We start from the raw sequence: 114,667 nt of genomic DNA, 5'->3' as shown, positions 1-114,667 counted from the left end.
TTAATGATCGCCGGCCTTATCTGCGGCCCTGCTTTCGCGGTCGAGGGCGACGCCCCCGCCGCGACGCCGGCCGCCGCCGAGCCGGCCCCGAGCGAGCAAAAGGCCACGGACGCCAAGCTCAAAGCCAAGCCGCACAAGACGGCGGGCGCCGCCGACGCGGAAAAGGACAAGAGCAAGGATAAGAAGCAGGCCGAGAAGGCGAAGCCCGCCATCTCGAAACAGGCCTATGTCAAGCTGCTGGCGGCGGAGATCAAGCGCCACACGCCGAAGGCGTCGGACTCTCAGACGGGCTCGATCCATGTGGCCTTCACCGTCGGCTCCGGCGGCCGCGTGGTGTCGCACAAGGTGCAGAGCGCCTCGAATCCGGCGCTCGAGCCCGTCGTCAATCAGATCCTCGCCGCGGTCCGCACAGTGTCGCCGCCCGGCGGCTCCTTCTCCGCGGTGCAGGAATTCAACTTCCACTGAGGCGTATGTGCGCGGCGGCGCTCGCGCCGCCGCGCGACGGGACATGTGGACACCAAGATGAAACGCGCAACGCTCGTTCTTCTCCTCGCTCTTCCGGCCGCCGGCGCTTTCGCGACCGAGGCCGACAAAGCCGGCGTCCCGGCGCCTGCGGCGACCGCTCCGGCGACGACGGCCTCCTCCGGCCTCTCGCAGAGCAAATTTCTCGGCCTGCTCTATAGCGAGATCGCCAAGCGCACGCCGACGACGAGTCCGGCCGGCGCCGGCTCGGCGACCGCCAGTTTCCACATCGACGCCGCCGGCAAGGTCGACAAGGTGACGATCGCCCAGTCGAGCAGCCCGAAACATGCGGAGATCGTCCGCAAGATCCTCACCGGCCTCGAGACTCCGCCGCCGCCCGGCGGCTCTTTCGAGGGCTCGCAGAGGTTCAACTTCCACTGATCGCAAGGATCGCAGACATGATGACTCGCGCCGCGCTCGCATTCATCGCCCTTCTCGCCGCATCGGGCGCCCTCGCCCAGGAGAAGGGCGGCCGCGAGGAGAGAGCCGGCCAAATGGGCCAGACGAGTCACGCAGCGCCGCCCGCCTGCGCCGATCCCCTGCCCCGATGCGCCGTCACCGCGACGCCCTCCTTCGGCGCCGATGGGCGGCTCTGGCTGACCTATGCCGTCGCCGGCAAGGTCTATGGCGCAATGTCCAGCGACAATGGCAAGAGCTTCGCGTCGCCCTTCATCATAGCGACCCCACCGGGAACGCTCGACGACAATGGCGAGGCGCGGCCCAAGATCGTCGCTCTCGCCGACGGGACGCTGGTGGCCAGCTACACGACGCGGCCCGAGAAGAGCTATGAGGGCACGGTCTATGTCACGCGCTCGACCGACGAGGGCAAGAGCTTCTCGGCGCCGCAGCCGCTCGTCGACGACAAGGGCCAGCGCTTCGAGACTTTCATCGTCGGCCCCGAGGGGCGCGTCTACGCCGCCTGGCTCGACAAGCGCGACGCCGCCAGAGCCAAGGCGGCCGGCGAGAGCTTCGAGGGCAGCGGCATCGCCGTCGCCTGGTCGGACGACGCGGGCAAGAGCTTTTCCGGCAAGAGCATATTGCTCGACCATTCCTGCGAATGCTGCCGCATCGGCGCCGCGCTCGACCGCGACGGCCAGCCCGTCTTCATGTGGCGCCATGTGTTCGAGAATAATCGCCGCGACCATATGGCGGCCAAGCTCTCCGCCGACGGCAGGACGCTGGTCGGCTCGCGCGTCAGCCTCGACGATTGGGCGACGAGCTGCCCGCATCAGGGCCCAGCCATGGCGATCGACGCCGCCGGACGCTGGCATGTCGCCTGGTTCACGCGCGGCAAGACGCGGCAGGGCCTGTTCTATGCGCGCAGCGAGGACGGCGGAAAGAGCTTCTCCGAGCCCGCGCGTCTCGGCGATCCGGAACGCGCCCCACAGCGCCCGCAGCTGCTCGTCTCCGGGGGCAAGCTCTATCGCACCTGGAAGGAGTTCGACGGAACGGTGACGACGATCCTCGGCCAGACGTCGCGTGACGGCGGCGCGAGCTTCGACGCGCCGCGCCTGCTCGCGCAGACGGCGGAGGCCTCGGATCATCCGCTGCTCGTCGAGAGCAAGGGCGTCGCCTATCTCTCCTGGCTGACCCATGAGGAGGGATATCGGCTCATTGCGCTGGAGCGCGGCCACGCCGAGGCCGCGCGCAAATCCACGGCAAGATTCGCGCAGAAAGCGCGGTGAGCCGCGCGCGCGGCGCGCCGACGCCGCCTCACCGATCGGATGTCCGCACTCCGCGATCGGCGACCGCCCGAGCCCCGGGGACATGGCGAGCGGAGCCTTCGCTCTGGCGCCGCGCTCTAAAGTCTTTTGTTCTGACGCGTTTCCAACGCCGAACCGGCGCCCACTTCGGCTGGAAATGCTAACAGGCTTCGACCTGCTCCGTCGTCAATTTGACTTTGACCGGACGGTTGAGCAATTCCATGAGAACGATGACGCGGTCGCGCTCGTCCATGTCGATGACCGTCGCGACGAAGTCCCGGAACGCCCCTCCGGCGATGCGCACCTGCTGGCCGATCTCGAAAGGTCGCGTCGGCTTGGCGATGACGCCGTCGATCTCTCTCATTCTGAGATCATCGACGAAATCTTGCGGAAGAATGCTCGGATGATCGCCGGAGCGCACCAGAGCTCTCACGCCATAGGTCGAGCAGACCGGCCCCCAGCGCGTATCGGGGGCGATCTCGATGAAAACATATCCCGGAAACAGCGGACGCGAGACCTCCTGCGTGCGACGCGCATGGCGGACGCGCTTGAGCGCTAAGGGGCAATAGACCTGGAATTGCTGACGCATCAGATTTTCGACAGCGAGGCGTTCTTGATGGGGCTGCGTGTTCACGACGCCCCATCCATGCTGGCGCAGCATAGGCGCGGTCTCGACGACATTGTCTCTATCTCGGTCTCTATCTCGGAACGACACCATGTTGGACCTCGATGGCTTCGGCGATCCGGCCGCGCCGGATCACGCTCCGGAGCGGATCGTCCGCGCCAGATGAAATGAGGCGACTGAAATTCGAAGACCCGAGAGACGACCTCGCTCGCCGCATGGCGAGACGTCGCTTCGATGCGCGCGAGATTATCTCAGGAACTCGTTGCGACGAGCGGCGGCTCTATGGCTGAACTGGTCATGATCAATCCGCTTTCTGTTCAGGCAATGCGGCGATCATATACAGCCGTGTCCCGCGTGGCAAATTGTGGACGCCTGTGGACAACGGCGTGAGTCGAGCGGCGAAGCCCGTCACGCCCGCTCGATGAAGCTCTCGAGCACCATCTTCCGTCCGGCCTTGTCGAAATCGACCTGCAGCTTATTGCCGTCGACATTGACGACGGCGCCGGGCCCGAACTTCTGGTGAAACACGCGCGCGCCGATCGCAAAGCGCGCGGTCGCTGACGACTTCGCCAGCACTTCCCCTTCGATCGTCGGCGGCGCGCGGCGCCCGGGCTTGCTCGTCCCGGTCTGGCGGGCCGTGGTCTCGCGCGCCATCTGCGCGCGCTTCCAACCCGGCGTCGAATAGCTCGAGCCATAGCTGTCCATATTGGCGAAGCGCGACACGCCATAGGAGCCGTACTGCGAGCCGCCGGAGGCCTCCGTGACCTCGACATTGTCCGCCGGCAGATCGTCGAGGAAGCGCGAGGGCAGCGTCGTCTGCCACAGTCCGTGAATGCGTCGATTGGTGGCGAAGAAAATCCTCAGCCGCCGCTTCGCGCGCGTGATGCCCACATAGGCGAGGCGGCGCTCCTCCTCCAATCCCGCGCGGCCGCTGTCATCCAGCGAGCGCTGATGCGGGAACAGCCCCTCTTCCCAGCCGGGCAGATAGACCGTCTCGAATTCGAGACCCTTGGCGCCATGCAGAGTCATGATCGACACGCGCTGCTGACCGGCGGCCTCGTCGGTCTCCATCACCAGCGACACATGCTCGAGGAAGCCCGCGAGATCGGGGAACTGCTCCATCGCGCGCACCAGCTCTTTCAAATTCTCGAGCCGGCCGGCGGCTTCCGGCGTCTTGTCGTCGCGCCACATCTGCGTGTAGCCGGACTCGTCCAGCACCATTTCGGCGAGCTCGTTCTGCGGCGTCGTCTCGATGAGATTGCGCCAGCGGTCGAAATCCGCGATGAGCGCACGCAGCGTCGCGCGGGGCTTGGGCTTCAGCTCCTCCGTCTCGACGATGACCCGCGCCGCCTGCATCAGCGGCGCATTCTCGCGGCGCGAATATTCGTGCAGCACCTGCAGCGTGGCGTCGCCGAGCCCACGCTTGGGCGTGTTGACGATGCGCTCGAAGGCGAGATCGTCGAAAGGCTGCGCGACGCAGCGCAGATAGGCGAGCGCGTCGCGTATCTCCAGCCGCTCATAGAAGCGCGGGCCGCCGATCACGCGATAGGGCAGGCCGAGCGTGATGAAGCGCTCCTCGAACTCGCGCATCTGGAAAGACGCGCGCACGAGAATGGCGATCTCGTCGAGATTATGCCCCTTGCGCTGCAATTGCTCGATATCTTCGCCGATCGCGCGCGCTTCCTCCTCGCTGTCCCACACGCCGGTGACGCTGGGCTTGTCGCCATCGGCGCCTTCGGTGAACAGCGTCTTGCCGAGCCGCCCCTCATTGCGCGCGATGAGATGCGAGGCCGCCGCGAGAATATGCCCCGTAGAGCGATAATTGCGCTCGAGCCGCACGATTTTCGCGCCGGGAAAATCCTTCTCGAAGCGCAGAATATTCTCGACCTCGGCGCCGCGCCAACCATAGACGCTCTGATCGTCGTCGCCGACGCAGCAGACATTGTGCCGCCCCTGCGCGATGAGGCGCAGCCAGAGATATTGCGCGGTGTTGGTGTCCTGATATTCGTCGACGAGAATATATTTGAAACGCTGCCGATATTCGTCGAGCACATCGGCGTTCTCGCGAAAGAGCCGCAAAGTCTCGAGCAGGAGATCGCCGAAATCGACGGCGTTCAAAACCTTCAAGCGCTCCTGATAGAGCGAATAGAGCTTCTTGCCCTTGCCGTCCGCATAGCTCTGCGCCTCGCCCGCGGGAACCTGCTCCGGCGAGAGGCCGCGGTTCTTCCAGGCGTCGATCTGATGCGCGAGACCGCGCGGCGGCCAACGCTTGTCGTCGATATTCTCGGCCTGCAGCACCTGCTTCAGCAAGCGGATCTGATCGTCGGTGTCGAGAATGGTGAAATTCGACTTCAGCCCGACCAGCTCGGCGTGGCGGCGCAGGATTTTCGCGCTGATCGCGTGAAAGGTTCCGAGCCATTGCAGCGCCTCGGCGCCGGGGCCGGCCAGCATCTCGACGCGCTCGCGCATTTCGCGCGCGGCCTTGTTGGTGAAGGTGACGGCGAGGATTTCCCATGGCCGCGCCCGCCCGCTGGCGAGAATATGCGCGATGCGCGTCGTCAGCACGCGCGTCTTGCCGGTGCCGGCGCCGGCGAGCACCAGCAGCGGTCCGTCGATTGTCTCGACGGCGGCGCGCTGCTCGGGATTGAGCGCCTCCAGAAAGCGCCCGCGTCCGACGAGCGCCGCGGCGCGCGCCGCGACGCCGCCCTCGAGCGGCGTGAAATCTTCCGGCGACGCAGGACGTGACAAGGCGGCGGGTCTCCTTCGACGCTCAGGATACAGGAGAACGGAAGGCGAATCATTGTCCGATTCGCGATTTGCCCCCAATGTGGAGACCGCGGGGCCGCCTGTCACCTCGGAAAAGCCGGGGACGGCGGCCGACGCTCCTTTCCGAGGGAGTGGAAAGCCGCCTTTCGAAGGAGAAACGCCCATGCCCGCATCGCCTCTCCTGTTCCGCTCGCGCCATAGCGCCGCTGTGATTTTCGGCCTTCTCGGGGCCTTTGCCGCTCCGGCTGCGGCCGCGCCGCTCTGCGCGGCGGGGGCGAATTCGACGCCACGCGCGGCGCCGGCGACGCTCGCGCCGGCGATCCGCCGCGCTTTCGGCCTCTCGGGCGCTATCGGCGCCGCCTATTACCGCTGCTCGGGCGGCCGGACGCTCGCCTGCGTCGTCGGCGCGAATATCCCCTGCTTCAAGGCGAACAAGGCTGACGTGCCCCCGAAGTTTCATCCAGCGGCGAGTTGAGTCCCGGCGGTAGATACGCCCGCGGGCGTAGGGTGAGCAACAGGCGATCGGCGGAGCTGGTCCGGGTTGCGCAGCCGATCGCCTGTTGCGGTGAGCGCGGCCGCATAGTCCGCCGGCGTCGCATAGCCGAGGGAAGAGTGCGGGCGCCGGTGGTTATAATCGTGAATCCAAGAGCGGATCTTCTCTCTCGCGTGGTCGAGCCCGAAGAACAGCGTCTCGTTGAGCAGCTCGTCCCGCATGCGGCCGTTGAAGCTCTCACAGAAGCCGTTCTGCATCGGCTGCCCGGCATGATGAAATGCCACTCCACCTTGTTCTCCTCCGACCAGGGCAGGACGGCGTTCGAGGTGAACTCCGTCCCATTGTCGGAAACGATCATGCCGGGCTTGCCGCGCCTTTCGATCAGCGCGGACAGCTCGCGCGCCACCCGCTTGCCGGAGATCGACGTGTCCGGGATCGCCGCCAGGCATTCGCGCGTTACGTCGTCGACGATGTTGAGGATGCGGAATCGTCGGCCGCTGGCGAACTGGTCGTGCACGAAGTCGAGAGACCATCGGGCATTCGGCTTCGCCTCGACGAGAATCGGCGCCCGTGTTCCCACGGCGCGGCGGCGCGCGCGGCGCTTCCTCACCGTCAGCCCTTCCTCGCGGTAGAGCCGATAGATGCGGTTCTTGCCCGAACGCTCGCCCTGCTGCCGGAGCAAGACGAACAGTCGCCGGTAGCCGAAGCGCCGACGCGCGTTGGCGAGATCGCGCAGCTCGGCTCGAAGCTCGGCGTCGGCCGGGCGCGTCGACGTGTAGCGCGCCGTCTTGCGATCGATGGCGACAATCCGGCAGGCCCGACGTTCCGACAGGCCCATGACGGCCCGAAGGTGCGCGACGGCTTCGCGCTCGAGCCGGGCCCTACCATTTTTTTGACAAGAGCTCCCGAAGCGCCGCCGCGTCGAGCATCTGATCGGCCAAGAGTTTCTTCAGACGGGCATTTTCCTCCTCCAGCGCCTTCAGCCGCTTGGCCTCGGAAACGTCCATCCCGCCGAATTTGGCCTTCCAATTGTAGAGCGTCGTCTCCGAAACCGCGTATTTGCGAGCGAGGTCCGCCGCCTTCGCGCCGGCTTCCTGCTCCCGCAAAATCCCGATGATCTGCTCTTCCGTGAACCGTTTCTTCTTCATCGTGTCCGTCCTGCAATCGGTCGGACTCTAATCGATGCTGGTGGGATTTTTCAGGGGCACGTCACCAGTCGTCGCCGCCGAAGGCTGCTCCGACGACGAGGGTGAAACAAGTCTACGTCGACGCAGAAGCGCGCTCCGTCTGCTTACGGAAATTGGCGTCGGAAGCAGAAAACTGGCCAGCTTTGCGTCATCTGATGCGACATAGAGATGTGGAAACGGCAATTTTGGCGTGCCGGATCGGGCTGTCTCGCGGGCCGGATCGGGAAGGGAACGAGGCGTTCCGCTATTTGAATGACCTGTTACCTCGCGCCGATTGGTTACTGCGCGATGACACAAGACGGCGCATGGCGGCATATTCCGGCGCCAGCCGCATGAACGTCCTGGATGGGCCGGGAAGAAAGCGGCCGCTACGAGGAGGCGGACAACAAGAACAATCGACCGCGGCCAAAACACCTCTCAGTTCAGCGCCGAAAAGTTGAAAGAAATATCCTACCGCTTCTCTCAGGCCGCCGCTAATACCGCACCAATTCCAGCGAGAACTGTGGTCTATCTGGTCGGGGGGATCGGCAGTAACGGGCCTCCGCTACCACGAACAGATATTATAACGTGATTTCAAATAGTTGGTGATTTGCAGCCCCGCCGATTACGCGCCGTGCTGCTACGAAGCCGCTACCATCGGTGGCATGTGGCCTCGCTGTGCCTCTTGAATTCGTCGTTACGACGGATATTGGCATTCACTGGGCCTCAAAATCTCGACCAAGTTTTATCTGCCGCATCCATTTGATCACGAATGATTGGTCGCGGCCGATTGCTGTCGCTACAGCAGCACGACGAAGTGCGGATTTCGCGCGACGATCGCCGCGTGCTACGCGAACGCGAGCTGGAGACGCATATCTTGCGTTTCGAGATCGTCGATCGGCTCGTGCGCGAAAGGAACGATTTTGTGTTCAAGCCCGTGCATGGCTTCGCCGGGCGCGGCCTTCTCGACAGCGGCTCGGTTGGGTGCGCACGTCTATGGCGTCTCGTGAACCATGGCTCGGTCTATGTTGCGCAGAGGCGAGTTCCGAAATCGACGCTCGACGTGAGAGAGGCGACCCCTTCGATCGATGTCAGGCTCTGGGCCTATCGGGGAGCGATCACGCTGGTTTCGCGCCGTCGCGTCGCGCAGACCCGGATCGCATGGGCGGCTGGCTGACCTTGTGCGCCCATCGATATTCGCCGGCGCCGCTCGCGGCCGGCTGAAGGAGGCGGGTGTCACTTCGATCGCACGCCGAGTAGCAAGCCGCAGTCCGCCGCGGAGTTTTCGCTCGATCCCACGACGACGGAGGGGTTCGACGCGAGCGCCAGCGCACGGAGACGATAGCGATCGCACTACGGGTTTGCCGCCGCCGATCTCGATAGTCACGTGGAACCACGCCCGCTGTCGCGCATGGCGCCTTTCATTGACGGTCGGAGCTGTGCCCCAACGCCCAAACATAAGCGGCGACCGCCTCGATGTTCTCTTTCGAGAGCTCGACGCCTCCGAGCGGAGGCATGGCGCCCGTATGCTGCTTCGGTTCGGCTACGCCCTCCTCGATCGTCTTAGTGAGTCCGGAGAGGCTGCCGTCCGACCAGAGCCAAGAACCCGTATTCAACGCCGCGCCGACCGGCGTCCCCACACCATCCGCGCCATGGCAGCCGGCGCATGTCGCGCCTCCCGCCTCCCCCTGGAAGACTTTTTTGCCCAGCGCGACTTTCGCCGCACTCGAGCCGTGCGGGACGGGGAGCGCGGCCACAGCTCCGGCATCGGGATGCACGCCCTCGGGCGGCGCAGCCCCAGGCGATGCGGCCGCCTGCGCGCGGATCGCCGGCGCAGCTTCGAGCGGAGCATTTCTCTCGCCGGCATAGGTCACGCGCCAGATGCGTCCGGCTTGATCGTCGGAGATGAAGAGCGAGCCGTCGGGGGCGACGGCGAGGCCGCTCGGCCGATGCGCAGCGCGCCCCGGCTCTTTGTAGCGTCCAGCGAACCCGTCGGCGAAGATGGTGTAATCGCCCGCCGGCTTGCCGTCGGCGAGCGGCTGGAACACCACATTGTAGCCGCCCTGCGGTCCGGGCGCGCGATTCCACGAGCCGTGGAAGGCGATGAAGGCACCGCCCGAATAGGCTTCGGGGAAGAGCGAGCCGCGATAGATTTTCAGATCGTTCGGCGCCCAATGCGCAGGGTAATGGGCGATCGGAGCCTCCGCTTTCTCGCATACGCCGATCTTCTCGCCGTCGCCGCCATATTCCGGCGCGAGAACGAGTCTCTTGCGACGAGGATCGAAATAGCAATTCGGCCAGCCGTACCAGGCGCCGCCCTTCGCCACCATCATCTGTTCGGACGGGAGCTCGAAACCCAGCTGCGCGGTGAAGAGCTCGGGCCAATCCTCATGCAATTGGTCACGGCCATGCTGGGTGACGATGAGGCGCCCGGCGGAGTCGAGATCGAGGCCCTCGGTGTTGCGGCTGCCAGAGAAATAGCGCTCTTTCGGCGAGAAAATCTGCCCGAGCTCATTGGCGTCATAGCGCCAGACGCCGGCGCGAGTCTCCAGCTCCGTGCAGGGATCATTGCCCGGCGAATGCGGCATGCGGTTCTTCACCTCGCAATCATTAGTCGCCGATCCCATGGAGACGAAGAGATCGCCCTTTGCGTCGATGGCGAAAGGATGCATCGGGTGATCGCCGGTGATCGGCATTCCGGAGAGGACGACCTCCGCCCGCGCGTCGGCGCCCGGCGGCCCGGAGGCGATTTCGTAGCGCACGATCTTGTCGTTGGCCTCGGCGTAGATCCAGTTCTTGTAGCGCCAAATTCCCGTCCCGCCATGCGCGCCCTCGGCGAAGCTCGGCCCGAAGCGAACTCGAACATCGGCCTTGCCAGTCCCTTTCGTATCTTTCAGCGCTACGAGAAAACCGCCGTCATGCGGCTTGTCGTTGGCGTAATAGACTCCGCTCCAGCTGTTGACATAAAGCGTGCCGTCGAGCCCGAGCGCCATCTGGCGCGCATGTCCGATACGGTCGGCGAATACAGTGGCGCAGAAGCCTTTCGGCAGAGAGAGGCCGGCGTCCTCGGCGCAGCGGGCTGTCGCTTCCTCGGCCCGAGCGGGCGCGAAAGCGACGCAGGACGAAACGACGCCCGCAGCCAGAGCGAAAGCGCATCGACGGGAGAAAATCGCCAAATTCATCGCATTCTCCTCGAAGTGGACGGTCGCGGCGCAGGGATCGATCATTCTCCGATCGGCGCCGGTATGATCTTGAACGGAAGCTTTGGCGGGCCTTTCTCTTTCCGATCGAAGAGATGCGAGAGCTGGCCTTCCGTCACCCAGGCGACGCCGTCGATGGTCGCGACGGACGTCGGCTCGTCGAGTCCGCTCTCGATGGTTTCGATCTCTGCCACATCTCCCGATATCGTTACGCGGTCGAGCGAGCCGACGCCCTCGACCAGGAGGAAAGCGTTCCCGGAAAGACGCCGCAGGGCGTCCGGCAGGCGGATCGGACGTGAGGTCGTCAATTTGACGACGGCGCCCGCCTTGCCGCGCTCGATCGCCACGCGGAAGAGCTCGCCGCCGTCGTAGGTGTCGACATAGAGATTGCCGTCGCCGCCGATGGCGACGCCGTCGAGGCCGACGCCGTTCGGCGGCTGAAACCGTGCGTCCTCGGCGAAGACTTCCAGAGCCTCGGCTCCGTGGCGAAGGCGCAGAATCTGTGGGGCGAGCGAGTTGGTGACATAGATCGCGCCGTCGTCGGCGACGGCGATGTCGTTGCAGAGCGTCGCTCGGCCCGGGAGAGGGTAGCTCGCCTTGCCGTGGCCGGTCGCGAGGTCGAAAGCTTTCAGATGGCCGCCCGGGACCGTGCTCGGTCCGGCGACGCCAGACCCCGAGGCGTCGTTTGAGCAGACCCAGAGCGTGCTCGTCTTTGCGTCGGCGTGGACGCCGAAGGTCGAGCGGGAGCCGAAGGCCCCCGGAGCGATCCATGCCTCGGCGCGGCCGGCGCCCGGCGCGACGCGCTGGACGCCGCCGGACGCGGCGCTGCCGACATAGAGCGCGCCGTCGGGCCCTGCGGTGACGCTTTCGGGGTAAGCCGCGGCCCCTCCGATCTCGATAGCCGCCGGGGCGGCCGAGGCGCAAGCGTTCGCGGCGACGACTGCGACGATCACGAGGCATGCGCGGACGGCGGAAGGAAGCTTCATCGGCGGCGATCCCTCTCGGTAGACGGTAATTCGAAAGCGGCGGCTCGGGACGAATCCCGGGGGAGACATGGGATAAATGACGCGCGGAGCGATGGAGCAAAGCTCCCCCGTTTCGCGACTGGAGACGATTGCGCTCTATGCCTCCGACCTGTGACGGTTTAGTAGCAACACCCGCTACAGTGACGCTGCGCGAGGCAGCGATGACGAGTTCAACGAGCGGCGCGTTCTACAAATCAGGTGTTCGATGACGTCGACAATCGAGCTGCTCGTCCTATTGCTGGCCGTCGTCGCGGCGATCGCCATCCTCGCCAACCGACTCGAGATACCCTCGTCCATTGTTCTGGTCGCCGCCGGCGTGCTGTTGGCGCTCATGCCGGGGCTGCCCGCCGTCGAGCTGGCGCCCGAGGTCGTCCTCCTGCTCGTTCTGCCGCCTGTCATCTACACCGCCTCCTTCAACATGAGCTGGCGCGAGTTCCGGTTCAACCTGCGCCCGATCGCTCTGCTCGCCGTCGGCGGCGTCCTGTTGACGACCGTCGCCGTCGCCGCCGCGGCGCATTGGCTGCTCGGTCTCGATTGGCCAGTCGGCTTCGTCCTGGGGGCGATCGTGTCTCCGCCGGACGCGATCGCGCCGCTCTCCATCGCGCGGCGATTGCAGCTGCCACGGCGGATACTCGTCATCTTGGAAGGAGAAGGCCTGGCGAACGACGCGACGGCATTAATTCTCTATCGCTTCGCCATCGCCACGGTCAGCCTCGGCGTTTTTTCGTTCGGCGAGGCCGCCGGGACATTCGTCGCGATCATCGCCGGCGAAATCTTATGGGGCGTCGGCGTCGGCTGGGCCACGCTGAGACTGAGACGGTGGGTGAATGAACCTCTGATCGAGATCTTGCTGTCGCTGTTGACGCCCTTTCTCGCCTTCTGGCCGCCCGAACATCTCGGCGGCTCGGGCGTGCTGGCGACCGTGACCGCCGGTCTCTACATCAGCTGGAACGGCCCTCGCCTCATCGGCCCGGCGACGCGATTGCAGGGCGTGTTCTTCTGGGAGTTCTTCACTTATGTGATCGAGGGCATGCTGTTTCTGGTCACGGGGTTGCAGGCGCGCGTCGTCATCGACCGCATCGGTGACTATCCCCCGTCCCGACTCGCGGCCGCTGTCGTCGTCATCACCATCGTGCTGATCGCAGCCCGTCTCCTCGGGATTTTCCCGGCGATATACGTCCCGAGATGGTTGTTTCCCTCCCTGCGGAGACGGGACCCTGCGCCGCCTTGGCAAGAGTCGCTCATGCTGGCGTTCACGGGCGTGCGCGGCGTCGTCTCGCTCGCAGCGGCGCTCGCCATTCCATTCGCGACCGCGGACGGACGGCCTTTCCCCTATCGCGACCTGATCCTTTTCCTGACATTCTCGGTCATCCTCCTGACGCTCATAGGGCAAGGCCTGATGCTGCCCTTCGTCATCCGAAAGCTCGGCCTCACCCATGCCGGACGCGCGGAGCGGGAAATCGACAGAGACGAGGAGCACAAGGCGCGGTCCGACGCCGTGCGCGCCGCAATTGCGAGGCTCGACGAGCTCGCCGTCGAGCGCGATCTTTCGGCGGAGATGATCGAAAAAGTCCGCGCTCAGCATCAGGACCGGCTGCGACACATAGAAGTCCGCAGAAATGGCGACGATGTTTCGAGACGGCTGGGCGAATTATGCGACGAGTTGGAGTTCCTCCTCATCGCGGCGGAACGAATGCGCGTAAATGAGCTTTTCCGCAGCGGTGAGTTGAAGGACGAGGCGCGGCGCCGCATCGAGCGGGAACTCGACATGCGCGAAGCGCATCTCGCTCACCACAGGCCGGGGCGCTGAAGTCTTCGCCGCCTTTCGGCGGCGTCAGAGGCCGATACGACGGCATCCGCGAATCGCCCGAGCCGGACTTCGCCGGGTCGGCCTCCGCTCGCAGACAGTCTATGGGTCGCGCGGCGCTGAACGCCGCGCGTTACGGCGCTACATGCGGGACGGGGCTGCAATCGGGAGAAGACCAATGCCGACGCTCCGGACCAGAGACGGAACCGAAATCTTCTACAAGGACTGGGGGAAGGGGCGGCCGATCGTCTTCTCCCACGGCTGGCCGCTGTCGGCCGACGCCTGGGACGGGCAGATGCTCTTCCTCGGAGCCCATGGCTTTCGGGTCATCGCGCACGACCGGCGAAGCCATGGCAGATCCGAGCAGAGCTGGGACGGCAACACCATGGAACAATATGCCGACGATTTCGCGGACGTGCTCGAGAAGCTCGATGTCGAGGGCGCCGTACTTGTCGGCCATTCGACGGGCGGGGGCGAGATCGCGCGCTACATCGGCAAATATGGCGTCGGGCGCATCGCCAAGGCGGTCCTTGTCAGCGCCGTTCCGCCGCTGATGCTGAAGACGCCGGCCAATCCGCTCGGAACCGAGATCGGCGTGTTCGATGGCATTCGTAAGGCCATCGCTGACAATCGCGCGCAGTTCTACAAGAACCTCACTCTGCCCTTCTTCGGCTATAACCGCCCCGGCGCCGCAGTCTCCGAAGGCGTTCGGGAATCATTTTGGCTCCAGGGCATGATGGGCGGCGTCAAAGGCCAATACGATTGCGTTCGCGAGTTCTCCGAAGTGGACTTCACCGCCGATCTCGAGAAGATGACCATGCCCACGCTGCTCGTGCAGGGCGACGACGATCAGATCGTGCCGATCGACGCAGCGAGCCGTCGCTCGGCCGAGATCGCCCCGAATGCGAGGCTCGAGGTCTATGCCGGAGCGCCGCACGGTCTTCCGATCACGCATCAGGATCGGCTCAACGCCGATCTGCTGGCGTTCATCCGGAGCTGAGACGACGGGCGCGCGACTCGACCGGTGCGGGCTCTGGCCCACTGTTTTCGGCGCCCGCTCATCGTCGCCATGCGAATTCGACTCCTATTTCGCAGGTCGCGCATTGCGGGCGAGGACGAGTTCTCGGAGGCGTGGGCGAAACGCTGAGGCGCTTGCGCGTGAGGCAGATTGTCGCCGATCTCGATCGATTGGCGCTCGTTCTCGCCCGCCAGACGCCGGCCTGGAAGCCAGGAGAGCGGCAGGCCTATCACGCCATCAGTCTCGGCTTTTATGAAGGCGAATTGTTGCGCCGGATCGATCCGCTCCGCCGCAGCCTCGGGCAATTCTTCCAGGACGAGATCGCCGCGCCGCTCGGGCTCGAACTGTATATTCGTTTGCCCGAGGCGATTCCGAATTCTCGGCTCGCCATCCTGGAAAGCCCGGGCCTTTTCGAGCGGCTCTTTGGTTTTCCGATCCGGCTGAGCTTGGCGACGCTCTATCCTCGGTCGAACGTCTACCGCGCGCTCGTCGCGAATCCAGGGGCGGCGACCTGCCTGGATGAGGAGCGCATTTATTCACGCGATCTCGAAGTTCCTTCGGGCGGAGGCGTTGGGACGGCGCGGGCGATCGCGCGCGCCTATGGCGCCTTCGCGACCGGAGGGAAAGAATTGCAGCTGCGCCCCGAGACCCTGCGGCTCCTGATGGCGCCGCCTATCGCGCCCGAGCGCGGCTTTTTCGACGAGTGCCTCATGGGCGAGATTTATTTCTCGCTCGGCTTCGCCAAGCCCGGCCCGACTGCGCCGTTCGGCCATCAGGGCTCCTTCGGACACCCGGGAGCGGGCGGCTCCTTTGGTTTCGCCGATCCGCGAGCCGGAATTGGATACGCCTATGTCACCAATCGCATGGGCGTGTCCTTGCCGTTCGATCCGCGAGATGCGGCGCTCAGAGCGGCAATGCCCTCGCTCGTCTGAATTCACGACCCTAATTTTCCTGTGCGGCGTCCCAGGTCCTTGCCTTGGGCTTCTCTTCTCGGAAGCCTCGCTTCGAGTTCGAAACCGACGCAATTTATTCGTCGCCACAGAAATCAAAAAGGACGCTTCGCGGCGTGGTTCAATAGAAATGTGTCGAGGCGAGATCGAAACCGAGCCGGTGGGTCGATCGATAGCGATCGAACCAAGCCCTCTCCATCTGCCCGCCGTTGAAATAGACCCTATCGTTCTGCGGGTCTCCCGCGGCGAGGCATAGGTCCTGTCTCGACGGAGCAATTCGATATGCGGCGCGCCATTTGTCGGAGAGCTCGGCGATGATGTCGTCACAGGATCGCGTCTCCGCCCAGCTCAACGTGTCGTCGTCGAGGCGAATATCTATCGCCACCTCTTGAGGCTCTGTCGGAGCGGCGCGAACCAGTTCGATCCATTCGCGCTCGCTTCGCCAGTTCGCGTGATCGGCGCGCAAGCTCTGGCTGATCCTTGTCGGAAGTGCGTCGAAATCACCTCGCGTCAGTCTTTCATGTTCGAGATGACGCGCGATTCCCGAATAGAACAGCGGCAGCGCCCAGCGTTGATGTCCGACGCCGACCATTTCGTCGAGGCCGTCGAACAGCTGCTCGAGGGATTGGAGCGAGTCGCGCAACAGAAGCACTCGCTGCTGAAGGTGAAATCCCATGTCTTTCGCGAGACGGAGCGTCTCGAGCTGAAAGCGGTAATTGCCCGGCATATGGTTCCAATAGTCGTGCTTCTCGTCGTGCCCGCTGAATGTCGCGGCGATCGTCTCGACGCCGAGCCGTCGGCGCTTTTCGAGCCAATGCCGCATTTCGTCGTCCGGTTTATGGGCGACGCCTCCGAGCAGAGCGATGGTCGAGGTCCAATTCTGCATTTCGTCGAGACGCCGAATGCCCTGCCAGGTTTCGTCATCATGGTCGTCGCTGTTACCGAACCATGGCCAGATTTCGAAGTCTGGGCGATGCCGGTCGCGCCAGGCGAGAAAGCGCTCGACCAATGCGGAATAGCGATCGAAGGAGACGCCCGAGGTCTTATAGGACCGCAATTGGCAATAGCGGCAATGGTGGAAGCAAGGCGTGGCGTTGGCGTGCAAGGTGACGCCGGTGACGATGATCTCGCGACCCATTTTATCGCCTCTCTTTCTCCGCCGTCCTTGCGAATCGCGCGCCATCGCGCGCATGCGCGTTTTCTTCGACGCTCAACGCCTCGTCGAGCGCCGCTTCGGACAATGTCACGCCGAACGTCTCTTCATACGCGCGCACGAACATCGCGCGCATGCGCGGCGCCGTCGCGTCCGGATAAAGAATTTCGGTCAACCATCTCAGCATCAGCGGCTCCTCGACGAGTCCCTCCATCCGCGCTCCGCCTCTCGGCTCCCGATAGACGCGCCGAGACTTGACGGCGGGAAGGCCGCGAAAGACGGGATCGGCGAGAAAGACGGCCACGGCGTCCTCGTCGATGAAATCGGACAGGATGACGACATCGGGCGCGAGCGCTATGAATTCCTCCTTCTGCGGAAAGCGCGCCGAGTCGACCACATTTGTCGCTCCGATCGTTTCGAAAAGGCTGGATATGCGAGTCCTCGAGTTCGCGAGTGTGAGCGGATCGAGCTGATAGACATAGGCGACGCGCGGAGGGGCGCCGGATCGCAGCGAAGAGCCGGCGAGATCGTCCATCTCCCGCCGATAGCGCCGCGCCAACGCCGCGAAACGTTCGCGCTGTCCCGACAGATCCGCCAGAAGCCGCCAAGTCCATTCCATATTCGCCTGCGCGCCTCCAGCCGGATCGGCGTCGATGGGCGCGAGAGGCGCGCCGATCGTGCGCAGTCGATCCGCCATCCAGCTCCACGAGAGCACGGCGTCGGCGCGTAGCGCCAACACGGACTCCGGATCGCCGGGGATGGCGCTTAGTCCCTGCGTCGGCGCGTGCGGAAGGCGGGCGGTGTCAGGAAAAACGAAGCGTAGGAGGCGCCGGGAGAGTTCGTTTCCACCCGTGTCCGCCGGAAGGCCGGCAATATGGTCGATCCCGTCGAGCGTCGCATAGATCCAAGCGACCGGAGCATAGATGACCGCGCGCTGCGCCGGCGCATCGATCGCGATCGGCCCGCCAAGAGGACCGGAAAACGTCCCTGTCGTCCGGCGCGGGATGACGCTCGGTTTCAGCATCGCACAGCTCAGGCATAAGAGCGCGACGAGAAAGAATGCCAACGAAGAGAAATCATGAAAACACTTCGCCTTCGTTCTCTCTTTTCTTTTGCGCCCTCGCCGTGACGATGTCATTTGTTCCCTCAGAATTTTGCCGCGACCGAAAAGGCGACCGTCCTCGGGGAGCCGAGATAGCCGTCCGTCAGCCAATAATGCGTGTCGGCGACATTGTTGACGTTGACGCGGAAGGTCAAAGGCGTGCCGGCGACGGAAGTCTGATAGCGCAGCCCGAGGTCGAAGGTCGTGTAGGCTGGAACTTTCAGCGTATTGTATATGTCGGCATAGAAGTTTCCGACATGATTGACGCCGCCGGTCAATGTGAGGCCGCGCAGCCATGGAAAATCATATTCGGCGTAGAATTTCACCATATGATTCGCGACGTCCCACGGCCTCTTGTCTTCAAGCTTGGGAGTGGAAGCGTTGGTGACGCGCGGATCGAAGATGGTCACGCCGCCGAGGAGAGTGAGCGAGTCGAGGACCTTTCCGGAGACGCCGAGCTCGACGCCACTATGACGCTCGCGGCCGTCCTGCACGAGCGTGCGCGTTCCGTTGGCGTTGGATTGGAGAAAGGCGTAGCCGCGCTCCGTGTCAAAATAGTTGAAGGTGAAGAGCGCGCCGCCGAGTTTCGCCTTCACGCCCGCCTCATAGCTGGTCGAGCGCGTGGGCGGCATGATTTCGCCGGCGTTGGTGGCGTTGTTGGGCGCGACCTGCCCCTGATCGAGGCCCTCGAGATAGGAGAAATAAGTCGAGAGCCAGTCGGTCGGCTTGACGAGCACGGAGGCCGCCGGAACCCAGGACGATTTCTCGTAAGACGCCTGCCGCACGCCCGTGTCGGGATTATAGGTGAATTGGTTGATCGTCGCCCGCGTCACGCCGGCCATGATCGTCAGATAATCGGTTATGTCGATCTGATCGCCGACGAAGAGATTGAGATTTTGCGTCGTCTGCCGCAATTCCTGCGAGCCGTCGAGGCTCGTCAGATAATTGGGTTTCCAAATATAGACCGGGCCGACGAGAACGCTGCTGGCGCTCGGATAATAGGGCGTGTCCTCCGTCCACCAATTGCGCGGCACGGAGAAATTCTGCGATACGCCATTGGCGCCGAAAGTGAGCGTATGCTCGGCGCCGAATGTGTCGAATTTGGCGTCGAGATATTGATATCCCGACATGGTCGATCTCTGAAAGCCGTCCGACGCCCATACGGTCTGATCATAGGTTCCGTTGGAAGCGACGAAATCATTTTCAGTCGCGAGGAAGGACGACTTCTGGTCGGCGAAGCGGAAACCCGATCGCGATGTGAGGAAGGGTGCGATCTTCCAGGTGAGCGTCGTGTCGGCGTGAACGGTCTGCGCGTGATTGTAAGTCCATTTCTGGCTCCAGTTCCGCGATGGGTCGGGAGTCGCCGGATAGTTCGGCGTATCGTAATAGACGCCCCAACTGGCTTCGAGCGCGTGGATGAGATTGTTGCGATAGCCGGCCTCCACTTGCAACAGCGCATCGGGCCCGAGATGGACGTCGACCGCGGCGGTGATGAGCTGACGGCTGATCGTCTGGTCGGATATGAAGGTCGGGCCATATTGCTCGACGATATTGATGCGATAGCCGATCTCCGGATGGCCCGGAACCGGCCCGCCGAAATCGCCATGCACATAGCCCGACGTGTCGTTGAAGGCGCCGGCCGTCACATTGGCGAGCGGCGTCGCGGTCGGACGCTTCTGGACGAAATTGATCATGCCGCCCGGCGAGTTCTGGCCGTTCAGAAACCCGGTGACGCCCGTTACGACCTCGACGCGCTCCTTGTCTTCGAGGTCTTGCACATTGGAGCCGAGCGTCTTGAATCCGTCTTGCGTCTGCAAGACGCCGCTGCTCGAGCCGAAGCTCGCCGTGCCGAAGCCGCGGATCGTCACGCCGGCCGTATCCGTGTAGCTCGCCGGGACGTAATTCTGGATGAAGGGCGAGACCTTGGCGAGATCGGTCAGCGAATAGACCTGGAGATTTTCGACGAGCTCGCGCGACAGGACGCTCACATTGAGCGGCGTGTCGAGTATGCGTCTCTGGCCGAGCGGGCCGAGGCCGGAGAGAAGCGAGGCGGCGTAGCCATCCGCGGCCGATCCGTCGCTTTGCAGCTTCTGGTCCGGCGTTCCGGCCGCGGGAGCGGCGACGTCGATCGGCGGAAGCACGGCGGCTTCGCTCGCATCGGATGTTTGGCCGGGCAGCGCGAAAGCGGGCGTCGCGCTCACGCAAGACGCCGCCAGGCATGCGAGGCCGACGATGCGCCGAATGTCGGTGTCGGCGCGTCGGTTTCCAGGGCGAATTCTCTTGGCCATTTTTCCACCTCTCGGAGTTCGTGGCGAACGGACGCGCGTCTCCCATGACGCGAGCGAGGGCGCGCGAAGGTTCGAATTTCGTCGTCTTGCAGAACTGTCTCGGCGCGGCGTTACCAGGGCGTCGCGACGATGCGACGCCATGTCGCGTTCATCGCCTTGTCGAGTGCGGCGGCAAGGCAGGCGAAGCCCTCATATCCCCAGAAGGCGTTGCCCTTCCGATCGAAAAATGGGGAAAATGGCAGGGCGATCTGACCACGCTTGCGCCATTCATATTCGCCGCGCGTCTCGCCGTCGCCGAAGTGCAGAACGAGATCGGGCCTGGCTTCCAATAGATAGGCGTCGATGGCCTTCTCGTCGGGATTATCCATGTCACATTTTACGCGCGGCGTTCGCCTCTTGCCGGTCTTCCCGATCCAGCCGGACGCGTCGCCTATGCGCAGCCCGAGAAGGCGATAGGGTTCGAGCTGCGTCTCCGTCATGGGACGAAAATGCAGCACGAGCTTGTTCTCGAGGCGTGGCCGGTGGCGTTCGATCGTCTCGCGCACCAGCGCTTCGCCGCGCGCGATCGTCTGTTCGGCGCGCCGCGCCGTGCGGCGATCGAAACGTTTCGCGATCGCGCGGAGAGAGGCGGTCGTCGAGGCCGGGCTCTCGAAACAGGTCCAAATGATCGGAGCCGAGAACCATTGCCGCAGGAGGTCCGCGTAACCGCCTCGCATGTCCTCCTCCAGCACCTCGACCTTCCCCGCAAAGCCGACGACGAATCGGCAGTCGCCGACGCTCGCAAGGTCTAAAGTCGAAGATTGCGTGACCTCGTGAACGGGTTCGAGCCCCATTTCGGCGAGCAGACGGGACACGATCCAGACGAGCGCCGTCGCCTCGCGGCTATAGGGCAGGGCGACGCGCCTGTCGTTCCGCGCTCGGCGGCCGAACAAGAGCGCCGCCGAGCGCAAAGCGGCGGCCGTCTCGACCGCCCAGGATTTATAGGCGCCGAGCGGCAGGACGAGCTTTTGCGTCTCCCGCATTTTGGCTTTCGCTATGCCCTTGACGTTCGAGTCGAGGAGAGCGACCGGGTCCTCGCTCGCGACGGCGACGCCGCGCGCCAGGGGAAACAGTTCGACGAGCTCGTCCATGGCGCGGCGGAGCCGTTTGTCGCCTCCGTCGTCGAGATCGTCCCATCGAAGGTCCGTACAGGCATGAAGCGCGCTGAAACTCTCGATCCCCTGAAAATGGCCGGGCGCATGTAGCCGCATGCTCTGCCCATAGGCGCCGCAGCCGACCGGTCCATGCTCGAGCGCGATCATGTCGAGCGCGGAGGCCCAACTGGCGACGCTACGGCCGTAGAGTCCGCCGGAGCAGAAATCGATCTTGCCGGCCTCCGGATAGGAAGGCGGAGTCAACCATCGAGGCTTCTCCGGGTCGACGCGCCTCTTCTCCGATTGCTTTTCGCGGTCGTCGACGTGGCGTTTCGGCTTTCGTCCGCGTGGATCTTTTCGATATAATGGAGTTTCGGGTTCCACGAGGCTTTGACAGTCGGCCTGCAGTGACGGGAGCATGTGGGAAATGCCCACCGTTCCCGCGGAAGGTCCCGTGCGCCATCGGATCGGCGAGCCTTTTTCCGACTTCGGCAGGAAAGGGTTAGGAGAGGGGATTCGCATTCGGTCGTCTCATCAGGTAACTCGGCTATATAACGAGGCGACCGCCTTCGACTGTCAATCGGTTTTTTATTTGTCTGTAAAGGAATAGAGCAGTGTTACAAAGTAAACACCGCTCTGCTGATTTCGAACAGTGTCGTCATTCGGGAGCCGAGCGCGGAATGACGACGGCAGGTCGAGCGAAAGGTCGCGAATAGTCGGATGGCGTCACAGTCGAAAGGCTTTCGGCTATACGAGGAGATGCCGTAGGGGCGGGCTCCGCGAAAATTACGTCGAGCCTGGGCAGATAGGGTTCGCGCGAACTCTGCCTTGTCCTGAAGAGGTCTGAGCGTTGTCCTCACAGAATTTTTCGAACCAGTCCGCGGCTGTGGCCAGTCAAGGCGCATGATCTCGTTGATCGTGACGCCTTGCTTATAGCCTGCCGCGAGGAGCTCGAATCGGATGAATCGGTTGTGATTCCTTTGGTGTGACCTGATTCTGCCGGAGGTCGCGATGTGGAGCAACGAAAACCGGGGTCGCTACGACCGCAGCGGCGCTGTGGATATCGGCGGCGATTTCACTGATTTGGAGACGAGTTCCGTGCTCACTATATTTGTAGCGCTGGTATATTGGCCTGGCTCTGACCTGCCCCTGAGAAATTCCTCCACCGGTGCCGGACGGACACGATGAAGTAGCGGTTCAGGGAAGAGCAGATCGTCTGGATTTTGCGAGAGCAGGAAGGCTGTGGACCTGGGCCGGCCAAGCGATAGCGGGCGTCGCGTCGCCGCGGCGATCCAGAAATATCTCGATCCTCGGGCCGCCTTGCGCCGCCGCCGCGCGAAAGGCCCGCGCGCCCTTCCAAGGCGGAGCGCCGCCAGCGCGCCCTCGATGTGCTTGCAAGTCCCGAGCGCATTGACCGGGTGATCGATGCAGCCGCAGGAATTCGCGAAGCCGTCTTTCGGACGACCTTGCTCGCCTCCCTGCGCGCTTTACGTCACAGCGGTCGGCCGCAGGGTCGTGGTGCTCAGGGCCTTTGTGAAGAAGACCCCGCCACGCGCCGAAATCGAGTTCGCATTGCGTCGAGCAAAGGAGGTGACATGGCCATTCCATTCGAAAAGATCAAAGCTCGCCTCATGGCCAACTCCACGGTCAAGGCCGAATACGACGCGCTCGCTCCCGAATTCGAGATTTCCACGGAGCTGGTCTAAGCCCGCCTTCGCGCCGGCCTCTCTCAGGCCGAATTGGCTACACGCATGGGCACCAGTCAGTCGGCTATCGCTCGGCTGGAGAGCGGGCACACGTTGCCGAGCACGAAGACGCTTCTGCGTTTCGCCGAGGCCACTGGTAGCAAGTTTCACGTCCGTCTCTCTGCAGCTTGACCCCCTATCGAGTCGGGAGCGCGTTCAAGCGCAGCAACGGAGACAATAGCGGACGTTTAGGTGTTGTGGAGAAAGGCGATAGCGCTCCTCCGCTACCACAAACAGAATTTAACACATAATTTCATATAGTTATAGATTTGCAGACCCGCCGATTACGCGCCGTGCTGCTACGAAGCCGCTACCATCAGCATGGCGTGCCTCTCGAATTCGTCGGGCGGCTGGCTGCTGACATTGGGCGCCTATCAACATTCGCCGGCGTCGCTCGCAGCCAGCTGAAGGAACGCGGGCGTCACTTCGATCGCACGCCGATCAGCAAGCCGCTATCCGCTGCGGAATTTTCGCTCGATCCCGTGACGACGGCGGGCTTTGTCGCGAGCGTCAGCGCACGGAGACGAGTGGCATTGACACCCAGACGCGTCAACTCCGCGACCACGGCCTCCGCCCGCCGCTTCGACAGCTTCTTGGCGTCGCCATAAGCCGCGACCGTCGCTCTGGCGCCAGGATGAGCGGCCAGAAGGTCGGCGACCGCCCGCAATTGCGTCTGCGCGGCGGGCTGAAGGCCCGCTCCGCGCGGCTCGAAAGCGATGCGGTCGAGTTCGAACCAGACGAGTTTTCGCGCGGGAGGCGCCTCGCCGACTAAGAACGCGCGCAACTTCGACTCCACCCCTTCGCTCGCAGCGACGCTGGATCGCGCGTCCGCCTTCTGCGTTTCGGCCGATTGCTCCGTCGGGAGAGGAGCGGCGGCCCCGGCCGATGGCGCCGCCTCGTTCTGCGCCGACGGAGCCGCCGGCGTCTCGCCGGCGGGAGGGCTCGGTCGCCATTGGAGCCACGCCAGGGCCGCCGCGATCGCCAGCGTGGCCGCCGTCGCTCCCGCCAATGTCAGGCGTCTCGATCCTTCCGGGCGGCGCAGGGCGCCGGCGGCGGCCGGCTCATCGATATGCGATCGGCGCAGCCGTAGCGAGTTGGCGATCACGCTCACCGACGAGAGCGCCATGGCGGCGGCGGCGATCGTCGGCGACAGCAGTAGGCCGAAAGTTGGATAGAGCACGCCGGCGGCGACGGGCACGCCCGCGGCGTTGTAGAAAAAGGCGAAGAAGAGATTTTCGCGAATGTTGCGCATCGTCGCGGCCGAGAGGCGCCGGCCGCGGACGATGCCCAGCAGATCGCCCTTCAGCAAGGTGACGCCGGCGCTCTCGATCGCGACATCGGTTCCCGTCCCCATGGCGATTCCGACATCGGCGGCGGCGAGCGCCGGCGCGTCATTGACGCCGTCGCCCGCCATCGCGACGACGCGGCCGGCCGCCCTCAGCCGGCTCACGACCTCGCTCTTGTCCTCGGGCAGTATCTCGGCTTCGACCTCGTCTATGCCGAGCCGCTTCGCCACCGCGCGCGCCGTCGTCCAATTGTCGCCCGTCAGCATGACCACGCGGACGCCGTCCTTCCGCAGCGCCTGCAAGGCGGCGGGCGTCGTCTCCTTGACGGGATCGGCGATGCCGATCACGCCGGCGACGGCGCCGTCGATGGCGACGAAAATCGCCGTGGCGCCGTCTGCTCTGAGCCGCTCGGCGTCCGCATCGGCGGCCACCGCGTCGATGCCGATCTCGTCCAGGAAGCGGCGATTGCCGATGGCGATCGATCGGCCTTCGATGACGCCCGTCACGCCTTTGCCGACTGGCGAATTGAAATCCCTCGCTTCGGAGAGTTCGAGCCCGCGCGCCAGCGCCGATTGCACGATCGCCTGCGCCAGCGGATGCTCGCTCGCGCGTTCGAGGCTCGCCGCGAAGCGCAGAAGCTCGTTCTCGACGAGCCCCGCGGTCGGGCGGACGGCGGTCACTTGCGGCTTGCCCTCCGTCAGCGTGCCGGTCTTGTCGACGACGAGCGTGTCGATCTTCTCGAAGCGCTCGAGCGCCTCGGCGTTCTTGATGAGTACGCCGCTCTGCGCGCCGCGTCCGACGCCGACCATGATCGACATCGGCGTCGCGAGGCCGAGCGCGCAGGGGCAGGCGATGATGAGGACGGACACGGCCGCGACGAGGCCATAGGCCATGCGCGGCTCCGGCCCCCATATGGCCCAGGCGATGAAGGCGAGGACGGCGACGCCGATGACGGCAGGCACGAACCAGCCGGAAACCTGATCGGCGAGGCGCTGGATCGGCGCACGGCTGCGCTGCGCCGCGGCGACCATCTCGACGATGCGAGCGAGCATCGTGTCGCGGCCGACCTTGTCGGCGCGCATGACGAAGCCGCCGCTCTGGTTGAGCGTGCCGCCGATGAGCCGGTCGCCGGCGCCCTTTGTCACCGGCAGGGACTCGCCCGTGACCAGAGATTCGTCGACAGAGCTGCGGCCGTCGAGCAGCGCGCCGTCGACGGGAATCTTTTCGCCGGGCCGCACGCGAAGCCGATCGCCGACCGCGACATTTTCGAGCGGTATGTCCTCGTCCGATCCATCGGCCGCGACGCGCCGCGCGGATTTCGGCGCGAGATCGAGCAAGGCGCGAATCGCGCCGCCCGTCTGCTCCCTGGCGCGCAACTCCAGCACTTGGCCGAGCAGAACGAGGACAGTGATGACCGCGGCGGCCTCGAAATAGATCGGGACCGAGCCGTCGGCGTTGCGGAAGGCCGGCGGAAACAGCGTCGGGACAAAAGTCGCGAGCACGCTATAGGCCCAGGCGACGCCCGTGCCCATCGCGATGAGCGTGAACATGTTGAGATTGCGCGTGACGAGTGACCGCGCCGCCCGCGCGAAGAAGGGCGCGCCGGCCCACAGCACCACCGGCGTCGCGAGAACAAATTGAATCCAATTGGATATGTGCGGCGGGAGGAAATGGTGAAGGCCGAAAAGATGTCCGCCCATCTCCAAAACGAAGACAGGAACGGCGAGAGCGAGGCCGATCCAGAAGCGCCGCGTCATGTCGACGAGCTCCGGGCTCGGCCCGGTCTCGGCGCTCGCGACGACGGGTTCGAGCGTCATTCCGCAAATCGGGCAATTGCCCGGCTTCGGCTGGCGGATTTGCGGATGCATCGGGCAGGTGTAGATCACGTCCGGGCGAGAGCTTCGCCCGGCGCTTTCTCCGAGCGTGGTCCTTGACGGAGCGGGCGCACGCTCCTCATGCGAGTGATGGTGGGCGTGCTCATGGGCCATCGGAGAACCCTTCAGAGACAATGGAGCGCCGGTCGCGGCATTCGGAACGGCGGGTCATCGATTGAAAAACCAGAATGCGACGCTCAGCGCGACGCTGACGATCAGCGAAGTCGTGATGGGAATATAGAGGCGGAAATCGCCGCGTTCGACCACTATGTCGCCGGGCAGGCGGCCGAGGCCAAACCGCTCGCCGACGAGCCAGACCAGCCCGACGAGGATCAAAACGATTCCGGCGCCGATCAGAAGCTTCGGCATTTCGGCCTGTCCCACGTCACGGCATCTTCGACGGCAATCGGATTGTCTCGCCATCGACGATGAATTCGCCATAGCCTTTATGATGGATGGTCTTCGCCTTTTCGCGCTGCGGATCGATCCATGCCTTCAGACCTTCCAGCACGAATAGGCCGTAACGGTTCACGAGCCTCGTGTCGACGGCCCGGCATTCGACATTGGCGAAACAATCGGCGATCAGCGGCGGCGCCACATGCTGCGCTTTCGCCGTGGTCAGCCCGAAGGACGCGAATTTGTCGACATCTCGCCCCGAGCAATTGCCGATCGCGACGACTTTCTCGGCGAGCTCCGCCGGGGGAATGGCGATCACGCATTCCTTGGTCGCTCGCAGCGCGGCGAAGCTGTGATCGCGATTGCTGACGACGCAGGCTATGAGCGGCGGCTCGAAGTCGACCATCATGTGCCACGACATCGCCATCACATTGGGCCGCCCGTTTCGCGCCGTCGTGAGCAGCACGACAGGCCCAGGCTCGAGCAGCTGATAGACTTGCGATAAGGACAGGTCATTCACGTCGATTACCCTTTCGAGGAGCGCCGAACGCGGCCATGAGAACACTCGCCCGCTTGGCGCCGGGGCGCCGAACTGAAGTTAACGCGATTAACGGATGTGGATTTGTTTAATTCCATGGCGGCGGAATTGTTTTGACTGTCAGTGCTGACGCGCCAAGGCAAACGAGCCGTAGCTCATAGCGCGCGCCGATCGCTATCAGATCGTCGACTTCGATCATCAGGACGAAGGGGTGTCTGTTTCTCGTCGAATATGAGCCTCGCCGTCGATCCACTGCCGCCTCGCGTCTCACCAAACTCGAATGATCCTCCGTGAATTTCCGCAATGCGGCGCACGATCTTCAGGCCGAGGCCGGCGCCTTGCCGACTGGCAGGGACGACTTCCGACGCGAGGCTCCCCGCCTCATCACGAACGCAAAATTCGGGGCCCGGTCCAGCTTCCACCGTGATCACGGCGCGAGCGCTCGTGTGACGGATGGCGTTTTCCACCAAATTGCGAAGCGCGTTCTCGATCAGCGCATGGCGCCCCCAAAACGGTTTCGCCCCCTTGTCGACCAACTCGATGCTTCTGCCGGATTCATAAACGATCGGAGCCAGAGAGGTCACGACACTCTCCGCGATCCCCGCCGGCTCGATGGCCTCGAGCGGATCGAGATCGGCATTTTCCAATCGGGCGAGGGTCGTCATCTGCTCCAACAGCCGATTGAGCGCGTCGAGATCCTGTTCCACTTTCCTCGCGCGCGGGTCGGCGATTTTTTCGAGGTCCAGCCGGGCGGCCGCGATCGGCGTCCTCACCTCGTGCGAAATCGCCGAAGTGAAGATCTTCTGGGCCTGGACGAGTCCGCGAACCGTGTCGAAGCTCGCGTTCACCGCTTGCGTGAGCTTGGCGATCTCCCGAGGCATGCCGGTTGTCGGCAGCCGGGAGCCGGGGGCGATCGGATCGAGGCCGGCGGCGAGGTCGGCGGCGTCTTTTACCGGCTTCAGAGCTCTTCTGATCGAGAGCGTCGTCGCGCCCAGCACGACGACGAGCATCAAGCTCATCGGAAGGAGCATGTGATCGATGACCTCGTGACCGAGCACGCCGGTCAGCACGCTATCGCGGTCCCGGACGATAGCGACGTCGATGAGGATCAGGGCGTCCTTCTCGCCGAACGAGCGACCTCCTGCGACACTCGAGGGCTCGCCGGGCTGAATTCGGGTCACCCAGAACTCCATCGGCGTCGAGCCGAGAGGAAGGAAGCGGCCGTCGCATTGGCCGGAGCAGTTAGAGAAAAGAATCGCGCCGGCTCCGGTTCGCACCCTGGCGAAATAGTCGCCATCGGCGTGGCCGTATCGTCCTCTCATATCCGCAGGAAGCTCGAATTCCAGATGGCCGTCGAGGCGCTGAACCCCTCGATAGAGCGAGCTTGTTTCGCTTTGGATGATGTGGCGTCCGATTTGCTGCTCGTCGAGCCAATATTCGGCAATCACTCCGATCAGCTGCGCCAACATCGCAAGCGCGGAGAACAGGACGATGCGACGCACGACGATCGTGACGAGCGAAGGGGCGGCGCTCGTCACTTTGTCTTCTCGCGCAAGAGATAACCGACGCCGCGCACGGTTTCGAGCGATATGCCGGTCTCCTGTCCCTCGAGCTTTTTCCTCAGACGCGAAATGGCCATTTCCACGGCGTTGCTCGATCGTTCGTCGCCGAACTCCGACAATGCGTGCTCGAGTTTCCGTTTGTTCGTGACGCGTCCTGCGTCGCGCATCAGTATCTCCAATACGGTGCGTTCGCGGGGCGCCAATGAGAGCTCGACATCGCCGCATTTGACCGCGCCGGCCGCCACGTCGAAAACCAATAGGCCCGCGGTCATCACGGGCATCTCCGTATTCGGCGATCGTCGCAGCAAGGCGCGGCAGCGCGCGAGGAATTCACCGTGATTGAACGGCTTGACGAGATAATCGTCGGCGCCGGCGTCCAGCCCCGCGATGCGTTCGTCGACGGCCCCGCGCGCGGTCAAAACAAGGATCGGAGTTTCATTCTTGGCGCGACGAATACCTCGGATCAGGTCGAGGCCGTCGCCGTCCGGGAGGCCGAGATCCACCAACAGGAGATCATAAGGCGCCAACGCGATCGCCTCCTGGGCTTCGCTCAGTGAGGCGACGGCGTCGATGCGCCAGCCGGCGCCATGGACGGCTTCCGTGAGCAGCTCTCTGAGGCGAGCCGTATCCTCGACGAGCAGCAGCCTCATAGGCGCTTGTAGCCTGTGATCATGGACATGATCAGGTTCTCGCTATGCCTCCAGCTTTCGAACAGCGCGGCCGCGGCATGCAGCCCGGCCATGACGAGAATCGAATTGGCCAGCGCCTCATGGATCTCCTCCAGCGCCTCATTGCCGAAATAGACGTCGAGCGTCAGCATCCACCCGGTTATCGAAACGCCCGCGAGCAGCGCCATGAGCAGGAGGATCATCATCGCGCCCGCCGGATTATGACCGACGAACCTTTGCTCCTTTCCCCTGACGAGTGCCCGGACATAGGCGATAAGAGTCGATGGCCTCGGCACAAAATCGCTGAAGCGGGCGCGCCGCGAGCCAATGAAGCCCCATGCTACACGGACGACGAGGGCCGCCGCGACGGCGTATCCGATAGAGCGATGCCAAGTCTTGCCGTCATCGAGGACGAAGAGGTCCAGAAAACAGCCCGCGACCACCGTCCAATGGAAGAGCCGGACCACCGCGTCCCAGACCAGCGCCTTCTGGGGAGACCGGGAGGCGGACGAAACCGCCTCCCGGTCGGCTTCGGAGCGAGTCATTTTCAGCCTCCGATATTGGCTTTTACGACGGCGCCGGTGACAGGATCGAAGTAGACCTCGGCCTTTTTGCCGTCCTTGGCGTAGCCATAGATCTCGTAGCAGTCGCCGGAGACCTTGAAGGTCCGGATCCGCTCATAGCCCAGTTCCGCGACCTTGGCCTTCATGGCCTGTTCGGATAGCCACTTTTCCTTGGGTTCGACGGTGCATTTGGGAGCCGCCAGAGAAAGCTCGGGCGCGACGAGCGCCGCTCCGAGAATCAAGGGTAGGACGATTTTACGCATGCCGATTTCCTTTCTCCGTTCCGCCGGTCCCTAGGCCGACGATACGATGACGGGATATTGCTGCGTCCTTGCTGTCGGTTTGCTGTCGTAAACAACGAATACTGGAAGCCCATGCCGTCTGGCTCTATTTCTGTTTTCCTCTCGGTCTGCGCCTCATCGAGGAAATGCCGCTCGAACGCGGAATCGCCCTCTCCTACGAAACCGTCCGTCGCTGGGCCATGAAATTCGGCTTCGATTACGCTCGCCGTCTGAAGCGAAAGGAGCCGGGCCGGCGCATTGCGGGGATCAGCGCTCCGCTTCGGGAGCTTTTCCTTCCAGCCATTCCCGCCAGATGGCGAGCAGCACGGCGAGAGTGAGCGGGCCGAGAAACAATCCGACGAAGCCGAAGGTGAGCAGGCCGCCCATCACGCCGAGAAAGACGATGACGAGAGGAATGTCGGCGGCGCTGCTGATCAGCAGAGGCTTGAGAATATTGTCGGTCGGATTGACGATGAGCGCGCCCCAGGCGAGCAATCCCAGTCCGGCGCCGATACGATCGGAGAGAAGTAGCCAGACGCCGAGCGGTCCCCAGATCGCCACGGTTCCGACGAAGGGGATCAGCGCCGTCAGCGCCGTCAGCGCGCCGAGCAGAACGGGCGGCCCGGCTCCGATGAACGCATAGCCGAGGCCGGCAATGAATCCTTGCGCCAGCGCGCTGACGATCAGGCCTGAAACCACGGCGTTCGACGTCGTCCCGACTGCTCGGAAATATTGATCCGCCGTTTCCCCCACCACTTTTCGGAGCCCCGCGCGGATCTGCTCGAGCATGAGGTCGCCATCGCGATAGAAGAAGAACAATGCGATCGCCGTGACCCCGAATTGCGCGACGCTGCGGCCGACCGCGCCGACGATTCCCGCGAGCTGGCGCATCCAGGGCTCCAGCCACTCGTTGAGCTGCTGTTTTCGCAACTCCGGGTTGTTCAATACATCGTTCAACGCGTCGTTCAGCAAAGCGCCGATCACCGGCAGGCGCCTGATCGCTTCGGGCAGGACAAGCGGCTCGTCGGCATATTTCGTCGAGAGGTCGCGATAGGCGCCGACCAGTTCGCTCTGCAGATCGACCAGCAGCAGCGACACCGGAACGACGATGAGGACGATCAACAGGATCGTCGTGACCGCGGCGGCGAGATTGCGCCGCTGTCCGCAGAGGCGAAGACTGCGGCGATAGGCGGCGTCGGTAGCGTGAGCGAGAATGGCGGCCCAGGCGAGCGGCGCCCAAAACGGGCTGATGACGACGGCGCCTAGCCCGATCATGCCGGCGAGCAGGATCAAACCGAATATTTGTCGATTTTGCATGTCGCCTCCGTGCTGCGTTCGGACTTATCGAAACTCTCGCAATAAATCTGATTGTGATGGGGGCGTCTAATCGCGGCGATGTCACGTTAACCGATAGGTAGGCCGCGGCGGGCCATTTGGGCGCAATGAACCCACTGACGCCGCGAAGGGACATTTCACTGGGGGCGGTCGCGTGCGAGCCGCCCAGACATTGGTCAATTTGCGGCTGCGGCGGCCTTCGGATCGGCTCACGCTTTCGGTTGAGTCGATCGCACCGGTGGTCGATCCGGCGAACCGCACAGCCATTGGCGCGAGGTTGCGCCGCGCACTCATATGCCCGACATGCATCACCGCCATGATCGTGATCACTGAAATCGTTTCGAGCAGGCGCCCGAGCGCTTCGTCGCTTTCCAGTTGCAGTGCGGCGCGCCTTGTCGTCTCTGGCCAAATCATCGGAGTCTGACGTGCCCCCGAAGTTTCATCCAGCGGCGAGTTGAGTCCCGGCGGTAGATACGCCCGCAGGCGTAGGGTGAGCAACAGGCGATCGGCGGAGCTGGTCCGGGTTGCGCAGCCGATCGCCTGTTGCGGTGAGCGCGGCCGCATAGTCCGCCGGCGTCGCATAGCCGAGGGAAGAGTGCGGGCGCCGGTGGTTATAATCGTGAATCCAAGAGCGGATCTTCTCTCTCGCGTGGTCGAGCCCGAAGAACAGCGTCTCGTTGAGCAGCTCGTCCCGCATGCGGCCGTTGAAGCTCTCACAGAAGCCGTTCTGCATCGGCTGCCCGGCATGATGAAATGCCACTCCACCTTGTTCTCCTCCGACCAGGACAGGACGGCGTTCGAGGTGAACTCCGTCCCATTGTCGGAAACGATCATGCCGGGCTTGCCGCGCCTTTCGATCAGCGCGGACAGCTCACGCGCCACCCGCTTGCCGGAGATCGACGTGTCCGGGATCGCCGCCAGGCATTCGCGCGTTACGTCGTCGACGATGTTGAGGATGCGGAATCGTCGGCCGCTGGCGAACTGGTCGTGCACGAAGTCGAGAGACCATCGGGCATTCGGCTTCGCCTCGACGAGAATCGGCGCCCGTGTTCCCACGGCGCGGCGGCGCGCGCGGCGCTTCCTCACCGTCAGCCCTTCCTCGCGGTAGAGCCGATAGATGCGGTTCTTGCCCGAACGCTCGCCCTGCTGCCGGAGCAAGACGAACAGTCGCCGGTAGCCGAAGCGCCGACGCGCGTTGGCGAGATCGCGCAGCTCGGCTCGAAGCTCGGCGTCGGCCGGGCGCGTCGACGTGTAGCGCGCCGTCTTGCGATCGATGGCGACAATCCGGCAGGCCCGACGTTCCGACAGGCCCATGACGGCCCGAAGGTGCGCGACGGCTTCGCGCTCGAGCCGGGCCCTACCATTTTTTTGACAAGAGCTCCCGAAGCGCCGCCGCGTCGAGCATCTGATCGGCCAAGAGTTTCTTCAGACGGGCATTTTCCTCCTCCAGCGCCTTCAGCCGCTTGGCCTCGGAAACGTCCATCCCGCCGAATTTGGCCTTCCAATTGTAGAGCGTCGTCTCCGAAACCGCGTATTTGCGAGCGAGGTCCGCCGCCTTCGCGCCGGCTTCCTGCTCCCGCAAAATCCCGATGATCTGCTCTTCCGTGAACCGTTTCTTCTTCATCGTGTCCGTCCTGCAATCGGTCGGACTCTAATCGATGCTGGTGGGATTTTTCAGGGGCACGTCAGTGCAACAACTGTCCGAAGTACAGGTGGCTATTCGCCAGGGACAGGCACGCATCGATCAGATCGACCAGGAACTCGCGAACGCCCAGGGCGCCAACCAGCAGCTCGCCGAAGCGCTCACCGCGATCGCCGGTCACATCCACGATGAAGAGTGTCCTGTGTGCGGTCGGGACTTCTCCGAAGTGTCGTCCACCCCTCTCGCGGCACATGTCTCGGATGAGGTCGCGCGGTTGGTTACCGCGGCGGGTCGCGTGGAGGCCTTGGTCCGCGACCGCACTGCCACGGCTGGCTCTATTGTCGCTGCCCAGAGACGCGAAGCCGAGATTCAATCCAAACGCCTTCCGGCCGAGAGGCGAGACAGCCTCAAGAGCGAGCTAGCCACGCTGTCGGAATTGACCAATGCGCTGGCGGCGTCCTTGGACGTCGCGGCCTCGGGATCGCGGCTTATTCGGGAAGCGGCTCAAACCGCGCACGTGGTCTCCCTCCTCAACAGTCGGGTGTCCTCCCTCTCCGGCCTACGAGCCGAACTAGCGACCCATGCGGCGCAACTAGAGCTGCAGCTCTGGCCTGAAGACGCGCCGCTTCAGACGATCAACCGACTTTTTGTGGAGGCGGTGTTGTGGATCGCTCGCACAGGAAGCCCCTGGCGCGATCTGCCAGCGCTTTTCGGTAACTGGAGCACCGCATACACGCGTTTTCGTGACTGGGTGAAGGCTGATGTCTGGCAGCGAATGTTCGACGCTGTCTCCGATGAGCCCGACATGGAATACGTTATGGTCGATGCGACGATCGTGAAGGTCCACCGCCATGGCCAGGGCGCAAAAGGGGGACTTCGAGCCAGGCCATAGACAAATCCAAAGGCGGCATGACCACGAAAATTCTGGCGCTCACCGATGCGCTCGGCAATCTCGTGCGCTTTCGTCTGATGCCGGGGCAGCGTTTCGACGCTGTCGATGTGCCGCCGTTGATCGAAGGATTGTCTTTCGCGGCGCTGATCGCCGACAAGGCCTTCGACAGCAACGCCATCATCGCCGACCTCGACGAGCGCGGCGCCAAGGTCGTGATTTCACAACACTCGCGCCGCAGTCAGCCGCGCAAAATCGATCTGGAAATATATAAATGGCGGCATCTGATCGAAAATTTCTTCGGCAAGCTCAAAGAGTTCAAACGCATCGCGATGCGAGCCGACAAGACAGATCAGAGCTTCGGCGCCATGATCCATCTCGCCGCCGCCGTGATAAGCTCACGGTGAATCCCAACAGGCCCTAGTCGGCGCTTGTCCGTGATGTTGTTGTTGACGAGCGAATGGATCTCGACAGTCAGCGCGTTCGCCTGAGCTTCGATCTCGCGATATTGTGGAAGGACCTGAAATGTGGTCAGGGCCGCACGTTCGCGCTCAAGCTGGGTTGAAAGGCGTAGTCGTTCGGCTTCGAGCTCGCCGAGCGAAGCCAATTCGCCATCAACGGCCCCGGTCTTGATGGCCTGCTTCAGCGCATCAAGTGCATTCCTCTGATCTTTCAACTGCTGCCATAACGCAGCCTTTTCCCAGTCCAGGCCCAGCAGGAAGGCGTTGTGGACCTGTATGTCCCAGACCTTTTGGTTGTCGAAATATTTAAAGGGCATGTTGTAGGCGGCTGGCTGGTTGCGGTTGAAGTAGGATAGGAGCGACCTCGCCGATGGCTTGTACCCCCGGTCCGACGATGCTTCCGTCAGCCCGAACATCGCCCACGCAAGCACCGCTTTCCATTTCTTCGCATCGAAGCCGGGCACGCCTTCCTTGTTGTTCGTGGGATGAAGCGGCCAACCCTCGGTCGGCCCTTCGATCGCAAAGAATGAGGGGGCATCCGTCGCTCGTGTAACGGATATCTCGTTGCCCGCGACCACCAGGTCCAACGTGAACGCCCAACCTCGGAGAAATTCGATACGCAGTCCCTTGCCGGGCGTCGTATTGCTGGCGAGGCAGAAATCGATGATGTCGATCAGCGTCGACTTGCCGAGCGCGTTCGTCGTGTCCTTGTCGCCGGCAATGTTCGACCGGTCGGCGAGCACGAGGTTGACGCCTGTCGTAAAGGTGACAGCCCGGAAACCTCGACGGTTGGCGCGCACACCACGAATCATGAGGCGACCCTCACGATAATCCCGTCCTTTAGGTCGATCGCGCCGATCACATAGAGGAGATTTGCCGCGAGAACGAAGCGCTCGAATGTCCCCACGTTCGGCTCATTTTTGACACGATCCCATAGCCCCGAAACGGTCATCGGCGTGACGAGGTGCGTGAGGACGGTTGCGCCGACTCCGATGAGCGCCTCGTGCTGGGCGATATGTTTCGTCGGCAGGATCATTTTTCGAACACGTCGCAAATTTCGAACAAATAGATCAGGACCGCGATTCCTGCGGTCCGATCGGCGTGATTTCGAAGTCCTCTCTGCGCAAAGGAACACATCAGCTCGAAAAGCTCGTCTCCCTTATGGCCTTTTGCGCGAAGGGAGTAATATTCGGCAAGGAAGCCAGCCTTTAAACGCTCCGGAAAATCTGAATCTAGCTGCGTTTCAGCTTCGACGTAGGCTGCAACGGTGGCACGTGACATCAGCCCGGCAGCGATAACGTGCCGAGAGCCGTTCGTCAGCTCGTTCTTTTTGATCTTTTCGTCTGGTGGAATGAGCTCGAACGAGCCATTCGTTGCTGGCACTTGCGATGTCACCCACGAGATTGACCGCTCAAGCTCCGGAAATGCGATGTCCGCGAACGCGTTCTCCATGGCTTCGCGAACCTGGGCTTCGTGCGTCGCTTTGAGGGCCTGCAACGTGGCCGTCGGCCAGTCGGCCTCGACCTTGTCAATGATGGTGTGGTGATCGGTGCACATGAAGATCAGGTTGCGTACGCTGTCCCGCTCTTCATCGGTCATCGACGCGCGTAGCGGGCAGCAGTCGGCTTCTCTCCTCGAATATGGGCGGCTTCAGCGACGTAGGTGTCCTCGCCGGCCTTCGCCTCATAGGTGAGATGCTTTCCACATTTCGGAAAGGCGCAGACACCACCACTTCGAAAAGCTAAGAGGACCTTTGTGGGATAGCTGGCGCCCATGACTAGATCGCCCCCCTTAGGGGATTGATGTAGTCGACGCCATCGAAGTCCTTTTCGTTGTCAGTGACGACAACACATTCGTTTGCTTCCGCAATGGCCGCGATGATCGTATCGACCGCGCTGCGTGGCCGACCCCGTGCTTTGCCATCGGCCATGAGCTTAGCCCATACGAGGCCGGCTTTCTCGTCGAAGGAAAGCACCCTGCCGGCGAATAAGGCTTGCGGCCCCTCGGGACCCGAAAACCACGTCTCCAGCTCCTGCCGACGTTTGCCCGTCGGCTTTTCCAGCACGCCTCGCCAGATCTCCGCCACCGTTAGGGAGGAGATGTAGAGGTCCTGGTCCGACTGATCTGCCATCCATGCCAGGAGAGCCTCGGAGGGCGCCGGCTTGGTGACGTTTCTGATGATGTTCGTGTCCAGGAGGAAACGCATCAGAGATCGACCTTACGTCCCGCTTCGCGCGGACGCGTCAGGTCGATGTCGACTCCGACGAGAGGAGACCGTCGCAAGGCAGCCAAGATTCCCCCCTTGCGAGGGGGCTCGCCAGCGATGGACCTGCTGACGGTGGCGCGGAGCTCAGACGCTTCTGGTGTGTCTTCGGCGAGCTTGCGGGCGAGAGACCGAATCAACTCGCGATCTCCATCACGGCCGAGCACTTCAAAGCGTGCCAAGCCGCGCTCGCCGAGGCGGGAGCGATAGTTCTGAAGTGCGCGTCTTTGGGCCTTGCTGATGATCGCCTCCTGATCTTTCCAGTAATATAGCCGGCGGCAAGGTGCGTCGCAAGGCGCAGGAACTCGGCCGACAGGCAGAAGCGAGCGGCGTCTCCTTGATGTCGAGCCGGCTCCGCCGCGGCTTGAGCTCCAAGCCTGGTTTGTGGTGCGTCAGGGGGGTGGGTTGTCGCCAAGTGCATTAGACGGGCGAAGTCGTGCGGCGGCGCGGCGGGACGACGTGGACACCATGTGGACACCACGCCGGAAAAGCGAAAGGCCGCCTCGCGGCGGCCTTCTCACAATGCTCTAATTTCCATGAGGAAATTTGGAGCGGGCGAAGGGATTCGAACCCTCGACCCCAACCTTGGCAAGGTTGTGCTCTACCCCTGAGCTACACCCGCATCCGTGTCGCGGCGACGCGACGGGGCCCTTATGCCGTAATCGAAGCGTGATTGCAACTGTCTCGGCGACTGTCTCGAACGGCTGCGCACAGGGTGCGGACGATCTATCTTTTCGCCGCCGGCTGCGCTAATCCGTCGGGCTCGTGCGCCGGCGCCGCAAATGACGGCCCGGCGCGCGACTTCTTGTACGCCGTCCAGTCTCCGTCCGCGGATTTCCGCCCTTGAGCGCCTCTGCTTCAGACGATCCCGACATCCGCCGCCGGCGCATAAAAATTCGCGCCTGGCGCCGCGGCATGCGCGAAATGGACATTTTGATGGGCCGTTTCGTCGACGCAAAGATCGCCGCCCTGCCCGAGGCCGAGCTCGACGATCTCGAAGCGCTGCTGGACGCGCAGGACGACGAGGTCTTCCGCTGGCTGTCGCGCGCCGAGCCGGTTCCGGCGCGCTATGACACGCCCCTCTTCCGCCGGATCGCGGCTTTTCACACCCATGAGAAGCCGATCGATCTTTGAGAGCATGCTCGTCAAGCGCGTGCGAATTCCAATAGCTGCAAAAAGCCAGACGTTTCGATGACCGACCTCAAATCCGCCGTCGCCCGCCTGGAAAAAGGCGACAAGCTCCGCTTCGTGAATGTCCCGGACGGTTTCGACGCCTTCGTCGCCGCCGATCTCACGCGCGCGCTGGCCCGCGCCTCGGAGGGGCGGCCCGCCGTCTTCGTCCATGTGGCGCGCGACGCGCAGCGCTCGGCGGCCTTTCGCGAGGCGCTGCGCTTCGCCGCGCCCGAGGCGGAGGCGCTGGACTTCCCCGGCTGGGACTGCCAACCCTATGACCGCGTCTCGCCCAACGCCGCCATTTCCGCGCGGCGCATGACGGCGCTGGCGCGGCTCGCCCGCTCCAAATCCTCGGCCGAACGGCCGCGCGTCCTCGTCACCACTGTGGATTGCCTGCTCCAGCGCGTCCCGCCGCTGGAAAGCGTCGCCGCCGACACGTTTTCGGCCGCGCCAGGCAATGTCGTGCGTCTGGACGAGCTGGCGCTCTGGCTGGAGACCAATGGCTTTCTGCGCTCCTCCACCGTGCGCGAGACCGGCGAATACGCCCAGCGCGGCGGCATCGTCGATCTCTATGCGCCGGGAATGCCGGGGCCGATCCGCCTCGATTTCTTCGGCGACACGCTCGAATCGATTCGCAGCTTCGATCCCGAGAGCCAGCGCACCATCGGGCAGCTGCGCTCGCTCGATCTCGTGCCGATGAGCGAGCTACGGCTCACCAGCGACACGATGCGGCGCTTTCGCCAAGCCTACACCACGCGCTTCGGCGGGCAGACGCGCGGCGACGCGCTTTATGAGGCGATCAGCGAAGGCCGCCGCCATCAGGGCGCGGAACATTGGCTGCCACTCTTCTATGCGCGCATGGGCAGCGTCTTCGATTATGTCGGCGAGGCGCCGCTGCTGCTCGATCCGCTGGTCGAGGAGGCCGCCGGCGAGCGGCTGACGCAGATCGCCGATTATTACGACGCGCGCAAATTCGCCTATGACGCGGCGCCGGCCGACTCCAATTACAAGCCGCTGCCCCCGGACCAGCTCTATCTCACCTTAGAGGAATGGCGCGGCAAGCTCGAGGGGCGCAGCCTCGCGACATTCTCGCCCTTTGCCGCGCCCGACGGCGCCGGCAAGGAGACGATCGATTGCGCCGCCCGCGCCGGCCGCGATTTCGCGCCGGAGCGCAATAATGAGGACACCAATGTCTTCGAGGCGGCCGTCGAGCATGTGAAGGCGCTGCGCGGCGCCGGCAGAACCGTCGTCGTCGCCGGCTGGTCGGACGGCTCCTGCGAGCGTCTCGGCAGCGTGCTCGCCGAGCATGGATTGCGCGATCTCAAAACCGTCGCCTCTCTGCCGGCGGCTCTGGCGCTCGGCAAGGGCGCGGCGGCGCTCGCCGTGCTCGGCGTGGAGCATGGTTTCGAGACGGAAGGCCTCGCCATTCTCGGCGAGCAGGACATTCTCGGCGACCGCCTCGTGCGGCGCCGGCGCAAGACCAAGCATACGGAAAATCTGCTCGGCGAAGTCGCCGCGCTCTCGGCCGGCGATCTCGTCGTGCATGTCGATCACGGCATCGGCCGCTTCATCGGCCTGGAGACGATCACCGCCGCCGGCGCGCCGCACGACTGCCTCGAGATTCACTATGCCGGCGGCGACAAGCTCTATCTGCCGGTCGAGAATATCGAGCTGCTGACGCGCTACGGCTCCGAGGATACGGAGGCGCAGCTCGACAAGCTCGGCGGCGTCGGCTGGCAGACGCGCAAGGCGCGGATGAAGAACCGCATTCGCGAAATGGCCAAGGGCCTCATCGCGATCGCGGCGCAGCGCAGCCTGCGGCAGGCGGCCAAGCTCGTCCCGCCGGAAGGGCTCTACGACGAATTTTGCGCGCGCTTCCCTTACGACGAGACGGAGGATCAGGCCGCGGCGATCGAGGCCGTGCTGGACGATCTCGCTTCGGGGCGTCCGATGGATCGGCTCGTCTGCGGCGACGTCGGCTTCGGCAAGACGGAAGTGGCGCTGCGCGCCGCTTTCTGCGCGGCGATCAATGGCAAACAAGTGGCCGTCGTCGTGCCGACGACATTGCTCGCGCGCCAGCATTACAAGACTTTCTCCACGCGCTTCTCCGGCCTGCCGATTCGCGTCGCGCAATTGTCGCGCATGACTCACGCCTCCGACATGCGCCTCGCCAAGAGCGGCATTGCGGACGGAACCGTCGACATCGCCGTCGGCACCCATGCCGTGCTCGGCAAGGCGATCTCCTTCAAGGATCTCGGCCTCGTCATCATCGATGAGGAGCAGCATTTCGGCGTCGGCCATAAGGAGCGATTGAAAGAGCTGCGCGCCGAAGTGCATGTGCTGACGCTCTCGGCGACGCCCATTCCGCGCACTTTGCAGCTCGCCATGACCGGCGTGCGCGAATTGTCGCTCATCGCCACCGCGCCGGTCGATCGCCTCGCCGTGCGCAGCTTCGTCTCGCCCTTCGATCCGCTCATCGTGCGCGAGGCGCTGCTGCGCGAGCGCTATCGCGGCGGCCAAGCCTTCTTCGTCTGCCCGCGCATCGAAGATTTGGAAGACGCCGCCGCCTTCCTGCGCGAAAATGTGCCGGAGGCGAAATTCGTCATGGCGCATGGGCAAATGGCGGCCGGCGATCTCGAGGAGCGCATGACCGCCTTCTATGAGGGGAAATTCGACATTCTGCTCTCGACGACGATCGTCGAATCGGGCCTCGACATTCCGACCGCCAACACGCTCATCGTCTGGCGCGCCGATATGTTCGGCCTCGCGCAGCTCTATCAATTGCGCGGTCGCGTCGGCCGCGCCAAGACGCGCGCCTATGCGCTATTCACCACGCCCGCCAACAAAACCATCACGCCGCAAGCGCAGAAGCGTCTCGAAGTGTTGCAGAGCCTCGACACGCTCGGCGCCGGCTTCCAGCTCGCCAGCCATGATCTCGACATTCGCGGCGCCGGCAATCTCCTGGGCGACGAGCAATCCGGCCATATCAAGGAGGTCGGCTACGAGCTCTATCAGCAGATGCTGGGCGACGCGATCACTCTGCTGAAGGCCGGCATAGAGGAGCCGGAGGAGGAGGCCTGGTCGCCGACCATCGCCATCGGCGCGCCGGTGACGATACCGGAAGATTATGTGCAGGACCTCACTCTGCGCCTGCAGCTCTATCGCCGTCTCTCGACGCTGGAGACGGATCAGGACATCGAATCCTTCGCGGCGGAGCTCGTCGACCGCTTCGGCCCGACGCCGCCGGAAGTGGAGCTGCTGCTCAAGATCGTCGCCATCAAGGCGCTGTGCCGCCGCGCGCATGTGGAGAAGCTGGAGGCGGGGCCCAAGGGCGTCATCGTCGCTTTCCGCGACGGCAATTTCGCCGATCCCGCCGGCCTCGCGCGCTTCGTCATGGAGCCGGGCGCGCAGGCCAAGGTGCGCCCGGACATGCGCATCGTCTTCATCCGCGATTTCGCCGATATGAAGAGCCGCTTGGAGGGCGCGCGGCGCATTTTGCGCACGCTGGTGTCGATCGCGGAAAAGAAAAAGGCGGCGTGAAGCCGTCTTTGCGCGCTATGCGCGGACGCACTGACCGCGCGCCGCGAGACGCGCAGACTATTCGATCGAAGATCGATTACGAAGGATAGTCCATTGCATTCGACCAATGAGATCGACAAGCCCGCCGGCCTCCTCGGAGCCTGGCGCGCGACGCCGCTCTATATGCGCATCATCGCGGCCGTGGCGCTCGGCGTCGGCGCCGGCCTCGCGCTGGGCGATGCCGCGCAAATCCTCGAGACGCCGGCCAAGCTGGTCTTGCGCCTGCTCGGCGCGCTGGCGCCGCCGCTGATCCTGCTCGCCATCGTGCAGGCGCTGATGCGCGCGCATTTGGGCGGCGCGCAGGCGCTGCGTCTCGTCACGCTGCTGCTCACCAATACTCTGGTGGCGATCTTCATCGGCCTCGCCGTCGCGAACATCCTGCAGCCCGGCGCCTGGATGTCGGCGCCCCCCGGCGCCCCCGCGGCCAAGCCCGTGGGCGGCGGCTCCGATCCGCTGTCGCAATTCCTCGACAGCGTGCCCAAGAGCATCGTCGGGCCCTTCTCCGACAATGGCGCGGTGATGGGCGTCATCTTCATCGCGGTCGCTTTCGGCATAGCGTTGCGCGGGCTGAGGACGCATGAGGTGCGCACGGTCGAGGATCTCGTGCATGTCGCGCTGACGAGCCTCATCACCATTCTGCATTGGATCATCGATGTCGTGCCCTTCGCCGTCTTCGGCCTCGTCGCCAGCATCGTCGGCGTGAAGGGCTTTCGCGATTTTTTCGCGCTCGGCGGATTCTTCATCGCCGTCGTCACCGCGCTGGCGCTGCAATTTCTCTATTATGCGCTGCGCATAAGGTTCGGCTCATGGGCGAGCCCGCTGCATGTCGTCGGCGGCGTGCGCGACGCGCTGCTGATGGCCTTCTCGACGGGCAGCTCCACAGTGACCATGCCGCTGACCTATGAGCGTCTGCGCGACAAGGTCGGCCTGCGCGAGCAATCGGCGAGCATGGGCGCGCTGGTCGGCTCCAATTTCAACAATGACGGCACCGCCCTCTATGAGGCGATGGCGGCGCTGTTCGTCGCGCAATTGCTGGGGCTGCATTTGACGCTCGGCCAGCAATTTCTGGTCGTGCTGACCTCGGTGGTCGCCTCGGTCGGCGCGGCCGGAATTCCGGAGGCCGGCCTCGTGACCATGACCATGGTGTTCCGCGCCGTCGCGCTGCCGACGGATTATATCGCGCTGCTGCTGACGATCGACTGGCTGCTCGACCGCTGCCGCACGGCGATCAATGTGATGGGCGATGTGACGGTGAGTTGTCTGCTGGATGGGAAGGTGAGGAAGGAGAAATAGCCGGGCCGCGTCGCCCACCCGATCACAGAATGGAAATATTTGCCGCGAGCGAGAAAAGCGCCGGTAAAAATTCACGCGCACCCTGCGCCGGGTAACGTCGCGCGCGGCGTGCGGCGATTTTCGGTTTCGGGTGAGAGCTTGAAGGAAGCGCTCGCGCATTGCGCGGTTGCGGGCATGATGCTGGTCGCCCTCCTGCGCCCGACATTGGGAGCCGATCCCGCCGGCTGCTCGACCTATGCTTTCGTGCCCGCGACGATCTCGGCGGACGGTCAGCGGCTGCTGACCAGGATCGGCAGGGACCGCACCGCCATCCCCATTCTGCCGGAGCCCGGCGATCACAATGGCTGGGCGCGGCTCCAGTCCGCTGCGGCGGCCGCACGCGAGGTCGATCTTTCGGCTGTGGAGGCGCAGGGCGTCGCCGTGTCGCGGGTCGAGGTCGGCGACGCCGCCTATTTCGATCTGCGGCCGCGCGGGCTCGCCGACGACGGATCGACGATCGTCTATCTCCATGGCGGCGCCTTCGTCTATTTCGACGCGCGCGGATCGCTCGCTGGAATGGCGAAGCTCGCGCGCGCTTTCGGCCGCCGCGTGATCGTCGTCGATTATCGCCTCGCGCCCACGGCGAAATGGCCGCAGGTCACCGGCGACGTCGCCGCCGTGGTGAGGAGCCTGCTCGTGGCCGGATCGCAGATGCGGCGCATCGCCATTTTCGGCGATTCCGCCGGCGGCAATCTCGCGGTCGCGACGACGCTGAAAATGCGCGACGAGGGCCTCGGCCTGCCGGCGGCGGTGGTGACATGGTCGCTCGCCGCCGATTTCCGCAACGCCGCCGACACGCGCGTGACGCTGCGCGACGCCGATCCCATAATGTCCTACGAGCGCCAGATCAAAAACGCCATGCTCGCCTATGCGGACGAGAAGGATTGGACCCATCCTTACGTTTCGCCCGTCTATGGCGATTTCGAGAAAGGGTTTCCGCCGGCTCTCATCCAGGCGGGCACGCGGGAAATTCTGCTCAGCGATTCGGTGCGGCTGTATCAGGCGATCGAGGCGGCCGGCGGGACGGCGAAGCTCGACGTCTATGAAGGAATGCCGCATGTGTTCCAGGCGCAGATTCCAGACGCGCCGGAGTCGCGGCTGGCGCTCGCCAAAGTGAAGGCGTTTCTCGATAAGCATTTCGCGCAGTGAGCGAAGCGTCGCTCACCCATGCACCCCCGGCGCCTCGCGCCCGGTGCGCGCGACATATTCCGTATAGCCGCCGCCGAACTGATGCACGCCTTCCGGCGTCAGCTCCAGCACGCGATTGGAGAGCGCCGCCAGAAAGCGCCGGTCATGCGAGACGAACAGCATGGCGCCCTCATAGGCCGCCAGCGCCGCGACCAGCATCTCCTTGGTGCCCAGGTCCAGATGGTTGGTCGGCTCGTCCAGCACCAGGAAATTCGGTGGGTCATAGAGCATTTTCGCCATGACCAGCCGCGCCTTCTCGCCGCCCGAGAGCACGCGGCATTTCTTCTCCACATCGTCGCCGGAGAAGCCGAAGCAGCCGGCGAGCGAGCGCAGCGAACCCTGCCCCGCCTGCGGAAAAGCGTCCTCCAGCGCCTCGAAGACGCTGTGCTCGCCATTCAGCAGCTCCATGGCGTGCTGGGCGAAATAGCCCATCTTCACATTGGCGCCGAGCGCCGCCGCGCCTTCGTCCGGCTGCGTCGCGCCGGCGATGAGCTTCAGCAGCGTGGATTTGCCGGCGCCATTGACGCCCATCACGCACCAGCGCTCCCTGCGCCGCACCTGAAAATCCAGCCCTTCATAGATGCTGCGCGAGCCATAGCGCTTGTGAACGCGCGAGAGCGTCGCCACCTCCTCGCCGGAGCGCGGCGCGGGGGCGAATTCGAATGCGACCGACTGGCGCCGGCGCGGCGGCTCGACGCGCTCGATCTTGTCGAGCTTCTTCACGCGGCTCTGCACCTGCGCGGCATGCGAGGCGCGCGCCTTGAAGCGCTCGATGAATTTGATCTCCTTGGCGAGCATGGCCTGCTGACGCTCGAATTGCGCCTGCTGCTGCTGCTCGTTCTGCGCGCGCTGGCGCTCGTAGAATTCATAATCGCCGGAAAAGCTGCTGAGCGAGCCGCCGTCGATCTCGATGATCTTGCCGACGATGCGATTCATGAACTCGCGATCATGCGAGGTCATCAGCAGCGCCCCGGGATAGCCCTTCAAGAATTCCTCGAGCCAGATGAGGCTTTCGATATCGAGATGGTTGCTCGGCTCGTCGAGCAGCATGGCGTCCGGGCGCATCAGCAGAATGCGCGCCAGAGCGACGCGCATCTTCCAGCCGCCGGAGAGCGAGCCGACATCCCCGTCCATCGTCTCCTGTGAGAAGCCGAGGCCGGCGAGCACCTCGCGCGCGCGGCCGTCCAGCGCATAGCCGTCCAGCTCCTCGAACCGCGCCTGGACCTCGCCATAGCGCTCGAGGATTTCGTCGAAATTCTCCGCGGCGTCCGGATCGGCCATGGCGGCCTCGAGCTCGGCCAGCTCGGCGGCGACGGCGCTCACCGGGCCGGCGCCGTCCATCACCTCGGCGACGGCGCTGCGGCCGGCCATCTCGCCGACATCCTGGTTGAAATAGCCGATGCTGACGCCGCGATCGACCGACACCTGGCCCTCATCCGGGCGCTCCTGCCCCGCGATCATGCGGAACAAGGTCGTCTTGCCGGCGCCATTGGGGCCGACGAGGCCGACCTTCTCGCCGGAAAGGAGAGCCGCAGAGGCTTCGATGAAGAGGAGCTGCTGGCCGTTCTGCTTGGTGATGTTTTCGAGGCGTATCATGTCCGCGCGCTTATCGGTGAATTGCGCGGCTCTTATGGCACGGGCGGCGCCATTCCCGAAACCCCGGGGGCGCGGGCTTTATTCGGTCCCTATCGACAGAAGAAATTCGACCTTGGACACGATGTTCACGAGCGCGAGCGACAGGCCGACGAAAATCGCCGCAGTCAGCAGCGCGAGCTTAGCGCGATAGGACATGGATCGCTTCCCGCGAGGGGAAGGCGACGATAGCATGAATGGGGCCGGCCCTCATCGAGTTTCGCGTGGCGCCCCTCTCCCCCCTCTCCCCGCTCACGCGAGGAGAGGGGGGAGCGCGCTGTCAGGCCACGCCTTTCTCATTGAGGAAGGAGCCGTAGAGCTTGTCGATTTTCGGAATATGATCCGTCAGCCAGCCGACGAGAAAGGCAGCCGTATCGGCGGTCACTTCCGCCTCGCCGGCGTGGAACTTCTTCTGCAGATCGAGCGCTGTGGCGACGAGCTTGTCGTGCTCGGCCTTGTGGCCGGGGAAGGCCGGATAGCCATAGGCTTCGAAATTCGCCTCTTCCGACGCGAAATGCTCGGCCACATAGCCGATGAGCGCGTCGAGATCGCGGCCGACGGCGGCGCGGTCGCCGCTGGCGACCGAATCGCCCAGAACATTCAGCAGTCTGAAAATTTCCTGATGCTCTATGTCATGTTTGGAGACATTGGTGGCGAATTGCTCCGGCGTCCAGGTGATGAGCGACATGCCTTTTCCTCCATCGAAGATTGGCCCGATCGAGGGATGCGCGGGAAAATGCGAGAAGGCGCGCGCCGCGATCGAACGAGGCTCGGCGTAAACGGCGTGCGGACGCGCGTCGTTGATCGGCGTCAATAAAGGACGAATTGCCGCTGCGGCATGATGCGGCCTTAGAGCGTCTCCAGCCGATGTGGATGCCGGTTCGGCGTTGGAAACGCGTCAAAACAAAAGCCTAGAGCGAGCCTTCAGGCTCGCATCTCGAGCGGCCTCACGCCTTCGCCTTGGCGGCCTGATTCTTGGTCTTGCGCCTGCGCTTCTGCTCGGCGGCGCCGGGCCGCGCCGAAGCGGCGGCGGCGCGCTCCTTCTCCTGGCGCAGCGAGCCGGTCATGGCGGCGACGAGCCTCTGCGCGGCGCGCGGCGGCGTCGAGCGCATCAGCGTGACGAGCGAGCGTATGCGCTCCACATCCGGCGCGTCGCGTTCGGCGCCGAGGAAGATGCGGATCGCTGTGTCCTCGCAGACGGAGAGCGCGACGAGGGCGAGCGCCAGCGCCTCGCCGCCGCGGTCCATGAGAATGGCGCGCGCGCGCGATTTACGGCAGTCGAGCGCTTCGGCGAGCGCCTCGGCCAGCCCCTCGAAATCACGGGCGATGGCGCAGGCGTCGATCTCTTCGGCGAGCGCGGGGACGGGCCGCGCGACATGCTCCGGCCCATTGGAGACCAGCGCCCGCGTCGCCGCGTCGAGCAGAATGCGCGAGCGCTCGCCGGAATCGGCGGCGAGGAACAGCGCCTCCGGGTCGAGCGCGAGATCGGCGCGGTCCAGCAATATTCGGGCGAGCCGCAGATCGTCGCGCGCCGCCTGCAGCAGCGAGCGCCGCGCCGCTTGATCGAGATGGAGGCGCCGGTTGGCGGCGAGCGCGCAAAGCACCTCGCTCTCGCCGCGCGAGGCGAGGCTTCCGACGATCTTGCGCTCCAGCGAGGCGCGGCGGGCGATGGCGACGGCGAGCTCCGCGGAGCCGTGCTCGGCGAGCGCGCGGACGAGCCCCGAGTGGATCGCCGGCGCATATTCTATGGCGATGCGCGAGACGCGCCCGCCCTTGTCCAGCAGCTGCGCGATGACGCCGCGCGGCGTGTCCGGGTGGCGGCACAATTCCAACGCCCGCTCGGCGACGATGTCGGCGTCGAGCACCTCGATGAAGCCGCTGGCGAGCGTCTCGAACTGCTCGACATCGGCCGCCGGATGCAGCGGACGCGCGACGAACTGGTCGACGATCTCGCGGAACAGAACCGCCTGGGGCTTTCGCCGTTCGCTTTCGCCTCGTGGCATATACGCACCAATCGCAAACTTAATGCACGATCGGTGAGTTTAGCGTGCGGACATTGACGCAACATTAACCCTCGGCGGCCCCTAATCGCCGCATCGACCAATCGCGCGATTTGCGCGCTTCATTGCGGGGGCGATGAAATGGGCGAACTCATAGCCTTCCCCTCCAAGGCGAGGTCGGCGGCGCCAGCCCCGCCCATCGTCGGCGAGGCGCAAATACTTTTCTTTCTCGGCGTGCGCTACGTGAGGCAGGACGAGACCACGACGAAAGCGCCGAGCGACAGGGGCGGGGCGACGAGCGGCGGCCGCAAGCGCAAACGCCGCGCGTGACGCGGCTTCGGCATGATCGGCTCGCATCGCTCGACCGGAAAGCGCGGGATCCGTCAGTCCGCCAGAATCAGCGCCCAATAGACCTTGTATTTCGTATTGGGCGCATAGGCCGTCGCGAGTCCCATACGCGTCGCTTTCTTCATTAACAAATTCTTATTGTGCGGCGGCGACTGCCGCCATCCCGAAAACGCCTCGGCGAGCGTGTGATAGCCGGCCGAGACATTCTCCGCCGCGCTGACGCTGCGCATTCCGCGCGCGGTGAGGCGCATGTCCAGCGTTCCGCGCACCTCATGGCTCAGCGAATTGGCGCTCGCCATCGCGTTGGCCTGCGCCTGCGCGGCCTCGCGCAGCGATTCGTCCAGCGCCAGCGCGGAGAGGCCGTTATTGCTGCGATAGAGCGAGATCATGTCGCGCGCCGCCTGCGCGTCGACGCGCGCGCCGGGCGCGGCGAGCGAGCGATAGAAGCTCGGCTGCTCCGGCTCTTTCGGCAGCCGGCTGCCGTCGGAACAGGAAAAGAGCGCGAGCAGCGCCGCGGCCGGCGCGACGATACGAAGGAAAGGAGACATGCGCCGTCGCCGATGCGGAGAGTGAAGCGGTTTGCGCGCGTCTTCTACACTCATTCGCCGGCGACCGCATAGTCCCGCTCGCGCCCGGGCTCGAGCGCGCGCGGCGATGGGGCGAAGGGCTCCAGCCCCATCACCTGCACGACCGCGGGCGCTGGCGCGGGCGGCGCGATTTTCACGCCCGCCTCGGCGAAGCGGCGGTAGATGTCGAAATGCAGATCGCTCTTCACCCGCGTCGCCTGCTCGACATCGTCGACGAAGCACCAGAGCTCGAAGCGAAAGGCCGTCTGCTCCATGGAGAGGAACATCACCTGCGGCGCCGGAATGCGCAGCAGCCCGTCCTGCGCCTTGGCGGCGGCGAGGAGAATCTGGCGAATCTCCTCCGGATCGACGCCCGAATGCGGGGCGATGGCGATTTTGATGCGGCCGACGCGATCATTGCGCAACCAATTCTTCACCACGCCGGAAACGAGATTGGAATTGGGCACGATCATCGTTGCGCGATCGAAGGTCTCGATCTCCGTGGAGCGCACATTGATGCGCTTCACATAGCCCTGCTCCTCGCCCAGCACGACCCAATCACCGACGCGGATCGCCCGCTCCCACAGCAGGATGAGGCCGGAGACGAAATTATTGACGATCGACTGCAGGCCGAAGCCGATGCCGACCGACAGCGCGCCGGCGACGATGGCCAGCCGCTCGAGGCTGAGGCCGAGCTCGGCCAGCGCCACAGAGACAGCGAGCAAGAATCCCGCATAGCCGAGACTCGCGCCGATGGAGTGGCGCAGTCCCATGTCGAGGCGCGTCAGCGGCAGCAGGCGCTGATCGAGCCAGCGGCGCAGCGCCTTGGTCGCCCCATAGGTGAGCGCGAAAAGGGCGAGCGCCGTCGCCATGCCGGCCGGCGAGATCGACACTTCGCCGATCTTGAAGCCGGCATAAGCGGTCTGGAGATTGCCGAAGAAATCGCCGGACTGGAATCCGTAAGGGACGAGCGCGACGAAGAGCGCGAAAGCGTAGAGGCCGAGCGTCGCGACGCCGGTCAGCAGCACGGCGAATTGGCCGAGCGATTCCGGCTGCGCGCCGAAGCCGGCGGTGAGCGCGCGGCCGAGCGGCGTCTGCGGCTGGAAGGCGCGCGCGAGGCCGGTCTCGACGAAGGCGAGCAGCAGATAGAGCGCCGCGCCGACCGCCGCGAGCCAGGCGATCTGCAATACGAGGAAATTGGCGAAGGCCACATAGCCGGCCGCCAGCGCGCCGGTGATGACGGCGATCTCCGCCCAGGCGAGCAGGCGCAGCGCATAGATCCAGTCGCGCCCCTCGAGATCGGCGCCGGGGTCGTTCTCGCGCGTCTCGTGGCGCGTGGCGACCACGACGACGAGAAAGACAATGGCGATGAACAAGGCCCCCGCGCCGCGCGTCAGCACGATGACCGGCAGGCCCGCCTGCACGAATTCGGCGATCTGCTCCAGCACGCGCGTCGCCGCGGCGACGAAGCCGACGAGCACGGCGAGATAGAGCAGCCGCCGCGCGAGGCGGTCGCCGAAGCCGACCAGCCGCCATTGCGGCAGGCCCGGCGCCAGCAGGCCGCGCGCCAGCCCATAGGAGACGGCGACGAAAGTCACCGCCTCCGACAGCCGCCGGCCGAGCGGCGCGAGAAAGGCGTCCTCGAGTTGAAAGGCGTCGATGGCCAGCGCGATCGCCGCGACGAGGATGACCGGCAACGCCGCCGTCACCAAAGTCGTCGTCACCGCCGCCGCGGCCTTGCGGAAACGATCCGGCGCCTCGACCTCGGCTTCGCGCTTCGAGAATCGACGGGCGAGCAAAGTCGCCGGCGCGGCGAGCAGCAGCACGCCGAAGATCGTCGCCAGAAAGCTCTCGAGCTGGCCGTCGCGCAGCCGCGCCGAGACGGCGGCGGCGCGCTGCTCGAGCAGCAGGCCGAAGACCTTGGCGTCATAAGGCAGTTCCTGCAGAGCGGCGCTCCACAGCAAGGGGGAGAACAGCCCGCTCGTGCGCAGGAACAGCGTCTTGGCGAAGAGCGCCCGCTGCCGCGCGCGGATGACGAGGCCGGTCTGCCGCGCCTCGATCGACAGCGCCCGCGCCCGTTTCAGCGTGGCGTCCACTTCGTCGTAGAGCTTCTTCTGCTCCGCCCATTCGGCGTTGACGCTCGCCGTCGCCAGCGAGCCGCCCTCGATCGCCGGGGCCGGCGCAGGCGCGGGGATAGCGGCGGGCGCGGGCCGCGTCTCGGCGGAGGCCTTGGCGATGATCGCTCGGCCATTGGTCGGAGCGCGCGCGCCCTTGCCGGGAGCGGCCTCGTCCTTTTTCGGCGGCGCTTCGGCCGGCGCCGGCGCCGGAGCGGCGGGGGCGTCTTTCGTCTCGCTCGCGGGCTTGGCCGGGCCGGAAAGCTCGTCGAGCCGCGCCTGCAGAGCGGCGAGGCGCGGCGTCAGCCGGTCGATGACATCCTGAAGCTCGGCCGGTAGGGCGTCGACCCGATCGCGCAGGCTCTTGAGCGTGGCGTCATTGAGCGAGGGATCGGCGAGCGTCTTCTCCACATCCTCGAGCGTCGCCCGCGCGGCGTCGAGCCTCGCGTTGAACAGATCGAGCGAGGATGACGGCTCCGCGGCGACGGCCGCGCTGGCGAAGAGGAGGATGAGGCAAAGGGCGATAAAACGGCGCAAGGCGAAGCTTTCGTTGATGAGACGAGCCATAGACGCGCAATGAGACGAACAATCCGTCAATCTTGCGGCGACGCCTGACTTTGCTCCCGCTCTCCCGCCGGATAGGGATGCCGCCGTCCGGCGCGATCACGGACGAACCAGCCGTTTTTCTCGTCGCCCTCGAGATGCGATTGCTGAAGCGGAACCTTACCGAAGCCGCCCGGAATGTCGAGAACGTATGACGGCAGCGCTATGCCCGAGACCCGGCGCGCCAGCGCGCCATAGAGCGCCCGCCCGCGCTCGAGCGAAAGGCGGAAATGGCCGGTGCCGGGGGCGAGGTCGGGATGGTGCAGGTAGTAAGGCGTGATCTGCGCCGTGACGAGGGCGCGCATCAGCTGTTCGAGCACGTCCGCATCGTCATTGACGCCGGCGAGCAGCACCGTCTGCGCGAGCGTCGAGATCCCCGCCCTCTGGATGCGGAGCACGGCCTCCCGCGCCGGAGCGGAAAGCTCGCGCGCATGATTGACATGCAGCACCATATAGACGGCCTTGCCGCCGGCCTTCAGCGCCTCCAGCCGCTCCGCCGTGACGAGGCGCGGCGCGGCGGTCGGCGCGCGCGTATGGATGCGCAGCACGGCGGCATGCGGAATGGCCGCGAGCCGCTCGGCCACCGCGCGCAACCGCCGGGCGGACAGCGCCAGCGGATCGCCGCCGGTGAGGATGACCTCGAAAATCTCCGGCCGCGCCGCGACATAGGCCAGCGCCTTGTCGATCGCCTCCTCGGAGAGCGAGGCGCCCTTGCCGAGGCCGACGGTCTCGCGGCGAAAGCAGAAGCGGCAATAGACCGGGCACACCGAGAGCAGCTTCAACAGCACGCGGTCCGCGTAGCGATGCACGAGGCCTTCCGTCGGGCTGAAAGCGTCGTCGCCGATCGGATCGGCGCGCTCCTGCGGAAGCGTCTCCAGCTCGCGCAGATCCGGCAGAAATTGCCGGGCGATCGGGTCTGCAGCATCGGCGGGATCGATCAGCGCGGCGATCTCCGGCGTGACGGCGACGCTGTAGCGCGCCTCGACGGCGCGCAGCGTCTCCGCCCGCGCCGGCTCCAGCAGACCAGCGGCGGCGAGCTCGGCGACGGATTTCGACGTCGTATCATTGCGAGCGGAGCGAGGGCCGGCGGGCGGCTCCTGGATCGCTTCGTCGCTCCGCTTCTCGCGATGACGGGCGCTGGATTCGGTCATCCGCCGCTTATAAGGAGGAATCTGCGGGCGGCAATGGGATCAACATTTCCGTATAGGTCCGGGATAACGGGCCACAATCCGATCCACGGTCAGAAGCTCGACGCCTTCGACGATCGCCTGAGCGACGAGCATTCGGTCGAACGGGTCCTTGTGCAGGTGAGGCAGAGCCTCCACGGCGACCGCATGTCTGCCCGAAATCGGCAGCTCGACATAGCCATTTTCTGAGAGGCAACGCCGGAACACCGCCGAGTCTACATGAAAGTCCTCGCGCCCGAGTCCATTCTTGACGGCGATTTCCCAAAGGCTCGCGACGCTGAAGATCGGCTCGTTGCTCGGATCTTCGAGCAAGGAACGACATATTCGGGGCAATTTCGTCGGTTCCGCCGCGGCCCACAATAAGAGATGAGTGTCGAGCAGCAGCTTCATTCGTCAACGCCGAACAGGCGTTCGATCTCTTCTTCTCCCATTCGGTCGAAGTCGTCTGGCGTGCGAAATCGACCGGCCATGAAGCCGAGCCGCTTGGCCTCGCCGGACGCCGGCGCCGAGAGCGCCGTCACCTGGACCAGCGGCTTGCCGGCTTTCGCGATGATGAAGGACTCGCCCTTGGCGGCCTCGTCGACCAGCCGAGAGAGCTGTGTCTTCGCTTCGTGAATATTGATCATGCGCATGGCGCGCCTCCAAAACTTAGTTCATCTAGTTTAGTCCGATCGGCCCGCCACGGCAATCTTTGCGAAGCGAGGACAGCGCTATCCTCGTTCATCTCGCCGCCTATAGTGGCGCAACCGACCACCCCGCCGCACGCACAGGACCGATATGCCCGCCTCCACCAATCGCGCGTTTTGGGAGATTCTGGCTCTCCTGCGGTTCTTTCTGGCGTGGGTCGTGCTGTCCGGCCATTTGACCTGGTATCCGAAGGCGTCGGGCGGCTGGGTCGAGACATTCGACGATTTCAGCGGAAAGGCCGCGGTCATCGGCTTTCTGCTGGTTTCGGGATTTTCCATGTCCGCCTCGCTCGAGCGAGAGGAAAAGGGATTTTATATCAGACGCTTCCTGCGGATTTATCCGCTCTATCTCGGCGCCGTGCTCATGTCGCTGCTGGTCGAGGCCGTCACACGCGGGCATGTCCAGATCGGCGCGTTTTCCATCGACGGCGAGAAATCGTCGGCGGCGCTCGCGAATCTGTTTTTCCTGCAGGGCTTTTTCGTGAAGCCGCTGCAATTCGACGGGCCACTCTGGTCGCTGGCGATCGAGGTTGTCTACTATGCGCTCGCGCCCGTCTTCCGGAGGACGGAGCCTCGGCTGCTGCTCGCCCTCATGTCCTTGTCGCTGCTCTGCTATCTTCTGCCGCGGCAAAGCGATTCAGGGCTCGTCTACCAGGCTGTCGTCAAATCCAACGCGCTGGATTATCTGTGGTGCTGGTTGCTCGGCTTCCTGCTGTGGCGGGATCGGGCGCTGTCCACTCTCGCCCTCGCCGCCCTCGGCGCGGCCGCGGTGCGTTTCGGGCCCTATACGCCGGAGCCCTTCGCCCTCGTCACCTATCTGTTGACGCTCGCCGCGCTGCTCTTGTGCGATCGAATCGCTTTCCCGGATCGGCTTCGGCCGCTCGCGACCTATCTCGGCGCGTTTTCCTACCCGCTCTATGTCTTTCACTTCCCGGCGATGATCATGGGCTATGCGATCTTCGGCCTCGAATCGCCGGAGGCGCTGCTGGCGATCGCGCTGGCGACGAGCTTCGCCGCGCTCCATGCGATCGACCGCGGTCTGAAGCGGCGATGCCTCGCACTGCTCGAAGGGAGGCGCTACGTCCCCTTTTCCGCCACAGGCGTCCACAACACCTGCTCGATCCGCTCCGCCCCGCTCGCCAGCATGACGAGCCGATCGAAGCCGAGCGCCACCCCGCTCGCCGGCGGCATATGGGCCAGCGCGGCGAGAAAATCCTCGTCGATCGGATAGCGGTCGCCATAGATGCGGGCGCGCTTTTCCATCTGCTCCGTAAAGCGACGGCGCTGCTCGGCCGGGTCGGTCAGCTCGCCGAAACCATTGGCGAGCTCCACCCCGCAGGCGAAAAGCTCGAAACGCTCGGCGAAACGAGGGTCTTCCGCCTTGGGCCGGGCCAGCGCCGCCTCGCTCGCCGGATAGTCGCAGAGCAAAGTCGCCCGCGCCCGGCCGAGCTGCGGCTCCACTTTCTCGGAGAGAATCTTGCTGAAGAGGTCCGACCAATCATCATCCGCCGCGACCCGAATCCCGTCCCGCTCGGCGGCGCGGGCGAGGCCGTCGCGGTCGCCGATCAGCGCGGCGAGGTCTATGCCCGCATAGCGGTCGAAGGCCTCGCGGCAGGAGATCGCCTCGGGCTCCTCATAAGGATCGACGCTCGCGCCGCGATAGGCGAATCGCTCCACGCCCAGCGCCTCGGCGGCGGCGGCGAGCAGGCCGGCGCAATCCTCCATCAGCCGCTCGGGCGGCTCATTCGCCCGATACCACTCCAGCATGGTGAATTCCGGATGGTGGAGGGCGCTGCGCTCGCGGTTGCGGAACACGCGGGCGAAGGTGAAGATGCGCTCCTCCCCCGCCGCCAGCAGCTTTTTGCAGGAAAACTCCGGCGATGTATGGAGATAGAGCCGGCTCGCCGCGCCCACGTCCGAGACCAGATCGACGCCGAAAGCGGAAATATGCGTCTCATTGCCGGGCGAGAGCTGGAGCGCCGCCGTCTCGACCTCGGCGAAGCCTTGGTGGACGAAAAACTGCCGCAGGGCGGCGGCGATTTTCGCGCGAGCCTTGAGAAATGGCTTGCGATCGGCGTAAACATCCCGGGCCCACCAGGGCGACACTCGCGTCATTCGTCGAGCCGTTCAAAGGTTCGAGGGCGGCGGCCGGGTTCCGCGCGTGACGCGCGGATCGAGCCTTCAAGAGCGCTTTCCGCTCGAACGGAACCGTTCGAGCGATCAGAATTCGCTCCAATGCAAATTAGACCCTTTTCCGATCCCCTCGGATCGGAAAAGGGTCTGAGGCGTTCATAGACCCGCCGCGCGCGGCCAGCAATCGAGGATGAAAAATCGTGAAAGTCATCGCCAGTTCGATCCGAAAGGGCAATATCATCGAGAAGGAGGACGGCCATCTCTATGTCGTTCTGAAGGCCGAGAGCTTCTTCCCCGGCAAGGGCACGCCGACGACGCAGATCGACATGCGCCGCCTCGCCGACGGGGTGAAGGTCGCCGACCGCTACAAGACGACAGAGCAGGTCGAGCGCGCCTTCGTCGAGGATCAGGATTTCAGCTATCTCTTCGGCGACGACGACGGCTACACCTTCATGAACACCGCGACCTATGATCAGGTCATCGTGCCCAAGGATGTGATCGGCGATCAGGCCCAATGGCTGCAGGAGGGCATGGTCTGCATCCTCTCGCTGTTCAATGGCGTGGCGGTCGGGATCCAGCTCCCGGCGCGCGTCACGCTCGAGATCACCGAGACCGAGCCGGCGATGAAGGGCCAGACGGCCTCCTCTTCCTACAAGCCCGCGATCGCCTCCAACGGCGCCCGCGTGATGGTGCCGCCGCATATCCAGGCCGGCACGCGCATCGTGATCCAGACGGAAGACGGGTCCTACGTCGAGCGCGCGAAAGACTGAGTCGAGCGAATAGCGAGTAGGGAGTAGCGAATAGAGCTTCTTCTATTCGCTATTCGCTATTCGCCAAAAACTCTCTGAGCTTCGCTTCCACCGCGGCGCGATCCTTCAGCTCGCATTCCCACACGACGAGCGCGCGCCAGCCGAGCGCAGCGAGATTCTCCTGATGCGTCAGATCGCGCGCGCGATTGCGGGCGATCTTGGCGCGCCAATAATCGGCGTTGGTTTTCGGCATTCGCGCGCCGCGCGCGCAATCATGCCCGTGCCAGAAACAGCCATGCACGAAGATGGCGCGTTTACGCCCCACATAAGCGATATCGGGATTGCCGGGCACATCCTTGCGATGCAGCCGGTAATGCGGCGCGAAACCACGCAACAGCGCGCGCACCGCTTTTTCGGGTGAGGTGTCGCGCGATTTCACCGCGCGCATGACGGCGGAGCGTCGGGCGGGGTCTTCGGCCATCGCCGTCAGGCGGCGGCTCTGGCGAAGCCGCGCGACGATCGGAGCAATGGCTCGAGAATATGCGCCGCGAGATGGCGCGCCGCCGGGACGACGACGCCGTCGCCCGTCAAATGATAGGCCTCGTTATAATTGCGCGGCAGAATGTAATCCTCGGGCAGGCCCATCAGCCGCGCCGTCTCGCGCGCCGAGATCAGCCGCGAGCGCACGCGCCCTTTCTCGACGATCAGGACGAATTGCCGGCTGGAGCCGCCGGCCGGCGTGCGCAGGCAGCCGGCGAGATCGTCGAAGCGCGCTTCGGCGCGCTGGATTTTCTCGCCGTCGGCGCCGTAGCGCGTGCGACGGTAGAGCGTTCCCACCATGCGCCGCCCGGCGCTTTTCGCCGCCTCCACCTTGGCGCGATTGACGTCGCTCATTTTGTCGAGCAGCGCCTGCGTCTCCTCGCGACCATGCCAAGCGACGCCCTGCGGCTGCTCGTCGATGATGTCCGCGAGTGATATGTTGCGCGCGGCGGGCGCGGCGAGGCGCCACCAGATCCATTTCTCGCGCAATGCGCGCGGCAGGCGGTCATGCGCGACGATCAACGCGCGCGAATGCGAGAGCGGCGAGGGCTCCGTCATCGTCAATTCCGGCGACGGCGCGACATCGCCATGCAGCGCGACGATGAACAATCGCGGACGCGATTGCGGCACGAACAGCGCCGCGTCTATGACCAGCGCGCCGAACCTATAACCCTCGCCGGCGAGCGCGCGGCAGATGGCCGTGAAATCCTCGCCGCCATGCGAGGTCAACGCGCCGCAGACATTCTCCAGCGCCAGCAGCGGCGGATGTCGCCCTTCCTTGCGCAGCGCTTTGACGATCTGGAAAAAAGGCCAGAAGCTTCCCGAGCGCTCGCCTTTCAGCCCCGCTCCGGCGCCGGCGAGCGAGAGGTCCTGGCAGGGGAAGGAGGCCCAGACGAGATCGGCCCGGCCGGGCAGATCGGCGGTCGTCACCTTGCGCACATCGCCGGGGAAAAGCTCCTCGCCGCCCCAATTGGCGCGATAGGTCTCGCATTTCTTCAAGTCGAAATCATTGGCGAAAAGGCATCGCCAGCCCGCGCCAAGCCCGGCGCGCGCCATGCCGCCGCCGGCGAAGAATTCATAATAGCTCGGCTGTTCCATGCGGCCATGCTAACGCGATTCGCGGGGCGAAAGCGATCCAGAGCGCCCCGCTCTGGATCGCTGACGAAATCACGCCTCCTTCACATCCGGCGGCGTCGCCTCTACGGCAAGCGCGGCCAGCGCCTCCGCGAGGCTCGCGGAGCTCTGCGCCTGCGAGCCGAGACGGCGGATGGAGACCGTGCGCTCGGCCGCCTCCTTCTTGCCGACGACGAGCAAGGCCGGAACCTTGGCCAGCGAATGCTCGCGCACCTTATAGGTGATCTTCTCATTGCGCAGATCGAGATCGACCGCGAGGCCGAGCTTGCGCGCCTCCGCCGCGACCTCGAGCGCGTAATCGTCGGCGTCCTGCGTGATGGTGCACACCACGATCTGCAGCGGCGAGAGCCACAACGGCAGATGACCGGCGTAATGCTCGATCAATATGCCGGTGAAGCGCTCGAGCGAGCCGAACATGGCGCGGTGGATCATCACCGGCGTCTTCTTCTCGCTGTCCGCGCCGATATAAAAGGCGCCAAAACGCCCCGGCAGATTGAAGTCCACCTGCGTGGTGCCGCATTGCCATTCGCGGCCGATGGCGTCGCGCAGCGTATATTCGAGCTTGGGCCCGTAGAAGGCGCCCTCGCCCGGATTGACGCCGGTCTTGAGGCCCCGCGCGGCGAGCTCCTCCAGCACTTTGTGGAGCGCCGCCTCGGCCTTGGCCCAGGCTTCATCGGAGCCGACATGCTTCTCCGGCCGTGTGGAGAGCTTCACCACCACATCGTCGAAGCCGAAGTCCTTATAGATCGTCAGGATGAGGTCGTTGATCTTCAACGCCTCCTCCATGATCTGATCCTCGTTGCAGAAAATATGCGCGTCGTCCTGCGTGAAGGCGCGCACGCGCATCATGCCATGCAGCGCGCCGGACGGCTCATAGCGATGCACGATGCCGAATTCGGCGATCTTCACCGGCAGATCGCGATAGGACTTCAGCCCATTCTTGAAGATCTGCACATGGCCGGGGCAGTTCATCGGCTTCAGCGCGAAAATGCGCTCGTCCTCGGTCTTGGTGAGGAACATATTCTCGCGATAGGTCTGCCAATGGCCGGAGGTCTCCCACAAAGCGCGGTCGAGCACCTGCGGCGTGTTCACCTCTTTGTAGCCTGCGGCCTTCTGGCGCCGGCGCATATAGGAGACGAGGCTCTGGAACAGCGCCCAGCCCTTCTCGTGCCAGAAGATCGTGCCCGGCCCCTCCTCCTGGAAATGGAAGAGGTCCATCTCGCGGCCCAAACGCCGATGATCGCGGCGCTCGGCCTCCTCGAGGCGATGCAGATAGGCGTCGAGGTCCTCCTGCTTGGCGAAGGCCGTCCCGTAGATGCGCGAGAGCATCGGATTATTGTGGTCGCCGCGCCAATAGGCGCCCGCCACCTTCATCAGCTTGAAGGCGGTTCCGACCTTGCCGATCGACGGCAAATGCGGGCCGCGGCACAGGTCGAGCCAATGGCCCTGGCGATAGATCTTCAGATCCTCGCCGCCGGGAATGCTCTCGATCAGCTCGCGCTTGAAGGCCTCGCCCTTCGCCGTGAAATAGGTCTTGGCCTGATCGCGGCTCCAGACTTCCTTGGTGATGGCGGCGTCGCGCGCGACGATCTCGCGCATCTTCTTCTCGATGGCGGGAAGATCGTCCGGCGTGAACGGCTCGGACCGATAGAAATCGTAATAGAAGCCGTTCTCGATCACCGGGCCGATGGTGACCTGCGTGCCGGGAAACAGCTCCTGCACCGCTTCCGCCAGCAGATGCGCGCAATCATGGCGGATCAGCTCCAGCGCGCGCGGGTCCTCGCGGCCGACGAACTCGATTTTGGCGTCGCGGTCGATTCTGTCGACGAGATCGCGCAGCTCTCCATCGAGAGCCATGGCGACGGTTCGCTTGGCGAGGGAAGGGGAAATGCTCTTGGCGATATCGAGGCCGGAGACGCCGGGCTCGAATTGACGGGACGCCCCGTCGGGGAAGGTGACGGCGATCATATGCTCTCCTCATGCGCCCACTCGCCGATACAAGTCGGCGTAAGTCGCGTGTCGCCCGAGATGGGCCGGGGGCATTGATAAGGCAAGCATGTCGCGCTTGGCAATCGCTGGCGCGGCGCCGGCGAATCGAAAGGCAATCCCCCTCGCCCTCATGCTGAGGAGGCTCCGCAGGAGCCGTCTTAAAAGCACGAGGGCGAGCTCCAGAAGGCGGCGCTGAAGGTTTCCTCGTCCTTCGAGACGCGGCCTGCGGCCGCTCCTCAGGATGAGGAAACCTTCACCCGATCGTCCGAGAACCGCTCGAGCATGAGCTATTTCAACGCGAATCCCAACGCCCGCAGCGCCTCCTTCAGCCGGTCGCGGCCGCTGAGGCTCTCGGGGCCGCGCACGCGGGAGAGCGCCTGGCGAATCCAGCCCTGCTCGGGCAGGCCCGCCTCCTTCTGGAAATCGCGGAACTTCTCGTCATAGGTCTTCACCGCCTCGCGCTGCGCCTCATTCCAGGCATATTGCTCGCGATGCAGAACGGCGCCTTGGCCGAGACGCGGGCGCACGCCGCCGGCCTTGGCCGGATCGGGACGGCCGACCGCCATGCCGAAGACGGCGAAAACGCCCGGCGGCAGGTCCAGCTCCTTCGCCACCTCCTCCGGCTTGTTGCGGATGCCGCCGATATAGACCCCGCCATAGCCGAGCGATTCCAGCGCGATCAGCGCATTTTGCGCGGCGAGGCCGGCGTCGATCGCCGCGGTGAGGAACATTTCGAGATAAGGCAGCGCCGCCCCGTCGCGGCCCTGCTCCTTGCCGATATTCTCGAGCCGCGAGAGATCGGCGAGCCACAGAAGAAACAAAGGCGCTTCGCGAATATGCTGCTGATTGCCGGCGAGATCGGCGAGGCGGCTCTTGCGCGCCTCGTCCTCCACGGCGACGAGGCTCCAGACCTGAAGATTGGACGAGGTGGCGGCCGATTGCGCGGCGGCCACGACGGTCGCCAGAGTCTCGGCGGGAATTTTTTCCGGCAGATAGGCGCGGATGGACCGATGCGCGAGCAGAAGGTCCAGCGTCTCGTTCCAAACGGGCGGGGTCGGCGAATCGTCGCGGCGATAGCGGGCGCGGATCGCCTCCGCGCCATCGGCCGCGCTCAATTCCCCTCTCGTGATCGGCTTGTTCATGTCGTCTCCAGAAAACGCCGCGTGACGCGCGCCGTAACGCGCGCTTTATGGCCGCGCACTTTATGGCATGGTGGCGAAAACGGCCGCAAAAATCCACCCTGCCGACCGGCGCGCCTCCGCTGCCCTCGGCGCATACCTCGGTTTGTACGGAGAGCGGCGTCGCCATAGTTGCTCCTTGTGGACAACGCCGGGCAAGTCTGTTAATTCCCCGCGCACGGGTCAGGCGCTCCGTCAGCGCCCGATCGACTATTCTCACCCTCCGCAGCAACGTCTCCAACCGGGGCGCCGCCGCCCCAAGAAACAGGATCGCTTCGTGCAAGTTCTCGTCCGCGACAATAATGTCGACCAGGCTCTCAAGGCGCTGAAGAAGAAGATGCAGCGCGAAGGTATTTTCCGTGAGATGAAGCTCCGCGGCCATTACGAGAAGCCCTCGGAGAAGCGCGCCCGCGAGAAGGCCGAGGCCGTGCGCCGCGCCCGCAAGCTCGCCCGCAAGAAGCTGCAGCGCGAAGGCCTGCTGCCGATGAAGCCGAAGCCCGCCGTCGGCGGCCGCTGAACGTCCAAAACCGGGCGCGCGGTCGAATTCTCGCCGAATTGCCCGGTATAGATCGTCGTCATCGCGCGTCAGGCGCTTTCAGGACATTGTTCTAGGAGGTCGGACGGAATGGAATTGCCGCTCGGCTCGGCGGTTCGCCGGACGTCCGCCCTATCGGCGCGCCGCGCGCCTTCGCGCGTCGGCGCCGCGATTCTGGCGCTGCTCGCCCTCGCCGGCTGCGAGACCGCCGGCATGCTGCGTCCGCCGGGACGGGGCTTCGCCGAGACGGACGCCGCCGATCCCAAGGCCGCCAACGCCAATATCGAATCGCTGTCCGAGGTCATTCGGCGCAATCCGAGCGCCGAGGCGTTCAACACGCGCGGCGTGGCGCTCGCCAAGATCGGCCAGTTCCAGGAGGCGATCGCCGACTTCTCCCAGGCGATCAAGATCGAGCCCAATAACGCCGCCGCCTTCACCAATCGCGCTCTGGCCTTCCGCCAGACCGGCCGCAACGATCAGGCGCGGCTCGATTTCGACCGCGCTATCGACGTCAATCCCAATCACGCCCCGGCCTATATCGGCCGCGCCAATCTCTTGCGGGCGCAGGGCAATTTCGATCAGGCGCTCGCCGATCTCGATGCAGCGATCAAGCTCAATCCCGAGAGCGCCCAGGCGTTTCACGCGCGCGGGCTGATCCATCAGAAGCGCGGCGACAATCAGCGCGCCGTCACCGATTTCGACAACGCCATCGACCGCGACCCCTTCGCGGCGGCGCCCTATCAGGCGCGCGGCGAGAGTCTGGTGACGCTCGGCAATTACGACAAGGCGATCGAGGATTTCAACGCCGCGCTCAATGTCGACAATAGGAGCGCGCCGGCCTGGGCGTGGCTCGGCCTCGCCTATGAGCGCAAGGGCAATCGCCAGAAGGCGACCGAATCCTATCAGCGCGCACTGGCGCTCGATCCACAGCAGCCGATCGCGAAACAAGGCGCCTCGCGCGGCTGACGTGCTAGAGTCTTTCCGTGTTTCATTGAAACACGGAAAGACTCTATGCTTTTGTTTTGACGCGTTTCCAACGCCGAACCGGTGTCCACTTCGGCTGGAAACGCTCTAGTCGCTCGCCTCCAAGCGGCGCGGCGCGGCGAGCGCGGCGTCGACCCAGCGGGCGACGCGCGGAAACACATCCGCCAATCCGATGACGAGATGCTGCCCATCGGGCACGCGCAAGAAAGTCTTCGGCTCATTGGCGAGCTCGAACAGCCGTCGCCCGAGCGCGATCGGCACCACGCCGTCCTTGTCGCCATGGACGATCAGCACCGGCATATGCACATCGCGAATGGCGAGGTCGGAGCGGAACTGATCCAGCATCAGCCAGCGCACCGGCAGGAGGCCATAGCGCGTCGCGGCGACGTCGGCCGCCGAGGTGAAGGGCGAATCGAGCACCAGCGCCGCCGCCTCTCGCCGCGTGGCGAGCTGCGTCGCGACGCCGGAGCCGAGCGATTCGCCGACGAGCACGATGCGCTCCAGCGCATAGCCGCGCGCGCGGACAGCCTCATAGGCGGCCTCGGCGTCGCGCATGACGCCCTCTTGCGTCGGCGCTCCGCTGGAGCCGGCATAGCCGCGATAGGCGATGGCGAGGAAACCATAGCCCTCGCCGATAAAATTGCGGAAGCGCGCGACGCGGTCGACGAGCCCGCCGGCGTTGCCATGGAAATAGAGCAGCACCGGCCGGCCGGCGCGTGGCGTCGCATGCCAGGCGATGATCGTCTCGCCGTCGGGGGTCGCGAGCGCGAGCTCCTCGACGCCGTCGAGGCCCGCCTCATGCGGCGGGATGTGACGCGTATCGGGCAGATATTGCAGCCGCCGCTGAAACAGGCCGAGGCCGGCCGCCGCGAGAATATAGACGCAGACGGCGGCCAGCAGCGCCCATTTCAGCAGCGCGAGCGCCATGGGAGATCAGCCTCCGCCTTGCGCCTTGCGCCGCGCCTCGGCGCGCTCCTCGAGCTTCAGCGCGATCCAGCCCGCGGCGAGCACAAGAACGGCGCCGGCGACGGAGGCGGCCAGATCGAAATGAGCGGGCGCGGTCCAGCCGAATTTTTCCCACACCGGATCGCCGGCGATGAGTTCGCCCGATATCCAGCCGAGCAGGCCCGCGCCGGCCCAGACCAGAATGGGAAAGCGCGACAGCGCCTGCATCAGCAATCCGGCGCCGAAGACGACGATCGGCACCGAGACGGCGAGCCCGAAAATGATGAGCGGCATGGAGCCGCGCGCGGCGCCGGCGATGGCGATGACATTGTCGAGAGACATCACCGCATCGGCCATGACGATGGCCGCCACTGCGCCCCAGAGGTCCTCTTTCGCATCGACGTGATGTTCGGTCTCGTCGATCAGCAGCTTGGTGGCGACGCCGAGCAGCATCACGCCGCCGAGCGCCTTGAGCGCCGGAATGGACATGAGCTGAATGACGACAAAGGCGAAAGCGATGCGCAGCATCACGCCGCCGGCCGCGCCCAGCAATATGCCCCATCGTCGTTGCTTTTTCGGGAGCTTGTGACAGGCGAGAGCGATGAGGATCGCATTGTCGCCCGAGAGAAGCAGATCGATCCAGATGATCTCGAAGATTTCGAAGCCGACGGAAAGCTCGTCGCCGTTCATTGACTTGGGTGTCCAACCCTGCCCGCGGGCAGTATGCGCGCAATCATATCGCCTCGCAGGGGGTGGACGCCAGCAAGATCGGACAATGATTGAATTTACGTGCTATTTTCGTGTCTTGGCCGCGACATTCGCCGGCGCGGCGGCGCAAAGCGGCAGGAATTCGGCGAGCTTCTGCTCGTCCGCGCCGGGCGGATGGGCGTCATGGCCGAGCAATAGAGGCAGCCAGCCGAGCGCGTCATCGGCATGCACATAGACGTCGACGAGCAGCGGCCCGGCGGGGATATCCGCGCGGCGGCAAAACAGGCCGCCGGCGAGATCGAGCGCGCCATGGGTTTTCGCGCCGCTCTCGCGCCAGCGGCCGCCCTCCTCCTGCGCGGCGCGGACGGCGGCGAGATCGCGCCTGTCCGCCTCGATGACCATGAGCGCGCCGCTCGCCGCCGAATCGAGCCCGGCGAGGACGGGACGATCCTCCTCATGCGCGGCGCCGGCGAGGCGAATCGTCAGCGTGCGCTTCGCCGCTTCTTCTCCCTCGCGCCAATAGGTCGCGACGACACGCGCGCCGGCGGGCATTGGCTCGAGCCAGTCCGGCGCCCGCAAAGCGATGCGCAGCGGCGCGACATCCGCCGTCGAGAGATCATAGGAGCGCAGCTTCCACTGCGTGGAGAAAGGAACGCCATTGCATGCGGAAAGGGCGAAAGAGAAGGCGAGCGCGAGTGGGGTGAGGCCGCGGGTCATGGGATCGCTTCCTGTAGATGCCTAATTTTTTCATGTTTGACATTAAAAATAATATGCGTCAAATTGTTTCCATCGTGCTGCCCAGCAATCTTCGCCGGGGCGCGGCGGGAAAGGATGAGACGCATGACCGACAACGCCCCCGCTTTTCAGGACCCGCGCTTCGGCGAGCTGCGGGCGCGCATCGGCTGGATCTGCCAGACGATCCGCGCGCTCGTCATTTTCTTCGCCGGGGCGGACCTCTTGGCGATTCTGACCTTCTGGGCCGATCGCGGAAAGGTCGAGAGCCATTATCGCGAGCTGCTGCAGATCGATGTCGCGGGCGCGTCGCAAGCCCAATATGCGGCGGCGACGGCGCTGAGCCTCGTCGTCTGGGTCTTTGCCGCCGTCATCTGCTTCTGCCTGTGGCGGGTGTTCAGCCTCTATCTGCAGGGCGGCGTCTTCTCCGCGGAGGCGGCGCTATGGCTGCGGCGCGCTGGCTTCATCGGCCTTTTCACAGTGCTTCTGGATGTGGCGATGCGCTCGGCGGTCATTCTCGCCATCGCCTCGCATCTGCCCTTCGAGCAGAGCCATCACGGCTATATCCGGCTCGAGGATCTGCTGAATATCATCTTCCTGCTGATGCTGGTCGCCATTGCGCATATCTTCAAGACGGCCGCCGACATCGCCGGCGAAAACGCGCAATTCGTGTGAGCCGACATGGCGATCGTGGTCAATCTCGACGTGATGCTCGCGCGGCGCAAGATGCGCTCGCGCGATCTCGCGCAACGCATCGGCATCGCCGAGCAGAATGTGAGCCTCTTGAAATCCGGCAAGGTGAAGGGAATTCGCTTCGACACGCTGGAGAAGATCTGCGAGGTCCTCGACTGCCAGCCGGGCGACATTCTCGAATATCGCCCGGAGGAGCAGGAGAAGGGACGGTGATTTTGCGCTCGAAAAAGCCGAGCGCCGACCCTCACTTCAAGAACACGTAAATATCCACCTCGAGCCCGTCGTCGTCGCTGGTCTTCAAATCGGTGAGATATTCCTCGACGAACAGATTCTTGGTGTCGAGGCCCTTCTCATCCAGAAAGGCGGTGATCGCCTCATAGGTCGAGTCGATCTCCTCATAAGGCCCGCGGTGCTGGAACTTCAGCGCCTTGCCGGCGGGAGAGGCGCCGACCTCGACGCCATGGTCGAGCTTCGTCTTGGCCTCCGGCAGCTTCGTCAGCGGCAGCATCGCCTCGAAATGAAAGCCATTGTCATCCGTCTCGGTGAAGGCGACGAGCGGGCGCCCGTCCACGGTGAGGCCGGCCTTGGAAGCGGCGATCCGCACATTGGCGATGGCGTCGGAGAGGGTCTTCAGTCCGTCCGCCCATGTGCCCTGCCCGCGCAATTTGGCGACGGGACGCGCGATGATGTCGATCGCCTGGCCGGCGATCGCCTCGGCCTGCGCCTCCGCCTGCGCATCGGCCGGCGGCTGCGGCTCGTTGAGGTCCAGCGTCGGCTTGGGCGCGACCGGGCTGTCCGGAATTGCGGGCGCGGCGGGCGCTTCCGTCGCGACACGCCCGCCTGGCGGCGGCGCGACGACGGCGGACGGCGGGGTGGCGGACGGCGGCGTGGAGGTCGCGCCGAAAAAGGCGCCGGCCGCGACGGCGAGAACGGCCAGACCCGCCACAAAGGGCCAAGCGCGCTTCAATTTCTGCGTGAAGCCCTCACCGCTCGAATTGCTCATCGGTCTCGTCCTTTTGAAAGCGCGCGCCGGCCATAGCGTCGCGATTCGATTCTCTATATACGCCTGTAACAGGAAATGAACGGCATGATGACCAGCCCGCTCGCCGGCCGCCCGATCTTTCGCATGAACGGGATCGGCAATGAAATTCTCGTGCTCGACTTGCGCGGCGCCGGCCTCGCGGTCGCGCCGGCCGAGGCGCGCGCGATCGCGCGGGCGCCGGGGCTGCGCTACGATCAGCTGATGGTCCTGCACGAGCCGCGCCAGCCCGGCGCCGACGCTTTCATGCGCATCTACAACACCGACGGCTCGCTCTCCGCCGCCTGCGGCAATGGCACGCGCTGCGTCGCCTATATTCTCGGCCGCGCGGGCGAAGGCGACGCGCTGACGCTCGAGACCGACGCCGGCCCGGTGCGCACATGGCGCGCCGGCGAGACGCGCTTTACCGTCGACATGGGCGCCCCGCGTCTCGGCTGGCGGGAGATCCCGCTCGCCACTGACGCCCCAGACACTTCAAATGTGCCGCTCTCGCCTCCCGTCCAGGGGGCGCCCGCCGCCTTTTCGGCGGTCAATATGGGCAATCCGCATGCGGTCTTCTTCGTCGATGACCCGCTCGTCCTCGATCTCGCCACGCTCGGGCCGCAGCTCGAGCATCACCCGCTCTTCCCCGAGCGCGCCAATATCTCCTTCGCCAAAGTCGTGGCGGGTGATGAGATTCTGCTGCGCGTCTGGGAGCGCGGCACGGGCGAGACGCGCGCCTGCGGCTCGGCCGCCTGCGCCGTGCTGGTGGCGGCGGCGAGAGGCGGCCTCTCGGCCCGCGCGGCGCGCGTGCGCCTGCCCGGCGGCGATCTCGTCATCGCCTGGGGGCCGGACGACCATGTGCTGATGACCGGCGACGTCGAGCTCGAATTCGAGACGGCGCTCGAGGCGCGTTTCTTCACCGAGCCGGACGCGTGAGCGCGGCGGTCGACATCGTCACTTTCGGCTGCCGTCTCAATTACGTCGATTCGGAGCGGCTGCTGCGCGAGGCGCGCGCCGGCGCGCGACACGAGCGCGTCATCGTCAACACTTGCGCCGTGACGGCCGAGGCGACGCGCCAGGCGCGGCAGACGATCCGGCGCCTCAACCGCGAGCGTCCCGCGGCGGAAATCATCGTCGCCGGCTGCGCGGCGCGCATCGACCCCGAGAGTTTCGCCGCCATGGACGGCGTCGCGCGCGTCATCGCCGAGCCCCATGCGGCGCCGACCGCCGAGAGCGCCGCCGAGGGGCAGACGCGCGCCTTTCTCGCCGTGCAGAACGGCTGCGACCATCGCTGCACTTTCTGCATCATCCCCTTCGGCCGCGGGCCGTCGCGCTCCATCACGCCGACGGAGGTCGTCGCCGAGGCGCGTCGGCTCGTCGCGAGCGGCAAGCGCGAGATCGTGCTGACCGGCGTCGATCTGACCAGCTATGCCGCGCAGAGCGCCTCGCTCGGCGGGCTCGTGAGCGCCGTGCTCCGCGCGCTGCCAGACCTCGAGCGGCTGCGGCTCTCCTCGATCGACTGCATAGAGGCGGACGCCGAGCTGTTGGACTGCATGGGCGCGGAGCCGCGTCTCATGCCGCATCTGCATCTCTCGCTGCAATCGGGCGACGATCTGATCCTGAAGCGCATGAAGCGCCGCCATTCGCGCGCCGACGCGATCCGCTTTTGCGCAGAGCTGCGCGCGGCGCGGCCGGGAATCGTCTTCGGCGCCGATTTCATCGTCGGCTTTCCGACCGAGACGGAAGAGATGTTCGCCCAAACGCTCGCTCTCGTCGAAGAATGTGGGTTGACGCATCTGCATGTGTTTCCCTATTCGCCGCGTCCCGGAACGCCAGCGGCGCTGATGCCGCAAGTGAATGGCGCAGCGGTGAAGGAGCGCGCCGCCCGCCTGCGCGCGGCCGGAGAGGCGGCCTTCGCGCGCCATCTCGACGCGCAGATCGGCAAGACTTTGCGCGTGCTGACCGAAAAAGGCGGCATGGCCCGCGCCGAAGATTTCACGCCGCTGCGCACGCCCGGCGCGGAGGCGGGGCGGATGCTGGATGTGCGCGTGACGGCGCATGACGGGAGGGCGTTGAGCGGGACACACGCAGAACCGGCCTGATCGCGTGTCATCGCGAGGAGCGGCGCGACGAAGCGATCCAGGCGCCAAGTCACGGCGCTTTATAGACGATCCGATACACTGCCCCATTCTGGTCATCCGTCACTAGCAGCGAGCCGTCCGGCAATTCCGCCACATCCACCGGCCGGCCGAGATATTGCGGATCGCCAATGTTCCAGCCTTCCGCGAAAGGCTCGCTGACGCCGCGCTTTCCCTCCGGGCCGACGCGGGTGAACATCAGCCGCGCGCCGATCGGCATGGTGCGGTCCCAGGAGCCGTGCTGCGCGGAGAAAATCCCGCCGCGGTAATAGGGCGGGAAAGCCGCGCCCCGGTAGAAGACCATGCCGAGATCGGCGGCGTGCGGCGCCTCCTCCACCTGCGGAAAGACGACCCCCGCCGGCGGCTCGTCGCGCGAATATTCGTACGTGCGCACATGGCCGCCGCCATACCAGGGGAAGCCGAAATGCAATCCCGGCTGCGGCGCGCGATTCAATTCGCCGGGCGGCGCGTCGTCGCCCATGCGATCGACCTGATTGTCGGTGAACCAAAGCACGCCGTCTGCGGGATCGAAATCCATCCCCACGGAATTGCGAATGCCGCGCGCGAAAACGTCGCGGCCCGAGCCGTCGCGATTCATGCGGATGATGCCGCCCATGCCGATACGGTCATAGAGCTCGAGCTTTTCGCGCGGGGTGACGTTGTAGGGCTGGCCCAGCGCGACATAGAGCTTGCCATCCGGCCCGATGCGGCAGACGCGCGTCGTGTGATTGGCGCTCTGCTCGGCGGCGGGGACGAGCCCGCCCTGCGGCGCGAGATTGCGCGCATCTTTCCAGGCGAGCCCTCGCCAGTCCTTCTCCGCCTCGGCAAAGCTCGAAATGCGATTCTGCTCGACGACGAACAGCGCGCCCTCCTTGTCGAAGCACAGGCCGTGCGGAATGACGAAAGGGGCGTCCGGCGCGAATGTGTCGATGGAGGCCGCGCGCTCGCCGCCCGGCGTCAGCACATGAACGCGGCTCGCATCCGTGCCGACGAAGATGGCCGCGCCGCGCGCGCCGACGGCGAGCGTGCGCGCATGGGGAACCAGCGCATAGAGCGAGATGGAGAAGCCCTCCGGCAGCCGGATGCGGCGCAGATCCGTCTCGATTCGTCGCGTTTCGGCCTCCACCGAAGGCTCCGCGCGCGCGGCGAGGATCGGCGTCGCGCACAAAATGAGGCAAAGGGCGAATCGGCGAATCATGCGGGCGATCTCCGTCGCGATCCGAAAGGAGCCGCGCACCGAAACAGATAGGGGCGCAGGCGCAGGCCGCCCGCGGATTATTTATTCCGGGTATTATTGACTCTGCTATTTTATAACGGGTATAAATTTCCCATGGAAAACGAAGCGCTCTCCCGTTTGTCGCGGCCCTGCGCCGCTTTCGCCGAAGGCCGGATGCTGGCCGCCGGCCCTCTGATCGAAGTCGCATTGGCGATCAAGAACGCCGACGCGGCCGACGGCTTTATTCTCACCTTTGACGATGCGACCGGCGAAGTCGTCGATCTCGATCTGCGCGGCGCGAAAGCCGAGATCATCGCGAGGCTCGCCGCGCCGCCCGCCCCCGCCGTGGGCGACAGGGCACGCAGCAGGGCCCGAAGCGCGGCGGCGGAGCCGAATGGCGCCGAGCCGGACGCTACCGAGGATGGTGCGCGCGGACGCGGGCGTCCGAAGCTCGGCGTCGTCGCGCGCGAGATCACTCTGCTGCCGCGCCATTGGGACTGGCTCGCCGCGCAGCCAGGCGGCGCTTCGGCGACGCTGCGGCGGCTCGTCGAGAATGCGCGTCGCGACGGCGGAGCGGAAGGGCGTCAGCGCGAGGCGCGCGAGGCCGCCTATCGCTTTTTGTCGGCGGTCGCCGGAAATCTGCCGGGCTATGAGGAGGCGCTACGCGCGCTGTTTGCCGGAGACGCCGCGCGATTCGAAACGCAAATGGCCGATTGGCCGAAGGACGTCCGCGCCTATGCGCTGCGCCTCGCCCGCAGCGAGTGAGCAGGAGCCACGGCTTGCAATGGCGCGGCCTCGAGCGCATGTAATCGCCGGAACGTCTTCTCGGTAACGAGGATATCGATGCCGCTCTATGCCTATAGCTGTAATTCCTGCGACAATGCATTCGAGACATTGGTGCGCTCTGACGACATTCCCGCATGTCCCGCCTGCAGAAGCGTCGAATTGACGCGCCAGCTCTCGCTCATCGCCAAGCCCGCGAGCGGCGGCGAAGCCGAGCCGTCCTGCGCCGCCGAGCCGTCCTGCGCCACTATGGGTGGAGCGGGGGGCTGCGGCGCAGCCTGTCCCGCCTTCGCGGATTGCGGTTGAGCGCGGATTTCGACCACTTCGCCGAGAATAGTTACATCTCGACGGTTGACTTCGTCGAAGAGAGTGAGATTCTTTCGACGTCGGCCATCCGCCGGGTCGTCCCGGGGGAGGTGGCGGCTTTATGCCGCTTTCTCTCGCGAATCGGCTCGGATCGGCTGACGATCGGTTTCATCCTGAAGGGAGAACATCCATTCGCCGTCCAATGAAGAGCACCGCGGCCCCACAGAAGGAGGGTCCGCGCATCAACCGGGAGATTCGCGCGCGCGAGGTGCAACTGATCGACTCGGAAGGCAAGAACCACGGTGTGGTCGCGCTGCCCGACGCCCTCTCTCTGGCGGAGACGGCTGCGCTCGATCTCGTCGAGATCGCGCCCAATTCCGAGCCGCCGGTCTGCAAAATCCTCGATTACGGAAGATTTCGATTTCTCGAACAGAAGAAGGCCGCCGAGGCCCGCAAGAAGCAGAAGATCGTCGAGGTCAAGGAGATCAAGCTCCGCCCCGGCATCGACGAGCACGACTATGATGTGAAGATGAAGGCCGTGCTGCGCTTTTTCGAAGAGGGCGACAAGGTCAAGGTCACATTGCGCTTTCGCGGCCGTGAGATCGCCCATCAGGACATCGGCTACCGTCTGATGAGCCGCGTCAAGGCGGAGACGGCGACCATCGCCAAGGTCGAGCTCGAGCCCTCGATGGAAGGCCGCCAAATGATCATGGTGCTCGCGCCGCGTTGACACGCCGCATCGGACGGGGCCTCGATCCGCACTTGTCGAGGCGCTTTCGAGGGGCTTGTCGAGGCATTTGCCGAAGCACTTGCCGAGGCCGCGTCTTTCAGTCTTTGTTGTCTTTCATGTCCAACGTGTCCTCCCGCGCGATTCTCGGCGCGGCGCTTTTTTCGGCTCTCGCCGCCTCGACCGGCGCCGTCGCGCAGATGGCTCTGCCGGGCGCCATCGCGCCTGCGCCGACGGGCGCTGTCGCGGCGCCGGCCGAAACGCCCAAGCCGAAACCGCGGGCCGCCGTCGCGCCTGTCGCTCCCAAATTGCCGAGCGAGGACTCGATCCTCGGCCGCGTCCTCTATCAGGATGGCGAAGCGCGCGGCTCGATCGAATTGCAGCGCCGCGGCGGCGCGCTCGAGGTGGCGCGGCTGTCGCTGATCGGCGATCGGCTGACGCGCTCCGGCGAGACCTGCCGGATCGAGGTCTCCGAGCCGCTGCGGCTCACGCCGCGGGAGACGGCGAGCGGGCTTCATCGCTATGAGGTGGAGTTTCCAGCCTGCCCCTTCGGCTTCGACGCGCTCGACGGCGCGATTCTGGTCAGCGCCGAGGGTAAGGCCTGCGAGCTGAAGCAGGCCGATTGCCGCGCCGATCCCAATGGGCTCTGGGGCATGGGCGCCGGTGATTTCGACCCCAAGCGCGCCGGTGACATGCTGACGATGCGCGCCCGCATCGACCAGACGGTGCGCAACGACTTCAAGGCGCTCTACGACAAGATCAAATCGGAAAAGGCGCAGCGCAAGGAGCTGGTGCGCGAGCAGGCGGGATTTTCGGCGCGCCGCGAGGAGATTTGCCGTTCCTATATCCAGGAGGCGGATTTCGGCTATTGCGCGCTGCGCGTGACCGAAGCGCGCGCTCTCGCGCTCGGCACGCAGCTCGCGAAGGGCTTCAAGAAAACGGCCGAGGCCGGAGGCCGCAAGAAGCGATAGCGCGATATCGGTCGGCTTGCGGCTGAAGGGCTCGCTGTGTCCAGAACTCCAGCGTCCTAGGGCGGCTCGAAGCCTTCATCCGACCCTCGCTGACGCGAGGGCCACCTTCTCCCGCAGGAGGGAGAAGGGACGCGAGCTTTTTTTGGTTTTGCAAACGAAGGCCGCACGCCCGCGAAGATTCGGCGCGAATCCTTCTTCCACTCGTCAGCACGAAAAAAGGCCGCCGATCGCTGGCGGCCTTTTTCATTATGCGCGGCGCTGGTCTCTTCCTCTACCCGCTGACGAGGAGAGGGAGTGAGGCGTTCCGCCTCACTCCGCCGCGGCGGGCGGCAGGCGCGGCGTCGTCGGACGCGCCTCGGCTTCCGCGGCGCGCTGCTCGATGATGAGATCGTCGCGGCCGGTGGCGATGCCACGGAACTTCGCCATGGCCGCGCCCGTGCCCGCCGGGATCAGCCGGCCGACGATGACATTCTCCTTGAGACCGACCAGCGGATCGACCTTGCCATTGACCGCCGCCTCGGTGAGCACGCGCGTGGTCTCCTGGAAGGAGGCCGCCGAGAAGAAGGAGCGCGTTTGTAGCGAGGCCTTGGTGATGCCGAGCAGAACCGGCGTGCCATGGGCCGGCTTGCCGCCCTCTTCCAGCGCCTTGGCGTTGGCCTCCTCGAGCTCGGTGAGATCGACCTGCTCGCCATCGAGGAAGCCGGTGTCGCCGGCGTCGACGATATCGACCTTCTGCAACATCTGACGCACGATCACTTCTATGTGCTTGTCGTTGATGTTGACGCCCTGCAGCCGATAGACCTCCTGGATCTCGTTGACGAGGTAAGCGGCCAGCTCCTCCACACCCTTGATCGCCAGAATGTCGTGCGGCGCCGGATTGCCGTCGACGATATAGTCGCCCTTCTCCACGACGTCGCCGTCCTGGAGATGGATGTGCTTGCCCTTGGGGATCAGATATTCGACCGGCTCGGCGCCCTCCTCGTGCGGGACGATGGAGAGGCGCTGCTTGTTCTTATAGTCGCGGCCGAATTGCACCGTGCCGGAGATCTCCGCGATGATCGCGTGATCCTTGGGACGGCGCGCCTCGAACAACTCGGCGACGCGCGGCAGACCGCCGGTGATGTCGCGCGTCTTGGCGCTCTCGAGCGAGATACGCGCGACAATGTCGCCGGCCTTAATCTGCCCGCCCGGCTCGACCGCGATGATCGAGTCGGCCGGCAGCGTGTAGCGGGCCTCGCCACCGCGCTGCAGCTTGATCACCTTGCCGTCGGCGCCCTTGATGAGGATCGCCGGCTTGAGGCTCGCCGAGCGCGTGTTGAGACGCCAATCCATGACGACGCGCTTGGTGATGCCGGTCGATTCGTCGGCCGTCTCGGTCACCGATTGGCCTTCGACCAGATCCTCGAAGCCGATCCCGCCGTCGACCTCGCTGACGATGGGACGCGTATAGGGGTCCCATTCCGCGATGCGATCGCCGCGCTTGATCTTGTCGCCCTCGTCGACCTTCAGCCTCGCGCCATATTGGATACGATTGACGGCGCGCTCGACGCCGTCCGGCCCGACGATCACCGCCGCGACGTTACGCGCCATGACGATGAGATCGCCATCCGAGTTGCGTGCGACATGGCGGTTGCGGATATGCACCGTGCCTTCGAAATTCGACTCGACGAAGGACTGGTCGGCGAGCTGCGCCGCGCCGCCGATGTGGAAGGTGCGCATGGTGAGCTGCGTGCCCGGCTCGCCGATCGACTGCGCCGCGATGACGCCCACCGCCTCGCCCATATTGACGGGCGTGCCGCGGGCGAGGTCGCGCCCGTAGCATTTGCCGCAGACGCCGTTCTTGGATTCGCAGGTCAACACCGAACGGATCTTCACCTCCTGAAGACCGGCGGCGTTGATCGGCTCGATATGCCATTCCTGGATCATCTCGCCATTGGGGACGATCACCTTGCCCTGCTGGTCGCGCAGATCCTCCGCCGCGGTGCGGCCGAGAATGCGCGAGGTGAGCGAGGCGACGACCTGGCCGGCGTCGATGATCGCCCGCATGCGAATGCCCTTCTCGGTGCCGCAATCGACCGTGGTGATGATCGAATCCTGCGCCACGTCGACGAGACGACGCGTGAGATAGCCCGAGTTCGCGGTCTTCAACGCCGTGTCCGACAGGCCCTTGCGCGAGCCGTGGGTGGAGTTGAAGTATTCGAGAACGGTGAGGCCCTCTTTGAAGTTCGAGATGATCGGGGTCTCGATGATCTCGCCCGAGGGCTTGGTCATGAGGCCGCGCATCGCCGCGAGCTGCTTCATCTGCGCGGGCGAGCCGCGCGCGCCCGAGTGGGACATCATATAGATGGAGTTGATCGGCAGATCGCGGCCATGCTCGTCCTTGCGGACGGTGGAGATGCGGATCATCATCTCCTCGGCGAGCTTCTCCGAGCACTTCATCCAGGCGTCGACAACCTTATTGTATTTCTCGCCCTGGGTGATGAGGCCGTCATTGTACTGCTGCTCATATTCCTTGGTCGCGCCGCGCGTCTCCTCGATGATGCGCTCCTTCGTCTCCGGGATGACCATGTCGTCCTTGCCGAAGGAGATGCCCGCCTTGAACGCCTCGCGGAAGCCGAGGGACATGATGCGATCGCAGAAGATCACCGTCTCCTTCTGACCGCAGTTGCGGTAGACGGTGTCGATCATGTTGGAGATTTCCTTCTTCGTCATCAGCTTATTGGCTGCGTCGAAGGGAATCTTCGGATTGCGCGGCAGCAGCTGGCCGAGGATCAGACGGCCGGGCGTCGTGTCGAATATCTTCGACACGCGTTGGCCCTTCTCGTCATAGGTCCAGGCGCGGCCCTTGATCTTGGTCTGCAGCGTGATCGCCTTGGCGGCCAGCGCATGCTCGATCTCGCCCTGATCGGCGAACATCATGCCCTGGCCAGGCTCGCCATCGCGCTCCAGCGACAGATAATAGAGGCCGAGAACAATGTCCTGCGACGGCACGATGATCGGCTGACCATTGGCCGGATGCAGGATGTTGTTGGTCGACATCATCAGCACGCGCGCCTCGAGCTGCGCTTCCAGCGACAGCGGGACGTGCACGGCCATCTGGTCGCCGTCGAAGTCGGCGTTGAAGGCCGCGCAGACGAGCGGATGCAGCTGGATCGCCTTGCCCTCGATCAGCACCGGCTCGAAGGCCTGAATGCCGAGGCGGTGGAGCGTGGGCGCGCGATTGAGCAGCACCGGATGCTCGCGGATCACCTCGTCGAGGATGTCCCAAACCTCCGGCTTCTCTTTCTCGACCAGCTTCTTGGCCTGCTTCACCGTGGCCGAATGGCCCTTCGCGTCGAGGCGCGAATAGATGAAGGGCTTGAACAGCTCCAGCGCCATCTTCTTCGGCAGGCCGCATTGATGGAGCTTGAGCTCCGGGCCCACGACGATGACCGAGCGGCCGGAATAGTCGACGCGCTTGCCGAGCAGGTTCTGACGGAAGCGGCCCTGCTTGCCTTTCAGCATGTCGGCGAGCGACTTCAGCGGGCGCTTATTGGCGCCGGTGATGACGCGGCCGCGGCGGCCATTGTCGAACAGAGCGTCGACGGCCTCCTGCAACATGCGCTTCTCGTTGCGGATGATGATGTCCGGCGCGCGCAGCTCGATCAGCCGCTTCAGTCGATTGTTGCGGTTGATGACGCGGCGATAGAGATCATTGAGGTCCGAGGTCGCGAAACGGCCGCCGTCGAGCGGAACCAGCGGGCGCAGGTCCGGCGGAATGACGGGGATTTCCTTCAGGATCATCCATTCCGGCTTATTGCCGGACTGGATGAAGGCCTCGATGATCTTCAGGCGCTTGGCGAGCTTCTTGGGCTTGAGCTCGGTGGTCGCCTCGGCGATCTCCTGGCGCAGCCGCACGGCGATGCCCTCGAGGTCCATCGACTCGAGGATTTTGCGGATCGCCTCGGCGCCGATCATGGCCGTGAAGTGATCCTGCCCATATTCGTCCTGGGCGCGCAGATATTCGTCCTCGGTCAGGAGCTGACGCTCCTTCAGGGGTGTCAGGCCCGCATCGATGACGATATAGCTCTCGAAGTAGAGGATGCGCTCGAGATCCTTCAGCGTCATGTCGAGCAGAAGGCCGATGCGCGAGGGCAGCGACTTCAAGAACCAGATATGCGCGACGGGCGCGGCGAGCGAGATGTGGCCCATGCGGTCGCGGCGCACGCGCGCCAGCGTGACCTCGACGCCACATTTCTCACAGATGACGCCCTTGTATTTCATGCGCTTGTACTTGCCGCACAAGCACTCGTAATCCTTGATCGGACCGAAGATGCGGGCGCAGAACAGGCCGTCGCGCTCCGGCTTGAAGGTCCGGTAGTTGATCGTCTCCGGCTTTTTGATCTCGCCGAACGACCAGGAGAGGATTTTCTCCGGGCTCGCGATCGAAATCTGAATCTGGTCGAACGCCTGCGGCTGGACGACCGGATTGAAGAGATTCATGACCTCTTGCTGATTCATGGTCTTCTCCTAGAGACGCAGGACGGATCGCGCGCTGTGCTCGCCATCTCGGTCCGTCGCGCCCATAAACCTCGGTGCGCACCCCTCTCCCGCTTGCGGGAGAGGGTGGCCCGGCGGAGCCGGGTCGGGTGAGGGTCCTTTAGGCTCGCGCGAGCGGCGCCGGCCCTCATCCGACCCTCGCTGACGCGAGGGCCACCTTCTCCCACAAGTGGGAGAAGGAAGAGCGGCGGCTTTATTCGGCCGCCTCGGCCGTCGTCTCGGCGGGCGGCGTCTCCTCATCCTCCTCGGGCTCGGCGGAGGTGAGCTCGACATTGAGCGCCAGCGAACGCATCTCCTTGATGAGCACGTTGAAGCTCTCGGGAATGCCCGACTCGAAAGTGTCGTCGCCGCGCACGATCGACTCATAGACCTTGGTGCGGCCGGCGACGTCGTCCGATTTCACGGTGAGCATCTCCTGCAGCGTATAGGCCGCGCCATAGGCCTCGAGCGCCCACACCTCCATCTCGCCGAAACGCTGTCCGCCGAACTGGGCCTTGCCGCCCAGCGGCTGCTGCGTGACCAGCGAATAAGGGCCGATCGAGCGGGCGTGGATCTTGTCGTCGACGAGGTGATGCAGCTTCAGCATATAGATGTAGCCGACCGTCACCTTACGATCGAAGGCCTCGCCCGTGCGTCCGTCGAACAAGGTCACCTGACCGGAGGAGGCGAGCCCCGCCCGCGACAGCATCTCGACGATGTCCTTCTCGCGCGCGCCGTCGAACACCGGCGTCGCGATCGGCACGCCGCGGCGCAGATTCTTGCCGACCTCCACCACCGTCGTGTCGTCGAGTCCCTCGAGCGACTCGTTCGGCCCGTAGATGTCGGTGAGCTTCTCCCGAAGCGGCTTCGTATCCTTGCTGCGCATATAGGCGTCGACGGCGGCGCCCACCTGCTTGCCGAGACCGGCGCAGGCCCAGCCCAGATGCGTCTCCAGAATCTGCCCGACATTCATGCGGCTCGGCACGCCGAGCGGGTTCAGCACGATATCGACCGGCTGGCCGTCCTCGAGGAAGGGCATGTCCTCCTGCGGCACGATGCGCGAGACCACGCCCTTATTGCCGTGGCGTCCGGCCATTTTGTCGCCGGGCTGGATCTTGCGCTTCACCGCGACGAAGACCTTGACCATCTTCATCACGCCGGGGGGCAGCTCGTCGCCGCGCTGCAGCTTCTCGACCTTGTCGAGGAAGCGGTTCTCGAGACCCTTCTTCGACTCGTCATATTGCTTGCGCACGGCCTCGATGCCGCTCATCAGATTGTCGTCCTCGATGACGAAGGTCCACCACTGCGAGCGGGGATATTCGTCGAGGATCGCCTGGTTGAGCGGCTGGTCCTTCTTGAAGGTCTTCGGCCCCGCGATCGCGACCTTGCCGACCAGCATCTCGAAGAGACGGGCGTAAGTGTTGCGGTCGAGGATGGCGAGCTCGTCGTCGCGATCCTTGGCGAGACGCTCGATCTCCTCGCGCTCGATCGCCTGGGCGCGCTCGTCCTTCTCGACGCCATGGCGATTGAACACGCGCACTTCGACGATCGTGCCCTGAACGCCCGGCGGCACGCGCAGCGAGGTGTCGCGCACATCGGACGCCTTCTCGCCGAAGATGGCGCGCAGCAGCTTTTCTTCCGGCGTCATCGGGCTCTCGCCCTTGGGCGTGATCTTGCCGACGAGAATGTCGCCCGCCTGCACTTCCGCGCCGATATAGACGATGCCGGCCTCGTCGAGATTCTTCAGCGTCTCTTCCGAGACGTTCGGAATATCGCGCGTGATCTCCTCCGGGCCGAGCTTGGTGTCGCGCGCCATCACCTCGAATTCGTCGATATGGATCGAGGTGAAGACGTCGTCCTTGACGATGCGCTCGTTGAGGAGGATCGAGTCCTCGAAGTTGTAGCCGTTCCACGGCATGAAGGCGACGAGCACATTGCGGCCGAGCGCCAGATCGCCGAGATCGGTCGAGGGACCGTCGGCGATGATGTCGCCCTTCGTCACATAATCGCCGACCTTCACCAGCGGCTTCTGATTGATGCAGGTCGACTGGTTGGAGCGCTGGAACTTCATCAGACGGTAGATGTCGACGCCGGGCTTGGTCGGGTCCTGCTCTTCCGTCGCGCGGACGACGATACGCGTCGCGTCGATCTGATCGACGACGCCGGCGCGGCGCGCGGCGATGGCGGCGCCCGAGTCGGCGGCGACGATCGGCTCCATGCCGGTGCCGACGAGCGGCGCGTCCGCCTTCACCAGCGGCACGGCCTGGCGCTGCATGTTGGAGCCCATCAGCGCGCGGTTGGCGTCATCGTTCTCGAGGAACGGGATGAGCGCCGCGGCGACCGAGACGAGCTGCTTGGGCGACACATCCATCGCGTCGACGCGCTCGCGCGGGACGAGCACGACATCGCCGGCGTGACGACAGAGCACCAGCTCCTCGAGCAGATTACCCTCCGCGTCGATCGGCGCATTGGCCTGGGCGACGTGGTATTTCTGCTCCTCCATGGCGGAGAGATAGGCGACCTCGCTCGTCACCTTGCCGTCGCGCACGCGGCGATACGGCCCCTCGATGAAGCCGTATTTGTTCACGCGCGCAAAAGTCGCGAGCGAGTTGATGAGGCCGATGTTCGGACCTTCCGGCGTCTCGATCGGACAGATGCGGCCGTAATGCGTCGGATGCACGTCGCGCACCTCGAAGCCGGCGCGCTCGCGCGTCAGACCGCCCGGACCGAGCGCCGAGAGGCGGCGCTTATGGGTGATCTCCGACAGCGGATTGGTCTGGTCCATGAATTGCGAGAGCTGCGACGAGCCGAAGAACTCGCGCACCGCCGCCGCCGCCGGCTTGGCGTTGATGAGGTCCTGCGGCATCACCGTGTCGATGTCGACCGAGGACATGCGCTCCTTGATCGCGCGCTCCATGCGCAGGAGGCCGAGACGATACTGATTCTCCATCAGCTCGCCCACGCTGCGGACGCGGCGGTTGCCGAGATGGTCGATGTCGTCGATCTCGCCGCGGCCGTCGCGCAGATCGACGAGCGCGCGCACGACGGCGACGATGTCGTCCTTGCGCAGCACGCGCATCGTGTCGGGCGCGTCGAGGTCGAGACGCATGTTCATCTTCACGCGGCCGACCGCCGAGAGGTCATAGCGCTCGGGATCGAAGAACAGCGAATAGAACATCGCTTCCGCCGTATCCATCGTCGGCGGCTCGCCGGGACGCATGACGCGGTAGATGTCGAACAGCGCTTCCTCGCGCGACGAATTCTTGTCGACGGCCAGCGTGTTCCGAATATAGGGACCGATGTTGATATGGTCGATGTCGAGCACCGGCAGCTCGTCGAAGCCCTTCTCGACGAGCAGCGGCAACGTCTTGAGCGTGATCTCGTCGCCGGCCTCAGCGAAAATCTCGCCCGTCGACGGATCATAGAGGTCCTGGGCGAGGAACTGGCCGTAGAGGTCCTCGGGCTGGATCTTGATCGCCTTGACGCCCTTTTCGGCGAGCTGGCGGGCGGCGCGCGCGGTCAGCTTCTTGCCGGCCTCGACGATCACCTCGCCGGTGTCGGCGTCGACGATGTCGTTGACCGCCTTCACGCCCTTCAGCCGCTCGGGATCGAAGGGCTGGCGCCAGCTGTCGCCCGAGGCCTTGAAAAGGATGGTCTTGTAGAAGGTGGAGAGGATTTCCTCGCCGTCCATGCCGAGCGCGAACAGCAGCGACGACGCCGGAAGTTTGCGGCGACGGTCGATGCGCGCATAGACGATGTCCTTGGCGTCGAACTCTATGTCGAGCCAGGAGCCGCGATAGGGAATGATGCGGGCCGCGAACAAGAGCTTGCCGGAGGAGTGGCTCTTGCCCTTGTCGTGATCGAAGAACACGCCCGGCGAGCGATGCATCTGCGACACGATGACGCGCTCTGTGCCATTGACGATGAAGGTGCCGTTCGCCGTCATGAAGGGCATGTCGCCCATATAGACGTCCTGCTCCTTGATATCCTTGACCGACTTCGCCTGCGTGTCGGGATCGACATCGAACACGATGAGGCGCAGCGTCACCTTCAGCGGCGCGGCGAAGGTCATGCCGCGCTGGCGGCACTCGTCGACGTCGTATTTCGGCGGCTCGAACTCGTAGCGGACGAATTCGAGCAAAGCGACCTGAGAGAAATCGGAAATCGGGAAAACGGATTTGAAGACCGACTGCAGGCCCTCGTCGGGGCGCCCGCCAGCGGGCTCGTCGACGAGCAGGAACTGGTCATAGGAGGCTTTTTGCACTTCGATCAGATTGGGCATTTCCGCGGCTTCGCGGATATGCCCGAAGAATTTGCGGACACGCTTGCGACCGGAGAAAGTCTGCGCCGAAGTCTGAGCCATGTCGCCTCTCGATCCTCTTCGTAATGAAAGCGAATAGCGAGTTGCGAATAGCGAATATCGTGGAGTCTTCTATTCGCTATTCGCTATTCGCCGTCCGCTCCTTAGGGTCAACTTAGGGTCAACGCGCCGAAAGCCCTCTCCCGCGGGACGCGCGGGAGAGGGGTGTTCCTCGTCTTACTTGAGCTCGACCTTGGCGCCGACCTTCTCGAGGGCGGCCTTGATCTTCTCGGCCTCGTCCTTGGACGCGCCTTCCTTGACCGGCTTGGGAGCGCCCTCGACCAGATCCTTGGCCTCCTTGAGGCCGAGGCCGGTGATCGCGCGGACCTCCTTGATGACCTCGATCTTCTTGTCGCCGACGGCGGCCAGAATCACGCTGAACTCGGTCTGCTCCTCCACCGGAGCGGCGGCGGCGGCCGCGCCCGGAGCCGCGGCGACAGCCACGGCGGCGGCGGCGGACACGCCCCACTTCTCCTCGAGAAGCTTGGCGAGCTCGGCGGCCTCGAGCACGGTCAGGCTGGACAGCTCTTCGACGATCTTTTCTAGATTGGCCATTGGTCTTCAGTCCTTCGAATTTGGTTGGTTGGGTATGCGAGCCGCCTGTTTTCAGGCCGCGTTCGCGTCTCTGTCGGCATAGGCCTGGACCACGCGCGCCAGCTTTCCAGCCGGAGCGGTCGTGAGCTGCGCGAGCTTTGTCGCGGGCGCCTGGATGAGGCCCAGGAGCTTCGCGCGCAGCTCGTCGAGCGACGGGAGAGTCGCGAGCGACTTCACACCGTCCGGGTCGAGCGCTTGGGCGCCGAGCGCGCCGCCGAGGATGACGAATTTGTCGTGATCCTTGGCGAAGGCTGCAGCGACCTTCGGCGCCGCCACCGGATCGTCCGAATAGGCGATCAGGGTCGGCCCCTTCAGAAGGGGGCCGATCGAAGCGACGCTCGTGCCGTCGAGAGCGATTTTGGCGAGGCGGTTCTTGGCGACCTGAACGGACGCGCCAGATTCACGAGCCTGCTTGCGCAGCTTCTGCATCTGGGCGACGGTCAGGCCGGAGTAATGCGCCACGACGACGACCGGGGTCTTGGCAAAGACCTCGTTCAACGCCGCGACGGCTTGGGCTTTCTCCGCTCTGTCCACGGTTGCTCTCTCCTCGAGCGGGGCGAACCCCGCCGTTGCGATGAGCCGTCGCATCGCCGCGGGGAGCGGCGAGAACGACGGCGCCGTAGATCCTGTCCCCTCGGCGTGGGGCCGAAACGGCCTCGCCTCGGATCAGAGGGGCGCCAACCAAATTCGAAAGACCGCGCGCGAGCTTTGAAAAGCGCCGCGCCGGCCCTACAATTCCGGTCTTCCCCGTCTATGCAGGCCGCTCGTCGGGGGCGGATGGCTCCGCCGTCCTTCGAGCCGATTGAGCCGGTCCTCGGTGTGACCCTTGGACTAGCGCCGGCAGTCTCGGACAGGACATGGCCGGACGGGACGCGAGGAATCTCCCCCGGGTCCGCCGGCCTATCCACCGCCTCGCCTCTTCCCACTTCGAGGGATCGGGTTCGACGGAAGCTGTTATCTGAAAAGGGGGTCGCGAACGCTGGCCGACCCCCGAAAGACCTTATTAAAGGGGGCTAATGCGTTTGCCAAGCAAAAATTTCGCCCCCGCCTCCGCTCCAGGCGCTGGCCGAGCCTCGGCTCCAGCCCTGAAAAAGCCGCGACTCGCCCGGATGATAGCTCGAGCTTCGACATAGGCAATTTTCAAGAAACCGAAAGCGATGACGAGAGCAATGATCGAATGACCCAGAAGCCGGCAAATTCCCTGAGACAGGAGTTCGAGACGGGCGCCCCGCCCATTCGGACTCTTTCGTTCGTTCGTGCGCCGTTCGGCGCCTGCTTCATTGAACATTTTTTATCCCGAAATTCAGACGTCGCTCTAGATCGAGATCATAACGAAAAAAAGACGGCTTGTTTACCTTAAAGCGTCCTGGCTGAGCATTTGATCAAACAGACGTTCGATCACTCGAATTGTCGAAGCTCGTCGACCCGGATGTTCATCCGGGGATCGGCGTGTCGAACGTATCTATTCGATATCACTATCTTCTCAGAAGATTGACCGTCATGCGGACGGTTCGTTGCGGACAGCCATGCGCCGCGACCCGGAAACACCGCCTCGGCCGCGACTTGAGCGGACCGGGAGCGTCGCTCGAGGGCGGGAGGCGGCATGAGACATCCAGCCAACAGAATATTGTACGATTATTGGAGGGGCTTTAAAGGAGATCGTGCGGCGCCAGACTGCCATGAGATGGATCTGGCAAACACATTTCAGACTCTTTCCGACGCATTCGTCATCGAAACGGAGTTGAGCTATTTCGTTCCGGCCAAGCTCTGCGGCGCGCGCGTCGGCGCCTTTTGGCCGCCAGAGCGGCCGAGCCGATCGTTCCTCGGAATTTGGAGCGAGGCCGGTCGCGAGGATGTGAGAACGATCCTGCGCATCGTCACAGACGACACGACCCCGGTCGTCGCCGGCGCGAGGGGCTATCTGGTCGGCGGGATCGAAATCGCGGATTTCGAGCTCCTGCTCCTGCCTGTCCGGTATTTCGGGAAGACGCACGCCCGCGTGCTGGGCTCTCTGGCCCCGGGAGAGCGGCCGCTATGGCTCGGGCGGACGCCGGTCGAGACGCTGAACATCATGTCTTTGCGCGTGCTCGGCGAGGAAACGGCGCTGATGTTGCCGATTCCCTCGGGGACGCAGACGCGGGATCTGCCGAGGCGGCCGCGTTTCAAAGTCTATGAAGGGGGCGCGACCACAAATGATTCGACGCGAGAAGACGACCCCTCGCGTCGATGATCTTGCGAATAGCGGAGAACAGCGGCCGTCGGCCGCCGTCTCGAGTCAGCCCTGCGTCGCGCCGAGCGTCGCCACATCCACTTTCACGCCGGGCCCCTGGGTGGAGCTGAGCGCAACGCGCTGGATATAGGTGCCCTTGGAGCCGGCGGGCTTGGCCTTGGCCACCGCATCCACGAAGGCGCGGATGTTCTCGGCGAGCTTGCCCTCCTCGAAGGAGGTCTTGCCCACCGTGCCCTGCACGATGCCGGCCTTCTCGACGCGGAACTCGACGGCGCCGCCCTTGGAGGCCTTCACCGCTCCGGCGACGTCCATCGTCACCGTGCCGACCTTGGGGTTCGGCATCATGCCGCGCGGGCCGAGCACCTTGCCGAGACGGCCGACGAGCGGCATCAGCTCGGGCGTCGCAATGCAGCGGTCGAACTCGATCGTGCCGCCCTGGACGATGGCGACGAGTTCCTCCGCGCCGACGATGTCGGCTCCGGCGGCCTTGGCCTCATCGGCCTTGGCGCCGCGGGCGAAGACGGCGACGCGCAGCGTGCGGCCGGTGCCGTTCGGCAGATTGACGACGCCGCGCACCATCTGGTCCGCATGCTTGGGGTCGACGCCGAGATTCATGGCGATTTCGACCGACTCGTCGAATTTGGCGGTGGCGCTGGCGCGAACCAGCTTGATCGCCTCGTCGACGGGGTAGAGCTTGGTGCGCTCGACGCCCTCGCGGGCCTTGGCGATGCGTTTTCCGATATGAGCCATGGTCTCACCCCACCACTTCGAGGCCGATGGAACGGGCCGAGCCCTCGATCATCGACGCGGCCGCGTCGATCGACGTCGTGTTGAGGTCCTGGAGCTTCTTCGCGGCGATCTCGCGGATCTGCGTCCGCGTGACCTGGCCGACGAAACCGCGTCCGGTCGTCTTCGAGCCCGATTTGACGCCCGCCGCCTGCTTGAGGAAGAAAGAGACCGGGGGCTGCTTCAGCTCGAAGGTGAAGGAGCGGTCCTGAAAGGCCGTGATGATGACGGGGATCGGCGTCCCCTTCTCCATCTGCGCCGTCTTGGCGTTGAAGGCCTTGCAGAATTCCATGATGTTGAGGCCGCGCTGACCGAGCGCGGGACCGATGGGCGGCGAGGGATTGGCCGCGCCCGCCGGCACTTGCAGCTTGATGTAGCCGGCGATTTTCTTCGCCATGTCTCATCTCCAACGATTAGCGGTCCCGGAACGCTTCCGCGTCCAGGCCGCCGGTTGCAGTTCGTGGTCCGACGCGGTCTCCCCCTGGCGTCGGGGGCGCGTCCGCCACGGCTTTTCCTCCCGCGGGACGGGAGGCTATCTCCTTCTCCCGCAGAACGAGAGAAGGCGGCCCCGCGAAGCGCGGTCGGATGAGGGTTCTCATCCGAAACCAGATCGCTTGCAAGGGCCCTCACTCGACCCGGCTTACACCGGGCCACCCTCTCCCGCTGGCGGGAGAGGGAATTCGCGTCATCGGACCGCGCGCCTTCAGGCGCGCCTGCAGCCCGCCGAACCTTCAATGCCCTTCGGGCGGGAGCCCCACATGCTGCTCGAGGCGGCGCAGGCGCTCCTCGAACTCGGTCAGCAGCACGCCATGCCGATCGCCGAAGAGGGATATTCCATCACCGAGCGACGCAATCCGACAATCTGATCGCTCAGACGCTTTTCCAGGCTCAGCATGTCAGAGGCCACATCGGCGCGCAGCGAATTGATCTGCGAATTGATTTCCGAACGAACGTCGGCGAATTCGCTTTTGGTCGCCAATCGGAACTCGGACATCTCGTCGCGAAGCGCGTCGACCTTCGCGTCGATCTTGCGCAGCAGCGCCAAGGTGAAATTCTCGGGCTCCTCGCTCATCATGGCTCCGTCGGCCGATTTCGACAACGTCTCACATCTTTAGCACGTTTTCGGCCGCGCCGCCTCAAACCTTCTCCACCTGCGCGAATTCCAGCTCCACCGGAGTCGGCCGGCCGAAGATGGACACCGCCACTTTGAGCCGCGAGCGGGCCTCGTCCACTTCCTCCACCACGCCGTTGAAGGAGGCGAAGGGGCCGTCGGCGACGCGAACGGTCTCGCCGATCTCGAAAGAGATCGAGGGCTTGGGGCGCTCGACGCCCTCGGCCACCTGGCCCTTGATGCGCATCGCCTCCGCCTCGCTGATCGGCATCGGCTTATTGTCCGCCCCGAGGAAGCCGGTCACTTTCGGCGTGTTCTTGATGAGCGAGAACACCTGATCGGAGAGATCGCATTTCACCAGCACATAGCCGGGGAAAAACTTGCGCTCCGAGCTCACCTTGCGGCCGCGGCGCACCTCGACGACCTGCTCGGTCGGCACGAGAATCTCCTCGAACTGGTCGGTGAGATTGCGCTGCGCGGCCCCTTCGCGAATGGAGTCGGCGACCTTCTTCTCGAAGTTCGAATAGGCGTGGACGATATACCAGCGCATGCTCACGGCGCGACAAGCTCCAAAATTTTCGCTCTCGACGATCGGCGCGCCGGCGCTTGTCTCGGCCTTACTGGCCGATCTTCAGCAGCAGGCCGACGGCGAGGCGAAGTCCCTGATCCACGACAACGAAGAACAGACTCGCGGCAAGCACCATGAGCACCACCAGCCCGGAGGTGATCAAGGTCTCGCGGCGCGTCGGCCAGACGACCTTGCTCGCTTCCGAGCGCACGTCTTGCAGAAACTGAAACGGATTGGCCATTCTTCACCGAACCGAGATGTTTTCACCGAGCCGAAGATCGCGGCCTCCAGGATTCGGCGAGGCGCGCCACAAAACAGTCGCGGCGCGGGGCCCCAGGCCGCGCGCCACGCATCCGGGTCTTATAATCGAGTCCAGCGGGGCCGCCAAGCGGAAATTCGACAGCAAATTCGGCCCGGCGTGGGCGGCCCGCCTCCGTCAGCGCAACGCGGCCTCCCCGCCCGCATGCTTGGCGAACCAGGCGCGGGCCTCGTCGCGCGTGCGCTCCAATTCGCGCAGCGCGCCATCGAGCTTCGCCTCGTAATCGGCAAAGCTCGCGCTCGGATCGAAGACATCCGCCGCGAGCGAAAAAGGGGTCGCGATCTTGAGCTCGGCGCGGAGGCCTTCCTCGGTCTCCACAGCCGCAAAATAGAATTTCGTCATGCCTGCCGCTCCTCGTCCATCGGCGCCGCAGATTCAAGATAGAACGGCCAGAGCCTGCGCCAATGCGACGAATCCGCCGATGTCGATCTCCTCGGCCCGGCGCGTCTCCTCAATTCCGGCCCGGGCGAGCAGAGCGGCGACGTCGAGGCCCGCCGCCGGCAGCGCCTTCAGGCTCTGGCGCAGCATTTTGCGCCTCTGGCCGAAGGCGGCTTTCGCCACCTGCGACAACAGCTTCGGATCGCAGGGAAGCGGCGAGGGGTTGGGGACGAGCTCCACCACCGAGGAGGTGACCTTGGGCGGGGGCGTGAAAGCCGCCGGCGAGAGATCGAACAAGATGCGCGCGCGCGTCCGCCAGCCGCAGAGCACGGCGAGCCGTCCATAATCGGCGCGCTGCGCCGGCGTCGCGACGATGCGCTCGGCGACCTCGCGCTGGAACATCAGCACATGGCGGTCGAAGACCGACGGCCAGGGCTCCGCCTCGATCCAGCGCGCCAGCAGCTCGGTGGCGATATTATAGGGAAGATTGGCGCAGATGCGCGCCGGCCCGCCGAGCCCGTGCAGCCGCGCCAGCTCGGCCGGATCGGCGGCGAGCGCGTCGCCCTCCATGATGACGAGACGATCGGGATAGCGCGCCTCGATCTCGCGCAGCGCCGGAATGCAGCGCGCGTCGCGCTCGACGGCGATGACGCGGGAGGCGCCCTCGGCGAGCAGCGCCCGTGTGAGGCCGCCCGGGCCGGGGCCGATCTCGACGATGGTGGCGCCCTCGAGCGGCCCGGCGGCGCGGGCGATGCGGGCGGTGAGGTTGAGGTCGAAGAGGAAATTCTGGCCGAGCGCCCGGCTGGCCATCAGCCCATGGCGCGCGACCACCTCGCGCAAAGGCGGCAGATCGTCGATCATCGCGCCGTCATGCGGTCGGCGAGGCGGATCGCCTCTATGAGGCTCGTCGCCTCGGCGACGCCCTTCCCGGCGACGTCGAAGGCCGTGCCATGATCGGGCGAGGTGCGCACGAAAGGCAGGCCGAGCGTGACATTGACGCCGCGGTCGAAGGCCAGAGTCTTGATCGGGATCAGCGCCTGATCATGCGTCGGACATATGGCGACGTCATAGCGCGCGCGGGCGGCGGCGTGGAACATGGTGTCGGCCGGATGCGGGCCGGTCGCATCTATCCCCCGCGCGCGCAGCTCGGCGACAGCGGGGGCGATGATGTCGATCTCCTCGCGGCCCATGGCGCCGCTCTCGCCGGCGTGCGGATTGAGCCCGGCGAAGGCGAGCCGCGGCGAAGCGAGGCCGAAGCGCGAGGCGAGATCGGCGGCGACGATCTCGCCCGTCTCCACCAGCAGCGCGCGGGTGAGCAGACGCGGAACCTCGGCGAGCGCGACATGGATCGTCGCGGGAACGACGGCGAGCTCCTCGGCGTAGAGCATCATCACCGGGCGGAAGGGGCACCCGAAGCGCCGCGCCGCCAGCGCCGCGAGAAATTCCGTATGGCCCGGATGCGCGAAGCCGGCGGCGTAGAGCACATTTTTGGCGATTGGATTGGTGACGAGCGCACGCGCTTTTCCCTCGGCGACCAGAGCGACGGCCTGCTCGATCGAGCCGATCGTCGCCGCGGCGTCGGCGGGGTCCGGCGCGCCCGGAGCGCCGCAAACCGAAAACCCGTGCGGAACCACCGGCAGAGCCGTGTCGAAGACTGCGCTCGCTTCCTGCGGCGCGACCTCGCGCAGCGCGATCTCGAGCCCGAGCGCGGCGGCGGCGCGGGCGAGCTGCGCCGGATCGGCGAGCACGAAGAAAGGCGGCAGCGCCCGCGCGCGCCGCGCCATCCAGGCCTTCAGCGTCAGCTCGGGGCCGATCCCGGAGGGATCGCCCTGGGTGAGGGCGAGGGAAAGCGTGGTCACTTTATCGTCCTTCCGTGAAGAAGAGCTCATTCGCGAGGAAGATCGCTACCCGCGATTTTGCGCCGACCGTGGACGATCCTGAGAACGATCGCAAACTCCTCGCCCTCGCGATATCGATAGATCAGGACGAAGGGCGAAACGATCGCGATCCGGACGCCTTTGCCGAGCGCGGCCCGCGGACTGCCGCTCTCGGGATGATCCGCGATACGGCGATAGAGACGCTCGAAGAGGCCCTGATATTTCCGCGCCGTCGTGAGCCCTGCGGCATGGGCGAGATGGGATAGAATTCGCTCCAGATCGGCATGCGCCTTTCGGGAGACCAGCAGGCGCGCCATTCAGCGCGTCTTGGCGCGCGTTTCGGCGCCGAGCAATGCGTCGATCCGGCGCGCATGCTCGTCCAGAGACATGGTCTGGCCCGCGGCGACCTCTGAGAGCGCCTCGTCGACGAGCGGCTTCGCCCAGGCCAAATCGTCGTTCTCGATCAATTCGGCCTCGGCGATGCGCTCGTCGAGCAGCTGCCGGACGGCCTCCTCGATCGAGCCGTAGTCTCCGCGGGTCACATGCGCCTCGAGCCAGGCGCGCTGATCGTTCGTCAGTGTGATCGTCATGACTGCCTCATATCACAGCGTCGCGCGGAGCCAAGGCCGCTCGCTACAATCTTTCCCTGTTTCATTGAAACAGGGAAAGATTGTAAGCTTTTGTTTCGACGTGTTTCCAACGCCGAACCGGCGTCTACTTCGGCTGGAAACGTAGCCTTCACTCGCTCCCCGGCGGCCGATAGGTCAAAATATCGTCGGCCTTCAGCCAGCCTTGCGTGCCTTCCTTGAACTGCGCCTGGGCGCGCGTCGCCTGGGTGCGCGCCTCCACATATTTGCCGGCGACGAACAGGCCCTCGGCCGCCGCGAGCTGCGCCTTGGCGTTCTCGCCCTTGCGGAAATAGGCCATGGACAGAAACTCCCAAGCGTCGGCGCTGTCCTCGTCGCGCTGGGTGGCGTTGGCGAGCACGCTCACCGCCTCGTTCAAGAGCTTGGGATCGTCGGCCGAGAGCAGCGCATGGCCGAGCAGCACGCGGATCGGCGTCGAGGCCGGCCCGGCGATCGCCGCGGCCTTGCGCAAAGGCGCGATCGCCTGACTGGCGCGTCCGGCCTCGAGCAATATCTGCCCCTTCAGCTCCCAGAAGTAAGGATTCTTCGGATCGGCGGAAACGAGCGCGTCGGCGCCGCGCAGTGCGTCGTCGAGCCGCCCGAAGCGATTGTCGGCGATGACGCGCGCATAACGCGCCGGCAGCGAGAGGTCGGAGATCGGATAGCGCCGCGCCGCCTCGCCCGAATTCCCCATGAAGCCGATGAGCTTGGCCCGCATCAGATCATGGCGCGCCTGCAGAGCCGGCGAATCCGGAACGTCGAAATAGGGCGATTGCTTGGCGGCCTGATCGAGATTGGAGATGCGCTCATTCGGCAGCGGATGCGATTGCAGATAGGGATCGATCGCCGTCGTCTTGAACAGGGATTCGCTGGCGAAGCGGTTGAACACTTCCAACATGCCCTTGGCGGATTGCTGCGTCGTGGTGAGGAAGCGCACCGCCATGCGGTCGGCGGCCTGCTCCTCGCCGCGCTGATAGGCGAGCAGCGAGCGCTTCACCGCCTCCTGCGGGCCGAGCAAAATTCCGACGGCGCCGGCCGAATCCATGCCCACCTGCCCATCGCGGCGGTTGAAGGCGCCGCGCGCCGCGACCATGGCGCCGGCGCTCGCCAGCATTCCGGCGACGGAGAGGATCGTCGCCTTGGCGAGTTCCTGGCGCCCGCGCGCCAAATGGCCGCCGGCGATATGGCCGGTCTCATGCGCGAGAACGCCGATGATCTCATTGGGCGTCTTCGCCTCCATCAGCGCGCCCGTGTTGACGAAGATCTTCTGCCCGTCGGCGACGAAGGCGTTGAAGGAACGGTCGCCGACCAGAATGATCTTGGCCACTCCGCTGTGGATTCCCGCCGCCTTGAAAACGGGCGCGGTATAGTCGCGCAATAATTGCTCGATTTCCGCGTCGCGGATGATCGAGACGCGCGGGCCATCCTCCTCGGCGCGCGCGGGCGCGCCGAGAGTGAAGATCAGGAGGCCGGTGAGAAGCGTCCGCCGCTTGTCGCGTTTCCGATCCATGGGGCGCGAGAGTGGCGCAACCGGGAGCGGAACGCAAACCCGCCCCCGTCGCGAGCCTGCGATTCAGGCGGTCAAAACAGCGGCTTTGGCCAAATATTGCAGGCAAGCCGCGGTCTGCTCTTCGGCGATCTGCGCCATCGCGTCTTCATCGGTCACCGGCGCGCCATCCCGGGCGAAGTTCAATCGCCCCTCCTTGCCGAGGCGCACCAGATGAGCGGCGAGGTCGGCCGCTGTGGCGGAGCCGTCGAGCTTGGGCAAAAGCGCCTGGGCGACGGCGTCCAACACGACGCGCTCATGCCGCAGATTGGTGGAGACTTGCTCGCCCCGCGCGGCGTCGTCCACGGCGACGGCCCAGCCCTTCGGGCGCGGGCCGGGCTCCACGGCCGCGTCGATGGCGTCGATGGTGACGATCGCCATGCCGATGAGCGTCATTTTCAGCAGAGCGTCGCGCGCCAGCGCCCGGCGCTCCGCGGCGTCGGCGGAGGCCGAATCGGACAGCAGATCGTCGAGCGTGGAGGAGGCCGGAAAGCGCGCGATCAATCGTTCCAAGCAATCGAGCACGGCGGGCGACACCGTCGACAGCACGCGCCCGGCGGCGTCGATGACGCGGCCGCCCTCCCCCTCCCGCTCGATTCGGAGATCGCCTTTGGTCAGAAACGCCAGTCCTTCCATCGCATCCGGATTGATATCCCGGCGCACGCGATCGAAGCGCTCGCGCGCGATCAGCAGGCTCTGGCGGAAGGTGCGGCCGGTCAGCATGTCGAGATATTGCTCGATCGCCAGCAGCTGGCCGCCGCCGAGCCGCCGAGCCTGCTCGGCCGTCTGCGGCGGATAATTCTCGACGATCATCGTCGGCAGCTCGGCCTCCGCGAGAAAGGCGAGGCCGGCGCGCTCGGCCGCGGCGACGAAATCGCGAAACAGGCAGGGGTCGTTGACCTCCTCCAGAAATTCATGCGCGATATAATCGTCTGCAAATTGCTGGAAACGATCGCGCCATGCGGTCAGCGCCTGCTTGTGGAGCCCGCCCTCCGGGCTCGCCTCCGCGAGAATGGCGAGCAACTCGCGCGATTGCGCCACGCGTTGGCGTAAATCGCGGGTTTCGGCCACATGCAGCATCAGGCTGTCGCGCAGCCCTTGCATCATGCGCCAGCCGGGCAGCACATTATAGCTGACATAGGCGACGCCCTGCGGCGACAAGAGCTCGCGACAGATGCGCAATATCGCCTCGCGCACCGGCGCGGGCGCCCAGCTATAGACGCCGTGGCACACGATATAGTCGAATTCGCCGTCATTGGCGCCGAGCTCGGTGAAGCTGCGGCAGAGGATCTCGACATTGGCGAGGCCGAGCCGCGCAATACGGGCGCGGCCAGCGGCGACCTGCGTGCGCGACAGATCGACGCCGACGAAGCGCCCGCCCGGAAATCGCGCGGCGAGCGGAATGAGATTGCCGCCGCCCGCGCAGCCGAGCTCGAGCACGCGCGCCGAGGCGAGCGGCGCCGCCTCCAGCCCCGAGAGCCGGACGATGGCCCCGAGCCGCCCGGGCTGGGTCTGCGGGAAGGGATTCGACGTGTAGGGAAGCAGATCATATTCCAGCGCCATGCGCGCGATGATCTGCTCCAGATCCTCGGTCGGCGGCCTCTCGTCGGATCGGATCATGTGCGGCCGCTTCGACCTCTGTTGGGACATAGCGAAACGCGCGAGGCGGAAGATTTTTCTTCCGCCTCGAAGGAGCGGCGCGGCCGCTCAGAAGCGATAGGACACGCCGCCATTGAGCGCGGCGCCGGTCAGCTTCTCGCCGGTGCGATAATCGCCGCGCAGGAAGCCGACCCAGCCCGTGTCGATGATCTGCGCCGAGACGCCGAGGCCGAATTGCGCGAAAGCGCCGGAGCGCGACACGGTGATCGGCACATAGGTGACGTTCTGCTGGAAGCTCTCCTTCAGATTGGTCTCGAATTCGTTCCAGCCGCTGACCGAGACGAAGGGCTGGAAGGCGAATTTGTTCTCGACGACGAAGGAGGTGCCCGCCCGCAGACCGATGCGGCCGAGCGTCGAGCGCACCGTGTCGAGGGCGAGATAGGCCGGCGTCGTGCCCGCCGCCACCTGCAGTCGGTCGAAGTCGACGCTGGTGACATTGATCGCGGCGGAGGGCTCGATGAACCAGTCATTGGGCAGATCCCAATGATAGCCGAGCGAGGCGGAGCCGGCCCAGCCGCGACCCTGGAGCGGCGTCTCGTTGAGGCCGGCGCGATAATTGGTGATGTCGGCGTTCCAGAAGTCGTGACGGAACTGGACGTCGGCGAAGAAGCCGAAGCCGGTCGCCACCGCATAGACGCCGACGAAGGGCACGTCGAAACGCGTCCGCGTGCCGGAGCCGAGCAGCTCATAAGAGTTCGAGAGATATTGGCCCGCCATCACGCCGGTGTGGAGGTTGATCTGCGTGTTCTCGATATTGGAGAGCGAGGCGTCGAGACCGACCTGATAGCCGCTGTAGAGCGTGCGCGTCTTCTCATTGGTGACGGTCGTGCCGCCCGCCGCCGTCGGCGCGCTGGAGGAGCTCGAGAGATCGGAACGGCCAACGGCGGCGCGCGTCCAAATTCCGAAATCGACGGCGTTGGGCTTGGCGTCGGGACGCGATTGCACGAAGGCCGAGGCGCTCTGGAAGAAGCCGGTGGTCGCCGAAGCGACCGCCGAGGCGACGCTGCCGCCGATCGCCGACAGCGATCCGGTGTCGAGATTGGGAACGAGATACCATTGGCCGGGGGTGAGCTGCTGCAGGTTGAAGCTCACGAGGCCGGTGTTCAGCGCTTGCGCGGCGCCGATGCTGGTGTTGGCGTTGCCGAGCTGGAAGGTCGAGGTCGAGCCGGCATTGGTCTTGGCGATCAGGATCGGGCTGGCGAAAAAGCCGGTCTGATTCTGGAACGGATTGACGATCACCGTGGTCACATTGCCGGCGCCGGCGCCGTTCACCAGCAGCTCGCCGGCCCGCTGTCCGCCGAGATCGGCGAAGCGCGCCGCCACATTGAGCACGCCGCCGCCCGTGTAATTGCCATTGACGGTGAGCGAATTGGCGAGCGCCGCCGCTGTCGCGCCATTGGCGACCACCTGATTCGCCGCGGCGAGATCGAGCGTTCCATTATTGGTGAGATTGCCGGCGATAATGGAATTGACCGTCGTATTCGTCGTGCGGTCGCCGAGCGCGATCGTCGTATTGTTGACGACGCTCGTCGCGCCGAGCGTGCGGCCATGGCCGAGCGAAACGCCGATCCCCTGGAACTGCGCGCCCGCGGTCGCGTCGCCGACGGAGCTGTTCGTCAGCGCGCCGATATTGGTGTAGTCGCCGGCGCCGACGATGAGCGCGCCATTGCCGTTGTTGTCGAACTTGCCGCCATTATTGGCGAGCGCGGCGGTGACATTGAAGGTCCCCGTGTTGGTCACGCCGCCGCCGATGGTTCCGGCGGCGTTGACCTTGCCCTGATTGACGAAACCATTCGTCGTCTGCAGCGCGCCGCCGAAAATCGTGATCGTCGAGCCGGCGGCGTTCGTCGCGCTCGTCGCCGAGAGCGTACGGCCCGAGGCGATCGACACGCCGACCGCGGCGGTGGAGCTATTCGTCAAGGCGCCGACATTCGTATAGTCGCCGCCGGAGACGGAGAGCGTTCCCGCGCCGCTATTGGCGAAATCGCCGGAGCCATTGGCGAGCGCTCCGGTCACGGTGAATGTCCCCTTGTTGGCGACGCCGCCGGTGATCGCGCCCGCCGCATTGGCCACATTGGTGTTGTTGAGCCCGCCGGTGAGCGCGCCCGTCGAGGTCAGCGTGCCGAAATTCTGAATGGCGGCACTGGTCGAAGCCAGCGTCCCGCTATTGACGACCGTCGCGCCGGGACCGTTGGCCACGCTGGTCGCGCTGAGCGTGCGGCCGGTCGAGATGGAGACGCCAGTCGCCGCCGTGGAGATATTCGTGAACGTAGCTATGCTAGTGTAGTCGCCGCCGGTGACGAAGAGCGTTCCTGTGCCATTATTGAGGAAAGAGCCGCCATTATTGGTGAGCGCGCCTGTCACGGTGAAGACGCCCGTATTACCCGTGCCACCAGCGAGCGAGCCGGTCACATTCGCCGTTCCGCTATTGCTCAGGCCGCCGGCGAGCGAGCCGCCCACCAGCTGATTGAAGGCGCCGCTATTGATGAGGCCGCCAGAGACCGCTCCGGAATTGTTGAAGGTTCCGGCGTTCTGGATCAGATTGATCGAAACGAAATTGCCGGAATTGGCGATAGTCGCGCCGGCGGCGTTCGTCACATCGACTGCCGAGAGCGTGCGTCCCGCAGACACAGACACGCCGGACGCGGCGGTCGAATTATTCGTCAGCGTAGCAATATGGAAGTGGTCGCCGCCCTGCACGACGAGCGTTCCGACGCCGTTGTTGGTGAAATTGCCGTCTCCGTTGTCGAGCGCGCCGGTCACGGTGAAGGATCCGGCGTTGGTCACGCCGCCGAGGATCTTGCCGGCCGCTTTCACCACGCCCGCCGCAGCGTTGTTCAATCCGCCGCCGATGGCGCCCGTCGTCGTGAACGAGCCGCTATTGGCCACTCCGTTAGCGATGGTTCCGCCATTGGTCGCCGTCGCGCTATTGGTGAGGCCACCAGAGAGGTTCGCTCCGGCGTTATTGTTGAAGGTCCCCGTATTATTGAGGCCACCGTTCAGCGTTCCGCCATTGTTGTTGTTGACGAGGCCGGCGTTCTGGATCGTCGCGGCCGAATTGATCGTCGCATTACTGTTGATCGTTCCGCCCGCCCCAATGGCGAGCGCAGCAGTCGTCACCTGACCCGCGTTGCTCGTCAACACGCCGCCATTGACAGCGAAAGACGTCGCCACATTGATGATGTTGGTGTTGGTGATGAGGCCGCCGGTCTCCGTGATCGCATTGGCCATGATCACGCCATTGCTCTGAATCGAGCCCGCGGCCTGAGCGATCGTCCCATTCACGACGAACTTGCCGCCGACGATGGTGATCGCGCCATTATTGTTCAGCGCGCCGATATTGGTGAAATTGAACGCGTTGGCGTCGAGCGTCGCGCCGGCGTTGTTGTTGAAGGTCGAGCCATTATTGGCGAGTGCGCCAATCAGCGTGAATTTACCGCTATTGTCGATCTGCCCATTGATCGCGCCGGAGGCGAGCACCGTGCCGGCGACGCCATTGACGAGGCCGCCATTGACGGTTCCCGTCGTCGTCAGCGTTCCGCCCGTGACGGTCGCGCCCTTGTTGATCGTTCCCGTCGAATTTAGCGTTCCGCCGAGGACGAGCGCGCCGCCGTCCAGCACGCCAACGTTGGTCGCCGTTCCCGATGTCGTCAGCAGGCCGCTGAGCTTGGAGGCGGCAGTGGAGTTCTTGAAGGTTCCGCCGGCGCCATTGGTGATCGCGCCGGTCCAGGTCGCCTGATTGTCGATCGTCCCGCTGGCGTTGGTGGCGTCGCCGACCCAGGAGCCCTGATTGACGATTTGCGCGCCGGTCGTGTTCGACAGCACATTGCCGGTCCACACGCCCGTCGATTTGTTGGTGACGACCGCCGCGGCGCCGGAATTGATGAGATCGCCATTATAGGCGCCCGCATTGTTCACAACGCCCGTATTGGTGAGCGCGTCATTGACCTTGCCGCCCTGATCGACGGTGAGCGCGCCGGAATTGGTCACGCCGCCGAGCGCGGTGAGCGTCGCGCCATTGCGCACGAAGAGATTGCCGGCGTTGGCGACCGACAATGCGCCGGAGGCGCCGGTCGTCGTTCCGGCCTTTATATCGACGGTCGCGCCGGCCGAGTTCTGCACGGAATCGGTCTTCAGATCGCCGGTGACGTTGAACGATCCGGCGAGATTTTTCACAATCCCATTGATCGCGCCCTGCGCCTGGGTCGTTCCCGAATTGGTCAGCCCGCCATTCACCACGCCCTTGGTGGTGAATGTCCCGGCCGTCACAGCGACGCCGCCGCTGATCGTCGCGCCGACGGCGTTGGTCGCCGTTCCCGAGGTCTTCAGCCCGCCGGCGACATTGCCGCCGGCGTTGTTGTTGAAGGTCGCGGAATTGTCGACCGAACCGGAGATCGTCGCATTATTGTCGAGCTGGCCGCCAGTGACGGCGACCGCCCCGACGATCTGATTATTATTCGTCAGCAATCCGCCGGTCACAGAAGCGCCGCCATTGAGCGCGCCCGCATTGGTCGTCGCGCCGGCGGCCTGCGTCAGCAGGCCGGAGACGCCGCCGCCCGAAAGATTGTCGAACGCGCCGGAATTGGTCACCGTTCCAGTGATCGTTCCGCTGTTCTTCAGCTGGCCGAGATTATTGCCGATATTGCCGTTCCAGGCGCCGCGATTGTCGATGGAGCCCGTATTGGCGTCGGCGTTGACATTGCCGATCCAATTGGCGCCCGCCTCATTGACGATCGCGCCCTTATTGGTGACGACATTGCCCTGCCAGACGCCGGTCGGGGCCTTGTTGGTCACCGCGCCGGCCGCATTGTTCTGCAGATTGGCCGCCACCAAGCCGCTGTTGTTGACGACGCCATTATTGATGAGATCATCAGTGAGGCGGCCGCCGGCTTCTATGGTGACCGTCCCCTGATTGGTGAGGTTGTTGGTCCCCGCATCGACCGTGCCGCCGGTCTTGATCAGCAGCGTTCCATCGACATTGATCGCGCCGGCATGGTTCGCGGCCGTGCCGATGCCGCCGCCCGCCGCGACTGTGAGGCCCGAGCCGGCGGCGATCTGCGTCGCGCCCGAATAGATGTTCTGCCCCGTGACCGTCAGCGTTTTGCCGCCGGACAACTGGGCCGACAATTTGCCCGCGCCATCGCGCATCACGCCCGCGAAGGTCGAATCCGCCGCGAGGCCGAAGGTCAGCTTCGCGGCGGCGCCATTGGTCGTGACGCTTCCCGCCCCCCCTATGCCGGCCACCGTGGCGTTGAACCCGTTGAGATCGAAGGTTCCCGCCGCATTGACCGTCAGCGCGCTGGCGCCGCTGAGGCCGGTGGCGCTGTTCAGTCGCAGCGTTCCGGCGTTGACCGTGGTGGCGCCGGAATAAGCATTTGCGCCCTCGAGATTGGTCACGCCCGCCGTCGTCGTCAGACCGGTGGAGCCGGAGACGCTCTCGACGAAGCCGCCCGCGGAAGAAATGCCATTGGCGCTCGTCAAGCCGCCATTGCGAATGCGGCCGCCGTTGAGATTGACCGTATCGATATTCTGCGTGACGCCGGCCCCGCCGAGATCCAGCGTTCCTGCGACGGTCGTCGCGCTCCCTTGGCTGAAGGCGTTGGCGACGCCGGCCTTCAGCGTCTGACCGGCCGCGACATTGGTCGCGCCGGTGTAAGTGTTGTTTCCGGCGAGGGTCAGCGTCGTGCCGCCCGAACCCTGCACATCGAGCGCGAGCTTGCCGGCGCCGTCTCTGATGACGCCGGAATAGACTGTGTCCACGGTGTTGCGGGTCGTGAGCGTGCTGGCGACGCCGCCATTATTGGTGATGACGCCTTTCGACGAGCCAGTCAGATTATTGGCGAGGAAGGACTGACCATTGGCGTCCAGCGTCGCGGCGGTCGCCGCATCCTTGCCGACATTGAGGCCGCCCTGATGCGCGCCGACGACGGCAGCCGCGTTCAGATTGCCCAGCTTCAGCGTCCCGCCGTCCACGGACAGGGCGCCGGCGTTGGTGATGACCGCTAAGGCGGGCGTCAAAACGACCGCCCCCGTGTCGGTCGCCGACCCGAAATGAAGAGTGGTTCCCGCGCCGCCATTCAAGGTCAATACATTGCCCGCGCCGGGCGCGATGGTCAGAGCTGTTCCGGCGCCGGCGCCGATGGTGGCCGAGACGCCCGACGCGACTTTCAGAGAATTGGTCAGCGTCGTCGTGACCGCCGATCGGAGCGTCGGAGCGGTCGCGCCGCCCGCGATCAAGCTGATATCCCCCGCTCCGAGGGCGCCGGCCGAGCCGATCGTCAGCGCGCCGCTCTTGATGGCGGCGCCGCCCGTAAAGCTGTTGGCGCCGGAGAGCGTGACCGAATTCACACCCGCGTCGACCGTGATCGCGCCCGCGCCGGTGATGCTATTGGCGTAGGAGACCGAATTGCCCGCGCCGGGCGTATTCTGGTCGAAGGTCAGCGTGCCGCCGCCGAGGCCGATATTTCCGGTCAGCGCGCCCGCGCCGGTCGTCGTCAGCGTATTGGCGCCGCCGGTGAGGGTGAGGGCGTTGGCCCCGCCGGTCCCGATGATCTGGCCGGAATTCTTGATGGTGAGATCGCTGCCGACGACGCCGGCGCCGCCCGCGCCACTGGCGCCGGCCCCGCTAGCGCCCGCGCCGCCGAGGCCGCCCGCGCCGCCCTGGATCACGCCGGAGTTGTCGATCGTGAATTGGGAGCCGGCGAAGCCCGCGCCGCCATTGCCGCCATTGCCGCCGACGCCGAAGCCCGAGCCGCCGAGGCCGCCGGCCCCGCCCGCGCCGCCGGTGATCGAACCCTGAACCGTGACCGTGCTGTTGGCGCCGCCGCCGCCCGCCGCGGCCGTGGTGAACAAGCCGGCGCCTCCGTCGCCGCCCGAGCCGCCATTGCCGCTGACCGCAGTGGCGGAGCCGCCCACGCCGCCCGCGCCGCCGGTGAGCGCGCCCCCGGCGCTGACCGTGCTAGCGCCCGCCGCAGGTAGGGACTTGAGCACCAGGCCGCCGCCAGCGCCGCCGCCGCCGCCCGAGCCGGCTCCAGCCCCGCCCGAGCCGCCCGCTCCGCCGGCCTTGCCGGTGACCGGGGCGAAGACGGTGAATGTGTTGTTGACCGTGAAGGCGCCGCCGCCACCGCCGCCGCCGCCGCCCTGATTCGCTGCGCCATTGGTTCCGGCCGTTCCCGCGGTATCAGTGCCGAAACCGGAATTGCCGCCCGCTCCGCCCGCGGCCACGCCGCCGCCGCCCTTGCCGCCCGTTGAAGCCAGTCCGCCGCCGCCACCGCCGCCCAGTCCGGCGCTCGCAGCGCCGCCGGCCGTCCCGACCGCGTCGGTCGTCGAGCCGCCCGTTCCGCCGCCCGGCCCGCCGCCGACGCCGCCCGCCTGCTGGGCGTGAACCGGCTCGGCAAGACCGACCGAGAGAGCGATGCTGAGCGCCGAGACGCCGAGGAGGAGACCGCGTCGCCGCGCGGCGTCCTCGACTCGGGACGAAAATTTGGAGGCGCCATCTCTACGGCCGCACGAACCGATCATTTCCAGTCTCCAAAAACTCGGCAAAATTCGAACGATAAATCACGACAACGACCGGCCGCGGCGCGGCCGAGTCGGAAACTACGCTACGTTATCGCTTGTATTTTTGATCGGCGCGCCCAGCAAGGTCGCAGCTTTGGGACCGAAAGGGACGGCGGCGATGGCGCGACGACAGAAATCGTCGATAGATGAATTACTTACGTGTTTCTGCGCGTTTTCTGCGCTATTTCTGAAATCAGCCTATTTTGGTGGGTGTGGCAATATTGCCACATATCATCAACGCTCTCGCGCCAATGCGTCGAGCGCCTGGCCGAGCCCGCGGAAGGAGACCGGCAGCAAAGCGTCCTGCCCGGAGGCGCTCTTGAAGGCGATGCGCCCCATGCCGTCATAGCTCCGCCAACGGGCGAGCGTCTGCTCGGCGAGCGCGGCGCTGGCGAAACATCCGGCCTGGGCGCAACGCCGCCAGACGAGATCGAGCGGCAGCGGGTCGGCGTCGCTCATCGTCACGCGCGGGACGGCCTGAAAGGCGACATTGACCGGCACGACGATCGTCATGGCCATCGCGTCATTGGCGTCGGGCTTGCCGAAGGCGATTTCCGCGATCGTCGCGCTCTTGTCCTTGACGAGGACGGATTGCAGGATCTCGCAGCTGCGACGCGGCTGTTGCGGGGCGTCGGCGGCCAGACAGCGCAGCTGCCAATCGCCGAACAGGCGCGGCGCTTCGGCCGCGGGCGCTTGCGCCGCTTTGGCGGGAGCGGCTTTGGCGGGCGCAGTCGAATGGGCCGCGGGCCGTTCCACCGCATGAACGATCTGCGGGACACACAGGAAAACAGCCAATGCGATAGAACGAGCCATAGAGCGAACCATGACGAGCCTCGACGCGCGAAGACGATCGAATGCGCAATATGGCCCTTAAGTAGCCCAGCCGTCGCCCGCCCTCAAGCTCGGCGAATCGGCGCGCCGCTCAAAACCCGTCGCCGCCGGCGCTGGCCACAGGGGCGATCGAGGTCAAAGCGACGAGCGCTATGGCGACGACGAGCAGCAAACTCGCCGCCAGCGTCAGACGCGACGTCGTGATCTCGTCGTCGGGATGAACGGCCTCGGCGCGCTTATATCCGGTGATCATGGCGCGCACGAGATTCTCGCGCTTGACCACCACATAGGCGATCACCGCCGCGACATGAATGAAGACGGCGGCCGCCAGCACATAGAAGCCCTTTTTGTGCAGCGAGGTGAGCAGGAGGCTCGTTTCCTTGCTCACCGCCCCCGCGAAGGGGCCGACATTGAAAATCTCGTCATTCGCGAACAGACCCATCGTCGCCTGCGCCAAAAGGCCGAGCAGCAGAGCGACGACCATGAGCGCGCCGAGCGGATTATGCCCGGCGTAGAGGGGCGCCTCGCCGCGCAGCAGGCTCCGCGCATAGAGCGACGCCTCGCGCGGATGCCGCAAAAAGCTCGCGAAACGCGCATGCTTGGCGCCGAACATGCCCCACAGCACGCGGAAAACGACGAGCGCGAGGACGGCGTAGCCGAATCGGACATGCCAATCGAACCAGGCCACCCCGAGCCTGTTGGTCACATAGGCGCCGATGAACGAGACGACGAGCGACCAGTGGAACAGCCGCACCGGCAGATCCCAGACCAGACGCTTTTCTTTCGATTGCGCGGCCGCCGCCTTTGTTTCGGGCGGCCTGTCGATCACCGTCATCGTTCGTCTCGTTGCGCTATTTCGACTTTTTGCACCGGACTTTGCGGCTACCGGACGCTACGGCTACCGGGCGCTACGGCTACTTGGCCTTGTAAGAGTCGTGGCAGCCCTTGCAATCCTGACCGAGGTTCGCCACGGCGGTCTTGAAGGCTTCCGTCGCGCCCTTCTCCTTGGAGATCGTGTCGGCGAAGACGTGGGCGTCTTCCTTGAATTTGGCGAGCTTCTTGTCGAACTCCGCCTTTTCCTTCCAGAGTTCGGCCTTCGCCTTGCTGTCCGGCTCGCCGACATTGGAAATCTCGGGGAAGGACTCGTCGAGCAGGCCCACGAGATAGGCGATGCGCTCGGCGCGTTTCTTCGCCTCGGCCTCGTCATAGGGGGCGTTGCCCCGGGCGACGGCGCCGAACCAGCGGAAGAAATTACCGATGAGCGTGAATTCCGCCCGGCGATTCTCGACCGCGATTTTCGCCGGAGAGGGGCCGGGCGCCTGCGCAGAGGCGGAGGTCAGAGCGACACAGCTCGCGATGAGCGCGCCGCCGAGGAGAAGGGCGCGCGCGCGCTTCGAATACAGACTCATAATCGTCCCTTTTTGCCGAAGTTGAACGCAATGCTCAAATCTTGCCGGGCTTGTGGCTCTCTTGCCACCGCCGCACGAATTCGAGCGTCTCCGAGACATGCTTGATCGGGTCCGAGCTCACATAGGTCAAGCCGATTTTGCCGTCCGGCGTCACGACATAGGAGATGCGGTCGGAAACCGTATCGCCATTCTGCGTCGGGCGATCGCGCTTGGCGTCGTAGGCGTTGATGACGGAAAAATTCGCGTCGGCCGCCACCGGGAATTTGTCGCGACACTCTTTCGTCGAGAAATCGCGCTGCGTCTCGATCGTATCGGCGGAGACGCCGATCAGCGAGGCGCCGGCCGCGGAGAAATTGTCATAATTCTCGGCGAACTCATGCGCCTCTATGGTGCAGCCGCGCGTGAAGGATTTGGGATAGAAGTAGAGCACCACGGGTCCTTTCTTCAGCGCCTCCGCCAGAGAAAAGACGAAGTCCTTTCCACCGATGGCGGCGGGCGCGCTGAAATCGGGCGCTTCAGCGCCCGTCTTCAAGGCCGCGGAGGCCGGGGAGGCCGCGAAAGCGGCCGAGAGAATCAAAGCAGAAAGTACTGCAGCTTTACGCATGGCTTCGCCTCACTTCGCGCCATTGGTGGTCGCCACTGCGGCGGCAGCGGCTGCGGGAGCCGCGGCCGTCGCGGCCGGAGCCGGCGGCGCGAGCTTCGTCAGAATTCCGCCTTCGTCCTGATAATCGAGCACGCCGATCGCGCCGACGACATGATAGCCGAGGCCGGCGAGAATATCGCCCACCGCGCCAGCGCGATGCGCGCGATTGGACACTGTGACGATGAGCCGATCGCGCGGGATGTAGGAGAGAGATTTCTGAACTTCTTTGGTCTGAATGCTCAGATAGACCGGGAAGCCGCCATTCTTGGTCAGCTCGTCGGGCCGGCGAATATCCAGCACCAGCAGATCTTCCGGCTTCGCCAGCAGGGCGTCGAAGGCGGCGCGATTGAGGCGGAGCGTCTTATAGGTATAGGCCGGGTCGTTGGCCGGGGTGACGGGCGCGGCCGCAGGGGCGGCGGGCGCTACGGCCTGCTGCGCCGTGGCGCCGGCGGTGAGCAGCGCCGTCGAGGCGGCGCCGAGCGCCAGGCCGAAGATGAGCGTCGAGATTTTCATGGCTTTTCCTTATTCGTTCTCAGGCGCGCAGACGGGCGTTGAAGAAATCGACGGTGCGCTTCCAGGCGAGCTCGGCCGCCGCGGCGTCATAGCGCGGCGTCGTGTCATTATTGAAACCGTGCTGCACGCCCGGATAGACGAAGGCCTGATAATCGACATGAGCGGCTTTCAGCGCCGCCTCATAGGCCGGCCAGCCGGCGTTGATGCGATCGTCGACGCCGGCGTATTGGATGAGCAGCGGCGCCTTGATCTTCGCGACCTCCTCGGCCGGCGGCTGCGCCCCATAGAAGGGGACGCCGGCGGCAAGATCGGGGAGCTTGGTGGCGAGGAAATTCACCACGCCGCCGCCATAGCAGAAGCCGACCGCGCCGACCTTGCCATTGCCGATCGGACAGGTTTTCAGCGCGCCATAGGCGGCGATGAAATCATTGCGCGTCTTGGCCTGATCGAGCTTGGGGAAGAGCTCGCGCGCCTTGTCCTCGTCGCCGGGATAGCCGCCGAGCGGCGCCAGCGCATCCGGCGCGAAGACGACGAAATTGTCGAGCGCGAGGCGGCGCGCAATGTCTTCTATATGCGGATTGAGGCCGCGATTCTCGTGGATGACGAGCACGGTCGGCAATTTGCCTTCGACCTTGGCGGGATGGACGAAATAGCCCTTCACCACTCCATTGCCGTCGGGCGAGGGAACCTCGAGCGTCTTGCCGGCGATGCGCGGATCATCCTTCTTCACCACCTCGGCCGCGGCGAAGCGCGGCAGCAGCTCCTCGAGGAAAACCGTGGCGGCGGCGGCGCCGACGGCGCATGTCTTGGCGCCGTCGATGAAGCCGCGGCGGTCGATGTCGCCATGCACGAAGAGATCGAAGAGCTTCAATATTCCGGGCGGGAACTCGTTTGCGGTCTTACGCGTCATCGTTCGTATCCTCGGGTCGTATCTTCGGGGTCAGCGTGCGAGGCGGGGCTTGTAGATCTCATGGCAGGTTTTGCAGACTTGCGTCGCCTCGCGCGCGGAGGCGGCGGCGGCGTCGAACTCGCCTTTTTCGACTTTCTGAACGACGTCGGTGATGAGGCGCGATCCGTCGCGGGAGATCGCCACGGCGTCGTCCTTGCCGCGCTTGGCGAAATAATCCTCCGTATAGCGGAAGCCATCGAGAAGGACTTCGGCGTCCTCCTTGGCGGCTTGCGAATTTTGCGCGGTGATGTCCGGCTCGAAATATTTGATCGTCTTTTCGAGGTCGCGCATCAAATCGTCGTCGTAGTCGCGCAGATCCAGCGCGGCCAGCGCCGGCGTGGCGAGCAGGACGGCGCACAGGGCCGAACGCGAGAAGACCGAACGCGAGAAGACAATGCGATAGGCGGACGTGCGGCTCATGACGCTTTTTGCGATCCTGCTCGTGGTTTCGAATGCGCAGAGGCTCGTTCTCGCGGCGGTCGGGCGCCGCGAGTTCGGGTCGTGTGTCGCGCCGGAGCTTTGAAGCTCCGGCGTCTTTCGTCAGGCGAGAATGTCGTTCACGACCTTGCCGTAGACGACCGTCGGACGCTCGGCGCGGCCGGCGCGCAGATAGATCGTCTTGAGGTGATCGAGGCCGAGGAGCTGCAGCACGGTCGCATGCAGGTCATAGGTGTCGACAGGGTTTGCGACGGTCTTGAGGCCGAGGTCGTCGGTGCGGCCATAGGTGATGCCGTGCTTCAGGCCGCCGCCGGCGAGCCATTGCGTATAGCCCCACGGATTGTGGTCGCGACCGTCGCCGCTCTGGCCGTAAGGCGTGCGACCGAACTCCGACGTCCACACGATGAGCGTGTCGTCGAGGAGGCCGCGCGACTGAAGATCGGCGAGCAGGCCGGCGATCGGCTTGTCGATCGCGCGCGCATGAGCGCCGTGATTGCGCTCGAGCTGGCGATGCGCGTCCCAATTGGCGTCGTCGCCCTGGCCGAGGCCGGCGATGGGTCCCGACACGACATGCACGAAGCGCACATTGCGCTCGACGAGACGGCGGGCGCGCAGCAGCACGGTGCCCATGTCGCGCGTCGCTTCGTCGTCGAGACCGTAGAGCGCCTTGGTGGCCTCGGTCTCCTTCGACAAATCGACGGCCTCTGGCGCGGTCGCCTCCATGCGATAGGCGAGGTCGTAGGAGTTGGTGCGCGCGGCGAGCTCGCTGTCTTCGGGACGCTGAGCGGAGCGGATGTCGTTCAGCTGATGCAGAAGATCGAGGCTCTCGCGCTGCTGCTGCTGGCCGATCAGCTCCGGCGGCGCCTGATGCAGGATCGGCTGCGCGCCAGGACGGAACGCCGTGCCCTGATAGACCGCGGGCAGAAAACCCGAGCTCCAATTGACCGAGCCCGCGCGCGGCTCGCGCTGGCCGCCATAGAGCACGACATAGGGCGGCAGATCAGCATTGGCCGAGCCGAGCGCATAGGCGACCCAGGCGCCGAGCGACGGACGGCCCGGGCTCAGATCGCCGGTGTTGAGCTTCAGGATCGAGATGTCGTGCGTGGCGCCGACGGTGACGCTCGATTTGACGAAGGTCAGCTTGTCGGCTTGCTGCGCGAGATTGGGCAGCAGGTCCGAGAACCAGGCGCCGCTCTGGCCATACTGCTTCCAGGTCCGCTTCGATGCGAAGAGCTTGCCGACGCCGCCCTGGGTGCTCGTCTTGATGCCCTCGAGGAAGGAGGCCGGAATATCCTGGCCGGCCAGACGCTCGAGCTCGGGCTTATAGTCATAGAGATCGATGGTGCTGGGCGCGCCGTCGAGATGCACCCAAATGACCGATTTCACCTTGGCAGGAAAATGTGGCTGCTTGGGCGCAAGCGGATCGACGAAAGTCGCCGCATTGGCGTCCGGAACGCCGAACCAGCCGCCGCCCGGCATCATTCCGCTGACGGCGAATCCGCCAACTCCATAAGCTGCGCTGCGCAGCCACTCACGACGCGATGTCTTGATGAGCATATGCCTGCTCCCCTCGGTTCAGATTGTCCGGTTGTCTCTTTAGAAGCGGTAGACGAAATCGTTGCTGTTCACGACAGTGTGCACGAGATCGACGAAAGCGGAGGCGCGCAGCGGATCGACGAAATGCGCTTTCGTCGTCACCGGCACCGCGATCGAGAACTTGCCGTTCTCCGCCTTGGCGGCGATCGTCTTCTGATGCTGGTCGAGGAAGGCGTGCAGCGCCTGGCGTTCCGTCTCCGTCGGCTTGCGGCCGAAGAGCACGAGATAGAGCCTGTCGAATTGCGCCGCCTCATTGTCGCCGGCCTCCTCGATCACGCGTCCCGCGAGAGCCTGCGACCACTGGAAGATGATGTCGCTATTGTAGAGCGTGAGCGCCTGCAGCGGCGTCGTCGTCACATCCCGCTTGCTGTGAATCTGCTGCGGATTCGCCATGTCGAAGGTTTCGAGCAGCGGATAGGGCAGGCTGCGACGCGTGAAGATGTAGAGGCTGCGACGCGTATAGTCCTGCGGGTCCTTCGAGGTCGTCCAAGCGGGATCGGCGTTGAAATTGCCGCCGCCGGCGAAATTGGCGGGAACGGGCGGGAACACGCTCGGACCGCCGATGCGCTCATTGAGCTTGCCGGACGCCACGAGGATCGAATCGCGAATCTCCTCGGCCTCGAGACGCTTGCGCGGGAAGACGGCGAGCAGCTTGTTCTCCGGATCGGCCTTGGCGACATCCTCTCGATAGTCGGACGATTGCCGATAGGTCGCCGAGAGCAGAATGGAGCGATGCAGACTCTTCACGCTCCAGCCATCCTTCACAAAAGTGAAGGCGAGCTGATCGAGCAGCTCCTGATTGGTCGGCTTGTCGCCGGCCTTGCCGAAATCGCTGACCGTGCCGACAATGCCCTTGCCGAAATATTGGTTCCACACGCGATTGACGAAGACGCGCGCCGTGAGCGGATTCTTCTCGCTCACCAGCCAATCGGCGAGCGCGGTGCGGCGGCCGGAGGAGGTCGCCGTCGGCTTGATGTCGGGCAGCTCGCTCGTGATGCCCTCCGGGAAGGCGGGCTGCACCTCGTCGAGCGGCTTCTCATGATTGCCGACGAAGAGAATATGCGTGGGCGGCGCATCGGCGTGGCCGAGCTCGGTGGCGGCGGTGAAGTTCAGCGACCCTTTGTTCGAGCGCAGATTCTGGAACTTGCGCAGCTCCTGCGTGAGCTTCTGATACTCCTCGGCCTTTTTGACGATCTCGTCGCTGTGCTCCGGCGCGCTCTTGTCGTCGGCGGCGTAGCGCAGGAAGCCGGCGAGCGCAGTGTCGTCGGTCACCACGTCGAGCCGGTGATTGACCCAGCGGTCCATCGCGTTCCACTGGTCCTTCGCCTTGAAGATCGACTCGCGGCTGTCGGTCAGATAGCGCTCCTTATGATATTTGAGCGCCGCCTCGCGGACCGAGTCGATGATCTCCTTCTGCCGCGCGCGAATGGACTTGGTCGCCTCGTTATACGCCGCCTGCTCCTTCTGGAACTCGGCCTCGACCTCGCCTTTCTTGGCGGGGATTTTCTCATCGAAAGCGGTGTTGGCGAAGAAGGCCTGCAGCGAATAATAATCCTTCTGCGTGAATTTGTCGGTCTTGTGATTGTGGCAGCGCGCGCAGCCGACCGTCGTGCCGAGGATCGCCTGACCGACGGTGTCGACCATATCCGTGGTGATCTGATATTTGCGCTGCACCAGATCGCGCGAGTTGCTGTTGTCCGGATAGCCGGCGAGGAAGCCGGTCGCGACCAGCAGCTCCTGATTGCCCGGCGCGATCTCATCCGCCGCGAGCTGCTCGCGGACGAACTGCGAATAGGACTTGTCCTCGTTGAACGACTTGATCACGTAATCGCGATACCGAAACATGTTCGGCCGGTTATTGTCGTTCTGAAAGCCGGTGCTGTCGGCGTAGCGCGCGAGATCGAGCCAGAAACGAGCCTGGCGCTCGCCATAGCGCGGCGAGGCGAGCAGACGGTCGACGAGCTTCTCATAGGCGTCGGGGCTCGTATCGCCCTCGAAGACCGCGACCTCGTCGGGAGTGGGGATGAGACCCCAGGAGTCCAGCGTCGCGCGGCGGATGAAAGTGGCGCGATCGGCGTCGGGCGAGGGCGTCAGGCCGCGCGCCTCGATCTTGGAGAGCACGAAAGCGTCGAAGGACGAGCGCGTCCAATCGGTCTTCTGCACTTTGGGCGCGAAGGGCTGGTAGACCGACTGCCACGCCCAATGCGGCTTGCTGGCGCGCGGCGATTCGGCGGTGGCGGCGGCCGGCGTCTTTTGTTCCTCGGCGATCGCGAGAGCCGCCACGGAGGCGCTCATCAGCATTGCGATCACGGATCGTTTGAAGGTCTTCGTCATGCCCGCAACCTCGTTTTCTCTGTATTGCCGATAGGCGTCATATGCTTACGAGAAGCGACCGTGTTCCGACGACGCGCTCGGCGCGCACGCGTCGTCGTGGCTAGAAGGGGACTTTAAGCGCGAATATCGATTAAGTCTACAAAGAAGATCAACTTATAGTCGGAAAAAAGCCGCATCCGGCGGTGGCGCAGATCGCGGCGGCGCGTGGGGAAGGAGGCGCCTCCGCGATTCACGACATGCGGGGCGCGACAAATGTCAAATTTCGTAGCAGAGGGCCACTTTCTCGGCGAGATCGCGCACATGGGCGAGCGAGCAATTGTCGAGCACGCCCGATAGCGCGCGTTGCGCGTCCTGCATCACGAGGCGGACGGCGCATTTCTCTACATCGACGCAATCGTCGCAGGGCTGATAGCGCGTCTTGCTGGCGCAGGGGAGCGGCGCCAGCGGGCCGTCGAGCGCGCGAATAATATTGCCGACGGAGATCGTCTCGGCGGGACGGGCCAGCGTATAGCCGCCGCCCTTGCCCATTTTCGAGCTCACATAACCGAGATTGCGCAATTCGCAGAGGATGGCGTCGAGAAATTTTTTCGGTATGCGCTGCGTGGTCGCGATCTCCTGGACCGGCACGGTGCGGCCCGGCTCGAAACGCGCCAGATAGGTCATGGCTTTGATGCCGTATTTGCCCTTTTTCGTCAGCACCGCGCCACCCCGTCTACAAAAACAGTAGACTATTGGCGACAGCGCGGGAAGTCAATAAAGACGGTGGAGTTTATCCAGCGCTCAGAAAAAGCCGGCGCGTCCGCTCTGCAGGCGCAAGAGCGCGGCGACCAGCGCGTCGACGTCGGCGCAAGTGTTGTAGAAGGCCAGCGACGGCCGCACCGTCGCCTCGAGGCCGAAGCGGCGCAAAATCGGCTGCGCGCAATGGTGGCCGGCGCGCACCGCTATGCCTTCGCGATCCAGCGCCTTGCCGACATCCTCGGTGCGATGGCCGTCGAGCACGAAGGAGAGCACGCTCGCCTTCTCCGCCGCCGTGCCGATGAAGGTCAGCCCCGGCACGATCCGCATCTTCTCGGTCGCGTAGAGGAGGAGATCATGCTCATAGCGGGCGATCACCTCCATGCCGATCGATTCGATATAGTCGAGCGCGGCGCCGAGACCCACGGCGTCGGCGATATTGCCGGTGCCGGCCTCGAAACGCTCCGGCGGACCCTGATAGATGGTCTTCTCGAAGGTGACGTCGGCGATCATATTGCCGCCGCCCTGCCAGGGCGGCATGTCGGCGAGGACGTCGTCCTTGCCATAGACGACGCCTATGCCCGTCGGGCCGAACACTTTATGGCCGGAGAAGACGAAGAAATCGCAGTCGATCGACTGCACGTCGACCGGCATATGCGAGACCGATTGCGCGCCGTCGATCAGCACGCGGGCGCCATGGCGATGCGCCATCGCCGTGATCTCGCGCACCGGCGTCACCGTGCCGAGCGCATTGGAGACCTGCGTCACCGAGACGATTCGCGTCTTGGGATTCAGCAGCTTCTCGTATTCCTCGAGGATGATCTGGCCGCGGTCGTCCACCGGGGCGACGCGCAGCCGCGCGCCTTTCTCGGCGCAGAGCTGCTGCCAGGGCACGATATTGGCGTGATGCTCGAGCCAGGAGACGACGATCTCGTCGCCCGCCTGCACATTGCGCCGGCCCCAGGCCTGGGCGACGAGATTGATCGCCTCGGTCGCGCCGCGCACGAAGATGATGTCCTTCATCGAGGGCGCCTTCAGAAAGCGGCGCACCTTCTCGCGCGCCGCCTCATAGGCGTCGGTCGAGCGCGCCGCCAGCGCATGGGCGGCGCGATGAATGTTGGAATTCTCATATTCGTAGAAATGCGCAAGACGGTCGATGACCGCCTGCGGCTTTTGCGTCGTCGCGGCATTGTCGAGCCAGACCAGCGGCTTGCCATGCACCTGCTGCTGCAGGATGGGAAAGTCGCGCTTCACCGCATAGGGGTCGAAGGCGGCTCTGCTCGCCGGCGCGCTGGCGGCGAGCTGCGGCGCGAAGCCTTGCGGCTCCGGCTGCGCCGTCGTCGGCGCGGCCGGAACGGCGCCGGCGCGATCGAGGAAATAGAACGAATCGCTCGCCGCCGGGCCGGCGGCGCCGGGCGCGAAGCTGCGCTCCTGGCCGGAGATTTCCGGCATTGCGACATTGGGCGTCCCCAGCGCGAAAGCGTCCGACACGCGATGCGGATCGGCCTCCGAGGGTCCGGAATAGGCGAAGCTCTCCGGCGCGACATCGGGCGCAGAGGCCGGCGCGATATCCGCATCATAGCGGTCGACGAGGGAGAGCGACGGCTCCGCGGGAACGGAGCCCGGCGCGACCGCGGGCGCGCGCTCGCTCAGGAAATAGAGATTGTCGGCGGGCCCCGCCTTCACGCCGCCCGGAACGGCGTCCGCGTCATAGCCGCCATAGGGGGCCGGCGCCTGCATGGGCGCAGCGCCGCCATATTGCGCGAGCGAGTTGGGAATGGCGGAATAATCGATCGCCGCCGCGGCGGGGCTTCCCGGCTCGAAAGCGCCGGCCGAGGCGCCCGGCTGCGGAACATCCGAGAGACCATTGGGCGGAACCGCCGGCTGTAGGCCGACCGGCGCCGAGGGAGCCGAGAGATTGGGCGTCGGCGCGATGGAGGGAATCGTCGTCGGCGGAACGTCGGGCGGCCCCAGCGGCGGGCGCGCGGGCGCGTAGGGCGCGACGCTGGTCACGACGGAGGGCGCGGGCGGCTCGGGCTGCGTCGGCGGCACGATCGGCGCGCCGGGAGAGAGCGTCGCCGGAGACTCGCTGGACGAAGCCTGCGGCGAGGCCTGGAAAAAAGCATTGGCGAGGCGGGCGATCATGGCCGGATCGGGAAAGGCCGGCGCTCCATGGCGCGTCAGCGCCTCCTCGGAGGGCGCGTCCGGCGCGCTCGCGCCGAAGGCCGCGGAATTGGAGGGCGCAGAAGACATGATCGCTCTCTCTCGAACAGTTCGGAAATAGCGCGCCGGCGGCGGATCTCCGCCGGCGCGAGCGGCTCTGGGCCGAAAGATCAGACGTATTTGTCGCCGTAATCGTGGAACTTGCCCACCTCGACGCCCTCGAGCACGCCGAGCGCGTCATGGGTCAGCACGGCGGCCGAGCAGTAGAGCGAGATGAGATAGGAGGCGATCGCCTTGCGGTTGATGCCCATGAAGCGAACCGAGAGGCTCGGCGCGACCTCGCCGGGAATGCCCGGCTGGAACAGGCCGATCACGCCCTGCTTCTTCTCGCCCGTGCGCAGCAGCAATATGTTGGTCTTGCCCGCCTCGTCGATGAACAGCTTGTCGCTCGGCACCAAGGGCAGGCCGCGCCAGGTGACGAAGGGCGAGCCGAACAGAGTGACCGTCGGCGGCGGCACGCCGCGGCGGGTGCATTCACGCCCGAAGGCCGCGATGGCGCGCGGATGCGCGAGGAAGAAGGCCGGCTCCTTCCAGACCTTGGCGATGAGCTCGTCGAGATCGTCCGGCGTCGGCGCGCCCGTCCGCGTCCTGATTTTCATGGACGGATGCACATTGGCGAGCAGGCCGTATTCGGCGTTGTTGATGAGCTCGCTCTCCTGCCGCTCCTTGACCTTCTCCGTGAGCAGGCGGACCTGCTCCTGGATCTGATCGTAAGGATGGCTGTAGAGGTCGGAGACGCGGGTCTGCACGTCGAGCACGGTCGTGACCGCATTCATCGAATATTCGCGCGGATGATCCTCGTAATCGACGAAGGTCTCCGGCAGATCGGCGTCGCGGTCGCGGGCCGGGCTGCAGGTCACGTCGGCGTCGGTGAGGGCGCCCTCCTCCTTGACGCGGTTCAGCCGGTAGATGCCGGCCTCGACAGGCGTCCAGGGCAGAAAGGACACCAGCCAGCGCGGCGTGATGCCCGACCACTGCGCTCTGGTCTTGGTCGCATTGGCGAGCTGGCGGGCCGCAGATTCGCTCAGCGTCCGCCGGACTTCGGGTTCGGTGGTCATGGGTTATTCCTCGGGCGGTTGAACGAAACGCCCGGCGTCCGCGAAGCTCTCGCCACGCGACGCCGATGAACGTCGGCCGTCATCGAAAAAAGCGCGGCGGGACGAATCCGAACCGCGAGCAACAACTATAGACCGCCCCCGACAAAATCAATCATATTCGAAGTAGAAAATTTTACTACTATCAGATACTTACGTTTATTTATTCACCTACTAGACGTCTATAAGAACCATGTACTGTATGTGCGTTTCGAGCTGCGGCTCAGACATCATCCTCGCCCGCCTCGGCGCCGGCGTAGGACAAGACGAGAAAGATCGTCGCCGGCGTCTCGCCGAGATTGCGATAGCTGTGCGGCACATCGGCGAGGAAGTCGACCGCGTCGCCCGCTTCGAGCCGAACCGGCGGCTCGCGTCCCGCGACGATCTCGATCTCGCCCTGCGAGACCACCAGCGTCTCCTTCGCGCCCGGCGCATGCGCTTCGGCGCGCTCCAGATGCAGCGGCGCTATCGTGACCTCGTAGAATTCGACCGGCCGCGCGCTGTCATAGGGAAACAAAGGGCGGGAGAGGAAATTGCCGTCCTGCGAGCCGATCACGCGCGGACTGGCCTTGCGCATGACCAGCACGCCGCTGCGCTCCTGCGAGGCGACGAGGCTTCCGAACGGGACGCCGATCGCATTGGCGACCCGCCACAAATGCGCGATCGTCGGCGCTTTCGATCCCGTGACGATCGATCGCAATTCGTCCAGGTCGACGCCGCTCAGTTCGGCGACGCGCTCGAGCGTGCGGCCCTTGCGCGTGAGCAATCGCTCGAGCCGCCGCGCGACCGTGTCGGCGAGGCGCTCGGAGCCTTCGGATTCGTTGCGGGGCGGCTCGGCGTCGGACGAACGTCTGAATCTAGTCATCGACAAGTCCTATTTTCTAAATATTTTTTAATCTGCCGCTTCGGTCCCGGTCAAGAATTATGACGGGTCTCCGGCGATTCTTCTCGAGGCGCGACCTATTCGCCACACTGCGGATTTTTCGTTCTTTTTATTGTCTTTCCAGAGAAAGGTCCGTGCGCCTCGCCCCGTCGATGCGACAGAATTCGTCCGCCCGCCATACTCGAGCGCAGCGCTTGACTGCTCATAAATTCTATAACAATGATCGATTTATCATCCCATTCGGGATGACCCGCCAGAATTTCGCCTTCCCTGGAGAGACTATGCCGTCGAAAATCCTCGCTTCCTTGGCCGCCGTCGGCGCCCTCGCCGCGGCGCTGGCTCCGGCCCATGCCGAGCTCGTCACGCAGAAGGTCCTGTCCACGCCGGTCGCGCTCGCCATCGCGCAGACCGCCTATGACGTCTGCTATCAGCAGGGCTATCGCATCTCGGTGACTGTCGTGGGCGAAGAGGGCCAGATCCTCATCGCCATCCGCGGCGACGGCTCCTCGCCGCATACATTCGAGAACAGCCATCGCAAGGCCT

General features: G+C 64.9%; 99 protein-coding genes, 1 tRNA gene and 4 pseudogenes (2 of these 104 only partly in view). 32 read left to right on the top strand and 72 right to left on the bottom strand.

Annotated features, from left to right (window positions below; all coding sequences use genetic code 11):
* The 3 genes in view from AC6IY7_RS09000 to AC6IY7_RS08990 are tightly spaced (at most 57 nt apart) and all read left to right on the top strand, a layout consistent with a single transcriptional unit that may run on beyond the window.
* Positions 1–465: the 3' portion of an energy transducer TonB gene (locus AC6IY7_RS09000; RefSeq protein ID WP_497782706.1), read on the top strand. The gene continues 18 nt to the left of window position 1, outside the view; only the last 465 of its 483 coding nucleotides appear in the window; the start codon falls outside the window, past its left edge; the stop codon is at positions 463–465.
* Between the two features lie 57 nt (positions 466–522).
* A complete protein-coding gene (locus tag AC6IY7_RS08995; RefSeq protein WP_497782705.1) occupies positions 523–903 on the top strand; it encodes an energy transducer TonB in 381 nt (126 codons plus the stop codon).
* A 17-nt stretch (positions 904–920) separates the two neighbouring features.
* Positions 921–2,207: a sialidase family protein gene (locus tag AC6IY7_RS08990; RefSeq protein ID WP_497782704.1), complete on the top strand. Its 1,287-nt coding sequence runs from the start codon at positions 921–923 to the stop codon at positions 2,205–2,207.
* A gap of 178 nt (positions 2,208–2,385) precedes the next feature.
* On the opposite strand, the gene nusG (AC6IY7_RS08985) is transcribed toward AC6IY7_RS08990, so the two are convergent.
* Positions 2,386–2,886 (bottom strand): transcription termination/antitermination protein NusG, encoded by a 501-nt coding sequence (nusG, locus tag AC6IY7_RS08985; RefSeq protein WP_497782703.1) that lies wholly within the window; start codon positions 2,884–2,886, stop codon positions 2,386–2,388.
* A 372-nt stretch (positions 2,887–3,258) separates the two neighbouring features.
* Positions 3,259–5,598 carry an ATP-dependent helicase gene (locus tag AC6IY7_RS08980; protein WP_497782702.1) on the bottom strand — a complete coding sequence of 780 codons (2,340 nt, stop codon included), beginning with the start codon at positions 5,596–5,598 and terminating at the stop codon, positions 3,259–3,261.
* Between the two features lie 181 nt (positions 5,599–5,779).
* Between AC6IY7_RS08980 and AC6IY7_RS08975 the strand changes: the two genes are divergently transcribed.
* Entirely contained in the window at positions 5,780–6,091 is a 312-nt protein-coding gene (locus tag AC6IY7_RS08975; protein ID WP_497782701.1) for a hypothetical protein, read from the top strand.
* Here the strand turns inward: AC6IY7_RS08975 and AC6IY7_RS08970 are convergent.
* Positions 6,073–7,257 (bottom strand): annotated as a pseudogene (locus AC6IY7_RS08970) (IS3 family transposase). The gene AC6IY7_RS08975 and the pseudogene AC6IY7_RS08970 overlap by 19 nt on opposite strands.
* Positions 7,258–8,119: 862 nt before the next feature.
* Here AC6IY7_RS08970 and AC6IY7_RS08965 point away from each other — a divergent pair.
* A complete protein-coding gene (locus tag AC6IY7_RS08965) occupies positions 8,120–8,452 on the top strand; it encodes a hypothetical protein (RefSeq protein ID WP_497782700.1) in 333 nt (110 codons plus the stop codon).
* Between the two features lie 244 nt (positions 8,453–8,696).
* On the opposite strand, the gene AC6IY7_RS08960 is transcribed toward AC6IY7_RS08965, so the two are convergent.
* Both AC6IY7_RS08960 and AC6IY7_RS08955 read right to left on the bottom strand, forming a co-directional pair.
* On the bottom strand, positions 8,697–10,502 hold the full coding sequence (locus tag AC6IY7_RS08960; protein WP_497782699.1) for a PQQ-dependent sugar dehydrogenase: 1,806 nt from the start codon (positions 10,500–10,502) through the stop codon (positions 8,697–8,699).
* Positions 10,499–11,461, bottom strand: coding sequence for an NHL repeat-containing protein (locus AC6IY7_RS08955; protein ID WP_497782698.1), 963 nt, complete (start codon positions 11,459–11,461; stop codon positions 10,499–10,501). Before AC6IY7_RS08955 ends, AC6IY7_RS08960 begins: the two co-directional genes overlap by 4 nt.
* Before the next feature lie 244 nt (positions 11,462–11,705).
* Here AC6IY7_RS08955 and AC6IY7_RS08950 point away from each other — a divergent pair, with 244 nt between their 5' ends.
* The 3 genes from AC6IY7_RS08950 to AC6IY7_RS08940 all read left to right on the top strand — a co-directional run bounded on the left by AC6IY7_RS08950 (position 11,706) and on the right by AC6IY7_RS08940 (position 15,257).
* A complete protein-coding gene (locus tag AC6IY7_RS08950; protein WP_497782697.1) occupies positions 11,706–13,310 on the top strand; it encodes a Na+/H+ antiporter in 1,605 nt (534 codons plus the stop codon).
* A 175-nt stretch (positions 13,311–13,485) separates the two neighbouring features.
* The gene (locus AC6IY7_RS08945) at positions 13,486–14,307 is read left to right on the top strand and encodes an alpha/beta fold hydrolase (protein WP_497782696.1); all 822 of its coding nucleotides are present in this window, start codon (positions 13,486–13,488) and stop codon (positions 14,305–14,307) included.
* 158 nt (positions 14,308–14,465) lie between these two features.
* The gene (locus tag AC6IY7_RS08940; RefSeq protein ID WP_497782695.1) at positions 14,466–15,257 is read left to right on the top strand and encodes a serine hydrolase; all 792 of its coding nucleotides are present in this window, start codon (positions 14,466–14,468) and stop codon (positions 15,255–15,257) included.
* Positions 15,258–15,396: 139 nt separating this feature from the next.
* On the opposite strand, the gene AC6IY7_RS08935 is transcribed toward AC6IY7_RS08940, so the two are convergent.
* The 4 genes from AC6IY7_RS08935 to AC6IY7_RS08920 form a co-directional block, all read right to left on the bottom strand.
* Positions 15,397–16,413, bottom strand: coding sequence for a hypothetical protein (locus tag AC6IY7_RS08935; RefSeq protein ID WP_497782694.1), 1,017 nt, complete (start codon positions 16,411–16,413; stop codon positions 15,397–15,399).
* A 1-nt stretch (position 16,414) separates the two neighbouring features.
* Positions 16,415–17,452 (bottom strand): ABC transporter substrate-binding protein, encoded by a 1,038-nt coding sequence (locus AC6IY7_RS08930; RefSeq protein WP_497782693.1) that lies wholly within the window; start codon positions 17,450–17,452, stop codon positions 16,415–16,417.
* A gap of 122 nt (positions 17,453–17,574) precedes the next feature.
* Positions 17,575–19,818, bottom strand: a complete 2,244-nt coding sequence (locus AC6IY7_RS08925) for a TonB-dependent receptor (protein ID WP_497782692.1) — start codon at positions 19,816–19,818, stop codon at positions 17,575–17,577.
* Positions 19,819–19,928: 110 nt separating this feature from the next.
* Positions 19,929–21,215, bottom strand: a complete 1,287-nt coding sequence (locus AC6IY7_RS08920) for a nitrogenase component 1 (RefSeq protein ID WP_497782691.1) — start codon at positions 21,213–21,215, stop codon at positions 19,929–19,931.
* Positions 21,216–22,702: 1,487 nt separating this feature from the next.
* On the opposite strand from AC6IY7_RS08920, the gene AC6IY7_RS08915 reads away from it, so the two are divergent.
* Positions 22,703–22,828, top strand: coding sequence for a helix-turn-helix domain-containing protein (locus AC6IY7_RS08915; RefSeq protein WP_497782690.1), 126 nt, complete (start codon positions 22,703–22,705; stop codon positions 22,826–22,828).
* A gap of 289 nt (positions 22,829–23,117) precedes the next feature.
* Here AC6IY7_RS08915 and AC6IY7_RS08910 read toward each other — a convergent pair whose 3' ends face one another.
* The 7 genes from AC6IY7_RS08910 to AC6IY7_RS08880 all read right to left on the bottom strand — a co-directional run bounded on the left by AC6IY7_RS08910 (position 23,118) and on the right by AC6IY7_RS08880 (position 29,846).
* Positions 23,118–25,970 (bottom strand): heavy metal translocating P-type ATPase, encoded by a 2,853-nt coding sequence (locus AC6IY7_RS08910; protein WP_497782689.1) that lies wholly within the window; start codon positions 25,968–25,970, stop codon positions 23,118–23,120.
* 54 nt (positions 25,971–26,024) lie between these two features.
* Positions 26,025–26,225 carry a DUF2905 domain-containing protein gene (locus tag AC6IY7_RS08905; RefSeq protein ID WP_497782688.1) on the bottom strand — a complete coding sequence of 67 codons (201 nt, stop codon included), beginning with the start codon at positions 26,223–26,225 and terminating at the stop codon, positions 26,025–26,027.
* Positions 26,226–26,241: 16 nt separating this feature from the next.
* Positions 26,242–26,772: a flavin reductase family protein gene (locus AC6IY7_RS08900; RefSeq protein ID WP_497782687.1), complete on the bottom strand. Its 531-nt coding sequence runs from the start codon at positions 26,770–26,772 to the stop codon at positions 26,242–26,244.
* Between the two features lie 173 nt (positions 26,773–26,945).
* On the bottom strand, positions 26,946–28,328 hold the full coding sequence (locus AC6IY7_RS08895; protein ID WP_497782686.1) for a sensor histidine kinase: 1,383 nt from the start codon (positions 28,326–28,328) through the stop codon (positions 26,946–26,948).
* The gene (locus AC6IY7_RS08890; protein ID WP_497782685.1) at positions 28,325–29,002 is read right to left on the bottom strand and encodes a response regulator; all 678 of its coding nucleotides are present in this window, start codon (positions 29,000–29,002) and stop codon (positions 28,325–28,327) included. Before AC6IY7_RS08890 ends, AC6IY7_RS08895 begins: the two co-directional genes overlap by 4 nt.
* Positions 28,999–29,565, bottom strand: coding sequence for a cytochrome b/b6 domain-containing protein (locus AC6IY7_RS08885; RefSeq protein WP_497782684.1), 567 nt, complete (start codon positions 29,563–29,565; stop codon positions 28,999–29,001). Before AC6IY7_RS08885 ends, AC6IY7_RS08890 begins: the two co-directional genes overlap by 4 nt.
* Before the next feature lie 2 nt (positions 29,566–29,567).
* The gene (locus AC6IY7_RS08880) at positions 29,568–29,846 is read right to left on the bottom strand and encodes a PepSY domain-containing protein (RefSeq protein WP_497782683.1); all 279 of its coding nucleotides are present in this window, start codon (positions 29,844–29,846) and stop codon (positions 29,568–29,570) included.
* 56 nt (positions 29,847–29,902) lie between these two features.
* On the opposite strand from AC6IY7_RS08880, the pseudogene AC6IY7_RS08875 reads away from it, so the two are divergent.
* Positions 29,903–30,121: pseudogene (locus AC6IY7_RS08875) on the top strand (hypothetical protein); the annotation flags it as partial.
* A gap of 10 nt (positions 30,122–30,131) precedes the next feature.
* On the opposite strand, the gene AC6IY7_RS08870 reads toward AC6IY7_RS08875, so the two are convergent.
* Together AC6IY7_RS08870 and AC6IY7_RS08865 are read right to left on the bottom strand one after the other, a co-directional pair.
* On the bottom strand, positions 30,132–31,181 hold the full coding sequence (locus tag AC6IY7_RS08870; protein ID WP_497782682.1) for an AI-2E family transporter: 1,050 nt from the start codon (positions 31,179–31,181) through the stop codon (positions 30,132–30,134).
* 457 nt (positions 31,182–31,638) lie between these two features.
* Positions 31,639–32,823: pseudogene (locus AC6IY7_RS08865) on the bottom strand (IS3 family transposase).
* A gap of 34 nt (positions 32,824–32,857) precedes the next feature.
* On the opposite strand from AC6IY7_RS08865, the gene AC6IY7_RS08860 reads away from it, so the two are divergent.
* Both AC6IY7_RS08860 and AC6IY7_RS08855 read left to right on the top strand, forming a co-directional pair.
* A complete protein-coding gene (locus AC6IY7_RS08860) occupies positions 32,858–33,733 on the top strand; it encodes a transposase (RefSeq protein WP_497782681.1) in 876 nt (291 codons plus the stop codon).
* Positions 33,734–33,750: 17 nt separating this feature from the next.
* On the top strand, positions 33,751–34,137 hold the full coding sequence (locus AC6IY7_RS08855) for a transposase (RefSeq protein WP_497782680.1): 387 nt from the start codon (positions 33,751–33,753) through the stop codon (positions 34,135–34,137).
* Here AC6IY7_RS08855 and AC6IY7_RS08850 read toward each other — a convergent pair.
* From AC6IY7_RS08850 to AC6IY7_RS08825, 6 genes are all read right to left on the bottom strand, one after another.
* Entirely contained in the window at positions 34,083–35,003 is a 921-nt protein-coding gene (locus AC6IY7_RS08850) for a hypothetical protein (RefSeq protein ID WP_497782679.1), read from the bottom strand. The two genes, AC6IY7_RS08855 and AC6IY7_RS08850, sit on opposite strands and share 55 nt — an antisense overlap.
* Positions 35,000–35,227, bottom strand: a complete 228-nt coding sequence (locus AC6IY7_RS08845; RefSeq protein WP_497782678.1) for an ABC-three component system middle component 6 — start codon at positions 35,225–35,227, stop codon at positions 35,000–35,002. Before AC6IY7_RS08845 ends, AC6IY7_RS08850 begins: the two co-directional genes overlap by 4 nt.
* A complete protein-coding gene (locus AC6IY7_RS08840; RefSeq protein ID WP_497782677.1) occupies positions 35,224–35,790 on the bottom strand; it encodes an HNH endonuclease in 567 nt (188 codons plus the stop codon). Before AC6IY7_RS08840 ends, AC6IY7_RS08845 begins: the two co-directional genes overlap by 4 nt.
* Positions 35,791–35,968: 178 nt before the next feature.
* Complete coding sequence (locus AC6IY7_RS08835; protein WP_497782676.1) at positions 35,969–36,397, bottom strand: PIN domain-containing protein; 429 nt, start codon at positions 36,395–36,397, stop codon at positions 35,969–35,971.
* Positions 36,397–36,696, bottom strand: coding sequence for a hypothetical protein (locus AC6IY7_RS08830; protein WP_497782814.1), 300 nt, complete (start codon positions 36,694–36,696; stop codon positions 36,397–36,399). The genes AC6IY7_RS08835 and AC6IY7_RS08830 overlap by 1 nt, the downstream gene beginning before the upstream one ends.
* Before the next feature lie 305 nt (positions 36,697–37,001).
* A tRNA-Gly gene (locus AC6IY7_RS08825) sits at positions 37,002–37,076 on the bottom strand.
* Between the two features lie 293 nt (positions 37,077–37,369).
* On the opposite strand from AC6IY7_RS08825, the gene AC6IY7_RS08820 reads away from it, so the two are divergent.
* The 4 genes from AC6IY7_RS08820 to AC6IY7_RS08805 all read left to right on the top strand — a co-directional run bounded on the left by AC6IY7_RS08820 (position 37,370) and on the right by AC6IY7_RS08805 (position 43,687).
* The gene (locus AC6IY7_RS08820) at positions 37,370–37,588 is read left to right on the top strand and encodes an FAD assembly factor SdhE (RefSeq protein ID WP_497782675.1); all 219 of its coding nucleotides are present in this window, start codon (positions 37,370–37,372) and stop codon (positions 37,586–37,588) included.
* A gap of 57 nt (positions 37,589–37,645) precedes the next feature.
* Positions 37,646–41,167, top strand: a complete 3,522-nt coding sequence (gene mfd, locus AC6IY7_RS08815) for a transcription-repair coupling factor (protein ID WP_497782674.1) — start codon at positions 37,646–37,648, stop codon at positions 41,165–41,167.
* A 93-nt stretch (positions 41,168–41,260) separates the two neighbouring features.
* Positions 41,261–42,499 (top strand): dicarboxylate/amino acid:cation symporter, encoded by a 1,239-nt coding sequence (locus AC6IY7_RS08810; RefSeq protein WP_497782673.1) that lies wholly within the window; start codon positions 41,261–41,263, stop codon positions 42,497–42,499.
* A 108-nt stretch (positions 42,500–42,607) separates the two neighbouring features.
* Positions 42,608–43,687 carry an alpha/beta hydrolase gene (locus AC6IY7_RS08805; protein ID WP_497782672.1) on the top strand — a complete coding sequence of 360 codons (1,080 nt, stop codon included), beginning with the start codon at positions 42,608–42,610 and terminating at the stop codon, positions 43,685–43,687.
* Positions 43,688–43,699: 12 nt separating this feature from the next.
* Here AC6IY7_RS08805 and AC6IY7_RS08800 read toward each other — a convergent pair whose 3' ends face one another.
* The 3 genes from AC6IY7_RS08800 to AC6IY7_RS08790 form a co-directional block, all read right to left on the bottom strand.
* A complete protein-coding gene (locus tag AC6IY7_RS08800) occupies positions 43,700–45,322 on the bottom strand; it encodes an ABC-F family ATP-binding cassette domain-containing protein (protein ID WP_497782671.1) in 1,623 nt (540 codons plus the stop codon).
* 316 nt (positions 45,323–45,638) lie between these two features.
* Positions 45,639–46,046, bottom strand: coding sequence for a bacteriohemerythrin (locus AC6IY7_RS08795; protein ID WP_497782670.1), 408 nt, complete (start codon positions 46,044–46,046; stop codon positions 45,639–45,641).
* Positions 46,047–46,305: 259 nt separating this feature from the next.
* Complete coding sequence (locus tag AC6IY7_RS08790) at positions 46,306–47,361, bottom strand: hypothetical protein (protein ID WP_497782669.1); 1,056 nt, start codon at positions 47,359–47,361, stop codon at positions 46,306–46,308.
* A 138-nt stretch (positions 47,362–47,499) separates the two neighbouring features.
* Between AC6IY7_RS08790 and AC6IY7_RS08785 the strand changes: the two genes are divergently transcribed.
* Positions 47,500–47,688 carry a hypothetical protein gene (locus AC6IY7_RS08785; RefSeq protein WP_497782668.1) on the top strand — a complete coding sequence of 63 codons (189 nt, stop codon included), beginning with the start codon at positions 47,500–47,502 and terminating at the stop codon, positions 47,686–47,688.
* Between the two features lie 53 nt (positions 47,689–47,741).
* On the opposite strand, the gene AC6IY7_RS08780 is transcribed toward AC6IY7_RS08785, so the two are convergent.
* Genes AC6IY7_RS08780 through AC6IY7_RS08760 form a run of 5 tightly spaced genes read right to left on the bottom strand, consistent with a single transcriptional unit; the run spans position 47,742 to position 52,808 of the window.
* Positions 47,742–48,254, bottom strand: a complete 513-nt coding sequence (locus AC6IY7_RS08780; RefSeq protein ID WP_497782667.1) for a CAP domain-containing protein — start codon at positions 48,252–48,254, stop codon at positions 47,742–47,744.
* A 50-nt stretch (positions 48,255–48,304) separates the two neighbouring features.
* Complete coding sequence (locus AC6IY7_RS08775; protein ID WP_497782666.1) at positions 48,305–50,953, bottom strand: DUF3772 domain-containing protein; 2,649 nt, start codon at positions 50,951–50,953, stop codon at positions 48,305–48,307.
* Between the two features lie 26 nt (positions 50,954–50,979).
* On the bottom strand, positions 50,980–52,140 hold the full coding sequence (locus AC6IY7_RS08770; protein WP_497782665.1) for a lysine-2,3-aminomutase-like protein: 1,161 nt from the start codon (positions 52,138–52,140) through the stop codon (positions 50,980–50,982).
* 39 nt (positions 52,141–52,179) lie between these two features.
* Positions 52,180–52,566, bottom strand: coding sequence for a type II toxin-antitoxin system VapC family toxin (locus AC6IY7_RS08765; RefSeq protein WP_497782664.1), 387 nt, complete (start codon positions 52,564–52,566; stop codon positions 52,180–52,182).
* Positions 52,563–52,808, bottom strand: coding sequence for a type II toxin-antitoxin system Phd/YefM family antitoxin (locus AC6IY7_RS08760; RefSeq protein ID WP_497782663.1), 246 nt, complete (start codon positions 52,806–52,808; stop codon positions 52,563–52,565). Before AC6IY7_RS08760 ends, AC6IY7_RS08765 begins: the two co-directional genes overlap by 4 nt.
* Positions 52,809–52,953: 145 nt before the next feature.
* On the opposite strand from AC6IY7_RS08760, the pseudogene AC6IY7_RS08755 reads away from it, so the two are divergent.
* Positions 52,954–53,817: pseudogene (locus AC6IY7_RS08755) on the top strand (acyltransferase family protein); the annotation flags it as partial.
* A gap of 122 nt (positions 53,818–53,939) precedes the next feature.
* On the opposite strand, the gene epmA reads toward AC6IY7_RS08755, so the two are convergent.
* Positions 53,940–54,977 carry an EF-P lysine aminoacylase EpmA gene (gene epmA / locus AC6IY7_RS08750; protein WP_497782662.1) on the bottom strand — a complete coding sequence of 346 codons (1,038 nt, stop codon included), beginning with the start codon at positions 54,975–54,977 and terminating at the stop codon, positions 53,940–53,942.
* 215 nt (positions 54,978–55,192) lie between these two features.
* Here epmA and efp point away from each other — a divergent pair, with 215 nt between their 5' ends.
* Positions 55,193–55,765, top strand: a complete 573-nt coding sequence (gene efp, locus AC6IY7_RS08745; protein WP_497782813.1) for an elongation factor P — start codon at positions 55,193–55,195, stop codon at positions 55,763–55,765.
* A 49-nt stretch (positions 55,766–55,814) separates the two neighbouring features.
* Here the strand turns inward: efp and AC6IY7_RS08740 are convergent, their stop codons facing one another.
* From AC6IY7_RS08740 to AC6IY7_RS08725, 4 genes are all read right to left on the bottom strand, one after another.
* Positions 55,815–56,225, bottom strand: coding sequence for a very short patch repair endonuclease (locus tag AC6IY7_RS08740; RefSeq protein ID WP_497782661.1), 411 nt, complete (start codon positions 56,223–56,225; stop codon positions 55,815–55,817).
* A 5-nt stretch (positions 56,226–56,230) separates the two neighbouring features.
* Positions 56,231–57,382: a DNA cytosine methyltransferase gene (locus tag AC6IY7_RS08735; RefSeq protein ID WP_497782660.1), complete on the bottom strand. Its 1,152-nt coding sequence runs from the start codon at positions 57,380–57,382 to the stop codon at positions 56,231–56,233.
* 69 nt (positions 57,383–57,451) lie between these two features.
* Complete coding sequence (thrS, locus tag AC6IY7_RS08730; RefSeq protein ID WP_497782659.1) at positions 57,452–59,386, bottom strand: threonine--tRNA ligase; 1,935 nt, start codon at positions 59,384–59,386, stop codon at positions 57,452–57,454.
* A gap of 308 nt (positions 59,387–59,694) precedes the next feature.
* Entirely contained in the window at positions 59,695–60,549 is an 855-nt protein-coding gene (locus tag AC6IY7_RS08725) for a nitroreductase family protein (RefSeq protein ID WP_497782658.1), read from the bottom strand.
* Between the two features lie 313 nt (positions 60,550–60,862).
* Between AC6IY7_RS08725 and rpsU the strand changes: the two genes are divergently transcribed.
* Both rpsU and AC6IY7_RS08715 read left to right on the top strand, forming a co-directional pair.
* The gene (rpsU, locus tag AC6IY7_RS08720) at positions 60,863–61,102 is read left to right on the top strand and encodes a 30S ribosomal protein S21 (protein WP_024881562.1); all 240 of its coding nucleotides are present in this window, start codon (positions 60,863–60,865) and stop codon (positions 61,100–61,102) included.
* Between the two features lie 108 nt (positions 61,103–61,210).
* Entirely contained in the window at positions 61,211–62,086 is an 876-nt protein-coding gene (locus AC6IY7_RS08715; RefSeq protein WP_497782657.1) for a tetratricopeptide repeat protein, read from the top strand.
* Between the two features lie 105 nt (positions 62,087–62,191).
* Here AC6IY7_RS08715 and AC6IY7_RS08710 read toward each other — a convergent pair whose 3' ends face one another.
* The 3 genes from AC6IY7_RS08710 to AC6IY7_RS08700 all read right to left on the bottom strand — a co-directional run bounded on the left by AC6IY7_RS08710 (position 62,192) and on the right by AC6IY7_RS08700 (position 64,474).
* Positions 62,192–63,031 carry an alpha/beta hydrolase gene (locus AC6IY7_RS08710; RefSeq protein WP_497782656.1) on the bottom strand — a complete coding sequence of 280 codons (840 nt, stop codon included), beginning with the start codon at positions 63,029–63,031 and terminating at the stop codon, positions 62,192–62,194.
* Positions 63,032–63,037: 6 nt separating this feature from the next.
* Positions 63,038–63,739, bottom strand: coding sequence for a TerC family protein (locus tag AC6IY7_RS08705; RefSeq protein WP_497782655.1), 702 nt, complete (start codon positions 63,737–63,739; stop codon positions 63,038–63,040).
* Between the two features lie 102 nt (positions 63,740–63,841).
* Positions 63,842–64,474: a hypothetical protein gene (locus AC6IY7_RS08700; RefSeq protein WP_497782654.1), complete on the bottom strand. Its 633-nt coding sequence runs from the start codon at positions 64,472–64,474 to the stop codon at positions 63,842–63,844.
* 123 nt (positions 64,475–64,597) lie between these two features.
* Here AC6IY7_RS08700 and AC6IY7_RS08695 point away from each other — a divergent pair, with 123 nt between their 5' ends.
* Together AC6IY7_RS08695 and AC6IY7_RS08690 are read left to right on the top strand one after the other, a co-directional pair.
* Positions 64,598–65,164 (top strand): DUF2975 domain-containing protein, encoded by a 567-nt coding sequence (locus AC6IY7_RS08695; protein WP_497782653.1) that lies wholly within the window; start codon positions 64,598–64,600, stop codon positions 65,162–65,164.
* 6 nt (positions 65,165–65,170) lie between these two features.
* Positions 65,171–65,395 (top strand): helix-turn-helix domain-containing protein, encoded by a 225-nt coding sequence (locus AC6IY7_RS08690; RefSeq protein ID WP_497782652.1) that lies wholly within the window; start codon positions 65,171–65,173, stop codon positions 65,393–65,395.
* 31 nt (positions 65,396–65,426) lie between these two features.
* Here AC6IY7_RS08690 and AC6IY7_RS08685 read toward each other — a convergent pair whose 3' ends face one another.
* Complete coding sequence (locus AC6IY7_RS08685; RefSeq protein WP_497782651.1) at positions 65,427–66,185, bottom strand: GyrI-like domain-containing protein; 759 nt, start codon at positions 66,183–66,185, stop codon at positions 65,427–65,429.
* An 87-nt stretch (positions 66,186–66,272) separates the two neighbouring features.
* Here AC6IY7_RS08685 and dapF point away from each other — a divergent pair, with 87 nt between their 5' ends.
* Both dapF and AC6IY7_RS08675 read left to right on the top strand, forming a co-directional pair.
* Positions 66,273–67,139, top strand: coding sequence for a diaminopimelate epimerase (gene dapF, locus AC6IY7_RS08680; RefSeq protein WP_497782812.1), 867 nt, complete (start codon positions 66,273–66,275; stop codon positions 67,137–67,139).
* Positions 67,136–68,305, top strand: a complete 1,170-nt coding sequence (locus AC6IY7_RS08675) for a MiaB/RimO family radical SAM methylthiotransferase (RefSeq protein WP_497782650.1) — start codon at positions 67,136–67,138, stop codon at positions 68,303–68,305. Before dapF ends, AC6IY7_RS08675 begins: the two co-directional genes overlap by 4 nt.
* A gap of 49 nt (positions 68,306–68,354) precedes the next feature.
* Here the strand turns inward: AC6IY7_RS08675 and AC6IY7_RS08670 are convergent, their stop codons facing one another.
* Entirely contained in the window at positions 68,355–69,539 is a 1,185-nt protein-coding gene (locus tag AC6IY7_RS08670) for a PQQ-dependent sugar dehydrogenase (protein WP_497782649.1), read from the bottom strand.
* A gap of 132 nt (positions 69,540–69,671) precedes the next feature.
* Here AC6IY7_RS08670 and AC6IY7_RS08665 point away from each other — a divergent pair, with 132 nt between their 5' ends.
* The 5 genes from AC6IY7_RS08665 (at position 69,672) to AC6IY7_RS08645 (ending at position 72,344) form a co-directional block, all read left to right on the top strand.
* Positions 69,672–70,322, top strand: a complete 651-nt coding sequence (locus AC6IY7_RS08665) for a DUF2239 family protein (protein WP_497782648.1) — start codon at positions 69,672–69,674, stop codon at positions 70,320–70,322.
* Positions 70,323–70,400: 78 nt separating this feature from the next.
* The gene (locus AC6IY7_RS08660) at positions 70,401–70,646 is read left to right on the top strand and encodes an FmdB family zinc ribbon protein (protein WP_497782647.1); all 246 of its coding nucleotides are present in this window, start codon (positions 70,401–70,403) and stop codon (positions 70,644–70,646) included.
* Positions 70,643–70,852 (top strand): hypothetical protein, encoded by a 210-nt coding sequence (locus AC6IY7_RS08655; protein WP_497782646.1) that lies wholly within the window; start codon positions 70,643–70,645, stop codon positions 70,850–70,852. The genes AC6IY7_RS08660 and AC6IY7_RS08655 overlap by 4 nt, the downstream gene beginning before the upstream one ends.
* The gene (gene infC / locus AC6IY7_RS08650; protein WP_497782645.1) at positions 70,849–71,376 is read left to right on the top strand and encodes a translation initiation factor IF-3; all 528 of its coding nucleotides are present in this window, start codon (positions 70,849–70,851) and stop codon (positions 71,374–71,376) included. Before AC6IY7_RS08655 ends, infC begins: the two co-directional genes overlap by 4 nt.
* A gap of 116 nt (positions 71,377–71,492) precedes the next feature.
* A complete protein-coding gene (locus tag AC6IY7_RS08645; RefSeq protein ID WP_497782644.1) occupies positions 71,493–72,344 on the top strand; it encodes a hypothetical protein in 852 nt (283 codons plus the stop codon).
* Positions 72,345–72,653: 309 nt separating this feature from the next.
* On the opposite strand, the gene rpoC is transcribed toward AC6IY7_RS08645, so the two are convergent.
* From rpoC to rplJ, 4 genes are all read right to left on the bottom strand, one after another.
* Positions 72,654–76,844, bottom strand: coding sequence for a DNA-directed RNA polymerase subunit beta' (gene rpoC, locus AC6IY7_RS08640; RefSeq protein WP_497782643.1), 4,191 nt, complete (start codon positions 76,842–76,844; stop codon positions 72,654–72,656).
* Positions 76,845–77,076: 232 nt separating this feature from the next.
* Entirely contained in the window at positions 77,077–81,225 is a 4,149-nt protein-coding gene (rpoB, locus tag AC6IY7_RS08635) for a DNA-directed RNA polymerase subunit beta (RefSeq protein WP_497782642.1), read from the bottom strand.
* A gap of 174 nt (positions 81,226–81,399) precedes the next feature.
* The gene (gene rplL, locus AC6IY7_RS08630; protein ID WP_497782641.1) at positions 81,400–81,777 is read right to left on the bottom strand and encodes a 50S ribosomal protein L7/L12; all 378 of its coding nucleotides are present in this window, start codon (positions 81,775–81,777) and stop codon (positions 81,400–81,402) included.
* Positions 81,778–81,828: 51 nt separating this feature from the next.
* A complete protein-coding gene (gene rplJ, locus AC6IY7_RS08625) occupies positions 81,829–82,350 on the bottom strand; it encodes a 50S ribosomal protein L10 (protein ID WP_497782640.1) in 522 nt (173 codons plus the stop codon).
* A gap of 1,069 nt (positions 82,351–83,419) precedes the next feature.
* Between rplJ and AC6IY7_RS08620 the strand changes: the two genes are divergently transcribed.
* Entirely contained in the window at positions 83,420–84,046 is a 627-nt protein-coding gene (locus AC6IY7_RS08620) for a PAS domain-containing protein (protein ID WP_497782639.1), read from the top strand.
* 45 nt (positions 84,047–84,091) lie between these two features.
* On the opposite strand, the gene rplA is transcribed toward AC6IY7_RS08620, so the two are convergent.
* The 26 genes from rplA to AC6IY7_RS08490 all read right to left on the bottom strand — a co-directional run bounded on the left by rplA (position 84,092) and on the right by AC6IY7_RS08490 (position 114,106).
* The gene (gene rplA, locus AC6IY7_RS08615) at positions 84,092–84,796 is read right to left on the bottom strand and encodes a 50S ribosomal protein L1 (protein WP_497782638.1); all 705 of its coding nucleotides are present in this window, start codon (positions 84,794–84,796) and stop codon (positions 84,092–84,094) included.
* A 4-nt stretch (positions 84,797–84,800) separates the two neighbouring features.
* Positions 84,801–85,229, bottom strand: a complete 429-nt coding sequence (gene rplK, locus AC6IY7_RS08610) for a 50S ribosomal protein L11 (RefSeq protein ID WP_497782637.1) — start codon at positions 85,227–85,229, stop codon at positions 84,801–84,803.
* A 399-nt stretch (positions 85,230–85,628) separates the two neighbouring features.
* A complete protein-coding gene (locus AC6IY7_RS08605; RefSeq protein ID WP_497782636.1) occupies positions 85,629–85,904 on the bottom strand; it encodes a hypothetical protein in 276 nt (91 codons plus the stop codon).
* A gap of 64 nt (positions 85,905–85,968) precedes the next feature.
* Positions 85,969–86,499, bottom strand: a complete 531-nt coding sequence (gene nusG, locus AC6IY7_RS08600; RefSeq protein ID WP_497782635.1) for a transcription termination/antitermination protein NusG — start codon at positions 86,497–86,499, stop codon at positions 85,969–85,971.
* 61 nt (positions 86,500–86,560) lie between these two features.
* The gene (secE, locus tag AC6IY7_RS08595; RefSeq protein ID WP_497782634.1) at positions 86,561–86,752 is read right to left on the bottom strand and encodes a preprotein translocase subunit SecE; all 192 of its coding nucleotides are present in this window, start codon (positions 86,750–86,752) and stop codon (positions 86,561–86,563) included.
* A 195-nt stretch (positions 86,753–86,947) separates the two neighbouring features.
* Positions 86,948–87,172: a hypothetical protein gene (locus AC6IY7_RS08590; RefSeq protein ID WP_497782633.1), complete on the bottom strand. Its 225-nt coding sequence runs from the start codon at positions 87,170–87,172 to the stop codon at positions 86,948–86,950.
* A gap of 33 nt (positions 87,173–87,205) precedes the next feature.
* Entirely contained in the window at positions 87,206–88,069 is an 864-nt protein-coding gene (gene rsmA, locus AC6IY7_RS08585; protein ID WP_497782632.1) for a 16S rRNA (adenine(1518)-N(6)/adenine(1519)-N(6))-dimethyltransferase RsmA, read from the bottom strand.
* Complete coding sequence (gene pdxA, locus AC6IY7_RS08580; RefSeq protein ID WP_497782631.1) at positions 88,066–89,067, bottom strand: 4-hydroxythreonine-4-phosphate dehydrogenase PdxA; 1,002 nt, start codon at positions 89,065–89,067, stop codon at positions 88,066–88,068. The genes rsmA and pdxA overlap by 4 nt, the downstream gene beginning before the upstream one ends.
* A gap of 26 nt (positions 89,068–89,093) precedes the next feature.
* Positions 89,094–89,402 (bottom strand): type II toxin-antitoxin system RelE/ParE family toxin, encoded by a 309-nt coding sequence (locus AC6IY7_RS08575; RefSeq protein ID WP_497782630.1) that lies wholly within the window; start codon positions 89,400–89,402, stop codon positions 89,094–89,096.
* Entirely contained in the window at positions 89,403–89,675 is a 273-nt protein-coding gene (locus tag AC6IY7_RS08570; protein ID WP_497782629.1) for a ribbon-helix-helix domain-containing protein, read from the bottom strand.
* A gap of 148 nt (positions 89,676–89,823) precedes the next feature.
* Positions 89,824–91,221, bottom strand: coding sequence for a M48 family metalloprotease (locus AC6IY7_RS08565; protein ID WP_497782628.1), 1,398 nt, complete (start codon positions 91,219–91,221; stop codon positions 89,824–89,826).
* 63 nt (positions 91,222–91,284) lie between these two features.
* On the bottom strand, positions 91,285–92,877 hold the full coding sequence (locus AC6IY7_RS08560) for a methyltransferase regulatory domain-containing protein (RefSeq protein WP_497782627.1): 1,593 nt from the start codon (positions 92,875–92,877) through the stop codon (positions 91,285–91,287).
* Positions 92,878–92,964: 87 nt separating this feature from the next.
* Positions 92,965–100,437 carry a hypothetical protein gene (locus AC6IY7_RS08555; protein WP_497782626.1) on the bottom strand — a complete coding sequence of 2,491 codons (7,473 nt, stop codon included), beginning with the start codon at positions 100,435–100,437 and terminating at the stop codon, positions 92,965–92,967.
* A 273-nt stretch (positions 100,438–100,710) separates the two neighbouring features.
* Positions 100,711–101,232, bottom strand: coding sequence for an invasion associated locus B family protein (locus AC6IY7_RS08550; RefSeq protein WP_497782625.1), 522 nt, complete (start codon positions 101,230–101,232; stop codon positions 100,711–100,713).
* 166 nt (positions 101,233–101,398) lie between these two features.
* Complete coding sequence (locus AC6IY7_RS08545) at positions 101,399–102,142, bottom strand: cytochrome b/b6 domain-containing protein (protein ID WP_497782624.1); 744 nt, start codon at positions 102,140–102,142, stop codon at positions 101,399–101,401.
* A gap of 79 nt (positions 102,143–102,221) precedes the next feature.
* Positions 102,222–102,716, bottom strand: a complete 495-nt coding sequence (locus tag AC6IY7_RS08540; protein ID WP_497782623.1) for a c-type cytochrome — start codon at positions 102,714–102,716, stop codon at positions 102,222–102,224.
* A 34-nt stretch (positions 102,717–102,750) separates the two neighbouring features.
* Complete coding sequence (locus tag AC6IY7_RS08535) at positions 102,751–103,320, bottom strand: peroxiredoxin (protein ID WP_497782622.1); 570 nt, start codon at positions 103,318–103,320, stop codon at positions 102,751–102,753.
* 9 nt (positions 103,321–103,329) lie between these two features.
* Positions 103,330–103,872 carry a rhodanese-like domain-containing protein gene (locus tag AC6IY7_RS08530; protein ID WP_497782621.1) on the bottom strand — a complete coding sequence of 181 codons (543 nt, stop codon included), beginning with the start codon at positions 103,870–103,872 and terminating at the stop codon, positions 103,330–103,332.
* Positions 103,873–103,891: 19 nt separating this feature from the next.
* The gene (locus tag AC6IY7_RS08525; protein ID WP_497782620.1) at positions 103,892–104,782 is read right to left on the bottom strand and encodes a dienelactone hydrolase family protein; all 891 of its coding nucleotides are present in this window, start codon (positions 104,780–104,782) and stop codon (positions 103,892–103,894) included.
* A 30-nt stretch (positions 104,783–104,812) separates the two neighbouring features.
* Complete coding sequence (locus AC6IY7_RS08520) at positions 104,813–105,241, bottom strand: hypothetical protein (protein ID WP_497782619.1); 429 nt, start codon at positions 105,239–105,241, stop codon at positions 104,813–104,815.
* 120 nt (positions 105,242–105,361) lie between these two features.
* Complete coding sequence (locus AC6IY7_RS08515; protein WP_497782618.1) at positions 105,362–106,816, bottom strand: DUF1501 domain-containing protein; 1,455 nt, start codon at positions 106,814–106,816, stop codon at positions 105,362–105,364.
* A 39-nt stretch (positions 106,817–106,855) separates the two neighbouring features.
* Positions 106,856–109,189 (bottom strand): DUF1549 and DUF1553 domain-containing protein, encoded by a 2,334-nt coding sequence (locus tag AC6IY7_RS08510; RefSeq protein ID WP_497782617.1) that lies wholly within the window; start codon positions 109,187–109,189, stop codon positions 106,856–106,858.
* A gap of 255 nt (positions 109,190–109,444) precedes the next feature.
* Complete coding sequence (locus AC6IY7_RS08505) at positions 109,445–109,888, bottom strand: RrF2 family transcriptional regulator (protein ID WP_497782616.1); 444 nt, start codon at positions 109,886–109,888, stop codon at positions 109,445–109,447.
* Between the two features lie 81 nt (positions 109,889–109,969).
* The gene (locus tag AC6IY7_RS08500) at positions 109,970–112,177 is read right to left on the bottom strand and encodes a family 2A encapsulin nanocompartment cargo protein cysteine desulfurase (protein WP_497782615.1); all 2,208 of its coding nucleotides are present in this window, start codon (positions 112,175–112,177) and stop codon (positions 109,970–109,972) included.
* Positions 112,178–112,257: 80 nt separating this feature from the next.
* Positions 112,258–113,205 (bottom strand): family 2A encapsulin nanocompartment shell protein, encoded by a 948-nt coding sequence (locus tag AC6IY7_RS08495; protein WP_497782614.1) that lies wholly within the window; start codon positions 113,203–113,205, stop codon positions 112,258–112,260.
* Positions 113,206–113,464: 259 nt separating this feature from the next.
* Positions 113,465–114,106: a helix-turn-helix domain-containing protein gene (locus AC6IY7_RS08490; protein WP_497782613.1), complete on the bottom strand. Its 642-nt coding sequence runs from the start codon at positions 114,104–114,106 to the stop codon at positions 113,465–113,467.
* 299 nt (positions 114,107–114,405) lie between these two features.
* Here AC6IY7_RS08490 and AC6IY7_RS08485 point away from each other — a divergent pair, with 299 nt between their 5' ends.
* On the top strand, positions 114,406–114,667 hold the 5' portion of the coding sequence (locus tag AC6IY7_RS08485; protein WP_497782612.1) for a GlcG/HbpS family heme-binding protein. Its footprint extends 233 nt past the window's final position; 262 of the gene's 495 nt are visible here — the first part of the coding sequence; the start codon lies at positions 114,406–114,408; its stop codon lies beyond the right edge, outside the window.

The organism is Methylosinus sp. is20ea (genome assembly GCF_059718135.1).
The sequence above is the reverse complement of the archived record's forward strand: the minus strand, read 5'-3'. Positions and strand labels throughout refer to the sequence as shown.

Coding starts and splice junctions, on each gene's coding strand:
- infC (WP_497782645.1), top strand. CDS start 70,849: ATGAAGAGCACCGCGGCCCCACAGAAGGAGGGTCCGCGCATCAACCGG.
- AC6IY7_RS08510 (WP_497782617.1), bottom strand. CDS start 109,189: ATGACGAAGACCTTCAAACGATCCGTGATCGCAATGCTGATGAGCGCC.
- AC6IY7_RS08955 (WP_497782698.1), bottom strand. CDS start 11,461: ATGAAGCTTCCTTCCGCCGTCCGCGCATGCCTCGTGATCGTCGCAGTC.
- AC6IY7_RS08840 (WP_497782677.1), bottom strand. CDS start 35,790: ATGACCGATGAAGAGCGGGACAGCGTACGCAACCTGATCTTCATGTGC.
- AC6IY7_RS08530 (WP_497782621.1), bottom strand. CDS start 103,872: ATGAAAATCTCGACGCTCATCTTCGGCCTGGCGCTCGGCGCCGCCTCG.
- AC6IY7_RS08930 (WP_497782693.1), bottom strand. CDS start 17,452: ATGCTGAAACCGAGCGTCATCCCGCGCCGGACGACAGGGACGTTTTCC.
- AC6IY7_RS08910 (WP_497782689.1), bottom strand. CDS start 25,970: ATGGCCCATGAGCACGCCCACCATCACTCGCATGAGGAGCGTGCGCCC.
- AC6IY7_RS08935 (WP_497782694.1), bottom strand. CDS start 16,413: ATGGGTCGCGAGATCATCGTCACCGGCGTCACCTTGCACGCCAACGCC.
- AC6IY7_RS08770 (WP_497782665.1), bottom strand. CDS start 52,140: ATGACCGAATCCAGCGCCCGTCATCGCGAGAAGCGGAGCGACGAAGCG.
- rplK (WP_497782637.1), bottom strand. CDS start 85,229: ATGGCGAAGAAAATCGCCGGCTACATCAAGCTGCAAGTGCCGGCGGGC.
- AC6IY7_RS08565 (WP_497782628.1), bottom strand. CDS start 91,221: ATGGATCGGAAACGCGACAAGCGGCGGACGCTTCTCACCGGCCTCCTG.
- AC6IY7_RS08535 (WP_497782622.1), bottom strand. CDS start 103,320: ATGCGTAAAGCTGCAGTACTTTCTGCTTTGATTCTCTCGGCCGCTTTC.
- AC6IY7_RS08775 (WP_497782666.1), bottom strand. CDS start 50,953: ATGGCTCGTCTCATCAACGAAAGCTTCGCCTTGCGCCGTTTTATCGCC.
- AC6IY7_RS08540 (WP_497782623.1), bottom strand. CDS start 102,716: ATGAGTCTGTATTCGAAGCGCGCGCGCGCCCTTCTCCTCGGCGGCGCG.
- AC6IY7_RS08890 (WP_497782685.1), bottom strand. CDS start 29,002: ATGAGGCTGCTGCTCGTCGAGGATACGGCTCGCCTCAGAGAGCTGCTC.
- AC6IY7_RS08605 (WP_497782636.1), bottom strand. CDS start 85,904: ATGAGCGAGGAGCCCGAGAATTTCACCTTGGCGCTGCTGCGCAAGATC.
- AC6IY7_RS08695 (WP_497782653.1), top strand. CDS start 64,598: ATGACCGACAACGCCCCCGCTTTTCAGGACCCGCGCTTCGGCGAGCTG.
- AC6IY7_RS08915 (WP_497782690.1), top strand. CDS start 22,703: ATGGGCACCAGTCAGTCGGCTATCGCTCGGCTGGAGAGCGGGCACACG.
- AC6IY7_RS08545 (WP_497782624.1), bottom strand. CDS start 102,142: ATGACGGTGATCGACAGGCCGCCCGAAACAAAGGCGGCGGCCGCGCAA.
- AC6IY7_RS08820 (WP_497782675.1), top strand. CDS start 37,370: ATGCGCGAAATGGACATTTTGATGGGCCGTTTCGTCGACGCAAAGATC.
- AC6IY7_RS08795 (WP_497782670.1), bottom strand. CDS start 46,046: ATGTCGCTCATCACCTGGACGCCGGAGCAATTCGCCACCAATGTCTCC.
- AC6IY7_RS08590 (WP_497782633.1), bottom strand. CDS start 87,172: ATGACGAAATTCTATTTTGCGGCTGTGGAGACCGAGGAAGGCCTCCGC.
- AC6IY7_RS08575 (WP_497782630.1), bottom strand. CDS start 89,402: ATGGCGCGCCTGCTGGTCTCCCGAAAGGCGCATGCCGATCTGGAGCGA.
- AC6IY7_RS08790 (WP_497782669.1), bottom strand. CDS start 47,361: ATGCCACGAGGCGAAAGCGAACGGCGAAAGCCCCAGGCGGTTCTGTTC.
- AC6IY7_RS08995 (WP_497782705.1), top strand. CDS start 523: ATGAAACGCGCAACGCTCGTTCTTCTCCTCGCTCTTCCGGCCGCCGGC.
- AC6IY7_RS08925 (WP_497782692.1), bottom strand. CDS start 19,818: ATGGCCAAGAGAATTCGCCCTGGAAACCGACGCGCCGACACCGACATT.
- AC6IY7_RS08960 (WP_497782699.1), bottom strand. CDS start 10,502: ATGATCGATCCCTGCGCCGCGACCGTCCACTTCGAGGAGAATGCGATG.
- AC6IY7_RS08880 (WP_497782683.1), bottom strand. CDS start 29,846: ATGCGTAAAATCGTCCTACCCTTGATTCTCGGAGCGGCGCTCGTCGCG.
- rplA (WP_497782638.1), bottom strand. CDS start 84,796: ATGGCTCATATCGGAAAACGCATCGCCAAGGCCCGCGAGGGCGTCGAG.
- AC6IY7_RS08845 (WP_497782678.1), bottom strand. CDS start 35,227: ATGATCCTGCCGACGAAACATATCGCCCAGCACGAGGCGCTCATCGGA.
- AC6IY7_RS08700 (WP_497782654.1), bottom strand. CDS start 64,474: ATGACCCGCGGCCTCACCCCACTCGCGCTCGCCTTCTCTTTCGCCCTT.
- AC6IY7_RS08855 (WP_497782680.1), top strand. CDS start 33,751: ATGACCACGAAAATTCTGGCGCTCACCGATGCGCTCGGCAATCTCGTG.
- AC6IY7_RS08490 (WP_497782613.1), bottom strand. CDS start 114,106: ATGACTAGATTCAGACGTTCGTCCGACGCCGAGCCGCCCCGCAACGAA.
- AC6IY7_RS08515 (WP_497782618.1), bottom strand. CDS start 106,816: ATGCTCATCAAGACATCGCGTCGTGAGTGGCTGCGCAGCGCAGCTTAT.
- nusG (WP_497782703.1), bottom strand. CDS start 2,886: ATGCTGCGCCAGCATGGATGGGGCGTCGTGAACACGCAGCCCCATCAA.
- AC6IY7_RS08860 (WP_497782681.1), top strand. CDS start 32,858: ATGCTGGTGGGATTTTTCAGGGGCACGTCAGTGCAACAACTGTCCGAA.
- AC6IY7_RS08950 (WP_497782697.1), top strand. CDS start 11,706: ATGACGTCGACAATCGAGCTGCTCGTCCTATTGCTGGCCGTCGTCGCG.
- AC6IY7_RS08800 (WP_497782671.1), bottom strand. CDS start 45,322: ATGATACGCCTCGAAAACATCACCAAGCAGAACGGCCAGCAGCTCCTC.
- dapF (WP_497782812.1), top strand. CDS start 66,273: ATGACCAGCCCGCTCGCCGGCCGCCCGATCTTTCGCATGAACGGGATC.
- AC6IY7_RS08715 (WP_497782657.1), top strand. CDS start 61,211: ATGGAATTGCCGCTCGGCTCGGCGGTTCGCCGGACGTCCGCCCTATCG.
- AC6IY7_RS08500 (WP_497782615.1), bottom strand. CDS start 112,177: ATGTCTTCTGCGCCCTCCAATTCCGCGGCCTTCGGCGCGAGCGCGCCG.
- AC6IY7_RS08555 (WP_497782626.1), bottom strand. CDS start 100,437: ATGATCGGTTCGTGCGGCCGTAGAGATGGCGCCTCCAAATTTTCGTCC.
- AC6IY7_RS08765 (WP_497782664.1), bottom strand. CDS start 52,566: ATGAAGCTGCTGCTCGACACTCATCTCTTATTGTGGGCCGCGGCGGAA.
- AC6IY7_RS08665 (WP_497782648.1), top strand. CDS start 69,672: ATGGAAAACGAAGCGCTCTCCCGTTTGTCGCGGCCCTGCGCCGCTTTC.
- AC6IY7_RS08525 (WP_497782620.1), bottom strand. CDS start 104,782: ATGACGCGTAAGACCGCAAACGAGTTCCCGCCCGGAATATTGAAGCTC.
- AC6IY7_RS08560 (WP_497782627.1), bottom strand. CDS start 92,877: ATGATCCGATCCGACGAGAGGCCGCCGACCGAGGATCTGGAGCAGATC.
- AC6IY7_RS08705 (WP_497782655.1), bottom strand. CDS start 63,739: ATGAACGGCGACGAGCTTTCCGTCGGCTTCGAAATCTTCGAGATCATC.
- AC6IY7_RS08780 (WP_497782667.1), bottom strand. CDS start 48,254: ATGTCTCCTTTCCTTCGTATCGTCGCGCCGGCCGCGGCGCTGCTCGCG.
- epmA (WP_497782662.1), bottom strand. CDS start 54,977: ATGACGCGAGTGTCGCCCTGGTGGGCCCGGGATGTTTACGCCGATCGC.
- AC6IY7_RS08735 (WP_497782660.1), bottom strand. CDS start 57,382: ATGGAACAGCCGAGCTATTATGAATTCTTCGCCGGCGGCGGCATGGCG.
- AC6IY7_RS08670 (WP_497782649.1), bottom strand. CDS start 69,539: ATGATTCGCCGATTCGCCCTTTGCCTCATTTTGTGCGCGACGCCGATC.
- AC6IY7_RS08835 (WP_497782676.1), bottom strand. CDS start 36,397: ATGCGTTTCCTCCTGGACACGAACATCATCAGAAACGTCACCAAGCCG.
- AC6IY7_RS08725 (WP_497782658.1), bottom strand. CDS start 60,549: ATGAACAAGCCGATCACGAGAGGGGAATTGAGCGCGGCCGATGGCGCG.
- rpoC (WP_497782643.1), bottom strand. CDS start 76,844: ATGAATCAGCAAGAGGTCATGAATCTCTTCAATCCGGTCGTCCAGCCG.
- AC6IY7_RS08850 (WP_497782679.1), bottom strand. CDS start 35,003: ATGATTCGTGGTGTGCGCGCCAACCGTCGAGGTTTCCGGGCTGTCACC.
- secE (WP_497782634.1), bottom strand. CDS start 86,752: ATGGCCAATCCGTTTCAGTTTCTGCAAGACGTGCGCTCGGAAGCGAGC.
- AC6IY7_RS08645 (WP_497782644.1), top strand. CDS start 71,493: ATGTCCAACGTGTCCTCCCGCGCGATTCTCGGCGCGGCGCTTTTTTCG.
- AC6IY7_RS08740 (WP_497782661.1), bottom strand. CDS start 56,225: ATGGCCGAAGACCCCGCCCGACGCTCCGCCGTCATGCGCGCGGTGAAA.
- rplL (WP_497782641.1), bottom strand. CDS start 81,777: ATGGCCAATCTAGAAAAGATCGTCGAAGAGCTGTCCAGCCTGACCGTG.
- AC6IY7_RS08760 (WP_497782663.1), bottom strand. CDS start 52,808: ATGCGCATGATCAATATTCACGAAGCGAAGACACAGCTCTCTCGGCTG.
- AC6IY7_RS08660 (WP_497782647.1), top strand. CDS start 70,401: ATGCCGCTCTATGCCTATAGCTGTAATTCCTGCGACAATGCATTCGAG.
- AC6IY7_RS08570 (WP_497782629.1), bottom strand. CDS start 89,675: ATGACGATCACACTGACGAACGATCAGCGCGCCTGGCTCGAGGCGCAT.
- AC6IY7_RS08685 (WP_497782651.1), bottom strand. CDS start 66,185: ATGAGCAATTCGAGCGGTGAGGGCTTCACGCAGAAATTGAAGCGCGCT.
- mfd (WP_497782674.1), top strand. CDS start 37,646: ATGACCGACCTCAAATCCGCCGTCGCCCGCCTGGAAAAAGGCGACAAG.
- AC6IY7_RS08870 (WP_497782682.1), bottom strand. CDS start 31,181: ATGCAAAATCGACAAATATTCGGTTTGATCCTGCTCGCCGGCATGATC.
- AC6IY7_RS08990 (WP_497782704.1), top strand. CDS start 921: ATGATGACTCGCGCCGCGCTCGCATTCATCGCCCTTCTCGCCGCATCG.
- AC6IY7_RS08620 (WP_497782639.1), top strand. CDS start 83,420: ATGAGACATCCAGCCAACAGAATATTGTACGATTATTGGAGGGGCTTT.
- AC6IY7_RS08495 (WP_497782614.1), bottom strand. CDS start 113,205: ATGACCACCGAACCCGAAGTCCGGCGGACGCTGAGCGAATCTGCGGCC.
- AC6IY7_RS08690 (WP_497782652.1), top strand. CDS start 65,171: ATGGCGATCGTGGTCAATCTCGACGTGATGCTCGCGCGGCGCAAGATG.
- AC6IY7_RS08520 (WP_497782619.1), bottom strand. CDS start 105,241: ATGAGCCGCACGTCCGCCTATCGCATTGTCTTCTCGCGTTCGGTCTTC.
- AC6IY7_RS08785 (WP_497782668.1), top strand. CDS start 47,500: ATGGGCGAACTCATAGCCTTCCCCTCCAAGGCGAGGTCGGCGGCGCCA.
- rpoB (WP_497782642.1), bottom strand. CDS start 81,225: ATGGCTCAGACTTCGGCGCAGACTTTCTCCGGTCGCAAGCGTGTCCGC.
- AC6IY7_RS08885 (WP_497782684.1), bottom strand. CDS start 29,565: ATGACTCGCTCCGAAGCCGACCGGGAGGCGGTTTCGTCCGCCTCCCGG.
- AC6IY7_RS08945 (WP_497782696.1), top strand. CDS start 13,486: ATGCCGACGCTCCGGACCAGAGACGGAACCGAAATCTTCTACAAGGAC.
- AC6IY7_RS08710 (WP_497782656.1), bottom strand. CDS start 63,031: ATGGCGCTCGCGCTGCTGAAATGGGCGCTGCTGGCCGCCGTCTGCGTC.
- AC6IY7_RS08905 (WP_497782688.1), bottom strand. CDS start 26,225: ATGCCGAAGCTTCTGATCGGCGCCGGAATCGTTTTGATCCTCGTCGGG.
- thrS (WP_497782659.1), bottom strand. CDS start 59,386: ATGATCGCCGTCACCTTCCCCGACGGGGCGTCCCGTCAATTCGAGCCC.
- AC6IY7_RS08975 (WP_497782701.1), top strand. CDS start 5,780: ATGCCCGCATCGCCTCTCCTGTTCCGCTCGCGCCATAGCGCCGCTGTG.
- rsmA (WP_497782632.1), bottom strand. CDS start 88,069: ATGATCGACGATCTGCCGCCTTTGCGCGAGGTGGTCGCGCGCCATGGG.